The sequence below is a fragment of the Ruminococcus sp. AM26-12LB genome (assembly GCF_003480785.1).
Taxonomy (GTDB): Bacteria; Bacillota; Clostridia; order Lachnospirales; family Lachnospiraceae; genus Blautia_A; species Blautia_A fusiformis.
In genome coordinates, this window is sequence record NZ_QUJX01000005.1 from 57,672 (window position 1) to 173,014 (window position 115,343).

116 protein-coding genes, 3 pseudogenes and 1 riboswitch (2 of these 120 cut by a window edge) are annotated in these 115,343 nt (G+C 42.8%); of the genes and pseudogenes, 96 read left to right on the forward strand and 23 right to left on the reverse strand.

The features are described from left to right. The 4 genes in view from DW694_RS04685 to DW694_RS04700 are tightly spaced (at most 20 nt apart) and all read left to right on the forward strand, a layout consistent with a single transcriptional unit that may run on beyond the window. Positions 1-270 carry the 3' portion of a class I SAM-dependent methyltransferase gene (locus DW694_RS04685; RefSeq protein ID WP_110103577.1) on the forward strand. Its footprint begins 264 nt before the window's first position, so the window shows 270 of its 534 coding nt (coding positions 265-534); the start codon falls outside the window, past its left edge; its stop codon occupies positions 268-270. A gap of 3 nt (positions 271-273) precedes the next feature. Further along, the gene (locus DW694_RS04690; protein WP_021650124.1) at positions 274-708 is read left to right on the forward strand and encodes a DVU_1555 family C-GCAxxG-C-C protein; all 435 of its coding nucleotides are present in this window, start codon (positions 274-276) and stop codon (positions 706-708) included. Continuing rightward, positions 705-2,030 (forward strand): radical SAM (seleno)protein TrsS, encoded by a 1,326-nt coding sequence (gene trsS, locus DW694_RS04695; protein WP_110103578.1) that lies wholly within the window; start codon positions 705-707, stop codon positions 2,028-2,030. Before DW694_RS04690 ends, trsS begins: the two co-directional genes overlap by 4 nt. 20 nt (positions 2,031-2,050) lie before the next feature. Continuing rightward, positions 2,051-3,226, forward strand: a complete 1,176-nt coding sequence (locus DW694_RS04700; RefSeq protein WP_015526491.1) for a DVU_1553 family AMP-dependent CoA ligase — start codon at positions 2,051-2,053, stop codon at positions 3,224-3,226. Positions 3,227-3,259: 33 nt separating this feature from the next. On the opposite strand, the gene DW694_RS04705 is transcribed toward DW694_RS04700, so the two are convergent. Then, positions 3,260-3,991, reverse strand: a complete 732-nt coding sequence (locus DW694_RS04705) for a DUF5714 domain-containing protein (protein ID WP_059086549.1) — start codon at positions 3,989-3,991, stop codon at positions 3,260-3,262. A gap of 330 nt (positions 3,992-4,321) precedes the next feature. Between DW694_RS04705 and DW694_RS04710 the strand changes: the two genes are divergently transcribed. After that, positions 4,322-4,564 (forward strand): cation-transporting P-type ATPase, encoded by a 243-nt coding sequence (locus DW694_RS04710; RefSeq protein ID WP_015526489.1) that lies wholly within the window; start codon positions 4,322-4,324, stop codon positions 4,562-4,564. A gap of 30 nt (positions 4,565-4,594) precedes the next feature. Here DW694_RS04710 and DW694_RS04715 read toward each other — a convergent pair whose 3' ends face one another. After that, positions 4,595-4,798: a hypothetical protein gene (locus tag DW694_RS04715; RefSeq protein ID WP_044960377.1), complete on the reverse strand. Its 204-nt coding sequence runs from the start codon at positions 4,796-4,798 to the stop codon at positions 4,595-4,597. Positions 4,799-5,167: 369 nt separating this feature from the next. Here DW694_RS04715 and DW694_RS04725 point away from each other — a divergent pair, with 369 nt between their 5' ends. The 4 genes from DW694_RS04725 (at position 5,168) to DW694_RS04740 (ending at position 7,460) form a co-directional block, all read left to right on the forward strand. Beyond that, entirely contained in the window at positions 5,168-5,605 is a 438-nt protein-coding gene (locus tag DW694_RS04725) for a radical SAM mobile pair system MarR family transcriptional regulator (protein ID WP_005608550.1), read from the forward strand. Further along, positions 5,602-6,291, forward strand: a complete 690-nt coding sequence (locus tag DW694_RS04730; RefSeq protein ID WP_110104282.1) for a radical SAM mobile pair protein A — start codon at positions 5,602-5,604, stop codon at positions 6,289-6,291. Before DW694_RS04725 ends, DW694_RS04730 begins: the two co-directional genes overlap by 4 nt. After that, positions 6,279-7,187, forward strand: coding sequence for a radical SAM mobile pair protein B (locus tag DW694_RS04735; protein WP_021650118.1), 909 nt, complete (start codon positions 6,279-6,281; stop codon positions 7,185-7,187). The genes DW694_RS04730 and DW694_RS04735 overlap by 13 nt, the downstream gene beginning before the upstream one ends. 63 nt (positions 7,188-7,250) lie before the next feature. Next, positions 7,251-7,460, forward strand: a complete 210-nt coding sequence (locus DW694_RS04740; RefSeq protein ID WP_008392833.1) for a DUF6219 family protein — start codon at positions 7,251-7,253, stop codon at positions 7,458-7,460. 262 nt (positions 7,461-7,722) lie between these two features. On the opposite strand, the pseudogene DW694_RS04745 reads toward DW694_RS04740, so the two are convergent. From DW694_RS04745 to DW694_RS04760, 3 genes and pseudogenes are all read right to left on the reverse strand, one after another. Beyond that, positions 7,723-7,971, reverse strand: a pseudogene (locus DW694_RS04745) (ATPase); the annotation flags it as partial. 36 nt (positions 7,972-8,007) lie between these two features. Beyond that, positions 8,008-9,768 carry a diguanylate cyclase gene (locus DW694_RS04750; RefSeq protein ID WP_084449113.1) on the reverse strand — a complete coding sequence of 587 codons (1,761 nt, stop codon included), beginning with the start codon at positions 9,766-9,768 and terminating at the stop codon, positions 8,008-8,010. A gap of 378 nt (positions 9,769-10,146) precedes the next feature. Then, the gene (locus DW694_RS04760; RefSeq protein WP_021650114.1) at positions 10,147-10,431 is read right to left on the reverse strand and encodes a transposase; all 285 of its coding nucleotides are present in this window, start codon (positions 10,429-10,431) and stop codon (positions 10,147-10,149) included. Between the two features lie 106 nt (positions 10,432-10,537). Here DW694_RS04760 and DW694_RS17145 point away from each other — a divergent pair, with 106 nt between their 5' ends. From DW694_RS17145 to DW694_RS04815, 9 genes are all read left to right on the forward strand, one after another. Continuing rightward, on the forward strand, positions 10,538-10,930 hold the full coding sequence (locus DW694_RS17145; protein WP_021650113.1) for a hypothetical protein: 393 nt from the start codon (positions 10,538-10,540) through the stop codon (positions 10,928-10,930). Positions 10,931-10,955: 25 nt separating this feature from the next. Further along, entirely contained in the window at positions 10,956-11,561 is a 606-nt protein-coding gene (locus DW694_RS04770; RefSeq protein ID WP_118752617.1) for a DUF1349 domain-containing protein, read from the forward strand. Between the two features lie 94 nt (positions 11,562-11,655). Then, on the forward strand, positions 11,656-12,468 hold the full coding sequence (locus DW694_RS04775) for an alpha/beta hydrolase (RefSeq protein ID WP_044960374.1): 813 nt from the start codon (positions 11,656-11,658) through the stop codon (positions 12,466-12,468). A gap of 72 nt (positions 12,469-12,540) precedes the next feature. After that, entirely contained in the window at positions 12,541-13,296 is a 756-nt protein-coding gene (locus tag DW694_RS04780) for a 4Fe-4S binding protein (RefSeq protein WP_021650110.1), read from the forward strand. Positions 13,297-13,594: 298 nt separating this feature from the next. Further along, complete coding sequence (locus DW694_RS04785) at positions 13,595-14,065, forward strand: LURP-one-related family protein (RefSeq protein ID WP_021650109.1); 471 nt, start codon at positions 13,595-13,597, stop codon at positions 14,063-14,065. Positions 14,066-14,110: 45 nt separating this feature from the next. Further along, positions 14,111-14,329 carry a hypothetical protein gene (locus DW694_RS04790; RefSeq protein ID WP_015526477.1) on the forward strand — a complete coding sequence of 73 codons (219 nt, stop codon included), beginning with the start codon at positions 14,111-14,113 and terminating at the stop codon, positions 14,327-14,329. Positions 14,330-14,352: 23 nt separating this feature from the next. Further along, positions 14,353-14,715, forward strand: coding sequence for a YccF domain-containing protein (locus DW694_RS04795; RefSeq protein WP_059086556.1), 363 nt, complete (start codon positions 14,353-14,355; stop codon positions 14,713-14,715). Between the two features lie 434 nt (positions 14,716-15,149). Beyond that, positions 15,150-15,419, forward strand: a complete 270-nt coding sequence (locus tag DW694_RS04805) for an AAA family ATPase (RefSeq protein ID WP_059086557.1) — start codon at positions 15,150-15,152, stop codon at positions 15,417-15,419. A 67-nt stretch (positions 15,420-15,486) separates the two neighbouring features. Beyond that, positions 15,487-16,104: a sugar O-acetyltransferase gene (locus DW694_RS04815; protein ID WP_114002502.1), complete on the forward strand. Its 618-nt coding sequence runs from the start codon at positions 15,487-15,489 to the stop codon at positions 16,102-16,104. A 130-nt stretch (positions 16,105-16,234) separates the two neighbouring features. On the opposite strand, the gene DW694_RS04820 is transcribed toward DW694_RS04815, so the two are convergent. After that, entirely contained in the window at positions 16,235-17,071 is an 837-nt protein-coding gene (locus DW694_RS04820) for an AIM24 family protein (RefSeq protein WP_110103033.1), read from the reverse strand. A 395-nt stretch (positions 17,072-17,466) separates the two neighbouring features. On the opposite strand from DW694_RS04820, the gene DW694_RS04825 reads away from it, so the two are divergent. The 9 genes from DW694_RS04825 to DW694_RS04865 all read left to right on the forward strand — a co-directional run bounded on the left by DW694_RS04825 (position 17,467) and on the right by DW694_RS04865 (position 22,955). Next, entirely contained in the window at positions 17,467-17,682 is a 216-nt protein-coding gene (locus tag DW694_RS04825) for a hypothetical protein (RefSeq protein WP_110103034.1), read from the forward strand. Between the two features lie 21 nt (positions 17,683-17,703). Further along, the gene (locus DW694_RS04830) at positions 17,704-18,120 is read left to right on the forward strand and encodes a hypothetical protein (protein ID WP_118752618.1); all 417 of its coding nucleotides are present in this window, start codon (positions 17,704-17,706) and stop codon (positions 18,118-18,120) included. A gap of 964 nt (positions 18,121-19,084) precedes the next feature. Continuing rightward, entirely contained in the window at positions 19,085-19,495 is a 411-nt protein-coding gene (locus DW694_RS04835; RefSeq protein WP_015526465.1) for a peptide deformylase, read from the forward strand. A 56-nt stretch (positions 19,496-19,551) separates the two neighbouring features. Further along, a complete protein-coding gene (locus DW694_RS04840) occupies positions 19,552-19,920 on the forward strand; it encodes a VOC family protein (protein WP_118752619.1) in 369 nt (122 codons plus the stop codon). Positions 19,921-19,930: 10 nt separating this feature from the next. Beyond that, the gene (locus tag DW694_RS04845) at positions 19,931-20,386 is read left to right on the forward strand and encodes a YaiI/YqxD family protein (protein WP_118752620.1); all 456 of its coding nucleotides are present in this window, start codon (positions 19,931-19,933) and stop codon (positions 20,384-20,386) included. A 1-nt stretch (position 20,387) separates the two neighbouring features. Further along, entirely contained in the window at positions 20,388-20,729 is a 342-nt protein-coding gene (locus tag DW694_RS04850; RefSeq protein WP_019163300.1) for an arsenate reductase family protein, read from the forward strand. Between the two features lie 18 nt (positions 20,730-20,747). Beyond that, positions 20,748-20,957: a DHHA1 domain-containing protein gene (locus tag DW694_RS04855; protein ID WP_118752621.1), complete on the forward strand. Its 210-nt coding sequence runs from the start codon at positions 20,748-20,750 to the stop codon at positions 20,955-20,957. 42 nt (positions 20,958-20,999) lie between these two features. Beyond that, the gene (locus DW694_RS04860) at positions 21,000-22,526 is read left to right on the forward strand and encodes a DNA methylase (protein ID WP_118752665.1); all 1,527 of its coding nucleotides are present in this window, start codon (positions 21,000-21,002) and stop codon (positions 22,524-22,526) included. A 15-nt stretch (positions 22,527-22,541) separates the two neighbouring features. After that, positions 22,542-22,955, forward strand: coding sequence for a hypothetical protein (locus DW694_RS04865; protein WP_110103037.1), 414 nt, complete (start codon positions 22,542-22,544; stop codon positions 22,953-22,955). 28 nt (positions 22,956-22,983) lie between these two features. On the opposite strand, the gene DW694_RS04870 is transcribed toward DW694_RS04865, so the two are convergent. The 3 genes from DW694_RS04870 to DW694_RS04880 form a co-directional block, all read right to left on the reverse strand. Then, on the reverse strand, positions 22,984-23,388 hold the full coding sequence (locus tag DW694_RS04870) for an HI0074 family nucleotidyltransferase substrate-binding subunit (protein ID WP_022426101.1): 405 nt from the start codon (positions 23,386-23,388) through the stop codon (positions 22,984-22,986). Next, positions 23,369-23,650: a nucleotidyltransferase domain-containing protein gene (locus DW694_RS04875; RefSeq protein WP_022426100.1), complete on the reverse strand. Its 282-nt coding sequence runs from the start codon at positions 23,648-23,650 to the stop codon at positions 23,369-23,371. Before DW694_RS04875 ends, DW694_RS04870 begins: the two co-directional genes overlap by 20 nt. A gap of 137 nt (positions 23,651-23,787) precedes the next feature. After that, positions 23,788-24,303 (reverse strand): helix-turn-helix transcriptional regulator, encoded by a 516-nt coding sequence (locus DW694_RS04880; RefSeq protein WP_110103039.1) that lies wholly within the window; start codon positions 24,301-24,303, stop codon positions 23,788-23,790. A gap of 421 nt (positions 24,304-24,724) precedes the next feature. Here DW694_RS04880 and DW694_RS04885 point away from each other — a divergent pair, with 421 nt between their 5' ends. From DW694_RS04885 to DW694_RS04945, 10 genes are all read left to right on the forward strand, one after another. After that, on the forward strand, positions 24,725-24,985 hold the full coding sequence (locus DW694_RS04885; protein ID WP_330409225.1) for a hypothetical protein: 261 nt from the start codon (positions 24,725-24,727) through the stop codon (positions 24,983-24,985). A 314-nt stretch (positions 24,986-25,299) separates the two neighbouring features. After that, the gene (locus tag DW694_RS04895) at positions 25,300-25,887 is read left to right on the forward strand and encodes a hypothetical protein (protein ID WP_110103040.1); all 588 of its coding nucleotides are present in this window, start codon (positions 25,300-25,302) and stop codon (positions 25,885-25,887) included. Between the two features lie 685 nt (positions 25,888-26,572). Then, positions 26,573-27,319: a helix-turn-helix transcriptional regulator gene (locus DW694_RS04905; protein WP_110103042.1), complete on the forward strand. Its 747-nt coding sequence runs from the start codon at positions 26,573-26,575 to the stop codon at positions 27,317-27,319. 3 nt (positions 27,320-27,322) lie between these two features. Beyond that, positions 27,323-27,589: a hypothetical protein gene (locus tag DW694_RS04910; protein WP_110103043.1), complete on the forward strand. Its 267-nt coding sequence runs from the start codon at positions 27,323-27,325 to the stop codon at positions 27,587-27,589. Positions 27,590-27,721: 132 nt separating this feature from the next. Further along, positions 27,722-28,147, forward strand: a complete 426-nt coding sequence (locus DW694_RS04915; protein ID WP_110103044.1) for a GNAT family N-acetyltransferase — start codon at positions 27,722-27,724, stop codon at positions 28,145-28,147. Positions 28,148-28,307: 160 nt separating this feature from the next. Next, on the forward strand, positions 28,308-29,120 hold the full coding sequence (locus DW694_RS04925; protein ID WP_022427082.1) for a purine-nucleoside phosphorylase: 813 nt from the start codon (positions 28,308-28,310) through the stop codon (positions 29,118-29,120). A 37-nt stretch (positions 29,121-29,157) separates the two neighbouring features. Next, positions 29,158-30,348, forward strand: coding sequence for a phosphopentomutase (locus tag DW694_RS04930; protein ID WP_118752622.1), 1,191 nt, complete (start codon positions 29,158-29,160; stop codon positions 30,346-30,348). A 12-nt stretch (positions 30,349-30,360) separates the two neighbouring features. Beyond that, a complete protein-coding gene (deoC, locus tag DW694_RS04935) occupies positions 30,361-31,029 on the forward strand; it encodes a deoxyribose-phosphate aldolase (RefSeq protein WP_118752623.1) in 669 nt (222 codons plus the stop codon). 258 nt (positions 31,030-31,287) lie between these two features. Further along, a complete protein-coding gene (locus DW694_RS04940) occupies positions 31,288-31,977 on the forward strand; it encodes an MBL fold metallo-hydrolase (RefSeq protein ID WP_021652513.1) in 690 nt (229 codons plus the stop codon). Positions 31,978-31,992: 15 nt separating this feature from the next. Further along, entirely contained in the window at positions 31,993-34,623 is a 2,631-nt protein-coding gene (locus tag DW694_RS04945; protein ID WP_118752624.1) for an ATP-dependent RecD-like DNA helicase, read from the forward strand. A gap of 29 nt (positions 34,624-34,652) precedes the next feature. On the opposite strand, the pseudogene DW694_RS17150 reads toward DW694_RS04945, so the two are convergent. Further along, a pseudogene (locus tag DW694_RS17150) lies at positions 34,653-34,751 on the reverse strand (AsnC family transcriptional regulator); the annotation flags it as partial. Positions 34,752-34,771: 20 nt separating this feature from the next. On the opposite strand from DW694_RS17150, the gene DW694_RS04955 reads away from it, so the two are divergent. Further along, positions 34,772-36,127, forward strand: a complete 1,356-nt coding sequence (locus DW694_RS04955; RefSeq protein ID WP_110103095.1) for an MATE family efflux transporter — start codon at positions 34,772-34,774, stop codon at positions 36,125-36,127. Positions 36,128-36,359: 232 nt separating this feature from the next. Here the strand turns inward: DW694_RS04955 and DW694_RS04965 are convergent, their stop codons facing one another. Continuing rightward, positions 36,360-37,556, reverse strand: coding sequence for an MFS transporter (locus DW694_RS04965; RefSeq protein WP_021651233.1), 1,197 nt, complete (start codon positions 37,554-37,556; stop codon positions 36,360-36,362). Positions 37,557-37,559: 3 nt separating this feature from the next. Next, positions 37,560-37,712 carry a hypothetical protein gene (locus DW694_RS16755; RefSeq protein ID WP_021651232.1) on the reverse strand — a complete coding sequence of 51 codons (153 nt, stop codon included), beginning with the start codon at positions 37,710-37,712 and terminating at the stop codon, positions 37,560-37,562. 151 nt (positions 37,713-37,863) lie between these two features. Here DW694_RS16755 and DW694_RS04970 point away from each other — a divergent pair, with 151 nt between their 5' ends. Continuing rightward, positions 37,864-38,739, forward strand: a complete 876-nt coding sequence (locus tag DW694_RS04970) for an AraC family transcriptional regulator (RefSeq protein WP_243164993.1) — start codon at positions 37,864-37,866, stop codon at positions 38,737-38,739. Between the two features lie 82 nt (positions 38,740-38,821). On the opposite strand, the gene hcp is transcribed toward DW694_RS04970, so the two are convergent. Then, entirely contained in the window at positions 38,822-40,396 is a 1,575-nt protein-coding gene (gene hcp, locus DW694_RS04975; RefSeq protein ID WP_110103050.1) for a hydroxylamine reductase, read from the reverse strand. Between the two features lie 149 nt (positions 40,397-40,545). Here hcp and DW694_RS04980 point away from each other — a divergent pair, with 149 nt between their 5' ends. Next, positions 40,546-41,238 carry a Crp/Fnr family transcriptional regulator gene (locus DW694_RS04980; protein ID WP_022427006.1) on the forward strand — a complete coding sequence of 231 codons (693 nt, stop codon included), beginning with the start codon at positions 40,546-40,548 and terminating at the stop codon, positions 41,236-41,238. Between the two features lie 157 nt (positions 41,239-41,395). Beyond that, complete coding sequence (locus DW694_RS04985) at positions 41,396-41,866, forward strand: GNAT family N-acetyltransferase (RefSeq protein ID WP_021651228.1); 471 nt, start codon at positions 41,396-41,398, stop codon at positions 41,864-41,866. 60 nt (positions 41,867-41,926) lie between these two features. On the opposite strand, the gene DW694_RS04990 is transcribed toward DW694_RS04985, so the two are convergent. After that, the gene (locus DW694_RS04990; protein WP_110103051.1) at positions 41,927-43,687 is read right to left on the reverse strand and encodes a diguanylate cyclase; all 1,761 of its coding nucleotides are present in this window, start codon (positions 43,685-43,687) and stop codon (positions 41,927-41,929) included. Positions 43,688-43,940: 253 nt separating this feature from the next. On the opposite strand from DW694_RS04990, the gene DW694_RS04995 reads away from it, so the two are divergent. Both DW694_RS04995 and DW694_RS05000 read left to right on the forward strand, forming a co-directional pair. Then, positions 43,941-45,296 (forward strand): MATE family efflux transporter, encoded by a 1,356-nt coding sequence (locus DW694_RS04995; protein WP_059086577.1) that lies wholly within the window; start codon positions 43,941-43,943, stop codon positions 45,294-45,296. Positions 45,297-45,327: 31 nt separating this feature from the next. Next, positions 45,328-46,665, forward strand: coding sequence for an MATE family efflux transporter (locus DW694_RS05000; RefSeq protein ID WP_182465477.1), 1,338 nt, complete (start codon positions 45,328-45,330; stop codon positions 46,663-46,665). A 90-nt stretch (positions 46,666-46,755) separates the two neighbouring features. Here DW694_RS05000 and DW694_RS05005 read toward each other — a convergent pair whose 3' ends face one another. Then, positions 46,756-49,575: an HD domain-containing phosphohydrolase gene (locus DW694_RS05005; RefSeq protein WP_118752627.1), complete on the reverse strand. Its 2,820-nt coding sequence runs from the start codon at positions 49,573-49,575 to the stop codon at positions 46,756-46,758. 306 nt (positions 49,576-49,881) lie between these two features. Here DW694_RS05005 and DW694_RS05010 point away from each other — a divergent pair, with 306 nt between their 5' ends. The 5 genes from DW694_RS05010 to DW694_RS05035 all read left to right on the forward strand — a co-directional run bounded on the left by DW694_RS05010 (position 49,882) and on the right by DW694_RS05035 (position 53,117). Next, positions 49,882-50,103 (forward strand): hypothetical protein, encoded by a 222-nt coding sequence (locus DW694_RS05010; protein ID WP_015526439.1) that lies wholly within the window; start codon positions 49,882-49,884, stop codon positions 50,101-50,103. A 2-nt stretch (positions 50,104-50,105) separates the two neighbouring features. Further along, a complete protein-coding gene (locus DW694_RS05015; RefSeq protein ID WP_015526438.1) occupies positions 50,106-50,318 on the forward strand; it encodes a hypothetical protein in 213 nt (70 codons plus the stop codon). Between the two features lie 21 nt (positions 50,319-50,339). Further along, positions 50,340-50,582 (forward strand): hypothetical protein, encoded by a 243-nt coding sequence (locus DW694_RS05020; protein WP_118752628.1) that lies wholly within the window; start codon positions 50,340-50,342, stop codon positions 50,580-50,582. Between the two features lie 45 nt (positions 50,583-50,627). Then, complete coding sequence (locus tag DW694_RS05025) at positions 50,628-50,936, forward strand: AzlD domain-containing protein (RefSeq protein WP_286186870.1); 309 nt, start codon at positions 50,628-50,630, stop codon at positions 50,934-50,936. A gap of 663 nt (positions 50,937-51,599) precedes the next feature. Beyond that, a complete protein-coding gene (locus DW694_RS05035; protein ID WP_021651218.1) occupies positions 51,600-53,117 on the forward strand; it encodes a CoA-acylating methylmalonate-semialdehyde dehydrogenase in 1,518 nt (505 codons plus the stop codon). A gap of 152 nt (positions 53,118-53,269) precedes the next feature. Here DW694_RS05035 and DW694_RS05040 read toward each other — a convergent pair whose 3' ends face one another. Beyond that, entirely contained in the window at positions 53,270-54,034 is a 765-nt protein-coding gene (locus DW694_RS05040; RefSeq protein WP_015526435.1) for a DeoR/GlpR family DNA-binding transcription regulator, read from the reverse strand. Between the two features lie 210 nt (positions 54,035-54,244). On the opposite strand from DW694_RS05040, the gene DW694_RS05045 reads away from it, so the two are divergent. The 8 genes from DW694_RS05045 (at position 54,245) to DW694_RS05080 (ending at position 62,249) form a co-directional block, all read left to right on the forward strand. Beyond that, positions 54,245-54,661, forward strand: coding sequence for a transcriptional repressor (locus DW694_RS05045; protein ID WP_015526434.1), 417 nt, complete (start codon positions 54,245-54,247; stop codon positions 54,659-54,661). Further along, complete coding sequence (locus DW694_RS05050; protein ID WP_114002488.1) at positions 54,658-55,608, forward strand: metal ABC transporter substrate-binding protein; 951 nt, start codon at positions 54,658-54,660, stop codon at positions 55,606-55,608. Before DW694_RS05045 ends, DW694_RS05050 begins: the two co-directional genes overlap by 4 nt. 39 nt (positions 55,609-55,647) lie before the next feature. Next, the gene (locus tag DW694_RS05055) at positions 55,648-56,310 is read left to right on the forward strand and encodes a metal ABC transporter ATP-binding protein (protein ID WP_015526432.1); all 663 of its coding nucleotides are present in this window, start codon (positions 55,648-55,650) and stop codon (positions 56,308-56,310) included. Further along, entirely contained in the window at positions 56,307-57,104 is a 798-nt protein-coding gene (locus tag DW694_RS05060; protein ID WP_015526431.1) for a metal ABC transporter permease, read from the forward strand. Before DW694_RS05055 ends, DW694_RS05060 begins: the two co-directional genes overlap by 4 nt. 96 nt (positions 57,105-57,200) lie before the next feature. After that, complete coding sequence (locus tag DW694_RS05065) at positions 57,201-58,673, forward strand: trypsin-like peptidase domain-containing protein (RefSeq protein WP_118752630.1); 1,473 nt, start codon at positions 57,201-57,203, stop codon at positions 58,671-58,673. Between the two features lie 215 nt (positions 58,674-58,888). Beyond that, on the forward strand, positions 58,889-59,095 hold the full coding sequence (locus tag DW694_RS17045; RefSeq protein ID WP_015526429.1) for a hypothetical protein: 207 nt from the start codon (positions 58,889-58,891) through the stop codon (positions 59,093-59,095). Continuing rightward, complete coding sequence (locus DW694_RS05075; RefSeq protein WP_015526428.1) at positions 59,092-59,649, forward strand: TIGR00730 family Rossman fold protein; 558 nt, start codon at positions 59,092-59,094, stop codon at positions 59,647-59,649. The genes DW694_RS17045 and DW694_RS05075 overlap by 4 nt, the downstream gene beginning before the upstream one ends. 80 nt (positions 59,650-59,729) lie before the next feature. Next, positions 59,730-62,249, forward strand: coding sequence for a glycoside hydrolase family 2 protein (locus DW694_RS05080; protein ID WP_118752631.1), 2,520 nt, complete (start codon positions 59,730-59,732; stop codon positions 62,247-62,249). Between the two features lie 126 nt (positions 62,250-62,375). On the opposite strand, the gene DW694_RS05085 is transcribed toward DW694_RS05080, so the two are convergent. After that, positions 62,376-63,788: an alanine/glycine:cation symporter family protein gene (locus DW694_RS05085; protein WP_173722238.1), complete on the reverse strand. Its 1,413-nt coding sequence runs from the start codon at positions 63,786-63,788 to the stop codon at positions 62,376-62,378. A 1-nt stretch (position 63,789) separates the two neighbouring features. After that, positions 63,790-63,897: riboswitch (glycine riboswitch) on the reverse strand. Positions 63,898-64,067: 170 nt separating this feature from the next. Next, the gene (locus tag DW694_RS05090) at positions 64,068-64,967 is read right to left on the reverse strand and encodes a LysR family transcriptional regulator (protein ID WP_022427019.1); all 900 of its coding nucleotides are present in this window, start codon (positions 64,965-64,967) and stop codon (positions 64,068-64,070) included. Between the two features lie 331 nt (positions 64,968-65,298). Between DW694_RS05090 and DW694_RS05095 the strand changes: the two genes are divergently transcribed. From DW694_RS05095 to DW694_RS05205, 21 genes and pseudogenes are all read left to right on the forward strand, one after another. Further along, on the forward strand, positions 65,299-66,564 hold the full coding sequence (locus DW694_RS05095; RefSeq protein WP_118752632.1) for an SLC13 family permease: 1,266 nt from the start codon (positions 65,299-65,301) through the stop codon (positions 66,562-66,564). A gap of 220 nt (positions 66,565-66,784) precedes the next feature. Beyond that, a complete protein-coding gene (gene ttdA, locus DW694_RS05100) occupies positions 66,785-67,690 on the forward strand; it encodes a L(+)-tartrate dehydratase subunit alpha (RefSeq protein ID WP_021651209.1) in 906 nt (301 codons plus the stop codon). Positions 67,691-67,710: 20 nt separating this feature from the next. Continuing rightward, positions 67,711-68,343, forward strand: coding sequence for a L(+)-tartrate dehydratase subunit beta (ttdB, locus tag DW694_RS05105; protein WP_021977663.1), 633 nt, complete (start codon positions 67,711-67,713; stop codon positions 68,341-68,343). A 331-nt stretch (positions 68,344-68,674) separates the two neighbouring features. Further along, entirely contained in the window at positions 68,675-69,316 is a 642-nt protein-coding gene (locus DW694_RS05110; RefSeq protein ID WP_015526420.1) for a Predicted membrane protein, read from the forward strand. Between the two features lie 510 nt (positions 69,317-69,826). Then, entirely contained in the window at positions 69,827-71,827 is a 2,001-nt protein-coding gene (locus tag DW694_RS16855; RefSeq protein WP_161206357.1) for a CHAP domain-containing protein, read from the forward strand. Positions 71,828-72,129: 302 nt separating this feature from the next. Next, entirely contained in the window at positions 72,130-73,098 is a 969-nt protein-coding gene (locus DW694_RS05125; RefSeq protein ID WP_118752633.1) for a PD-(D/E)XK nuclease family transposase, read from the forward strand. 360 nt (positions 73,099-73,458) lie between these two features. Beyond that, positions 73,459-74,601, forward strand: coding sequence for a site-specific integrase (locus DW694_RS05130; protein WP_118752634.1), 1,143 nt, complete (start codon positions 73,459-73,461; stop codon positions 74,599-74,601). A gap of 181 nt (positions 74,602-74,782) precedes the next feature. Further along, on the forward strand, positions 74,783-76,573 hold the full coding sequence (locus DW694_RS05135; RefSeq protein ID WP_118752635.1) for a DUF5979 domain-containing protein: 1,791 nt from the start codon (positions 74,783-74,785) through the stop codon (positions 76,571-76,573). A gap of 11 nt (positions 76,574-76,584) precedes the next feature. Beyond that, positions 76,585-76,914 carry a hypothetical protein gene (locus DW694_RS05140; RefSeq protein WP_129975217.1) on the forward strand — a complete coding sequence of 110 codons (330 nt, stop codon included), beginning with the start codon at positions 76,585-76,587 and terminating at the stop codon, positions 76,912-76,914. A gap of 42 nt (positions 76,915-76,956) precedes the next feature. Continuing rightward, the gene (gene lepB / locus DW694_RS05145; protein ID WP_118752637.1) at positions 76,957-77,502 is read left to right on the forward strand and encodes a signal peptidase I; all 546 of its coding nucleotides are present in this window, start codon (positions 76,957-76,959) and stop codon (positions 77,500-77,502) included. Positions 77,503-77,604: 102 nt separating this feature from the next. Further along, entirely contained in the window at positions 77,605-78,657 is a 1,053-nt protein-coding gene (locus DW694_RS05150) for an FctA domain-containing protein (protein ID WP_118752638.1), read from the forward strand. Between the two features lie 30 nt (positions 78,658-78,687). After that, the gene (gene srtB / locus DW694_RS05155) at positions 78,688-79,461 is read left to right on the forward strand and encodes a class B sortase (protein WP_022426560.1); all 774 of its coding nucleotides are present in this window, start codon (positions 78,688-78,690) and stop codon (positions 79,459-79,461) included. A gap of 7 nt (positions 79,462-79,468) precedes the next feature. Continuing rightward, a complete protein-coding gene (locus tag DW694_RS05160) occupies positions 79,469-80,254 on the forward strand; it encodes an FctA domain-containing protein (protein WP_118368645.1) in 786 nt (261 codons plus the stop codon). 75 nt (positions 80,255-80,329) lie between these two features. Next, complete coding sequence (locus DW694_RS16860; RefSeq protein ID WP_022426562.1) at positions 80,330-81,289, forward strand: aP2 domain; 960 nt, start codon at positions 80,330-80,332, stop codon at positions 81,287-81,289. Between the two features lie 251 nt (positions 81,290-81,540). Then, positions 81,541-82,020, forward strand: a complete 480-nt coding sequence (locus DW694_RS05170) for a PTS glucose transporter subunit IIA (protein WP_015526406.1) — start codon at positions 81,541-81,543, stop codon at positions 82,018-82,020. 113 nt (positions 82,021-82,133) lie between these two features. After that, a pseudogene (locus tag DW694_RS05175) lies at positions 82,134-83,605 on the forward strand (PTS transporter subunit EIIC). Positions 83,606-84,156: 551 nt separating this feature from the next. Then, positions 84,157-84,897 carry a YibE/F family protein gene (locus DW694_RS05180; RefSeq protein WP_244095995.1) on the forward strand — a complete coding sequence of 247 codons (741 nt, stop codon included), beginning with the start codon at positions 84,157-84,159 and terminating at the stop codon, positions 84,895-84,897. Further along, the gene (locus DW694_RS05185) at positions 84,894-85,640 is read left to right on the forward strand and encodes a YibE/F family protein (protein ID WP_092072929.1); all 747 of its coding nucleotides are present in this window, start codon (positions 84,894-84,896) and stop codon (positions 85,638-85,640) included. Before DW694_RS05180 ends, DW694_RS05185 begins: the two co-directional genes overlap by 4 nt. 418 nt (positions 85,641-86,058) lie before the next feature. Next, positions 86,059-86,496, forward strand: a complete 438-nt coding sequence (locus DW694_RS05195; RefSeq protein ID WP_015526401.1) for an Hsp20/alpha crystallin family protein — start codon at positions 86,059-86,061, stop codon at positions 86,494-86,496. 404 nt (positions 86,497-86,900) lie between these two features. After that, the gene (locus DW694_RS05200; RefSeq protein WP_021650274.1) at positions 86,901-87,863 is read left to right on the forward strand and encodes a nucleoside hydrolase; all 963 of its coding nucleotides are present in this window, start codon (positions 86,901-86,903) and stop codon (positions 87,861-87,863) included. A gap of 70 nt (positions 87,864-87,933) precedes the next feature. Next, entirely contained in the window at positions 87,934-88,890 is a 957-nt protein-coding gene (locus tag DW694_RS05205; RefSeq protein ID WP_021650273.1) for a 3'-5' exonuclease, read from the forward strand. On the opposite strand, the gene DW694_RS05210 is transcribed toward DW694_RS05205, so the two are convergent. Then, positions 88,867-90,156, reverse strand: coding sequence for a D-alanyl-D-alanine carboxypeptidase family protein (locus DW694_RS05210; protein ID WP_118752639.1), 1,290 nt, complete (start codon positions 90,154-90,156; stop codon positions 88,867-88,869). The genes DW694_RS05205 and DW694_RS05210 overlap by 24 nt on opposite strands. A 791-nt stretch (positions 90,157-90,947) precedes the next feature. Between DW694_RS05210 and ileS the strand changes: the two genes are divergently transcribed. Both ileS and DW694_RS05220 read left to right on the forward strand, forming a co-directional pair. Continuing rightward, positions 90,948-94,112, forward strand: a complete 3,165-nt coding sequence (ileS, locus tag DW694_RS05215; RefSeq protein WP_118752667.1) for an isoleucine--tRNA ligase — start codon at positions 90,948-90,950, stop codon at positions 94,110-94,112. A gap of 2 nt (positions 94,113-94,114) precedes the next feature. Further along, entirely contained in the window at positions 94,115-96,574 is a 2,460-nt protein-coding gene (locus DW694_RS05220; RefSeq protein ID WP_353615799.1) for a glycogen/starch/alpha-glucan phosphorylase, read from the forward strand. 99 nt (positions 96,575-96,673) lie between these two features. On the opposite strand, the gene DW694_RS05225 is transcribed toward DW694_RS05220, so the two are convergent. Next, a complete protein-coding gene (locus DW694_RS05225) occupies positions 96,674-97,168 on the reverse strand; it encodes an HD domain-containing protein (protein WP_118752641.1) in 495 nt (164 codons plus the stop codon). Positions 97,169-97,389: 221 nt separating this feature from the next. Here DW694_RS05225 and DW694_RS05230 point away from each other — a divergent pair, with 221 nt between their 5' ends. Continuing rightward, positions 97,390-97,956 carry an HD domain-containing protein gene (locus DW694_RS05230; RefSeq protein ID WP_118752642.1) on the forward strand — a complete coding sequence of 189 codons (567 nt, stop codon included), beginning with the start codon at positions 97,390-97,392 and terminating at the stop codon, positions 97,954-97,956. A gap of 88 nt (positions 97,957-98,044) precedes the next feature. Here DW694_RS05230 and DW694_RS05235 read toward each other — a convergent pair whose 3' ends face one another. Together DW694_RS05235 and DW694_RS05240 are read right to left on the reverse strand one after the other, a co-directional pair. After that, a complete protein-coding gene (locus DW694_RS05235; protein WP_015526390.1) occupies positions 98,045-98,590 on the reverse strand; it encodes an NADH peroxidase in 546 nt (181 codons plus the stop codon). A gap of 107 nt (positions 98,591-98,697) precedes the next feature. Then, on the reverse strand, positions 98,698-99,102 hold the full coding sequence (locus DW694_RS05240) for a transcriptional repressor (RefSeq protein ID WP_118752643.1): 405 nt from the start codon (positions 99,100-99,102) through the stop codon (positions 98,698-98,700). Positions 99,103-99,484: 382 nt separating this feature from the next. Here DW694_RS05240 and DW694_RS05245 point away from each other — a divergent pair, with 382 nt between their 5' ends. The 9 genes from DW694_RS05245 to DW694_RS17410 all read left to right on the forward strand — a co-directional run bounded on the left by DW694_RS05245 (position 99,485) and on the right by DW694_RS17410 (position 108,156). Next, entirely contained in the window at positions 99,485-100,078 is a 594-nt protein-coding gene (locus DW694_RS05245; protein ID WP_022426572.1) for a DUF3793 family protein, read from the forward strand. Positions 100,079-100,108: 30 nt separating this feature from the next. Continuing rightward, the gene (locus DW694_RS05250; RefSeq protein WP_015526387.1) at positions 100,109-100,534 is read left to right on the forward strand and encodes a flavodoxin; all 426 of its coding nucleotides are present in this window, start codon (positions 100,109-100,111) and stop codon (positions 100,532-100,534) included. A gap of 252 nt (positions 100,535-100,786) precedes the next feature. Then, positions 100,787-101,542 carry a threonine/serine exporter family protein gene (locus DW694_RS05255; protein WP_021653091.1) on the forward strand — a complete coding sequence of 252 codons (756 nt, stop codon included), beginning with the start codon at positions 100,787-100,789 and terminating at the stop codon, positions 101,540-101,542. Positions 101,543-101,687: 145 nt separating this feature from the next. After that, positions 101,688-102,134 carry a threonine/serine exporter family protein gene (locus tag DW694_RS05260; protein WP_021653090.1) on the forward strand — a complete coding sequence of 149 codons (447 nt, stop codon included), beginning with the start codon at positions 101,688-101,690 and terminating at the stop codon, positions 102,132-102,134. Positions 102,135-102,630: 496 nt separating this feature from the next. Then, positions 102,631-104,598, forward strand: coding sequence for a methionine--tRNA ligase (gene metG, locus DW694_RS05270; protein ID WP_118752644.1), 1,968 nt, complete (start codon positions 102,631-102,633; stop codon positions 104,596-104,598). A gap of 12 nt (positions 104,599-104,610) precedes the next feature. Continuing rightward, complete coding sequence (moaC, locus tag DW694_RS05275; RefSeq protein ID WP_059086610.1) at positions 104,611-105,090, forward strand: cyclic pyranopterin monophosphate synthase MoaC; 480 nt, start codon at positions 104,611-104,613, stop codon at positions 105,088-105,090. Next, the gene (gene moaA, locus DW694_RS05280) at positions 105,090-106,079 is read left to right on the forward strand and encodes a GTP 3',8-cyclase MoaA (protein WP_118752645.1); all 990 of its coding nucleotides are present in this window, start codon (positions 105,090-105,092) and stop codon (positions 106,077-106,079) included. The genes moaC and moaA overlap by 1 nt, the downstream gene beginning before the upstream one ends. A gap of 3 nt (positions 106,080-106,082) precedes the next feature. After that, positions 106,083-106,571 carry a MogA/MoaB family molybdenum cofactor biosynthesis protein gene (locus tag DW694_RS05285; RefSeq protein WP_015526380.1) on the forward strand — a complete coding sequence of 163 codons (489 nt, stop codon included), beginning with the start codon at positions 106,083-106,085 and terminating at the stop codon, positions 106,569-106,571. Between the two features lie 376 nt (positions 106,572-106,947). Continuing rightward, positions 106,948-108,156 (forward strand): TatD family hydrolase, encoded by a 1,209-nt coding sequence (locus DW694_RS17410; RefSeq protein ID WP_118752646.1) that lies wholly within the window; start codon positions 106,948-106,950, stop codon positions 108,154-108,156. A gap of 300 nt (positions 108,157-108,456) precedes the next feature. Here the strand turns inward: DW694_RS17410 and DW694_RS05295 are convergent, their stop codons facing one another. After that, a complete protein-coding gene (locus DW694_RS05295; protein ID WP_118752647.1) occupies positions 108,457-109,545 on the reverse strand; it encodes a histidinol-phosphate transaminase in 1,089 nt (362 codons plus the stop codon). Between the two features lie 284 nt (positions 109,546-109,829). Here DW694_RS05295 and DW694_RS05300 point away from each other — a divergent pair, with 284 nt between their 5' ends. The 7 genes from DW694_RS05300 to DW694_RS05330 all read left to right on the forward strand — a co-directional run. Further along, positions 109,830-110,774: a 2-dehydropantoate 2-reductase gene (locus DW694_RS05300; protein ID WP_114002714.1), complete on the forward strand. Its 945-nt coding sequence runs from the start codon at positions 109,830-109,832 to the stop codon at positions 110,772-110,774. Positions 110,775-110,889: 115 nt separating this feature from the next. Further along, on the forward strand, positions 110,890-111,456 hold the full coding sequence (locus tag DW694_RS05305) for a LemA family protein (protein ID WP_114002715.1): 567 nt from the start codon (positions 110,890-110,892) through the stop codon (positions 111,454-111,456). A gap of 56 nt (positions 111,457-111,512) precedes the next feature. Beyond that, on the forward strand, positions 111,513-112,454 hold the full coding sequence (locus DW694_RS05310; RefSeq protein WP_182465478.1) for a TPM domain-containing protein: 942 nt from the start codon (positions 111,513-111,515) through the stop codon (positions 112,452-112,454). 274 nt (positions 112,455-112,728) lie between these two features. Then, positions 112,729-113,403, forward strand: coding sequence for a TMEM165/GDT1 family protein (locus DW694_RS05315; protein ID WP_118752649.1), 675 nt, complete (start codon positions 112,729-112,731; stop codon positions 113,401-113,403). 89 nt (positions 113,404-113,492) lie between these two features. Further along, positions 113,493-113,750, forward strand: a complete 258-nt coding sequence (spoIIID, locus tag DW694_RS05320) for a sporulation transcriptional regulator SpoIIID (protein ID WP_021653046.1) — start codon at positions 113,493-113,495, stop codon at positions 113,748-113,750. Positions 113,751-113,933: 183 nt separating this feature from the next. Continuing rightward, positions 113,934-114,338 carry an ACT domain-containing protein gene (locus tag DW694_RS05325; protein WP_015526362.1) on the forward strand — a complete coding sequence of 135 codons (405 nt, stop codon included), beginning with the start codon at positions 113,934-113,936 and terminating at the stop codon, positions 114,336-114,338. Positions 114,339-114,823: 485 nt separating this feature from the next. Next, positions 114,824-115,343 carry the 5' end (the start) of a YfhO family protein gene (locus tag DW694_RS05330; RefSeq protein ID WP_118752650.1) on the forward strand. Its footprint extends 2,003 nt past the window's final position, so 520 of the gene's 2,523 nt are visible here — the first part of the coding sequence; the start codon lies at positions 114,824-114,826; its stop codon lies off the right edge, out of view.

Below are 115,343 nucleotides of genomic sequence, written 5' to 3' on the forward strand. Positions count from 1 at the left end.
CAGAAAAATGCACTATCTGAATGCTGGCGCGTTTTGAAAAAGGGAGGTTTTCTTTTATTGTCAGATCTGGATACCGGAAATCTTTTGAAAATGGCAGAACAGACAGGATTTACCATTCTCCGGCAGGAGGATCAGACGTTACTTTGGCGGGAATATTATCTGGAAGCAATCTGGAATGATTCGTTCTGCTGCGAAGAGTATAAGCTTCTGCAGAAAGAATATAAAGGAAAGAAGCTGCGCTATACCATGTTGGTTGGCAGAAAGGAGTAGCACATGGATCTTTATGAAAGAATCATAGAACTTAGCAGTATGGGTTATCATTGCTCACAAATGGTTATGATTATGACACTGGAAGCCATAGGTGAGGAAAATCCACAGCTTGTAAAGGCTCTGGGAGGTCTTGGCGGTGGGATCGGTTACTGTGGAGATACCTGTGGCTGCCTGACAGGAGGAGCCTGTGCGATAGGTTTGTTCCTTGGCAATCTGGCTCCGCAGGAGAAAGAAGATATACAGATGAAACCGGCTGTGCAGGAATTATATCAGTGGTTCCATAAGAAGACCGAAGAAGAATTTGGTGCTTTTTATTGTAAGGATATCACTTCTAATTTGGATTGGGGAGTGATTATGGAGCAATGTCCTGCGCTGATTGCAGATACTTATACGAAAGTGATAGAAATACTGACAGAACGGGGAATATTGGAACTATGATTACGCTGGGTAAAACAAAAAGTGTATGCCCGATATGTATGAAAGTACTTACGGCTAAAAAATGTATCGGTGAAGATGGCATTTATCTGGTGAAAGAATGTGATATCCACGGAAAGTTTCAGACACTGATCTGGGAAGGAACGGCAGCAGAGTATCTTTCCTGGGGAAGAGAAAACCTGTCTGCGGAGACTCCGGTAAATCCCAAAATCAAAGAGAAATCCTGCCCGGATAATTGTGGACTCTGTGAGGAGCACGAACGAAAAGGCTGTTGTATGATACTGGAAGTGACAAAGCGCTGCAATATACACTGCCCGGTCTGCTTTGCTTCGGCAGGAGAATGTCTGGAAAACGGTGATCTTTCAATTGATGAAATAGAAAAGCAATATGATTTTCTGATGGATCATGGAGGACCATTCAATATTCAGCTCTCAGGTGGAGAACCAACCATGCGGGAGGATCTTCCGGAGATCATACATATGGGTAGAGAAAAAGGGTTTACATTTTTTCAATTGAATACCAATGGAATCCGTCTTGCGCAGGAAGCAGGATATGCCAGAAAACTAAAAAAAGCAGGACTGAATACAGTATTTCTTCAGTTTGACGGTGTCACAGATGATGTGTATCAGACATTGCGCGGACGCTCTATGATAGAACTGAAAGAAAAGGCTGTGTTAAACTGTTCGGAAGCGGAACTGGGAATTGCCCTGGTACCTGTCATTGCGCCAGGAGTAAATGACATGCAGGTTGGAGATATTCTGAAGTTTGCGATGGATCATATGCCATTTGTAAGAGGAGTACATTTCCAGCCGATCAGCTATTTTGGCAGATGTTCTCAGCAGCGTCCACAAGCTCCGATTACCATACCAAAGATGTTGAAGCTGATCGAGGAACAGACTGACGGGCTTATGAAAAGCAAGGATTTCGCCGGTGGTGGAGCAGAGAATCCATACTGTTCTTTTCATGCAAGTTATCTGAAAAAAGGTGAGAGGGAACTGAAACTTTTGGAAAAGAAATCAGGCAGAGGATGTTGTTGTACTACCAGCGATAATTCCAGACAGTATGTGGAAAATCAGTGGAGCTATAGCACAAAAAAATTTGATGATGGAGAAATGACACAGACAGATGCGCTGGATGAATTCCTGATCCGGGTTCATAATGAAACTTTTGCAGTATCAGGGATGATTTTTCAGGATGCATGGAATCTGGATCTTGAACGTCTGAAAAGATGTTATATCTGCGAGGTGGATTCTGATTATGGAATGGTGCCGTTTTGTGCATATAATCTGACGAATTCGAAAGGAATATATTTATACAGAAAGTGAAACGATCGAATATAGATGCAATGATCTGTAAGCAGGAAGGTATTACAGAGATTACAAGAGATGAAATACACAGAATACAGCTGGAGAAATTAAATATTGTACTGAAGAGAGAGAAAGAACGAGAGGGTTTTTACCGAGATTTGCCGGAAAGACTGGAAAGCCTGATAGATTTGAGAAGCCTTCCTTTTACGACAGAAACAGATCTGGCACGAGATGGAGGCAGGATGCTGCTTTGCTCCCAGGGGGAAGTCCAGAAAGTGATATCAGAACAGACAAGCGGAACTACCGGTGCCGGTAAACGTGTATTCTATACAGAGGGAGACTGTGAACACACCATAGAACTTTTTATGGCAGGTCTGGGTGAATTTATTTATCCTGGAAGTATAACGATGGTGGCTATGCCATTTTCAGGTCCTTTTGGATTAGGAGAACTGATCGCGGAGGCAATCAGACGTCTGGGAGCAAAACCTCTTTCAACCGGGACAGGAAGAACTTATGGCGAACTGAACAGGATTCTGGAAGAGGAGCAGCCGGATACGTATGTGGGAATGCCGACGGCATTGCTTTCCATGCTTCGAATGTGCGGAAAAGGCAGTATAAAAAGAGCACTGGTATCCGGAGATGCCTGTCCGAAAACTGTCATGAAAGCAATCGAAGAAATTCTGCAAACACGACTTTGGCCGCACTATGGTTCTAGAGAGATGGGGCTTGGAGGTGCCATTTGCTGCACGGCGCATGAGGGCATGCATATGCGGGAAAACCATTGTATTACAGAGATTATAGATGAGAACGGAAATGTGCTGCCGGACGGTAAATGGGGAGAACTGGTGATTACAACCATTGGAATGGAAGCACAGCCGTTGATTCGATATCGAACCGGTGACTGGTCAAGGATCATTCCAGGAAGATGCCTCTGTGGAAGTGAAATAAAACGCCTGGACTTTGTAAAGCGGATGGATCCATTGGGAAGTATCAGAGAGATGGATGAATTACTGTTTGAGATTCCGGAACTGGTAGATTATTGTGTGAAAATTGTAGATGGAAAAAAGGAAATTACAGCGCTTTTTACATCGGACAATGGAGAAGAACGAATCAGGAGTGTTTTGGAAGAGAAGGATATTCGTTCATGGAACTGCAAAAAAGCAAAGTGGGAAGATGGGGCGCTGTATCCTGGCAAACGAGTTACAAGGCAGTGATTTCGTGGTATCATGGAATCACTGCCTTGCCTGTTATTCGGGATAGTATGGACAATCTTCCTGGATACATTCGCGATTATCTTCGCAGTATTTACACGTTATAGAAGACAACGGAATGTTTACAGAACAAAACTGACTGTAAAAATGAACGGCTTCTTCAATGGCAATTCTGCTGGTACGTTTGCAGCAGCGAGGTCCACCAACATCTGCCAGTCTGGATAAAATAATGGAAACAAGTTTTTGAGGAAACGGCCATGCATCTTTGTGAAGTGGACTGGATCCAGTCATAACGGACATGAAAATACCGGCTCCGGCAGCAGCTCCACAGACACCCCAGTAACCACAGGTACCGCCCGGAACCTGCTTCGCTCTTTTACAGATTTCAGATAGTGCAGCATCGTAATCCATATGTTCTCCATTATTGCGAAACGCTGTCAGAAGAACGCACGGAACAATTGCATGATGCTCTGGTCCATGCATATGTACAGATGGAAGATCCATAATTTTTTCCAGAAGAAGCAAAGCATCTTTTTCGGTACTGTCTCTGAGCGCTGCGATTACCGGAGCATATGTGCCATAGCTGTGACAGGCATCACAGATAAAGTGACTATTTTCACAGACCGCATTGGTTAATTGCTCTTTATGGCAGATACTACACGTCTGAATAGAGCTTTCAGCACGATACGTAATAGGAGCACCACAAATCAGACATCCGGAAAAATGTTCCGCTTCACCACAACAACAGGAATTATTCGTATGATCCATTTGATTCACCTCCGGAGAATTTATTTTAATAGTGTTAACGATGTAAAAAGTATAACATAAAATGAAAAAGTAATGATAAAGTATCTTGACAATCATGTTACTTTGGGTATATGATTTTATCCAATAAAGGGGAGTAACCTGCGCTTAACAAATTGCGTTTGTGATGTTGTCAGTACGGTGGAAGCATCCGGTATCATAAGGAAATGGTGAGACTTTTATTGCATTTTTTATTATGCAATGAAGGTCTTTTTTTTATATTTTTTTCAAAGAGGTCTTTCATTGCATAAGAAATTCAGGTAGTAAATACTTAGAAACGATGAGGCGGAAGTGATGAAGGAAATTTATCAGCAGACGGTAGAAGAGGTTCTTGAAAGGGTGAATGGCAAGAAATCTGGGCTTACAAGTGAACAGGTGAAAAGATCCAGAGAAAAGTGTGGGTGGAATGAACTTACAGAAGGAAAGAAGAAAGGTATCCTGCAGATTTTCTTTGAAGGAGCTGTCTATTTCCCGACAGCTCCTTTTCTTGTATTCATTCGGCTGATACAAAGCGACAAAGCCGGCACAATATCATAAGTAATATATAAAACTCTGATGTACATGTGATTAAAAAGAATCAATCATATGCATTAGCCGCTCATGAAAAATATCTCTTTCTTCGTAAATTTTTTCTAACTCTTTTTCAGTAAACAATGCATAGGCGCTATCAGGAACAGCTGTTAATCCATCACAGGTAAATGGTATACGTCGCCCACCTCTGAAAATGGCTGCTTCCCAGTACTTTTTTCTAAAATATTTAATTATTCCCATGTAGTACCATCTCTTTCCCATATTTGTTATTGACGTTCTGGCAAATAAAATACTTCTGTTCTTACTATATTATCATCAAAATCCATTTCTACATAATAATCTCGGACAAAATATGATCTCCAGTAATCATGTAGTGAGTAAATTTCCAATGTTTTGAAATCAACAATGCACAATGGAATGTCAGAGTTAACAGAGCATACCTTGGCAAATGAAATAGAAGCTCCACATGAGATTTTAAGAAAATAGGCAAGTCAAATTCCAGTTTGGAGAATTGAAAAAATGGAATTTACCTATTAAGACATATAAACTCTTGACAATAAAGCTCCTATATAGTATGTTTTTAATAAACTACTATATAGGAGATTTTGCATGGAAATGAATGGAGGATTTCTTGTCACAAAAATAAAACAGCTTGGAGACCGGATTTTTGAGAAGATTCTCAGTGAAAAGAATATTGATGCGTTTAATGGAGCCCAGGGACGTATTCTTTATGTGCTGTGGCAGGAGGATGGTATCTCAATCAGGTCACTCTCGACTAAATGCGGATTAGCGATAACATCTCTTACTACGATGCTGGAAAGAATGGAAAATCAAGGGCTGATAAGCCGTGTTCAGTCTGAAACGGACAAAAGGAAAACACTCCTGTTTCTGACTGAGAAAGCACATGCCTTAAAGGGCGAGTACGATTCTGTATCTGATGAGATGGGCAGTATTTACTACAAAGGTTTTTCAGAGGAAGAAATTACCCGGTTTGAGAAATGTCTCGACCGCATCAGAAAGAATCTTGAGGAGTGGCAGAAGTCATGAGTATTTGTATCAAAGATCAGATTCAGAACATGAATATCGTCATTGGCTGCACAGTGGGGTGTACATATTGCTATGCCCGCAACAACGTGAAACGCTGGCATATGATTGATGACTTCGCTGACCCTGAATTCTTTCCGGGTAAGCTCAAGATGATGGAAAAGAAACGTCCGCAGAACTTTCTTCTTACCGGGATGAGCGATCTCTCCGGATGGAAGCCGGAATGGAGAGACGAGGTATTTGCAAAGATCCGTGAAAATCCACAGCATCAGTTCCTGTTCCTTACCAAGCGACCTGATTTGCTGGATTTTGATACCGATTTGGAAAACGCATGGTTTGGCGTTACGGTGACGAGGAAAGCAGAACTGTGGCGTATCGACGCCCTTCGGAAAAACGTCAGAGCAAAACATTACCATGTTACCTTTGAGCCGTTATTCGACGATCTCGGCACAGTTGACCTTTCCGGAATCAATTGGATCGTTGTGGGCACCATGACCGGAGCTCAGAGCAGGAAGATTCATACGGAGCCGGAATGGGCATGGTCTCTGGCGGACCAGGCACATAAGCTTGGCATTCCGGTGTTTATGAAGGAAGACCTTGTCCCTATCATAGGGGATGAAAATATGATTCAGGAAATGCCGGAAGAATTTAATAAAGTGTTAGAGGTACAGAAATCATGGAAGAAGTAATAAATGGAATCCTCATTCGTGAGGTGGAAACAAAGAACATCATGACTAAGTCTAGTCTGCCGGTAGGCGGTTACTCGGTCAATCCCTATGTGGGCTGTACACATGCCTGCAAGTATTGCTATGCTTCTTTTATGAAGCGCTTTACCGGGCACAAGGAGGAATGGGGCACTTTCCTTGATGTGAAGCATTGGACGGAAATTAAAAATCCGAAGAAATATGCCGGACAGCGGGTGGTCATCGGTTCTGTGACAGATGGCTACAATCCACAGGAGGAGCAATTCGGGAATACCAGAAAACTTTTGGAGCAGCTGATCGGCAGTGACGCAGATATTCTGATCTGCACAAAGTCGGATCTTGTGGTACGAGATATTGATTTACTGAAGAAGCTTGGACGTGTAACCGTTTCATGGTCAATCAACACACTAGATGAAAATTTTAAGAACGATATGGACTCTGCTTCGAGCATTGAGCACCGTATCGCTGCTATGAAGCAGGTATATGAGGCAGGTATCCGTACAGTCTGTTTCGTATCCCCGGTATTTCCCGGTATCACGGATTTTGAAGCAATCTTTGAGCGGGTAAAGGATCAGTGCGATCTGTTCTGGCTCGAAAATCTCAATCTTCGAGGCGGTTTCAAAAAGACAATTATGAATTATATCGCCGGAAAATATCCTGATCTTGTACCACTTTACGACGAGATCTATAACAAGCATAACCGCAACTACTTTGAAGCACTTGAAGTAAAAGCTGAGAAAATGGCTAAGAAGTATGATTGTGCCTTTGTGGATAATGAAATGCCTTATGGCAGAGTCCCGCAGGGACATCCGGTGATCGTAGATTATTTCTATCATGAGGAAATCCGTGGGACAGAGAATACCGGAAAAAGAAATCGCTAACTTCCAGTTTGTATATATCTTTTAAAAGGTATATGATTAAGAAAAACGGCAGGAGGTATCTGAATGAAATCACATAAATATTGGTCTATCGGTGCACTGATTACAATGCTTGGAACTTTTTATACAGGTTATAAGGGATCAAAAGAAGGCCATAAGTACTTTGCAGCAAGTTCTTTGCTTTGCATGATTATGGCTATTTATACAGGACACAAGATGATTTCTGGTAAAAGTAGGAAGAAAAAAGAAGTTTCAGTAGAGAGTGTTGAAGATTAAAAAACAAAATATTTTAATAAATAACGCCGGTGCGGGATTTTTGATATCCAGTACTGGCGTTATTTATTCTACAGGGGCTTGGGGGGTGTAGCCACCAAATAGTCAGTTTGCATTCCTTGTCAAAAGACATCGGATCACAGTTCAGTACATCCATATAAAACTCTTTTCATAGGATGCTTCGTCTGAATTCATCTGCAATCTCCGTCATAATAAAAATATCTCCATCATTTCAAAAGAGAATGCTGGAGATATTTCGCCTTGCTTATTCTTGTAGTAACCAATCGGCTATATCGTAAATTACGATTCCTTCATAGCTATATTGGGGATGTTTGGTTCTAGCAATAATCATTTTCGGATAAGCATCTCGAATCTGAAGCCGAGGAAAGCATTCTCTCTCAAATGTTTACTGCCCGGAAATGTTGTCGCTGATCTGAATATAAAACTTCTCGTTGCTTCTCTGAGCAATAAAGTCGGTTTCCTTTTGATAGAGCTTGCCGACATAAACATTATATGAAAATAGATCATACGCTCTGTTTTTTGCAATATTTTATCTTGCGAATTTATCATTGTAACGAATATGCATATCTTCCCAATCCATGAACAATACATAAAATACTTTCCCGTATTGCGGGCTCTCTACAATTCTTCCATGATCAAGAACAGAAAAATAAGTTCCGTCAGCTTTTCGAAGATGAAAGTGAGTATAGTCATTTTCATTGCCGTTGTCAATCTGTTCCCAGATACTTGATTCTATCTGTTGCTGTTCATCTTCACGAATCAAGTTGCGAAAACTTTTCTCAGTAAGTCTGAACAGTTCATCTATATCTTTATATCCGGACATATGAAGAAATTCATCATTTGCAAAAATTAGTTCATCATCTTCTTTGTCAGCTCTGTATATGATGAATGCACCTGGAAGATGTTCAGAGATATCCTTGAATGCGAATCCAAGTTGTTTGCGGGCACCTGACGGAAGTCCTTCTCTGTAGACCATACATCCATTTTTTCCATGAAGCTTTATTTCATAAAGAGCGGCATCTGCGCAGCGCATGAGTTGTGAACGATTGGATGCAAATGTTGGATATTCTGCATATCCTAGAGAAATATAAAATGCATGTTCCTTACCATGGTATGAGAATGATTTAGGAAGTTTGGTGAATTTCTGCAGCTGTATATCTGCTTCTGCAAAGGTACAATTTGGTAAAAGAATGCAGAATTCGTCACCACCATTTCTTCCAAGTAATGCATCGGATGGGAAAAAAGTCTTCATGCTGTCTGCAAGATTCTTTAGTGCCCTGTCTCCGTAATTATGTCCATAGATATCATTAATAAACTTGAAATCATCGATATCAAGGAGCGCAGCCACAAAATGTGTTTTTGGATTTTTTTGAATCATTTTTTCTGCAAATTCATCAAATCCATAGCGGTTATAAATATTTGTAAGAGAGTCTGTGCGCGCCAGTATCTGAAACTTTTTCTTATGTTCTTTTGCTACTAACCATACTCTGGTAAGAACTGACAGGAGAAGGCTTATTGTAAGAAAAATTCCGATGATGATTACCAGTAATGTGGCATTTCTCCATCCACTTTTAGGAGTTACTTCAAATTTCCAGTTTTCGTCTCCTATTGTAAATGTATAAGAAACAGGACGATTTATTTGCCCATCTGATTGATAAACCACTTTATAAGTATCACTCCATGGAGCGTCTGTTTTTGAAATTTTGTATTCGTATCCAAAATTTGAAAGTGCACTGATTGAATCTGAAAAAATATCCGGAACACGCAGGATAACAATAGTAAATCCCCAGAAATACTCATGTCCGTTTTTATCTTTCAGGTATATGGGATTGCGGACTGCAATTCCATATCCTCCCTGTTTTAATTTGAAGGGGCCCTGCGTAATGATTGTATGGTTGTCTCTTGCGTAACAGGAAATTTTTCCGCGGTCTTTATCATGGATCAAATCAATCTTACCTGCCTCATTTTCATTAGCCGGATAAATATCTGTAACAACACCATTAGGAGCGAGCTGTACACTTTCAATAGAATCAGACATAAGATTTCCTGCAATTGTTTCAAACTGACGGATTTCGCCATCTTCACTTATTAAGATTTGCTTCAAGGTATCTGTGATCTCAATTCCATTTGTAATTTCATTCTTTATTTGTTCGCCATAGGTGGCTACGTTTAATTGTGCTGTTATGTGTCTCTGCTCTTTTTCGTGGGTGTCTGTTTTGTATACAATCAAACTAATAAGGCATATGCCCAGTAAAAAAGTGATAAGAGGCACAAGTGTTTTCTTTTTCACTTGGTTCACCTTATTCTGTTCATGGGAATTATTATAATAAAGCATTATATCACAGAAGTTGAAAAACAGAATAAGTTTTATGAAAAAAACGAACTGTGCAAAATCTTTATACATCTATGACAGAAGAATATATATCGATAGGGATTTGTGAAATCTATATATTTTAAGAAGGAGCCTTGGAATCATCATAAATATCCTGTATTTTTGCTTTTACAGCTTTACGACGTTTTTCTGTATCAGAAGGTACGTGGTGGAGCCATGCAAGATATCCTGAGCGAGAGACACCTAAAAATTTCAACATTCCGAAGACGGAAACCCGACGTCCAGCCTTTTTGGCAGCTTCCGTCTTCTCAGACACTTCAAGATAAATGGCTTCCGTCATTTTCCCAGAATGTTGATTGCTTTTTCTAACACATCAAGTGCATCTTGGGCATCACGTAATTCACGTCTGAGACGGGCAATTTCCTTCTGCTCATCAGATGCATAATTACCAGAACCACGAACAGGAATATCACCTGATTCCCGGAAGTCTTTTAGCCATTTTGTTAATGTGCTGTATCCGATGCCAAGATTTTCTGCACATCCACGTACTCCGAGATCTTTGTGATCCTGATAGTACTGGACTGCATCAAGTTTAAATTGTTTGTCATGTTGCTTTGCCATATGAGATCTTCCTTCAGCATGCCTCTATTGTATCATGCTTATGTGTATTTGGAATTTCTCATTTTGGTTTGTACTATTTATATTCTAGCACCAATACCTGCAATCTATGAAGGCAAATCTGAGAGAAATTATTCACTATATTGACGAGTCAACACTTGAAAAAGCGAAGAACGAAAAAGTTCAAAAGCAAGAGTCTCCCTCAAAGATGTCAAAAGACGTAGAGGAGTCTGTTGATAAGATGTTCTCCAATCGTATGAGCAAAGCATATTCTGAATGTAAATCAAATCAAGATACACAGCCATTTAATGAAAATATAGAGAAGGAATACCAGAAGCTTTTGGAAACACTGTCTCCGGAACAAGAGGAAGTGCTTACGAAGTATTGTGATGAAATATTTGCCAGCGGAGCAGAGACAGAAGAGTTTTTTTATCGCCTGGGTATAAAGGATGGACTGAGATTAAAAAGTACGGTAAAATCTGTATTAGAAATGATGTCGTGAAATCGGAATTTGGAGGGATAATGAGATGAATATAAAAGATTTTAAGTGGACGAGAGAACCTGATGATTACACGCTGACAGATGACAAAATTGAGATTATCACACAGCCTGGAACTGATTTGTGGCAAAGAACTTACTATCATTTCCGCAATGATAATGCTCCGGTTTTGCAGATAGAAACAGAGGAAAAGTTTTTTTCATTTATGGTGAAAACAGATTTTAAGGAAAGCCATCATCGCTTTGATCAGTGCGGTGTGGTTATGTATCTTGACAGTGAGAATTGGTTGAAAGGTCCTATAGAATATGAGAATGACAATTTTCAGCACCTGGGAAGTGTTGTGACAAACAATGGATATTCAGATTGGGCAACTACGGAAATTGATGCAGAGATTAAATCTATGTGGTATCGTCTCAGTAGACGTGAAGATGATTATTGCATTGAATGTTCTGAGGATGGAATACGGTTTAAGCAAATGAGGATTTGTCATATGTGGGCTGGTGCAGGAAAAATCAAATTTGGAATTTATGCATGCAGTCCGGAAGATTCATCGTTTAAAGCGGTATTTACAGATATGAAATTGACGGAGTGTCAATGGAAAGCCCACGATGGTCAAAAGCCGGATGAGATGTAGCAGACTGTATTTGATATAAAAAACCAATATGAAAATAGTTAAAGTTTTTCAGGTTGTGTAACTGAGAAAAATGAAAATTGCGGAGGTGGATTTGTTGAAGGAAAGTACATATCAAACTCCTTGCGGAACAATTCACTATTGGTCAAATAATCTGAGTTTGGATACAACGACGCTTGTATTTTTACCAGGGCTGACTGCTGACCATAGATTATTTGATAAACAGGTTGAGTACTTCGATGGAAAATATAATATTATTGTATGGGATGCACCGGCTCATGCCTCTTCCTGGCCGTTCCGCTTTGACTTTGATCTGTTTGATAAGGCAAAATGGCTGAATGGGATTCTTGAAAAAGAAGAAATCATAAAACCAATTATAATAGGTCAATCAATGGGAGGATATGTGGGACAGGCTTATGCACAATTGTATCCTGACCGGCTGGCAGGTTTTATTTCCATTGATTCAGCACCGCTGCAGAGGAACTATGTGACAGCAGTGGAGATCTGGCTTCTGAAAAAAATGGAACCAGTATATGCACATTACCCATGGAAGTTGCTTTTGAAATCCGGAACTGAGGGAGTTGCAACTTCTGAGTATGGCAGAAATCTGATGAAGGAAATGATGCTGGTCTATGATGGTGATCAGCATCGTTATGCCCAAATTGCCGGGCATGGATTTCGTATTCTGGCAGAGGCAATGGAAAAGGATCTGCCATATGAAATCAAATGTCCTTCCCTGTTGATATGTGGTACAAAGGATCATGCCGGTTCATGCATAAGGTATAACAGAGAATGGCATCGAAAAACGAAAATTCCTTTAAAGTGGATTGAAGGGGCCGGTCATAATTCTAATACAGATAAACCGGAGATGATAAATAGTTTGATAGAAGAATTCCTTTCAAACATATAAAGACTATTGAAAACAATTGGTCAACCGTTATAAAAGGACAATAAACAAATCGGAATCAGTAGGAGGATCATTATGAGATTTTATAACATATTTTTCAGCCCGACAGGAGGTACAGAGAAAGTAGCAGATATTGTTGCGAAAGGGACGAAGCTGGATGCTGAAGAAATCGACCTAATTAAAGAACCAAATAAACTCATGAAGGTGAAATTTGAAAAAAAGGACCTATGTTTGGTTGCTGTACCGTCTTACGGTGGACGCATTCCATCAGTTGTAACGGATATGTTCCGCAAAGTAAAGGCAGATGGTACGAAAGCAATTCTTGTGGCAGTATTTGGAAACCGTATGATTGATGATACTCTATTGGAACTACAGGATGTTCTGGAGGCATCAGGATTTGTATGTATCGCAGGAATGGAGGCAGTCGCAGAGCATTCCCTGATGCACCAATTTGGAACCGGACGCCCGGATCAGCAGGATGAAAAGGAATTGCTGGAATTTGCCGCAAAGATTATGCAAAACAGCGAAGCACAAAGGACACCTGCATTTCCGGGAAACAGACCATATCGAGAATATGGTGGTGTTCCACTCAAACCTGTTGCAAATGGAAAATGCACTTCCTGCGGTCTGTGCGCAAAAGAATGCCCGGCAGGTGCCATTCCGTTGGACAATCCGAAGATGACCGATAAGGATAAGTGTATTTCTTGTATGCACTGTGTAGCAGTCTGTCCGAAGAAAGCAAGAAATTACAGTAAGCTTGTCAGTTTTATCGCTGGACTGAAAATGAAAAAGGTTTGTTCCAGTAGGAAGGAAAACAAATTGTATTTATAATAGGGCGAGCAATACAATGAGAAACATGTAAATTGATACGTGAACAATCGGCTCAGTATGATATTTAATTAAATATTGCAATGAAAAGATCATTTACCGTAAACAAGCAGTAGATGGTCTTTTTTATATCTTTTTGTGAACAAGTAGAGATTTATAGCTGGTAATATGTGTTTTATCATAATCCGTGAAATAAGATGAGTTAATTCTTCGATTTACATATTTTTTAAGGTGTTCCGGCATGGTATTATGATACTTATAAAGAACCAATTATATCTGTTGGAGAGAGCGGTGAAAAGTTATGAAGTTATTGTTTAAACAAAGGCTGTTTTCATGGTTTGACAGCTATGATATCTATGATGAAGCAGGCAACACTGTTTATGTAGTAAAAGGCCAGTTGTCCTGGGGACATAAACTTGTAATTTATGATGCCTATGGAAATGAAGTAGGAATGGTTGTTCAGAAAGTACTTACTTTTCTTCCTAAATTTGAAATTTATAAAAACGGCAGTTATATCGGATGCCTGAGCAAAGAATTCTCATTCCTGACGCCACATTATAATATTGATTACAATGGATGGCATATTGATGGAACCATTATGGAATGGGACTATAGCATTCTTAATCAAAGCGGTTATTCAATTGCACGGGTTAGTAAAGAACTGTTTCATATGACTGATACATATGTTATTGATGTGCAGGATCCAGGAAATGCATTGGATGCGTTGATGTTCGTACTTGCGATTGATGCAGAAAAATGTTCCAGGAATTAGATAGTTGATCTTGTTACCGAAGATATTCGGAGATGGGGAGGTAGCATGGGATTATTTAAAAAGAAAATCGTGAAAAAAACATATGACCGAGAACATATGAAACCAGTTATTCGTGCAAGCATTTGTACTGGAGAAGAAGTAGCAGGGTTCAAAGACATACGGACCGGAAAAATCGAAGAAATCATGCTGATCAGATCTCCAGAGGACTTAGAAAAATTCAAAGAGATATATGAGATAACAGAGGAAATTGCAAAAGAATATTAGACATTGGATGAGGAGATGTTGTCATGAGAACTATAGGTAATATCCTTTGGTTTATATTTGGAGGATTACTGGGCGGACTGGCATGGATTTTTGCAGGTTGCATATGGTGTATTACAATTATTGGAATTCCGGTAGGTCTGCAATGTTTTAAATTTGCAACCTTGGCATTTTGGCCGTTTGGAAAAGAAATCGTGTATGGAAATGGCATGTTTTCATTTCTGGTAAATCTTATATGGATTATATTTTTTGGATGGGAAATGGCACTTGGAAACCTGATAGTGGGTTGTATTTGGTGCATTACGATAGTTGGAATTCCATTTGGAAAGCAGTTCTTCAAGATGGCAAGACTCTCTTTCATGCCATTTGGTGCGAGTGTGATAGGGTAGAATGTGTAAGGTCTTATTGATGAAAAATGAAATAATATTATTCACAGATGGTAATATTAATATTGGAGTTCAAATAAACCCTGAACAGGAAACAGTCTGGTTGACACAGAAGTATTGTTTGATGTTAAGCATATGCAGCAGCCGGTCACTGATAAGGAATTTAAAAATTTCACAGACTGTGCGGTTAAGAAAAGTAACGAAAATGCCCTGATTTTCACAACTGAAGATATGGAGAAGCCTTTCATAAGCTTTGATGAAGGAATGTAGAATTTCTTTGAACCGGAGCTTCAGAAGAGATTGTATGAAATGGAAAAAGTCATTTAATATATATTGATCAATGATATAATATTCTAAAATGTTGATGATAAAAGAAATATAGTAATTAAAAATGTTACAAAGTTGTTCTTGATAAAAATATTATTTGGTAACAGGAGATGTTTTATGTTAAAAAGAAAAGTGACGCATTACATAAAAAATGGGTAGATTCAAAAAACAAAAAATGTCTTGTAATTCAGGGAGCCAGACAAACAGGAAAAACATATATAGTTGAAAGATTTGCAGAAGAGAACTATGAAGAAATTATTGAAATTAATTTTAAACAGATACCTTCTGCGATGGATATTTTTTCCAGTGATCTAAAAGTAGATAATATGGTTATGGCTATGTCCGTATTTGATGACGGAAAGTGCAAAAGCATTAGATAAAATATTGCAGACCATGAGAGAGTGGGGAAACTGATATTTATAACTTTGAATTTGGAGGTTATCGAAAATGACTGAAAGAGAAAAAATGCTAAGTGGAGAGTTGTACGATCCAACGGATAAAGAATTGGAGCAATTACGCGTGAATGCACGTAAATTAGCAAGAAAATACAATTCGACAGAAGAAGATGATCAAGAAGAACAAGCACAGATATTGAGGAAATTATTGCCAGCAACAGAGGAACTCCCCTATTTACAGGCGCCTGTTTATTTTGATTACGGATGTAATACGTTCTTTGGAAGATTCAGCTCTGCTAATTTTAACTTTACATGTTTAGATGTATGTGAAATACATATAGGCGATAATGTGATGATTGGTCCAAATGTTACATTGGCAACTCCTATGCATCCATTATTACCTGAAGAACGCAATATTAGGAAAAGAGAAGATGGAAGTTTTTATAATCTTGAATATGCGAAGCCAATAACTATAAAGGATAGTTGCTGGCTGGCATCCAATGTGGTTGTTTGCGGTGGTGTCACCATAGGAGAAGGGTGTGTAATTGGTGCAGGGAGTGTTGTAACAAAAGATATTCCGCCGTATAGTTTGGCAGTTGGAAATCCATGCCGGGTCATTCGAAAAATAACTGAGAAAGATCATATGCCAGATGGAATTGAAAAGAATTAAAAATTTGCATTGATGATAAGCAGTTCATCTGAATAAAGAAAATAAAATGATCACAATTAATAACGCCGATGCAGGATTTTTATAATCCTATATCGGCGTTTGTTGGGTTACAAGAGAATGTATTTTACACTTATTTTCCAAATGTATTGCTGGATTTAGCAGCAGCTTTAGCTGCCATGGTGTTAGTGGACTCAAATAAGGAAGTTGTCGGTGCGACCGGACACATCAGTACCCGTCCTGTTCCACGATAAACATTTACCAGACCCTCTCCGCTAACTGCAGATCCGACAAGTGTTTTTGTAGATCTTTCTACGGTAAATTCAAGATTTGATGACCAGCATACAGCAAGGTTTCCATCAATTTTCAGTTCATCATTTTCCAATATGACTTCAATCAATTCATCTTCGGGAACATTAGACTCCAGTGCAGCTACACCATTTCCCTGCAAACTCAGATTAAACAGACCTTCGCTACCTAATACTGCTGATGAAAGGTTCTTTCTGGCTACAACTTTACTTTTTACATTTGCATCACAAGCCAGGAACATGCCATCTTCAATTGTCATTCCGGCTGGTCCCCATTTGCCAATGTCTGCAAGGATAATATATTTGTATGTCGGTTCTAATACCAGATAGCCTTCACCAACATATTCCGGTTTAACTGCGGTTTCTTTTGTAACCGCACCCTTGAGTGCCTTTCCAAGGAAATCTCCGATACCTTTTACACCAGATGTGGCTTGTACATTACCACCCATCCATTGCATGGCACCAGCCTGGATAACAGCTGAATGGTCTTTATCAATATCAATAACAACCTGTCTTCTTCTGACATGCATTTTACTCATGAAATACTCATTCATTGCATTCATAGGTGAAACGCTGGCATCCTGCACATATTCAAGCACATGGAAGTTTTCGATACTTTTCGCATATTTTCTGTTTTCATTTTGCAAGTTTTCAATTCGCATAGCATAATCTCCCTTTTAATAATAATTTATGATGTTGCTCGGATATGCTTATTATAAAAGAGGCAGCATAGATAGGAAACAATTCGTGCAGAGAAATATAAAGACAGAATTCTCAAAATTCGAGAAATATAAAGATGCAATTCCTCATGGTGGATGTGTATTATGAAAAATAAATTTGTTATAGTGACAATATCAACAAAAAAACAGAATATAAATGGGGTGATCAGATGGAAGCGGCACAGCGAATTCGATTAATCCGGATAATAGAAAAGATGGAGAAAAATCCGGCATTCAGTAATAAGCTTGGCATAAAGAACACATCTGAATATTTAGCAGAAAAAGAACAGAAAAAATGAAAGATACATATAAGAATGAGTTTCAGAAGGAGTAAAAAAATGTTATCGTTATTATTTGCAATTTGTATGATTTGGTTTGTTGGAAAATTTTTTGCTTTTGGGTTAAGAGCATCCTGGGGAATTATGAAATTACTTTGCACAGTTATTTTCTTCCCGGTGATATTGATTGGTATGGTTGTAGGTGGACTGATGTACATTGCTTTTCCATTGTTGATTGTCGGCGGCATTATAGCATTGGTGACGTCACATTCATAATCGATCAGGAGGAGAAAACGAATGGGATATGATATTGAAAAAGAAAAAAGAGAAGCAATTGAAGCTGGACGTAGAGCTTTGAACAGTCTTCAGGCAGCAAAAGAAAATTTAAACAGTGCAAAGAACTGGGGACTGGTAGATATGTTTGGCGGTGGTTTTTTCACTACGATGCTAAAACATTCTAGAATTGATCAGGCCAAACGGAATATGGAACAGGCAAAGTATGATCTTCGTAATTTCAGTAGAGAATTAAATGATGTAAACATGGTATGTAACTTGAATATCGATACTGGAGATTTTCTTTCTTTTGCGGATTATTTTTTTGATGGATTTGTTGTGGACTGGGTGGTCCAGGATCGAATCAATAATGCAAAAAGACAGGTAGAAGAAGCTATTCGAAGAACAGAAAGTATCGTCAATCAATTACAGCGTATGTAAAGGAAAAGGCAATGAGTCAGAAATGGTTCATTGCCTTTCGTCGCGTTATGGCTTATTTTAATTTTTCTTTTTTGGCATTTAAGAGCTCAAGATTCTTGGTGAAGGCGCTTTCTCCGGAACCTTGATACCAGCTTTGCGGATCATAGCATCAAAATTTTTTTCAATTATATGCAGGGTATTCTGTTGCTTCTGGAGATCCTGCTTTTTTTTTGGCTGAGGACAGTTCTTCTTCCAGTTCCATCTGTTGTCGCTGCAGTTTTTCAGCCGACGGAAGTTTGTGAATACCAAATTCTGAGCACGTATGATGTCACGACAGGCCGATAGACTTCACAGTGTTTCTGAATTACTTGTTGATTTTGAATTGCCAGCCTCGTTTGCTGAATCTTATTATCGGTGGCATGAATGGAAGCCTCCAAATCTGCAACGTGATTTTGGAATTCTTCGTAGTTTAGTTGGCAATTAAAGGCCTTTAATCAGCGTTTAATCTGCCATAGGACCCAATTATCCCCGCCATAGAACCAGTTGGTTGTCGGGATTTTCGCACAGCCATTTATTGTAAGATGATAACATCAAAAAAGAAGAAAAATCCAAGGAGGACTGGCAGATGAAAGGTTATAACACAAGGTCAGTATGGATAATATCAGCAGAAATAAGGTATCTGCTGTCGGAACAGAAAAAGTTTCAAAATAAATCAAAAAATATTGATGAAGTCTACCAATCAGTGTTTTTTCGTTGTATAATGTTTTTGTCGTACAAGGTCACTTTCCTTTGTAATGTTTTGGGTCAAATTCATTATACATCAGAAAGTCCTGTACGATATTTTTTTATGAAAAAGTTGTAAAGTGGTGTTAGATAATAAAATATTGGAACAATGAAAGAGGAACAGGAAATATTTGAGCGAATTGTTATGACGAGAAAGATTTCTGGTCAAGATAGATAAGAATTAGAGTACAGGAGAAAGTAAATGGTAAAACAAATAGTAAGAGATGTTTTCTTCTTAGGCCAGCCATCTGAACCGGCCACGAAAGCTGACATCCAGGTTGGAAAGGATCTGCAGGATACGCTGCAGGCGAACAGAGAACGTTGTGTTGGTATGGCGGCGAACATGATTGGTGTAAAGAAGAATATCATCATTGTGAATATGGGATTCATAAATGTTGTGATGTTCAATCCGGTGATTGTTTCAAAACGTGACATGTATGAGACAGAAGAAGGCTGTCTGTCGCTGGATGGTGTTCGTAAGACGACCAGATACCAGGAAATAGAAGTAGAGTATTATGACTTCAAATGGAAAAAACAGCGCCAGAAATTGTCAGGATGGACAGCACAGATTTGCCAGCATGAAATTGATCATTTGTCTGGAAAGATTATTTAACCGCATGCGGATTGCGAATATTCGCTTGACTCAAAGCGGATTGTGAGGTGACGGATATGCTGAAAAACGTACTGATCGTGGTGGATGATATAGAAAAATCCATAGAGTTTTATAGGGACTTATTTGGACTGCAAGTGATTCTTAAGAATGAAGGTAATGTGATCTTATCGGAGGGACTTGTTTTGCAGGATGCCGGTTTATGGGGGGAGACACTAGATGAGATTTCCACTCCATTCAATAACATGATGGAATTGTATTTCGAGGATTTTGATATAGATGGATTGCTTGCAAAATATGAATCTGGTAAGTATTTCGTCCGATATGCCACTGAACTAACAGAACTTGCAGGTGGGCAGAAGCTTGTAAGGCTGTATGATCCGAGTGGTAATCTCATCGAGGTTCGTACGCCATTTATGTGTAATTAAAGGAGAAGATATGCAGATTTTTGTTGATGCAGATGCCTGTCCGGTAATTGGTATTGTTGAAAAAGTTGCAAAAGAGCACAGTGTTCCGGTAACGTTGTTGTGTGATACCAATCATGTGTTATCTTCTGATTACAGTGAAGTGATCGTAGTTGGAGCCGGAGCAGATGCCGTGGATTATAAACTGATCAGCATTTGCCATAGGGGCGATATTATTGTGTCACAGGATTATGGAGTTGCGGCAATGGCACTTGGAAAAAATGCGTATGCGATTCATCAATCCGGGAAATGGTATACCAATGAGAATATTGACCAGATGCTTATGGAACGGCATCTGAATAAGAAAGCACGAAGGGGATCCGGAAAGAATCATTTAAAAGGACCACGAAAACGAACATCGGAGGATGATGAGCATTTTAGAGAATCCTTTGAGAAAATGATACATATGGCAATGGATAAGGAGAATTGATTTGAACGTACAGATTTTTGGAACAAAGAAGTGCAATGATACAAAGAAAGCAGAACGTTTCTTTAAGGAACGTGGGATCAAGTTTCAGTTTATTGATATGAAAGAAAAGGGCATGAGCAAGGGCGAATTTAATTCGGTTGCCCAGGCAAATGGTGGACTGGAAAATATGATCAACTGGGAGGGCAAGGATAAGGATTTACTTGCGCTTATTAAGTACATTGCAGAGGAAGATAAACTTGAGAAGGTGCTGGAAAACCCGCAGGTGATTAAGACACCGGTGGTTCGTAATGGAAAACAATCCACTCTTGGATATCAGCCGGATATCTGGAAGGCGTGGAAGTAAGAAACAGGATGTTTTACCATGTATGAGGAAGAAGAAAATCGCTGGCGTTGTTCCTTCCGGTCTGATGGAAAATGGATCAATGTAAATGAACTCCTGCAGACGTTTGGCGGAGGTGGACATGCTGCAGCAGCTGGTGTGCGCAAACGGACGAATGATGTTGAAAAATTCAGGCAGGAAATCCTTGAGTGGATTGTTATGATGAGAAAGTTTTCCGGGCATGATAAATAAGAATTAGAAACAGAACACAGGAGAATCGGGAGGTGTAGAATGATGGAAAAGGAAAGAACCTATATTGCAATCGATCTTAAGTCATTCTATGCGTCTGTGGAATGTAAAGAACGAAATCGGGATCCTTTGACGACCAATCTTGTGGTTGCAGATAAAAGCAGAACAGAAAAGACAATCTGTCTTGCGGTATCGCCAGCATTAAAGTGTTATGGGATATCAGGAAGGGCTCGTTTATTTGAGGTTGTTCAAAAAGTAAAAGAAGCCAACAGCGCCCGCAGGTGGAAAGTGCCGAACAGAACTTTTATCGGAGCCTCTGATGACAGCACAGAATTAGATACCAATCCGGAACTGGAGATTGATTATATTGTTGCTCCTCCCCGGATGGCTCTCTATCTGGAATACAGCACCAGAATTTACAGTATTTATCTGAAATATATTGCGCCGGAAGATATTTTCCCGTATTCGATCGACGAAGTATTTATGGATGTAACGGATTATCTGCATACTTATAATATGACAGCAAGAGAACTTGCAATGACCATGATACAGGATGTGCTGAAAACGACAGGTATAACGGCAACTGCTGGAATCGGAACGAATATGTATCTGTGTAAGATTGCGATGGATATCGTGGCGAAGCACATTAAAGCAGATAAAGATGGTGTACGAATTGCAGAACTGGATGAAATGTCATACCGAAGGAAACTCTGGGGTCACAGACCACTTACTGATTTTTGGAGAGTAGGAAAAGGATATGCAAAGAAGATGGAAGAATACGGGCTTTATACAATGGGAGATATTGCCAGATGTTCCATCGGAAAAGAAAATGAGTTATATAATGAAGACCTGTTATATAGGTTGTTTGGTGTTAATGCAGAGCTGCTGATCGACCATGCCTGGGGATATGAGCCCTGTACCATGGAAATGGTCAAGGCTTATAAGCCGGAAACGAACAGTGTTTGTTCCGGGCAGGTACTTCATTGCCCTTATGATTTTGAAAAAGCAAAATTAGTCGTTAAAGAGATGACGGACCAGATGGTTTTGGATTTGGTGGATAAGAAGCTTGTAACGGATCAGATCGTGTTGACGGTTGGTTATGATATTGAGAATCTGAACAATGCCGACAGGAGAAAGCAGTATCATGGAGAGGTTACGATCGACCGTTATGGAAGAAGAATTCCGAAACATGCACATGGAACGACCAATCTGAAACGACAGACTTCCTCAACCAAGATGATAACGGATGCAGTAATAGAGTTATATGATAGAATCGTTGACAGAAACCTGCTTGTTAGAAGAATTAATATCACAGCGAACAGGCTTGTGGATGAAAGTTCTGTCAAGAAAGAAGAAGTATATGAGCAGCTGGATCTTTTTACGGATTATGAGGCGCAAAGGAAAAAGCAGGAAGAGGAAGAGGCTGCGCTGGATCGCGAAAAACGTATGCAGGAAGCAATGCTCAGTATCAAAAAGAAATTTGGAAAAAACGCTGTACTGAAGGGGATGAATCTTCAGGAAGGTGCAACCGCCAGGGACAGAAATGAACAGATTGGCGGTCATAAGGCGTAAAGGAGTTGAAAGAGGATGAAAAATAATTCTTATGACGATATCATTAATTTACCGCATCCGGTCTCTAAGAATCATCCACAAATGCCACTTCGGGATCGGGCAGCGCAATTTGCTCCTTTTGCAGCCCTGACCGGACATGATGCTGCGATAAAGGAAACGGCAAGATTAACCGATGAAAGATTGGAACTGAGCGAGGAAGCGATTGCTCAGCTGAATGAAAAAATCAATATAATCAGAAATAATATCGGTATAGAACAGAAAGTATCGATAACTTATTTTATTCCCGATGCAAAAAAAGCAGGCGGCTCCTATGTTACGTGCTCTGGTATTGTAAAAAAGATAGACGAATACGAGCATACCATCATTATGACGGATCAAACGGTTATTCCAATCGAGCAGATAAGTGATATTAAATGTGAAGAGTGGTAAATGTGAAAAATGTTTCACTGGTGTTGATTTACTGTTTATAGTATTTCGCAACATCGTTTTTGAATTTTTCAAAAAGAGGATAATAAATATTTATAATGTCCTGAAATTTCTCTGCGGCGAAAGTACCATCGTAATCATGAGACAAATGATTTCTGGATTTCAGCATTTGCAGCCAGGTGTCATCATCAATAATACCATTGGTAAATGCCTGCTGCAGAGTTTCGCGTGGAGAGCCAACTGCAAAATCAAGAATTCCCATTTTTTTGATCAGAATATCTTTCATAACTTTCCAGGAGATGTCGAAAGTAAGACTGAAATTGAGAACAGTTCCTTCGAGAACAAAATCGGTCTTGGGGTCGGCTGTTTTGCTTTTTGCAAGATTGGAGAGACTTTTACAGAAAGTGTTATAGCGGTTAATAAATTTGTTTTCCATATTTTTTTATATCCTCCAATAAATACTCATTTTTTATACTGTCAAAGTCAAAAATATCAATTTTCCTTAGCGTTTCAATCTTCTGAAGATCATCTTCTAACTGCATTAGATTATCACAGCCGTATACTACAAAATCAATATCACTGGTGGGGGTTGCAGTGCCTGTGGCGAAGGAACCGAATAAATCAAGGCGTTTTACGTTATTTTTTTTGCAAATCATGGTTACTTTTTCGATGATTTCGGAAATTGGCATTACGTTCATGATCCACTCATGTCCTCCTTTACTTGGAAAATTCTGATAAAAATATGATAGCAGTTTCTATAGATTAATTCAACTTTAAAGACACTGACTGCGGTTGGTGTTATTCTATAGTCGTAATCCTTTTGTGGCGTTATGGATTATTTTAATTTTTCTTTTTCGGCATTTAAGAGTTCAAGATTGAGCCCTTGTTCTCCGGCTGTTTTATCTACCCAAAGATTCAAAGAGTCTATGGCTAAAGAAATTTCATCAAGTTTTTTACTGATATAAGCAAAATCTTTCATTTCATCATCGCTGATCTTACCGTCACGGGCAATCTGGATTAGACGACCGGTAAGAGGGTTGATTTCATTTAAACTGGCAATTGTCTCCAAAATGATATTTGACAGATCGGTCATTTCTACTTCTGGAACATAACGATAGCCGATTTCGCATTTGTGAGAGCAATAGTAATTGCAAAGATCTGGTCTTTTATAGGCATCTGCCATCTGGAGGATATCATAAGGCGTAGGTTCTTGTGTTTCATATTCAAATTTTTCAATTTTTGAATCAGAGACAGCATCCATTCTTTCACTGGCCTCTGCTCTTGTAAGTCCTGCCGCTTCTCGGCAAAGCTGGTAAATTGTTTTGTTTTCCCTGGTGGATTGTTTACCCATGAGAATTTCCTCCTCGTATATCGCTAAACTTGCGGATTATTTATGTTCCAGGCCGCATGTTGAGCATGTATTTCTTATATGAATTTTATTATACATAAATTATGAACTAACAACAAGTAATAGACTTTGTAAAATTACCTATTTTATAAATCATTTCACGGGAATTTTTTACAATTAAATAATCCATTCCAAGGAAAAGCCAGCCCAGCTATTCATTGGAAAGACCATAGAAAAGACAGGTTCAGATACACTGATTAACCTCAGTATGTCCGGAACTGTTTTTTTGTTGCTATCGTTACTTTCGGGTGTCTTTGCCACGCTTGCTTCCTGGAGATTTCAATGACAACCCTTCTCCCATAAGGTATAATAAAGCAGAGTATTTTGTTTTGCTCACCACGAAACGAGAGGGAGATCTACATTAATGGATGCGAATGTGATCAATGAATTGAAAAGCGGCTTAAATGCCGCTTATATAAATGGTTCTGTGGCAGCAAATCTGGCGTATAAGCCAGTATTTGTGTCGAATAATCCGGAAGATGGGAAGAAAGTTATTTCATCTGTGGAGGATGAATTGCTGCGCTGTGATCAGTTTCAGATCAGTGTTGCATTTATCACGATGGGTGGTGTGACACCGCTCCTGCAGACGTTAAAAGGGCTTGAGGAAAAGGGCATTAAAGGATAGATTCTTACGACCAATTATCTGAATTTCAGCGAACCGAGAGCACTTGAGAAACTCAATGGATTGAAAAACATTACGTTGAAAATGTATGACGTGCATCAGAACTTAGAAGTAGGAGATATGGTGCAGGAGAGGGTGATACGGAGAGATACGAATATGAGTGCCCTTGCGGGAAAGGAAAAATCATAGAAGAACATGATAATATTCCTGGATTTCGTGATCATGATGTTTGGATAAGTTGTGATGAATGTTCCAAAATATACATTGGATACTTCAAAAGGAGTTCGCGGTTGGGAATTAGTGGAGAAAGAATAAATATGGGAAGATTAAAAAGCTGGATCCTAACGACATTTTATAAAAATGAGCTGCTTGCGATACAAAAAGAATATGAACGTAAGGTAAAGGAAATTAACTATGAAGCTCAAAAGAAAACGAAGCTGATTGATACAGTTCATAGAGTGTTTCGTGAACCTAATCATGTGATTATTGGAGTAGAAACTAATAAAATGGGGGATGAGGTTCTTGTTGTTCAGTGGATACATAGCAATGATATATGGATTATGCTATACAACGACAAATATAAAGCCTGTAGCAATCATCCTAGAATTATGGCTACTTATGAGAAGCCTTACGGAGAAGCTGAGTATATTCATATAGATGATATTATGGTAGAAGATAAAGAGATAGGTAATGGATCAATCCTTATGGAATATTTCCTTAAATACTGTAAAACGACGCCAGCAAAATATATATCGGGTAGTTTATCGTCTGTAGATTCAGATCATTTTGATAGATCAGAACATTATTATCAAAAGCATGGATTTAAAGTTGAATTTTATGAAGGGCGAAAATCCGGTAGTATTAGGTATGACATGAATGACAAGAAAACAAGGAATAAATTATAATATTGATACAAGAACGTATGTTCGATATAATAACTCTAGGATCGCCAAATTATCACAACTAAAAACATATCTCTACCTTTCGGGAATACCCCTCATTTCAGGTATATCCTGTCAAGAAAGATGAAGATATTGTTTTATGACTTTGGTTTCCTGAGGCCACACAGTTCAGAAAGTGTATCTTTTTTAGAATTCCTTTTTGTAGATACTTTCTGATTTTTTTCACCTTAGAGGGTGGCTAAGGCTGTCATTTCCTGTTCCGTAGTTATATCAAGATATACCATCGTTGTTTCTACGGAGGAATGACCGAGAAGAAATGAAATCTGAATACTACGATGACATTTTGAACGGGAACATGAGCTTCTCATCCTCATGTGCTCAATCAGGGTATCCGTATTGTTTTGTAAATAAGTTACATCTATAATGCTTTTTTCAGAAATTGTAGGAAACATTATAAATGAATATGATGGTAGGCAACATATAAATGCAAACAATATCTCCACCTTTTTTATCTGGAAGTGTGTTAAACACAGGATAATTCAAAAAAAGTGTTGATATGTTTGGGGTTGTGATAATTTGATAAATTTTAGAAAAGGTTACAGATTGACACCTGCTGTCAACCAAAGTTACAATTCATAGTGTTGAGAGCGCTTATCAATGAACTTATGATAAGAAAGGATACAATTTTATGAATGGATTAAAATTTATAAGAACAAGATGCAATATATCTTTAAATGAGTTGGCAGATATTTTGGATGTAAGTCGACAGCAGGTAAGTGCCTGGGAAAACGGTGTAAAGCCTATTTCTCAGAAAAGATTAAACCAGTTATCGAAGTATTTTGGTGTTGACGAAAAATATTTTCTGGATATATCAGAAGATGATAAAGAGTTTATTGTTTCCAAAGCTCTATATCGCCGTCAGGACAATGAAAAAGAGATATATTGTTTTGTAAAACAGGGAGAGATGGAAGATGATTTCAAGTATAGACCGTTTTCGTATCCTAATTTTGAGGAATCATTAGATGAACAAATGATTCGTGCGAAGAAAAAGAACAAAGATACAATAGAAGGAATACAGGAAGCAATGAGGTATTTTGGCAAGCCAGATAAGATTATTGAGGAGATTTCTGCAATTAATCGCGGCTGTAAGGTTTATGATGCACTTACAAAGTATTTGAGACAAATGCCAAAAGAGGCTCCGGGAACAATTATTTTGTATTATAATATGGTCAGAAATGTTCTTTTTTCGCTTCTGATTGCCAATGGACTGATGAGTAAGGAAGAACTTGAAAAAGAATTTGAGCATAATATTGGAAGTAAATTGTATGATGATATGGAATGGATCTATGAACAAGCTGATATTTTCAAAAAGAGATATGATTATAAAGTGAAACTGGTTGAAGAACAAAGGATTAAATTCCAAAAAGAGGAATAGAAAATGAAAAGTGAAAAAACAGGTACCTCAATGAGTAGAATTGAAAATACAAGATTAATATCCGCAGTTTATTGTGACTGTAAAAAGTGTTTTCATTCTGTAAATAAAAATGGAATGCTATATTGTAAATATTATGATCTTTTTTCACCTATAAAGAAAAAATGCGCCAGATATTCGTTCCTTGATAAAGGGAAAAAGAAAAGAATATTGCCGAAAGAGAAACCCAAAAGAGTAAAAAAGGAACCTACGTTTCCATGGGAAACCCCGTAAAATGTATCTGATAATTTGCAGAAAGAGTAAAAAATGGAAGATAAATCAGTGGTAGCTCAAAGATCGATTAGATATTTGGATGATAAAGTTTCTTTGTTAAAGAGAAATCAAAGCTGATGGAGGATAATCGTTATGATCAGAAAGATGCAGAACATAGATATTAATAGAGTTGCTGACATATGGTTGAAAACCAATTTAAAAGCGCATGATTTTATTCCTGAGCAATATTGGACAAGTAATTATGAATTAGTGAAAGAAATGATGTCACAAGCGGAAGTCTATGTGTATGAAGATGATAAAATGATTCAAGGTTTTGTCGGATTAAGTAACGAATACATGGAAGGTATTTTTGTTTCTGATGAAATGCAGTCATGTGGTATAGGTAAACTTTTATTAGAGTATATCAAGAATAAAAAAGCTAGATTGCGATTAAACGTATACCAGAAGAATGCCAGAGCCATCTCTTTTTATCAAAGAGAAGGGTTCGATATTCAATGCGAAGGATTCGATGATGCTACTGGTGAAAAAGAATACACAATGTTGTGGCAACAGAAATAGAAAGCGGATTTTTGGGGAGGATTTTATATGGAGTTTAACAATAAGGTAGTGATTGTGACGGGAGGCGCGCAGGGCATTGGAAAGACCATTGCAGAGGAATTGCCTTTATGAAAAAAGCATAAATATAATGACAACACCCAAAAGAAAGGAAGAAGTAATCATGTATAAAAAATTAATGACATGCCTGGAAAGTGTAAGAAAGAAAATTGATTTCAAACCAGAAGTTGCACTGATCCTTGGATCCGGACTTGGAGATTTTGCAGATGGAATTCAGATTGAACAGACCATCGACTATACGGACATCGAGGGATTTCCGGTTTCTACTGTAAAAGGACATAAGGGACGTTTTGTGTTTGGGTATGTGGAGAAAACACCGGTTGTAATTATGCAGGGACGTGTTCATTATTATGAAGGATACGCAATGTCAGATGTTGTTCTTCCAACGCGTCTTATGGGAATGCTCGGTGCGAAAAAAATCCTTCTCACTAATGCAGCAGGAGGAGCTAATCCTTCCTATAAACCGGGAGATTTCATGATGATCACAGATCACATTACAACGGGAGTTCCAAGCCCTCTGATAGGACCGAACATGGATGAGCTGGGAACCAGATTTCCGGATATGAGTGAGGTATACAGCCGCCGTCTTCAGGATGTGATCCGCAAATGTGCAAAAGAATGTGACATCAAACTTCAGGAAGGTGTTTATGTACAGTTTACAGGACCAAATTATGAGACTCCTGCAGAGGTAAGACTTGCACAGAGATGGGGTGGAGATGCAGTTGGAATGAGCACCGCATGCGAAGCTATGGCTGCCCGACACATGGGAATGGAAATCTGTGGAATTTCCTGCATCACAAATATGGCAGCAGGAATTTCCCAAAAAGAGCTTAACCATAAAGAAGTGCAGGAAACAGCAGACCGCGTAGCGAAATCCTTCAAGGAATTAGTAACAAAAGTTGTTGTAAATATGTAAGATCCATAAGTAAGACAGCAGAAAGGAGACAAAAATTATGAAGAAATATAAGAGAATATTTACTATTGTAATAGACTCCTTTGGGGCAGGAGAAATGCCGGACGCAGCCCAGTACGGGGATGAAGGAACAGATACTATGGGACATATTTCCCAGAATGTAGATGAATTTACGATTCCAAACCTTCAGAAGCTTGGAATTGCAAATCTTCATCCGTTGAAACAGGTTGCAGCAGTGGAGCGACCAATGGGTTATTATACATTTTTAAAAGAAGCCAGTACCGGAAAAGATACTATGACAGGACACTGGGAAATGATGGGGCTTCACATCACAAAACCGTTTAAGACTTTTACAGAGACCGGATTTCCAAAAGAGCTGATCGATGAGCTTGAGAAGAGAACGGGACATAAAGTAATTGGAAACAAGAGCTCCAGCGGAACAGAGATCCTGGATGAACTGGCTGAGGAAGAAATCGCTACCGGTCATATGATCGTTTACACATCTGCTGATTCTGTATTGCAGATCTGCGGAAACGAGGAGACTTTCGGACTGGATGAACTGTATCGCTGCTGTGAGATCGCCCGTGATATCACCATGAGGGATGAGTGGAAAGTCGGACGTGTTATTGCAAGACCTTACCTTGGCAAGAAAAAAGGTGAGTTCAAACGTACCAGCAACCGCCATGATTATGCACTGAAGCCTTACGGAAAAACTGCGCTTAATGCATTGAAGGATGCAGGTTATGATGTGATCTCCGTTGGAAAGATTTTTGATATTTTTGACGGCGAGGGACTGACAGAGTCTAATAAGTCAAAAAGCTCTGTTCATGGAATGGAGCAGACAATTGACATTGCGAAAAGAGAGTTTGAGGGGCTTTGTTTTGTAAATCTTGTAGATTTCGATGCTCTTTGGGGACATCGACGCAATGTAAAGGGATATGCAGAGGAACTTGAAAGATTTGATGTAAAACTTGGTGAACTTCTTGATGAGCTTCGTGAGGATGACCTTCTGATCATTACAGCTGACCACGGAAATGATCCGACGCATACAGGAACTGATCACACAAGAGAAAAAGTACCATTTTTTGCTTATTCTCCATCTATGAAGGGATACGGAAAACTGGAAGATCAGAATACTTTTGCAGTAATCGGTGCAACGATCGCAGATAATTTTGAAGTTAAGATGCCGGAGGGAACAATTGGAAGTTCTCTTCTGGATGAGCTGAAGTAAAAGGAAGGTAAAATGGATAAAAAAGATATATTAAAAAAGGTGGATCACACATTACTTGGACAGAATGCAACATGGGATGATATTCGAGGAATCCTGGATGATGCCATGAAATATGAGGCTGCATCTGCATGTATTCCGGCTGCTTATGTAAAACAGGCAGCGGAATATGTAGCGGGAAAACTTCCGATTTGTACAGTGATCGGTTTTCCGAACGGATATAATACAACTGCTGTAAAGGTATTTGAAACAAAAGACGCCATTGCAAATGGTGCTTCAGAAATCGATATGGTTATTAACATCGGATTTTTAAAGGATGGAAGATATGAGGAAGTAGAGAATGAGATTCGTGCGATCCATGAAGCTTGTGATGGAAGAATCCTCAAAGTCATTATTGAGACATGCCTTCTTACCGAAGAAGAGAAAATTAAAATGTGTGAGATCGTTACAAATGCAGGAGCAGAATTTATCAAAACTTCTACCGGATTTTCTACAGCGGGAGCAACTTTTGCAGATGTAGAGCTGATGAAGAAATATATTGGAAAAGATGTAAAAGTTAAGGCAGCAGGTGGAATTTCATCTTTCGATGATGCAGAAAAATTTATCAGTCTTGGCGCAGAGCGTCTTGGAACAAGCCGTCTTATTAAGATCCTGAAAAATACGGACACTGGTGCAGGATATTAACACTGTGAAAGAGGACTGTCAAAGACAGGATTATACATAAATTATGAACTAACAACAAGTAATAGAATTTGTAAAAGTATCATTTCACATTTTTCTACCAGCTGTGGATAAAGGATGGACGGAATCTAAAAAATACGATAAAATCTGCATTAGAAATGCTGTTGTCGTGAAATTTACAAACGCTCGAAAAAGGAAAAATAAACATGGCAAAGAAAGATTTGCTATCCGGTACCGGCGTTAATTTATATAGGTGATATTATGAAAATTACTTACATTAACCACAGTGGATTTTTGGTTGAGACCAGAGACTGCTACTATATTTTTGATTATTACAAGGGTGAATTACCGAATCTTGACAAGGAGAAAGAAGTGATCGTTTTTTGCAGTCACTTCCATAAGGATCATTTTAACCCACAAATTTTTGGGATCCTTGATGATATGGGAATGACTTATCAGGCAATCCTGGCGAATGATATACGAAAAAGGAATCATTTGTCGGATATGAAGATCACATATGTTTATCATGATCAAGCTTATAGTTTGGATAATGAAACCAAAGTTGATACATTGCTATCTAACGATAGTGGTGTCGCATTTATTGTCAAAACAAAGGAAGGTACCATTTATCATGCCGGTGATTTAAACGACTGGTATTGGGATGGTGGGTCGAAAGCTGATAACCAGAGACTTACTTCAGCATATCGCGCGGCGATCAGGAAAATCAAGGGTATGCATTTTGACGCTGCATTTGTTCCCTTGGATCCGAGACAGGGAGATCACTATGCTGACGGGATCCTGTATTTCCTTAAAAATGTAGATTGCAATGTCATTTTTCCAATGCATTACTGGAATGATGCCAATGTAATTAAGCGGTTTATTACTGAATATCCGCAATATAAGTCACGCATTAGAAACACAGAATGTACAAAAGGAGAAGAAATTTCATGAGAGAAGGAGACGGGCATGGAGCACTTACGTTGTGTAGTTGAAAGAATTACATATCAGAATGCCGACAATGGCTACACGGTTCTGAAATGTGCGGTGAAGAATTACAGTGATCTTGTCACAGTAGTTGGCACGATGCCGGATACCCATGTTGGTTCTGTGCTGTCTCTGGAAGGTATGTGGAAGATGGATGCCAAATATGGGCGGCAGTTTTTGGTGGAGAAATTTGAAGAGACACTTCCTGCCACAGTATATGGAATCGAAAAATATCTTGGTTCCGGTCTGGTGAAGGGCGTTGGTCCAAAGTTTGCAAAAAGAATTGTGGAAAAATTCGGGAAGGATACACTGGATGTTATTGAAGAGACACCAGATGAACTGCTCAAAGTATCAGGTATAGGAAAAGTACGTGTAGACCGGATCAAAACAAGCTGGCAGGAGCAGAAAGAGATCAAGAATATCATGCTTTTTCTGCAGAGTCATGAGGTCAGCACCTCTCATGCGACAAAGATTTTCAAGACGTATGGAAGTGAGAGCATTGCAATCGTAAAGGAGAACCCATACCGGCTTGCAGATGACATCTGGGGAATTGGATTTAAGACAGCGGATTCCATTGCACAGAAGATGGGGATTGACAAAGGCAAATTTGTCCGTCTGCGCAGTGGTATTTTTTATACATTGAATAAGCTGGCAGAAGCAGGTCATTGTTATACAACAAGAGAACAGCTGACTGGAAGGGCAAAGGAACTTCTGGAAGTGGAAGAACCGGAGCTGGAGATCACCTTGGATGAGATGATCCGCACGAATGATGTGATCAGAGATGAAGCAGAAGATCGGGAAGCAATCTATCTGCCCCCATATTATTTTTCAGAAAGTGGCTGTGCAAAGCGGCTGCTTCGGTTGATGTCCTGTGGAAAGAAGAAATCTGAGGATACGGAAGAAATATTGAAGAAAGTAGCAGCTTCATCAGAAATTACTTATGACGAGATTCAGTGGCAGGCGGTAAAGACAGCGGTTTCCTCTAAGGTCATGGTGCTGACCGGTGGACCTGGAACCGGAAAGACTACAACAACTCTGGGAATTATTTCTGCATATAAGCAGGCTGGATGTCAGATCATTCTTGCTGCACCGACTGGAAGAGCAGCAAAGAGAATGTCAGAAGCAACTGGAATGGAAGCAAAAACGATTCACCGGTTATTGGAATATAAACCTCCGGAAGGCTATCAGAAAAATGAAGAACATCCGCTGGAAGGAGATGTGCTGATACTGGATGAATGTTCCATGATCGATATTATGCTGATGTATAATCTTTTAAAAGCATTGCCGCAGCAGATGTCTCTGATTCTGGTAGGCGACATTGATCAGCTGCCAAGTGTCGGAGCGGGCAATGTTCTTAGAGATATTATTGATTCCGGATGTGTTCCTGTAGTTCGTCTGACACGGATTTTCCGTCAGGCACAGGGAAGTCGGATCATCATGAATGCACACCGGATCAATAGAGGGGAAGGCATTGATATGAGAGGTGGGAAAGATGCCGACTTTTTCTTTACCACCAAAGAGAGTAATCAGGAAGTGTTGGATACTATCGTCCAATATTGTAAGACGAACCTGCCGAGATACTATCATGTAGATCCACTGCAGGATATTCAGGTGCTGACTCCGATGCAGAGAGGCGAATGTGGGGCAGTAAATCTGAACCAGGTGCTGCAGGAAGCCATGAATCCGTCAAAGATCTTTCTGCGGAGAGGAGGCACACAGTACCGGTTGAAGGATAAGGTGATGCAGATCCGGAATGATTACGATAAGGAAGTATTTAACGGAGATATTGGAACTATCACAAAAGTTGACGTGGAAGAACGGGAACTGACAGTTCTGTTTGATGAACGGGAAGTAGTCTATGATGTGACAGAGCTGGACGAACTGGCGCTTGCCTATGCAGTGACGATCCACAAATCCCAGGGAAGCGAATATCCAATCGTTGTCATGCCATTTACCATGAGTCATTTTGTCATGTTGCAGAGAAATCTCCTTTATACAGGTGTGACTAGGGCGAAAAAGATCCTGGTACTTGTCGGAGAGAAGAAAGCTGTGTATTATGCGATAAAAAATGAAACGACAACTGGCAGAAATACATGTCTGGCAAGACGTCTGCAGCCGGACAGCAAAGAAGCACAGGAAGTGAAGGCACAGCTTTTGAAAGAAGCAGTAGACGAGACCGCAAATGAGAACGGAAGCGACAGTAAGAAGATGATCGTCTATAAGGGCAGCATCCAGCCTTCTATGGCATGTGAGACACCGGCGGTTTATGAGGGAAATCTCTGGAAACGCCTGTCGCAGTCAAAGTTCAGAAGCAGTTTTTCCCTGAAGGCAAACGATCGGAGTTATGTATCAGAAAAGGGAATGGAGAAAGTACGTGAGCATGCCTGTGATTTTATCAGAAAGCGTCTTGCACCGGCAGAAATACCAAATGATGGAAAACAGACACCGATGAGAGGGCATCCGGTTTTTGTAGCCCAGCATGCCACAGCTACCTGTTGTAGGGGATGTCTGGAAAAATGGCATCGTATTCCGAAAGGACGGGAATTGACAGAAGCGGGGCAGGAATATATTGTAAATGTGATCATGGAATGGATCGGTCGGGAAATTCATTGAGAGAACGTCTCGGTTTTGGGGTCTGATTTCTATAGCCGTAATCCTTTAATATCTTTAATACGTGATAAGATCGTATTGCAGCTGCAGCTGATAACGCCGGGCAGTGTAGCAATAAGTGAAATTATGAAACCTGTGGAGGAATATGATAATGTCAAAAGATGAGTATTTGATCACAGATGCGCCTCTTAAAGCGCTGACGGTTTTTGCAATGCCAATGATTTTGGGCAGCTTTTTTCAGCAAATATACAATATGGCTGACTCTATCATCGTCGGCCAATTTGTTGGTTCCTCCGCACTTGCAGCTGTCGGGGCCTGTGCAGCGCTGACCAATGTTTTTATTTGTGTGGCACTGGGAGCAGGTGTCGGTGCCGGTGTGCTGGTGAGCCGTTATTTCGGTGCCAGGAAGTATGGAAAAATGAAGACCATCGTGTCAACATCCTTGTTTAGCTTTTTAATTCTAAGTATAGTCCTTGGGGTTTTTGGATTTTGCTTTTCCCACTGGATGATGAGTGTGTTACAAACCCCTGGCGATATACTGGATGATGCAGTGTTATATCTGCGGGTCTATTTCGTGGGATTTCCTTTTCTGTTTATGTATAACATTCTTTCCAATATGTTTACTTCCATAGGCGAATCAAAAATCCCGCTGGGGCTCCTGATATTTTCGTCAATCTTAAATATTTTTATGGATCTCTGGATGGTGGCCGGACTTGGTCTCGGTGTGTTTGGCGCAGCCCTTGCGACTCTTATAGCACAGGGAATTTCTGCGGTGTTTTCACTTTTGCTTTTCCTTAGCCGGATGCGTCGATATAAAAGTCGCTTTGACTGGTTTGACAGGCAGGAGTTACATTCCATGCTTCAAATTGCTGTACCTTCGGTTCTTCAGCAGTCTACAGTGTCCATCGGTATGATGATCGTACAGGCAGTTGTAAATCCCTTCGGTACACAGGCACTTGCGGGGTATGCGGCGACGATGCGGGTAGAGAATGTTTTTTCATTGATTTTTGTTTCTATTGGCAATGCGGTTTCCCCATATGTTTCCCAGAATCTTGGTGCAAAGAAAATTGAACGGATCAAAAAAGGATATCACGCTGCACTGGTGTTAGATGTATGTTTTGCAGTTCTTGCTTTTATAGTCATTGAAACACTGCACACGCAGATTTCCACGCTATTCCTTGGTAAAGATGGAACTGCCTTGGCCTATCAGGTATCCGAGGGCTATATGAGATGGCTTGGTTACTTCTTCATCTTTATGGGAATCAAAATGGCAACCGATGGGGTTCTTCGTGGTCTTGGGATCATGCGCCCATTCCTCATTGCAAATATGGTAAACCTGGCGATCCGCCTGTCTGTTGCATTGATCTGTGCACCGCGTTTTGGCATTGTATTTGTCTGGCTTGCTGTACCAGCTGGTTGGTTTGCGAACTTTTTAATATCCTATGTGGCTCTTCGGAGATCATGGCCGACTGATAGCAGCACGGAAGAAGGGGATTACAGTTTGTAATATCCTGGCATACAGCACAGAACGTGTGGCACGTACTGCGATCATGATGATATTAAATCTGAGTTCTGCAATGCGGGTACAGATGAAGATGCTGGCATGCGGAAATCATGACAATTTTACCAGAAATCTTCAGGTTCCGCTCAATGCTGTATCAGGTCTATAGTATCTGGCAACAAGTGATGATACAGCTTCCGGGTTGGCAGAGTGAAAAAATATAATTACAATCAATAAGTCAGTGCTTTGATATCTTCTTCCGATACAGCAGGAATAACATAAACAATAGAATTACTGGAAAAATAAGTCCGAATCCCATGCCGATCTTAATATTATTTCCAGCATTCTGAGTGATACGACCAACAATTCCAGGTCCAATGCTGCCACCTAAATCTCCTGCCATGGCAAGAAGAGAGAACATAGCCGTTCCACCTGTTGGAAAAGTTTTTGAGGAAATACTGATGGTTCCAGGCCACATGATTCCAACTGAAAATCCACATGCAATACAACCGATCAGTCCGATGATCGGGTTGGATGACAAAGCAGTAAGCAGATAACAGACAACGCATAATATGCCTGAACCACTCATAAACTTCATTAAATCTAACTGCTCTCCATATTTACCAAAAATTATACGGCTGATTCCCATTGTTACTGCAAACATACATGGACCTGTTAGATCTCCCAGAGCTTTTGATAATCCCAGAGCTGATTCTGCATAAGCAGATGCCCATTGAGCCATTGCAAGTTCAGAAGCTCCGGAACAGATCATCAGACATATTGCAACCCAGAAAAATGGCTTGGAAAACAGATCCTTAATTTCCATTCCAGAACCATTGTCAACCAGAGATTCAATGGGACAAGTCATGAAGTTATAAGTATTAATTGCAGGAATGATTGCCCATATTACGGCGAGCCACTTCCAACTGTCTATTCCAAATATCAGGAAAAATAAGCTGGAAATCAAAATTGTCCCAACAGCTCCCCAACAGTAAAACGAATGGAGCAGACTCATAGTTGCTTCTTTGTTTTCAAACGGACAGGCCTCGATAATAGGACTGCAAAGTACTTCTATTAAACCGCTTCCGATGGCATAAACAATAACACTACATATAATTCCAATAAAAGGATCAGGTAAAAAATCAGGTAAAAATGCCAGTCCAAGCAGACCCAATGCAGCAAATATTTCTGATGCAACAATGCACACACGATATCCGATATGATCTACGAATTTGGCACAGAACAGATCAACCAGAAGCTGTGTGAAAAAGAAGAAAGTGGATATCAGAGCAATGTTACCGAGAGAAATATGGTAGTCACTGTGAAATTTCAAAAAAAGAAGCGGTGCGAAGTTTGCCGCAATAGCCTGTGTGATAAATCCCATATAACAGGCTATTTTTGTCTTATGGTAGTTAGTTTTTTTTACAGCATTCATTTTTTATTTTCCTCTCCGAATGTTTTTAACAGTTTTATGTTCAATCTTCACATTCATCAATACTTTCACAAAAAAGTCTGTTCTGGGTGGTGCGGTTATTTCAATTTTGTCGCCCTCAATGTTGATCTCACTTTCATTCATCCATTTAAAAATCATAAGAATACCTCTTTTCTTTTTTTACTTGATTATATAGCAAATATCAGATATATACATTGAATTAAATTGTAGAAATACTGTATAATATCGTAAAAAAGAAAGAACGTGATATGGGATGGATTATAATAAAATACTTACAGATGAGGAGTTCATGGAAATTAAACAGCATGGAAGCAGTGATTATCCATTCCAGTATTATTATGATAATCTGGAATTGTTTGATTTTCATTGTATTGAGTGGCACTGGCACAGAGAATTTGAGTTTTTATATGTCGAGTCCGGACAAGTTACATGCGGAATAGGAGAAAAACAGATTATATTGTCAGAAGGAGAAGCAATTTTTATTAATTCTAAAATATTGCACCGCTTTTACGCATCATCAGGTGGTATCATTCCTAACTTTGTATGTATGCCGGAATTTATTGCGCCGGAGAACAGCCTGATCTATAAGAAATATATTTTGCCAATCATTTCATCGAATATATATTTCCAGCGTTTTCAGCCTGATGAACTATGGCAAACAAAGATCATACAAACTATGATAAAAATAATGGAAATACAGAGGAATGAGAAAATAAGAGAACTTGCTACTTTGGCATTGCTGCAGGATTTATGGCTGACTTTTTATGAAAATGTAAAGTTATCTGATAAAGGAGATGTACAGACAGTGGATGAAGTTGCACAGAAAAGAGTGCAGTTGATCATGCAATATATACATGAAAACTATAATCGCAATTTGTCTCTGGATGAAATTGCTTCGCATATAGGAATCAGCAAAAGTACTGCACTTAATTTGTTCCACCGTTTTTTACATACTACACCGGTTAATTATCTGATAGGATATCGACTTCAGGCAGCTTCCTGGTTATTGAAAAATACGAATAAAAAAGTAAAAACGATCGCTTATGAAAGCGGATTTCATAACGTTGATTATTTTTGCAGATTGTTTAAAAAACGTTATCATTTAACTCCATCAGAATATCGCTGCACATGTTTAAAAGTGTTGTCGGCTGATCCGAGTCTTTAGACCTGTAAATAAAGCCGATGCAGGACTTTTGGAATCCTGTATCGGCTTTGTTGATTTTGTAAAGGCTTTGAAAAATTTACTTTTACTGGTTCATCAGTGCTTTGATATCTTCTTCCGGTGTGGTAATAGGTGCAATACCATAATTTTCAACCAGAAAGTTCAGAATATTAGGAGAAAGGAACGCCGGAAGAGAAGGACCAAGACGGATATTTTTGATACCCAGATGCAGGAGGGTTAACAGGATACAGACTGCTTTCTGTTCATACCAGGAGAGTACGAAGGAAAGCGGAAGCTCATTTACAGAACATCCAAATGCATCTGCAAGTGCCACAGCAACCTGGATCGCACCATAAGCATCATTACACTGACCCATATCCATCAGTCGTGGAAGACCACCGATCTCTCCCAGATCGAGATCATTGAAACGGAATTTTCCACATGCCAGGGTGAGAACGATACTGTCAGAAGGTGTCTGCTTTACAAATTCCGTATAATAGTTTCGACCTGGCTTGGCACCATCACAGCCGGCAACCAGGAAGAAATGGCGGATCGCACCTGATTTTACAGCCTCTACTACAGTACCTGCATGGGACAGGATGGCTGCATGACCAAAACCGGTTGTCACTTTTTTTCCGCCGTTGATACCGGAGAACATACGATCTTCTTTGTAACCGCCCAGCTCCAGTGCTTTTTCAATAAGCGGTGTGAAATCTTTCTTCTCGTCAATATGGACAGCTCCCGGGAAGGCAACCACTTCTGTTGTAAATACTCTGTCAGCGTAGCTGCTTTTTGGAGGCATCAGACAGTTGGTAGTGTAGAGAATCGGGGCCGGAAGATGGTCAAATTCTTTCTGCTGATTCTGCCATGCAGTTCCGAAATTGCCTTTCAGGTGAGCGTATTTCTTTAAGAATGGATAGGCATGGGCAGGGAGCATTTCACCATGTGTATAGATATTGATTCCTTTTCCCTCAGTCTGTTCAAGCAAAAGCTGCAGATCTTTCAGATCATGTCCGGTCACGACAATAAAAGGCCCTTTTTCTACCGTAAGTGTAACATCAGTTGGCTCTGGTGTTCCATAGGTTTCTGTATTTGCCTTATCAAGAAGTGCCATGCACTTCAGATTGATCTCTCCTGTTTTGAGTACTGTGGAAAGCAGTGCTTCTGTGCTTTCTTCATAACCGATCTTAGATAATGCCTCGCAGAAGAACTGATTCACTTCGGCATCTTCATAATTCAGAACATTTGCATGATAAGCATAGGCAGCCATTCCGCGGATACCAAAGAGAATAAGAGATTTCAAGGAGCGGATATCTTCATTGGCATTCCACAGCTGCTGAAGATCATATTCCTCTGTTCTGCAGTCAGGAGCCAGTCTTTCTTTTTCAGCTCTGACTTTTTGTATCATATTTTCGATTGCTGCATTGTCAAAACTTACATTTGTAACTGTAGTAAACAGTCCTTCGATTATGATCTGTCCGGTTCTTTTTGAAATAGTTTCCGTGCTGTCGGCAGCTTTAGCCAGACTGATTAATGCACCTGTCAGTTCGTCCTGTAATTTCGCTGTATCTGCTTTTTTTCCACAGACACCGGCATTTCCGGTGCAGCCGGTACACCCGACAGTCTGTTCACACTGAAAACAAAACATTTTTTTATCCATTATTGTATTCTCCTTTTATTCTGTGATTTTTTCGAAGGATCTTTCTTATTATTTTATCCTCGACCAGTAGTATTTATCCTTGGTTTCTGTTAGGAGTATAGTATAATAATTACAACGTGTATGTTTGATTTCCAACAGGAGGATTAATTTTGAAAAAATATTTACCCATTTTAAGAACCAGTCCTTTCTTTAAAGGTCTTACTGACAATGAGATATTATCCATACTGCATTGTGTAAATGCAGCAACGATCTCAAGAAAACGGGATTCTTATATTTTCAGAGCCGGAGACTCTACCGAAGTAATGGGACTTGTGGTGGCAGGCTGTGTTCTTGTTATTCAGGAAGACCTGTGGGGACATCGGAATATTCTGTCAAAATGTCATGCGGGAGATTTTTTTGGTGAACCATATGCAGCAAGTCCGGGAGCTGTTCTGAATGTCAGTGTGGTAGCAGACGAAGATTGTGAGATTATTTTATTAAATGTTCAAAGGCTTCTGGTTTCCTGCCCAATAGTATGTGAGCATCATCAGAAGCTGATCCGTAACCTGGTCGGTGTCCTGGCAAATAAGATCCTGATCCTCAACGATAAGATCACACATGTGGGCAAGCGAACGACAAGGGATAAGCTGTTGTCCTATCTGTCGTCGGTATCTATCAGACAGGCATCGTTATCCTTTGATATTCCTTTTGACCGGCAGCAGCTGGCAGATTATCTTTGCATTGACCGTGCAGCAATGTCTTCGGAGATATCAAAGCTGCAAAAAGAAGGACTTATAAAAACAAACAGAAACCATTTTGAGCTGACTGTCTGTAATGATACGGATTCAGGAATAAAAATGTGATATACATTACGGAAAACGATAAACTTTTTCATTATAATACAAAAGGAAAGTGAGACTGCTTAAAGTGATTCTATTGTTATAAGCGTTCACACGATGGTATTATGGTGTATGTATAAAGAATCTATGAAATCAGTTATTGAAAAACAGGAGGAAAAAAATGCTCATCAGAAAAGCAGAAGAAAAAGATATTCCGAGGATCCTGGAATTGTTAGGACAGGTGCTGCAGATCCATGCAGATATAAGGCCTGATATTTTTATTCCGGGCACAACAAAATATACGACAGACGAATTGACAGAGCTTTTGAAAAATGAAGAAAAGCCAGTATATGTTGCAGCGGATGAGGCTGATGTTTGTGTGGGGTATGCATTTTGTCAATTAAAGGAGCAGCCTTTTTCAAACAATATGGTACCGTTTAAATCTCTTTTTATAGATGACCTGTGTGTCGATCAGGAGACACGAGGTCAGCATATTGGGGAAAGCCTGTTTGAATATGTAAAAAAAGAAGCAAAGCAGCTGGGATGCTATGAAGTGACATTGAATGTGTGGGCAGGAAATACTTCAGCAGAAAAATTTTATGAAAAAATGGGAATGCGGACAAAAGAAAGACAGATGGAATACATATTATAAGATGTTGAATTGTTCAGGAAAAAAACAGCCGGCTAAGATACAGACTGAGATGTCTGTACCTTAGCCGGAAAATTTATCACTGTAATGAACATGCATAGCTTCCCAGTCCATAAACAATACATAAAATACTCTTCCGTATTGCTGGCTGTCTACAATCCTTCCGTGATCAAGAACAGAAAGGTAAGTGCCGTCCGCTTTTCGAAGATGAAAGTGGATGTAATCATTTTTATTGCCGGCATCGATCTGTTTCCAGATGCTTGCTTCTATCTGCTGCTGTTCATCCTCACGGATCAGGTTGTGGAAACTTTTATTTGTAAGGCTGAAGAGTTTATCTATAGTTTTATATCCGGTCATTTGAAGGAACTCATGGTTTGCATACAGGAGTTCATCATCATCTTTGTCCGCTCTGTATATGATAAATGCACCCGGAAGGTGTTCAGAGATATCCTTGAATGCAAATCCGAGCTGTTTACGGACTCCTGACCGGAGCCCCTCCCTGTAAGCCATACATCCGTTTTTTCCGTGAAGCTTTATTTCATAAAGTGCTGCATCTGCACAGCGCATAAGCTGTGAACGGCTGGATGCAAAGGTTGGATATTCTGCATATCCGAGAGAAATAAAAAACGGATATTCTTTTCCCTTGCATGAAAATGTCTTTGGAAGCTTGGTAAATTGCAGCAGCAGTTCTCCCGCTTCTTTATAGGTATGATCCGGCAGAAGAATGCAGAACTCATCGCCACCGTTTCTTCCCAGTAATGTGTTTTTTGGGAAAAAAGCCTTCATGCTATCTGTAAGACTCTTTAGTGCCCTGTCTCCATAGACATGTCCGTAAATATCATTAATAAACTTAAAGTCATCAATATCAAGGAGTGCGGCCACAAAATGCGTTTTTGGATTTTTAGTGATCATCCTTTCGGCTAATTCATCAAATCCATAGCGGTTGTAAATATCGGTGAGAGAATCTGTGTGTGCCAGTATTTGAAATTTGTTTTTATTTTCTTTCGATATTAACAATACCCGGGTAAGACCTGAGAAAAGTAAAACGACAGTAGTAAACATTCCGCCGACGATTACCAGTAATCTAAGGTTTCTCCATCCGCTTTCAGGAGCTACTTCTAATGTCCAGTTTTCTTCCCCTATCGTAAAACCATAAGAAACAGTAGGAGTTAATTGGTCGTCTGACTGATAAACAACTTTATAAGTATCGCTCCAGGGAGCGTCGGTTTTTGAGAGTCTGTATTCATATCCGAAATCCGAAAGTGCACTGATCGCATCTGAAAAAATGTCAGGAACACGCAGGATAACAATGGTAAATCCCCAGAAATATTCCTGGTTGTTTTCATCTTTCAGGTAGACTGGATTGCGGACAGCAATTCCACAGCCGCCCCGTTTTAAATCGAAAGGACCTTGTGTAATGATCACGTGATTGTCTCTTGCGTAACAGGAAATTTTGCTACAATCTTTATCCTGGAGCAGATCGATCTTACTCGCTTCCGTTCCCTCAGAAGGATAAATATCTGTTACATTACCATCCGGAGCAAGCTGTATGCTTTCAATAACGTCAGACATAATATTTTCCGCAATTGTGTCAAACTGACTGATCTTTCCGTTTTCACTGATCAGGACCTGCTTTAGCGTATCTGTGATCGCAATTCCATTTGTAATTTCATTTTTTATACGTTCGCCGTAGGTTGTTGCATTTAATTGTGCTGTTATGTGTCGTTGTTCAGTTTCATGTGAGTCTATTTTGTATACAATTAAACCAACAAGGCATATGCCCAGTAAAAAAACGATAAGAGGTACAATTGTTTTTTTCTTCACCTGGTTCACCTCGTTTTATTAGTTTCACAATAAAATATTATATCATAGAAGTAAAAAAATAGAATGATTTTTTGTGTTAAAGTGATATTGTTTTTTTATGTACAATGGAAATATGACCAGAGAGTGAAATATAGTATACAATTGAGGATTATATTGGAAAGAATACTGAAAAAACCTCGCGGTTTTGTAGGGTATATGATATACTGTTCTTTATAAGTAAATATCTTATCGGAATTCACGGAGGATCTGACCGATGCTGAATAAAAAAGATTTTTTAAAATATGCATCAAAATTAGCATTTCCGATCATGATCCAAAATCTGATCGGAACATTAGTAAATGTTGCGGATACTGTAATGCTGGGATATGTAAGCCAGACTGCCATGTCGGCTTCATCTCTTGCCAACCAGTATACATTTATTCTTTTCTGTTTGTATTATGGCATGGCTACAGGTACTTCGGTTTTATGTGCCCAGTACTGGGGAAAGGGTGATAAAAAGACAGTAGAAAAGATTCTCGGCCTGGCGGAGCGGATCTCACTGATCGTTTCTCTTGTATTTTTCGTTATCTCCTTTTCCATGCCGACTACGATCATGAAGATTTTTACAAACAGTCCGGATACGATTGCTGCCGGCAGCGAGTATTTGAAGGTGATCTCATTTTCCTTTATGTTTATGGGATTCTCTCAGGTTTTCATGAGTGCCCTTCGAAGTGTCGGAAAAATAATGCTGCCTTCTGTTACATACATTGTATCGCTTTGTGTCAATGTATTTTGTAATGCCACCTTTATCTTTGGCCTGTTTGGACTTCCAAAGCTTGGTGTTACCGGTGTTGCCCTTGGTACTGTTATTGCCAGGATCGCAGAGGTATTGATCTGTCTCATCTATTCATTAAACAGCTCCGATGTCAGATTTCGGATAAAATATTTCTGTGCGAAATCCGGTATTCTGTTCAGGGACTTTATGAAAATTGCTTCTCCGGCTGTGATAAATGATGTTGTCTGGAGCTTTGCCAGTTCAGCGTTCGCAGCGATCCTTGGCCACATTGGCGATGATATGGTTGCCGCAAATGCAGTTGCTGTTATGGTGGTAAACATTGGTGCCATCGCCTGTCGCGGTTTTGCCAACGCTACTACCATCATTATCAGCCAGGAGCTTGGTAAAGATCACAAGGATACAGCCAGAGAATATGGGAAACGTATGCTGAGAATAACAATTATCGTAAGTCTCATCGGATGTGCCATTATTCTGGCAGTCCGCCCTATGATACTGGACTTCTACCGGGATAAACTGACAGAGACAGCCATTTATTATCTTGGTATTTTTATAATCATGACAACCTGGCGTCTTGTAGGAGAGGGTATCAATACCTGTCTTATATGCGGATGCTTCAGAGGAGGTGGCGATTCCAGGTTCGGAATGATCGTAGATTCCATATTTATGTGGCTTGTTGCAGTTCCTCTCACCTTCCTTGCAGCATATGTTTTAAAACTGCCGCCTGTCTGGGTATATTTTATAATGACCCTGGATGAGTTCGAAAAAATGCCTGTGGTGTTCATCCACTATTTCAGAAATAAATGGCTTACGAACATTACCAGAGATTTTGACTGATTATGTAACTAAGCAGGAGGTTTTTATAGAAATGAAATACTTTGAGGCAAAAATGTCTTATCCTCAATTTTTAAAATATCTGGTTCCATCAGTGCTGACCATGATCTTTTTATCATTTTATACAACGATAGATGGATTTTTTGTATCACGGTATGCAGGCTCTGACGCGCTTGCAGGAATTAATATTGTTATTCCGATCACCTGTGTTATTTTCGGAACATCTGTCATGCTTGCAACGGGATCAGGTGCCATCATAGGAGAGCGGATGGGACAAAAAAGAGAACAGGAAGCAAATGAGATATTTACTTTTATCACGATCGTGCTGTTCGTACTTTCAGTTGCTTTTACAGCTGTGGGAATCCTTTTTCTGAAACCGATCTGTATTTTTTTAGGAAGCAGTGAGCGCCTGATGGAGCATGTGGTGCCATACGCATTTGTCATATTTTTAGGATCGGTTTCGATGTCATTCAAGCTATTTTTTGAATATCTTGTGAGGACGGATGGGAGATCGTACATCGGAATGATCATGTCTCTGACAGGTCTGGCTTTTAATATTGTTTTCGACTATATTTTTGTGGCTGTATTCAGACTGGGAACGCTTGGAGCTGCATGGGGAACATTTCTCTCCATTACAGTAAGCATGTTGATCGGCTTTATCTATTTTCTGAAATACAGCCATATAAGGTTTTGCAGACCGAAGACCGACATGAGTGTTCTTCTGAAAGCCTGCACCAATGGAAGCAGTGAAATGCTGACGGAGATGTCTACCGGGATCACTACATTTTTATTTAATCTTATTATCATGCAATATTTTGGTGAAGATGGAGTTGCGGCTGTGACGATCATTATGTATATTTACTATTTTTTCATCGCTTTTTATATGGGAATTGCCGTTGCAGCGGCTCCGATCATAAGCTATAATTACGGCTCTGAAAATTATGATAAGATCAGAGAGATAACACGATATAGTTTTATTACGATTGCCATCAGTTCAGTATTGATCCTCACGGTATCACTTGTATTTGGAAAACAGATCATCCATTTATTCGTTGGGGAGGGAAATGTATTTACATTGACATGGGATGGCCTGAAGCTGTTTAGTCCGGTTTTCCTGTTTATTGGTTTAAATGTATTTCTTTCCGGATATTTTACTGCCCTGGGAAATGGTTTTATTTCGGCATTGATCTCATCAATGCGTTCTTTGATCCTGGTGGCTGTGTTCATATTGATCCTGCCAAAGCTTATAGGGGTTGCAGGCATCTGGATGGCGATGCCGCTGGCAGAAGCCGTGACTATTTTCATGGCGGTTTATCTGTATCGAACATACGGAAAAAGTTTCATGCAGGAAAATTCCAGAGCCACGTCTTAATGATATTTTGCAAAATTTTAACAAAAAAGAGGCCGTCAAGTACGGCCTCTTTTTCGTTATGGCTTTATCATGTCCATGTCATGGGAGTATTTATAACTCCTGTGGAGATATTTCCAGGTATTCATAGGATGGCTGGAAATCATGGCTGTCACACTGATGGTAATATTGGGTAAAAATACGTTCTATGATATCAGGAATATGCGTTTCGTCAGGCTCAAACAGTATGATGAGATACTGCAGGGAACTGTAGCGTGTACAGATATCCACACGGCGGATATTCTGCCGGATGGCCTGTTCCATATACTCCAGAGCCTGCTCAATGGATTCGATATCAGGAACTGTATCCACAAGTGTCTCGATGGTGATCATCGCCAGATAACATCTGCACTGGCTGCGTGTGACAAGCTGACACATGTATTCATACTGGCGTGCGAAATCCCGGTAATTCAGATCAAGAGCACCTACATAGATGCCGCTTTTCTGAAGGGACTCTGCCACAAGCTCCAGATCCTTTCCGGAACCGGATGCCGCAAGAGTGCTGCGGTCGATCTGCTGGTAGAAAAAGAACTGGTTCTTGCCGTTTTGTTTTACGTAATACAGAGCTTTATCTGCTTTGGAATAGCAGTCTTCAAAGGAATCATCGGTGCTGCACAGACACAGGCCTGCGGACAGTGTGGCAAACCGGAGTTCCGGATCATCGGTAGTGATGGTGTGAAATTTCTGGAACAGATCGTCCATCTGCAGAGACAGGGAATTAGGATCTGTGTCCGGAAGGAACATCAGGAATTCATCGCCTCCAAGTCTGCAGGAAATTCCCTGATCTGCCCGTTTCTGGAGCAGCTTTCCAAGACATTTCAGTGCACGGTCGCCGGCTTTGTGGCCATAGATGTCGTTGATCTTTTTCAGGTTGTCCATATCAAGGAATACCAGACATCCATCATGTGTCTGCATAAATTCCGCGGTAAGACGTTCGCCCAGGTTACGCATGGGAAGACCGGTAAGGAAATCATAGCTTTTTGCGTCTTCCTGACTTTTTATGGTGGCCATTATGTCAGAGATGAATTTGCTGACGGTAAGCTGCATATCCGGAAGGTTATAAGTGTCCGGTTCTTCCTGGGAAGGATCCCACTGAGGCAGCCGTTTTTCATTGAGCAGTTTCAGAAAAATGTCTGTGATCTCCGGGTCGAACTGTGTACCACGGTTTTTGCGGAATTCTTCGTAAACAACCTCCGGTGGAAGCGCATTACGGTAGATTCGGCGGGAGTTCATGGCATCGTAGCAGTCGGCAACAGCCACGATCCGGGCATGGATGGGGATTTCTGTTCCGGCCAGCCCGTCCGGATAGCCTTTTCCGTCATAACGCTCATGGTGACTTCTTGCGATTTCTGCCGCATGCGGGATCAGGGTTATATCCTTTAGGATCTCGGCGCCGATGACGGTGTGTTTTTTTATAAGGTTGTATTCATCATCGGTCAGCTGTGCCGGTTTGTTCAGGAACGGATCCGGGATACCGATCTTTCCGATGTCGTGAAGGTGAGTAGCCCGTTTCAGATTCAGGATCTCTTCCGGTGTCCAGCCCAGCTCCTCTGCGATCAGGGCCGCATATTGTGCAACCCGGTAGGAATGACCGCGGGTGTACGCATCCTTTGCCTCAATGGTGGTGGAAAGGGTCTGTATCATCTGCAGAGACATTTTTTCATTCTGTTCCTGGTTTTTGCGGATTTCGCTTTGCTGGCGTTTCAGTTCTATATCCTGGACATTTTTGATGGCTCTTACAATATTGACAAAGAGCAGGATCAGCATGCCGGCACCCACAAACAGTCCGGACATCAATGTGACAAAGTATACGGAGGTTGCTTCAACGGCAATACACAGGATCGCTGACAGCAGACCAATGAGCAAAAGCCGGTCGGCCTTGTTTTTTTCGGTGCGTATATATTGGAAAAGGTGTACAAATATTGTGGCAACGGTGATCGCCAGGATTCCGTGGCTTACAGGCATGGTTTCGATATAATCTGCGATACCTGCAGCAGTGAGGATCGTACAGACTGCAAAGTTTATCATTGCGATGCTTCCAAGACAGACATAAAATCTGTGATGCAGCCCTTTCTGGAGACTGTCCGCAAAAAACAGGATCGGGAGCGGACACAAAAGGATCATAACGAAGCACAGAGATCCGAGAGCGGAAGCGTTGGGGACCAGGAACTGACGGAGCTTGGATTCACCCAGCATCCAGACGGCGCCCATAACCATGCACCATCCAAGATATTCCATGTCAAATCGTGTATGATAGACCAATCCCAGAGCGAAACTGAACAGGATCGTGACGATTCCGGCAAACAGGATAAAAAAAGCAATGTAGGTTTCCAGTCCGTATCTGCTGAAAATATATATCCAGATATCTGCCTTGTTTCCACAGTAAACAGGATTGACAACTCCGGTGTAATTGGAGGTGTAGGTGGTCAGTTCAATACGGAGCTCTTTGCCGGCATCGGAAGCATAAACCGGGCAGAAAACATAACGGCTGGCGGAGTTTTTGCCCACAAGCCTTGTTTTATGCGTGGAGTAGCTGGTCCTGAGGTCGTCCCCTACATAAAAATCCACATCCTGCAGGGAAGAACGGATGGCAAAGCAGGTATCTGTAAGATCATCGGGAAGCTGGATGTTGAGGACCATCGTGTCACCGACGGGAACCTTGTAGGTGCCCGGAACGGAGATTTCCTGGGTGGTTCCATCCGGTTTCTGCCAGGTAACGGTACCGGAATAGATCACAGAGGCTGCTGAGGTGTCGGAAGAACGTTCATCCGCACCAAAAATCTGCATAAAAATGAACCAGCCAAGGATGGCGAACATCAGAATATAAAAGAAATATCTTTTTCCCTGGTTAAAGGTTTCTGTTTTTTCTTTCATGGCAATATGCCTCCTTGTAGTGGGAAAGGAGTGGTTTGTAAATTGAAAAACTCCTTTAGATCGATTATACCAGACCGGAGTGGAAAAATCAGTATAAACAGACTAAGACGGGTAATTTGGTAAGATTTTACCAAATTTTTTATGAATTCGGTGGTATTATATAAAGCAGATAGAAAACATATCCGATGCATCTGCGTGCAGGATATGATACAATGGGTAAATGTGGAGTATGACATGTAAAGCATGATATATGCAGGATAAAGGATCAGAATAAAGAATGAGAGTAAAGCGACAGGAGGAAGGATCATGAGTAAGATCGTAAATATCACATCAAAAGAGGACAAAGATCAGAAGCTGCAGGACATTGCAAACTCACTGGAAGAGCTGAAGGATGTAATGGCTGAAGTGATAGAAGCCTATGAGGAAGAAAATGCGGACAGCCGGAAGATGGACACGCTGACAGAGGCACTGGATGCGCTTGAGGACGCTTATGAGGCTGTTAACGATGTGCTGCTTGAGGAAATCTGATCATGCAGTATAAGGTTCTGAAGATAGAAGAAGACATGGATTTCGGCTGTGAAGAGCGGCAGCCGGGTGAAGCACTTATGTCAGTAGTGCTGATGGAAGATGAAAATGGAAATGAAACAAGTCTGCGACATGATGACGGACTTCTGTATGAAAGAGATATCAATGAGGGAGATCTTGTTACCATGGACGGGCAGCATCAGCTGTGGAAATTGTAAAACAGAAAGGGACGTACATCATTGGATTTTGTCATGACTGCGCTGTTTGTGGTTATGTTCATTGATCAGTGGGAAGATGCACAAGATCATAAGCCGGCGCTGGTCGGAATTGTATGTTCTGTGATCTGCCTGGTGATCTTTGGAAGCGGGAAGTTTATCCTTCCGTCAATGACATCGATCGTTTTATGCTTCCTGGGAATGAAGAAGCATGAGGAGAAGAGAAAAAAAGAACGTATACAAAAGTCAGGAGAATATCAGGCATGACAGTTGGGATATAGCCGGACAGGAGGGATAAGGAATGACTAGCAGATCATAACGGTTGTGGTAGTGGTCCTGGGGACTATGACAACGCGATTTTTGCCGTTTATCATATTCCCGGAAGGAAAGGAACCGCCGGCTGTGATCACCTATCTGGGAAAAGTGCTGCCCTGTGCAGTGATCGGATTGCTGGTGGTATTTTGTCTGAAGGATGTGCCGGAAAGTACGCATTACGGACTGCCGGAGCTGATCGCAATACTGTTCATTGTGGTATTACATAAATGGAAGAAGAGTACATTGCTCAGCATAGGAGGGGAAACGGTGTTTTATATGGTGCTGGTGCAGACCATATTTGGTTAGGCAGAAATATGTGAAAAACAGAAAATGAAAAGTTAGGGCAGGATACGATAACCGTATCCTGTTTTTTTGATTGCAGCAGTAATTTATGAAATTGCTGTAGATCAGATAAGCAGGCGCAGGATTGTATGTAAAGGTGCAATAAGCCGTGAAAAGAAGCGAGCGGTCATGAAAATGAGCGTGTCCGTAAAAGACGCACAGATGTATTTTTTTATTCCTGGAAAATACAGAGAAAATATGCCGGGATCAGAGGAATCTGTAATTGTAACAGAACAACTATACCCCTTACTTGTCTGTGAATCCGATTGCACAGGTCTAAAAGCCTCAGCGTAGCTGGAGGCAATAAATAGTGTGTGTGGAATGGTGTGTTATGAAAATAACAAAAATGAGTAACTTTTGCTCTCACAATGGAATAAAAAACGACAAGACACTATGCGGCTTTATGGCTGTAAATGCATACGTTTCAAAAGTTTATACAGGGAACATGGAATACCATGAAATGTGAATAAATTAACACATAATTTTGAAAAATATACTCAAAATATAACCATACTATATTGACAAAATTAAAAATAAATGATAATCTGTGACCAGAACAAAACGAGAATGACTAAAATTTTTATGAAGTTAAGAATAAAAAGGTAAGCACGAAAGGAGTATCTTAAAATGGCTGAGATCAAAAAAATGGGTTACTGTGTAAACGGTGAGTGGAAAGAGTCAAAGGCAGAGAAATACATGGATGTTACAGATTCCAGTACAGGTGAGGTGATCGCGCAGGTTCCCTGCTGTACACCGGATGAGGTAGAAGAGGCGATCGCTTCCGCACAGGCTGCATTCCCGGAATGGTCCTCACTTTCTCTTGCAAAGAGACAGCAGTATATGTTCAGATGGAGAGATGTTCTTTATGCTCATAAGGAAGAGCTTTCCGTACTTTGTGCAAAAGAGCTCGGAAAGAACATCAAAGAGGCAAGAGGAGATGTTCAGAAAGCAATTGAGCCTACAGAAGAGGCATGTGCACTTCCGACAATGATCCAGGGTGATGCTGCAATGCAGGTAACTACAGGATATGATACAGCTACATATCGCAAACCACTTGGAGTAACTGCTGGTATTGTTCCGATGAACTTCCCGGCAATGATCCCATGGGGCTGGATGGTTCCGCTTTCCATTGCATGTGGAAATACAGTAGTACTGAAAGCAAGCTCCCAGACACCACTTACAGCTATGAGGATCATGGAGCTCTTCTATACAGAGGGCGGATTCCCGAAGGGTGTTGTAAACCTTGTGACCTGCAGCCGTGTAGAGGCTGATATCCTTCTTACAGATGAGAGAGTAAAGGCTGTTACATTCGTAGGAACAACAGGTGTTGGTAAACAGGTATATTCCAAGGCAGCAGCTCATGGCAAACGAGTTCAGGCACAGTGTGAGGCAAAGAACCATGCACTTGTACTTGAGGACTGCAACCTTGAGGCTACTGTTAATGCGATCATCAACTCTACATATGGATGCGCAGGTATGAGATGTATGGCTCTTCCGGTTGTATGCGTACAGGATAGTATCGCAGACGAATTTGTTTCACTTCTTAAGAAAAAAGCAGAGGCTATGAAACTTGGCTGTGCATATGATGAAGATACCGATCTCGGCCCGGTTGTAAATGCAGGCCATAAGGAGAAGATCTGCAACTGGATCCAGAAGGGTATCGATGAGGGTGCGGAGCTTGTACTTGACGGACGTAATGTAGTAGTTCCGGGATATGAGAACGGATTCTTCGTAGGACCGACAATTCTTGATCATGTAACACCGGAGATGACAGTTGGAAACCGTGAGATCTTCGGACCGGTAACCTGTATCAAACGAGTAAAGGATTACGAGGAAGGCATCGCAGTCATGAATGCCAATCCATTTGCAAATGGTTCCTGTATCTTTACACAGAGCGGATATTACAGCCGTAAATTCGCTATGGAGACAGATGGTGGTATGGTAGGAATCAATGTAGGTATCCCGGTTCCGACAGCATACTTCCCATTCTCCGGAAACAAGGATTCCTTCTTTGGTGATCTGCACGTTCTCGGAAAAGACGGCTATCGTTTCTTCACAAGAGCAAAAACAGTTACAACACACTGGTTTGATGAAGCTGCCGGAAAGAGAAAGGTCGGCACATGGGAAGGAAGTACTGAGGCTTAAGAAAGCTTCATAAATAAATTTATAACACTGTAAGGCAGATTGGGTAAGATCTGCCTTTCAGATAAAATCCTCTAATGAAATGAGCATATTCAAAAACGGTGCATCTGCTGGATTTCTGGCAGATGCACCGTTTTTTAGGGTCAATATCCAATTTAATCGATCGTCATAACACGGATGCCGTGCTCCTGGCAGAAGCTGTCGTATTCTTCAGGAAGTGGCTGGTCGGTTACGATGGCGTCCAGCTTTTCCATGGAAGAATAGGTCATAAGCGAGATCCGGCCGAATTTGGAATGGTCTGCAAGAAGGATCATGCTGTTGGCATTCTCTGCGATGGCTTTTTTGGTGATGTATTCCTCGGCGCTGGCATTGGTAAGTCCGCTCTTCATGGTTACACCTGTGCAGGCCATAAAAGCCATGGAAATGTTGTAGGTCTGCAGATAATCATTGATATCCGGTCCTGTGAAGGACAGGGTCTTGCGGTTCAGCTTTCCGGGAACGGAAATGATATCCAGGTTCGGATAGGATGCTGCCTTGTTGAAGATAAGCAGGCTGTTGGTCAGGATCGTACAGTGCTTATCTGCAATAAAATCAACCAGGTTCAGGCAGGTTGTACCTGTATCGATATAGATGGTATCGTCTTCTGCCACAAGCTCTGCGGCACGGCGGCAGATTTCTTTCTTTTCGTCAGGAAAACGTCCGCCACGCTCTTCGTAAGACAGAAGGGGAAGAGTCTGTGGAGTTTCGAGTGCTGCGACACCGCCATATACTTTCATGATACTGCCACGTTTCAGAAGGATATCGACATCTCTTCTGATGGTGTTTTTGGATACGTTGAATTTCTCACATAATGTATCGAGAGAAGCGTTCTTATGCTCCAGCACATATTCTTCGATCATGTCCAGTCGCTGTGATTTCATAGAGGTCTACCTTCTTTCTGTTGGTTAAGTCTTGGTTATATTTTATCATAAAAGAAGGTAGAGATAAAGTGCTTTTATAAGAACATACCAAAAATTATTTCCCTTCAAAAATATCTTGACGAAATTCTTATTTGAATGTAATATGAAAACGGTTTTCAAATTCAAATCTGCCATGTAAGGTGCAGTTGATAGAAGAGAGTAGGAAATATAATGGAAGAAAAAATGAAATACAGCACCAGGCAGCAGAAAATAATTCTGGAATGCCTGCAGGAATATGGAGATACATTTTATACCATAGATCAGTTTATGGAGCTCCTTCGTGGAAAAGAGATCCAGATCGGAAGGACAACGGTATACAGAGGACTGGAGCGGCTGCAGAAGGAGGGAGCGGTGCTGAAGGTTCCGTCTGTGGAGGGAGCGCCTGCCCAGTATCGTTTTATACGTGATGAGGAGCGGAAGAATTACGGTAAGCTTGTGTGTCTGGAATGTGGGCATACGATTCCTCTGCAGTGTGGATGTATCGATCATTTTGTGGGACATGTGCTGGATGAACACGGATTTGAGATCGATCAGAGCCGGACGATCTTTTATGGATATTGTGACAGCTGCAGGAGGCTTAAAAAATGAATGTTAACAGAGGGAAGATGACAGCGGCAGCAGTTCTGGCGGTGACGCTTCTTGTTGTGGGCGGTGTGACCGGATATGGTTTGCACAGGGCCGGAACGGTGGGACAGCCATTTGTGGAGGATGGCCGACTGAAGGTGATGGCCAGCTTTTATCCAATGTATGATTTTGCCCGGAAGGTAGGGGGCGACAGGATTCAGGTGAAGGATATGGTTCCGGCGGGAACGGAGCCTCATGACTGGGAGCCGGCGGCAACGGATATCCGGAATCTTGAGGATGCAGATGTGTTTGTCTATAATGGTGCGGATCTGGAGCACTGGGCGGAGGATGTACTGGATACTCTGGAGAATCAGGATCTGGTTGTGTCTGAGGCATCGGATGGTGTGGAGCTTTTGGATGGAGGACATGATCATGCTCATGGTGATGAAGGAAAAGATCCTCATGTCTGGCTTGATCCTATGCGTGCAAAGCAGGAAATGAAGAATATCAGGGATGCTTTGGTAAAGGCTGATCCTGGGAACGGTGATTATTATGAAGCAAATTATGAGAAATATGCCGGTGAATTTGATGAGCTGGATCAGGAGTTCAGAGATGGTCTGAAAGGTACGAAGAGCCGGGATATCATAGTGGCGCATGAGGCTTTTGGATATCTGTGCAATGCCTATGATCTGAAGCAGCTGGCTATCGAAGGGCTGACACCGGATTCAGAGCCTGATCCTGCCAAGATGCAGGAAGTGATCGAGTATGCGAAAAAATACGACATCCATACCATATTTTTTGAGGAGCTGGCAAGTCCCAAGGTGGCGAAGACAGTGGCGAAGGAAGTGGATGCGGTGACTGCTGTGCTGAATCCGATCGAGGGATTAAGTGAGGAGGATATCGAGGCCGGAGAGGATTATTTTTCTGTGATGAGGAAGAATCTGGAGGCGCTCAGGAAGGCATTGAACTGAAGGTGCAGGACAGCAGCTGTAACAAAAAAAGGAGAAATTATGGGAATTTTGATAGAAAATCTTTCGTTTCACTATACAGGGACACCTGTGCTGGATCAGGTGAACCTGGAGGTGAAGGATGGCGATTATGCCATCCTTACCGGTGAAAACGGAAGTGGAAAAAGTACATTTCTGAAGCTTCTTCTGGGCGAACTGAAGGCGCAGGAGGGAAGTATTACCGTAAATGGAAAAGATATTTCTGCCACATTTGGAAAGGGAGATCTGGGATATGTTCCACAGAACAGTATCAGCAGAAACCAGAATTTTCCGGCGACTGTGGAAGAGATCATGATGACAGGCGTGTATTCCTCTTCCTGGAAGGCACGTTTCCGGGCAAAAAAAGAGATCCCGCGTTTGAAAGCCGCACTTGCGGAAATGGAAATGGAAGAGTTCTGGAAAAGAAGGATCGGAGATCTTTCCGGAGGACAGCAGCAGAGGGTTATGCTGGCACGTGCACTGGCAGGAAAACCGAAGATCCTGATCCTGGATGAGCCTACCACAGGAATGGATATGGTTTCTGTGAAAACACTTGCAGAAGTTCTGAGGAAGCGGAATGAGGAACAGGGGCTGACGATCCTTATGGTTACTCATGGAAATTCCGGTGAGTTTAAAGGAGCAAACCGGTTCTTTAAAGCGGAAGAGGGGAGGATCGACGAAGTATGAGTATTTTACAGTATGGATTTATGCAGAGGGCTTTTCTGGTGGGAATCCTTCTGGCTGTGATCACGCCCTGCATCGGGATCACCATTGTTTTGAAACGGATGTCCATGATCGGAGATGCGCTTTCCCATTCTTCACTGGCCGGTGTTGTGCTGGGACTGATACTTGGAGTGAATCCGGTAGCCGGTGCAGTAGTGATGTGCATCGTAGCTGCTCTTGGGATTGAGGCTATCCGCAAAAAAATCCCGCGTTATTCGGAGGTGGCGATCTCCATCGTCATGTCTGCCGGGATCGGACTGGCCGGTGTGCTGTCCGGCTTTGTGGAAAACGGTGCCAGTCTGAACAGCTTCTTGTTCGGAAGTATTGTGTCCATCAGTGAAGGAGAGCTGGCGCTGGTAGTTGTGATCAGTGTGCTGGTGCTGGCAGCAGTGCTGTTTTTTTACAGGGAACTGTTTTATATCGGATTTGATGAAAATGCGGCAAGAATCTCCGGTGTTTCCGTGCGGAATATTAATTTTCTTTTTACTATTCTGACGGCTCTGACAGTTTCCATTGCGTCCCGTACAGTAGGAACCTTGATCGTTTCCTCCATGCTGGTAGTTCCGGTGGCGTGTGGGATGCAGATGGCAAAAAGCTATAAGGGTACACTGATCTGTGCCATTATCGTGGCGGTATGTACCACCATTGCCGGACTGTTTCTTTCCTATTATGCCGGACTGAAACCAGGTGGAATGATCGTTCTTCTTGAGGTTGCGTGGTTTGTAGTTGTGATGACAGTGAAAAGTTTTAACAAATAAAACACATTTTTCCCACAAAGTAAACACAATTAACCCATATACTTTGAAGCATCAAAAGGAAACAGAGAAGAATTTTTTCCCAGGGAGGATTTAACCATGAACAATAACAGAAAATTAAAAATAAAGAAAATGATGAAAAAAGGTGCAACCATCAGCCTGTGTGCAGTACTTGCCGGCGGCATTGGAGTTGGTGCATATGAAGGTATAAATTATTTCTCCGGTGCACAGTCCGTACAGGCGGCAACCGACAGCTCCGAGAATCTGACTCTTATGAAGTCTGATAAAAAATCAAATAAAGACAGCAAAGATACAGAGGCTACAAAATCCTCCGATACAAAGGGCAGTCTGGATGTATCAGATGTTGCTGAGGAGGCAATGCCTTCTGTAGTTGCCATCACAACCAAGTCCGTTCAGGAGGTTCAGGATTATTACAGCATGTTTGGTTCCCAGTATGCGCCGAGCCAGGAGCAGGAAGTTGAAGGAAGCGGTTCCGGTATTATCATCGGAAAAACAGATTCTGAGCTGCTGATCGCCACAAACTATCATGTTGTGGATGGTGCCGATACCTTGTCAGTTGCCTTTGCAGATGGTAAAGCTTATGAGGCTACGGTAAAGGGCTTTGATGAAAACGAGGATCTTGCAGTTGTTTCTGTTGCAACGAAGGATGTTTCGGATGATACAATGGATGCAATTTCTGTTGCAAAGATCGGAAGCTCTGATGATCTGAAGATCGGTGAGCAGGTTGTTGCCATTGGTAATGCACTTGGCTATGGACAGTCTGTTACTACCGGTATTGTCAGTGCAAAGAACCGTACGACAGATGCATCAGGTCAGATCGAGTCTGGTGATTCTACAGATAACAGCAGCAGTATCAACAAGGGCGTGAACCTGATCCAGACAGATGCGGCTATCAATCCCGGTAACAGTGGCGGTGCGCTTCTGAATATGGATGGTGAGGTTGTTGGTATCAACTCTTCCAAGCTTGCTTCTACTGAGGTTGAAGGTATGGGGTATGCCATTGCGATCTCTGATGTTGCGGATTCTCTTGAGAACATGATGAATGCCAAGGCAAGGGATAAAGTGGATAATCATGGTATCCTTGGTATCACAGGCAGTACAGTAAGTACGGAGGCAGTACAGATTTATGGTATCCCGCAGGGTGTATTTGTTTCGGAGGTAACCGAGGGCGGCCCTGCCGATGATGCAGGTATTACCAAGAATATGGTCATTACAGAGTTTGATGGTAAAACGATCACCAGTATCGATCAGCTGGTTGAGCTGCTTCAGTATTATGAGCCGAAGGAAAAGATCGATGTGACGGTTGCAGTTCTGGATGGTAATGAATATAAGGAGAAGACACTCACTGTAAAACTTGGTAAAGATGACAGTTCCAGCAAGGATAGCAAGGACAGCGCTGAGGATAGCACGTCCCAGGATTCCCAGGATGCAGATATTCCAGATATCCAGGGAGGACAGGATGATTCCAATCAGGGGGATGCAGATGCATTTGCTGATGATGGAGAAGCCAGCCTGTTTAGAGATTTTGAGCAGAATGGCTTGTATGACTGATCATGCCCTAAATTATAGATGGAGAGCATTTTCGAGGTGAAGAACCGCAATCAGTTCATCCCCTCCATGAATCCGCAGGAAAGAAACCAGAAATACAGCGGATGGAAAAACGCAGTAGAAAAAGTTCTCGTATAATAAAACGGGAGTTTCAGGCAACGGCAATTGCTTGACCCCATGTGTATGTCAGATTATAATAAAATAACAGGCATTTCCGGATGCATTCCAGATGTATCGGAAATGACGGAAAGCCGGTCTTTGCCAGTATCATGTGCAGAGGCCGGCAAAAGTTATATTCAGAGATAAATGATCATCCATTTGCAGTAGCTGTGCAGTGGCATCCGGAGATGATGTATGATTCTTCAGAACAGCTGAAGCTTCTCCGGGCATTTGTGGAGGCAGCAGGGAAGGAGACGGAAGCATGAATATTTGTATCTATGGAGCGTCCAGCGCAGAGCTGAAAAAGATCTATTATGAGAAAACGGAAGAGCTGGGACAGCTGATGGGGAAACGTGGCCACGGCCTTGTTTTCGGAGGTGGAAAAGAGGGACTGATGGGGGCGGCAGCCCGGGGCGTTGACAGAGAAAAAGGCTATATCCTGGGTATCGCACCGAGATTTTTTGACCAGCCGGGAGTGTTGTATGAGCATTGTACAGAGTTTATTTTTACTGAAAATATGCGTGAGAGGAAGCACCTGCTGGAAAGCCGCTCGGATGCGACTATCGTGGTACCTGGGGGAATTGGTACTTATGAGGAGTTTTTTGAGATCCTGACATTGAAGAGTCTGGGACGGATCGACAGGCCGATCGTTCTTTATAATATTCAGGGATATTACGACAGCATGCAGGCACTCCTGGAATACACAGCCGGGGAAAAATTTATGTCCAGAGATGTTGTGGGTATGTGCCGGTTCATGAAAGATCCGGAGGAGATCCTGGATTATATTGAGAATTACCGGAATTATGGGGGAAGGCTATAAATAAAATACAGTACGGCTAATACAACAGCCCTGTATATAAGATCGTGCGAAGGGGATTTTTACAGGAGAAGATATATTTTATGAGGAAAATAATGTTAAATGGCCAGTGGGAGCTGGCAGAAGCAGGAAATGACAGATTATGTGAGGTACAGGTTCCGGGATCTGTGCTTTCCGGGCTCTATGGTGCCGGGAAGATCGAAGATCCTTTTTACCGGACAAATGAGGATGTGACAAGGGAACTGTTCCGGAAGGATTATGAATTCAGCAGAATATTTGTGGCTGCAGAGGATATCCTGAAAGAAGAAAAAATAATACTGGTCTGTGAGGGGCTGGATACTCTTGCAGATATTTATATCAATGGGCAAAAAGCCGGATCTGCAGATAACATGCATCGTACCTGGAAGCTGGATGTGAAAGAATTTCTTCATTCCGGGGAGAATCAGATCCGGATCGTATTCCGGTCGGTATTCAAGTATATCGAAGCTTATGAGTATGAAGATAATAAAGAGATCCACTATGTTCCCTGCGGTGGAATGAAAGGAAACCAGCTGATCCGGAAGGCTCATTGTATGTTTGGATGGGACTGGGGCCCCCAGACCATTGATGCCGGGATTTTTCGGGATATTTATCTGGAAGCATACAGTCATCCGAGAATTGAGGATGTGAAGATCACACAGGTGCATGGGGATAATGCTGTGGATGTGTGTACAACTGTGGCTGTAAGCGGAGATGCTGTGGATAAGTGTCAGGTGAGGGTGACGATCCAGGAGGATGCAGAGAGCGTCTGTGGACATAGAACAGGTGCTAACGACCGAAAAACGGAAGCCCATGTATGCAAAGTGGGGGAGACTGTATCAGCGAATAATAATCCAGCAGTGCTGACATCTTCGATCCACAACCCGAAGCTCTGGTGGCCAAACGGCTACGGCGATCAGCCGTTATATAAAGTTCAGGTGGAACTTCTGGACGAGTATGGCACAGTTCTGGAAACCATAACGAAGCGCATCGGTCTCCGTACCCTTACCATCAGCCAGGAAAAAGATCTCTGGGGAAAAGAGTTCGCGTTCTGTGTCAATGGCGTGAAAATTTTTGCCATGGGGGGAAATTATATTCCGGAGGACTGCATCTATTCCAGGATCACACCGGAGGTCCAGAAGTATCTTCTGGAATCCTGCAAACGTGCCAATTTTAACTGTGTCCGTGTGTGGGGCGGCGGTTATTATCCTTCGGATCATTTCTATGATCTTTGTGATGAGATGGGACTGATCGTATGGCAGGATCTGATGTTCGCATGTAATGTTTATGATCTTACAGAAGAATTTGAAGATAATATCACGAAGGAGATCACGGAAAATGTAAAACGTCTCCGTCATCATGCATCCCTTGGCCTGTGGTGCGGAAACAATGAGATGGAGTCTGCCTGGGATCACTGGCCGGAGGTACAGAGTGAGTCGAAATATCTCCGTGCGGACTACATAAAAATGTTTGAGTATGTGATTCCGAAAGCAGTGAGGGCGGCAGACAGCGAGACCTTTTTCTGGCAGTCTTCCCCAAGCTCCGGAGGCTGCTTTGATGATCCGGACGATGAGAACAGAGGAGACTGTCACTACTGGGATGTATGGCATGGTCAGAAGCCTTTTACAGATTATCAGAAGCATTATTTTCGTTTTTGCTCGGAGTTTGGCTTCCAGTCTTTTCCGTGCCTGAAAACTGTGGAGAGCTTTACGGAAGAGAAAGACAGGAATATTTTTTCCAGGGTGATGGAGAACCACCAGAAAAATCCTGCAGCTAACGGAAAGATCCTGTATTATCTTTCCGAGAATTTCCGTTATCCGGAGAATTTCCGCAAGCTTCTCTATGTGAGCCAGATCCTTCAGGGAATGGCCATGAAGTATGGAGTAGACCACTGGAGACGTCACAGAGGCCGCTGTATGGGTACCCTTTACTGGCAGATCAATGACAACTGGCCGGTGGCATCCTGGGCAAGTATCGACTACTTTGGCCGTTGGAAGGCACTTCATTATATGGCAAAAAAATTCTATGGGCTACAGGCGGTGAGTATGTGCATGGATGGGGATATCATGCAGGTGTATCTGGAAAATGAAAGTATGGACGCACAGTCATATCAGGTTGCCTTTTATGTGAAAAATATGGAATGCGAGATTCTTGAGAAGCTTACCGGAACGGGCACTGTGGGTGTGCAGGAGTCCGCTCCGATCCTGGCGGTGGATGTTTCCGGATGGGAAGACAAGAAGTATGAGATCTTTCTTGAGGCGGAAGTGACACTTGCTGGCGGAGATGTGCTCTGTGATGTGGAGACCCTTGTTCCGTATAAATATCTGGAGTTGGATAAACCGGAGATCACTGCCGAGGTGGAGGAGCAAGGTGATGCATTTGTGATCCATTTAAAAAGCAGCTGCTTCAGTCCGTTTACAGCTATTGGATTTACTGATGCGGATGTTACTCTGGAGGATAATTTTTTCCATATGACAGATGGAGAGGAAATGTGTGTCCGGCTTGATAAGAAAGATATCCGAAATGGAGAGATTCTGGATGCAGCGGATCTGACACAGCAGATGGAGATCCTGACGCTGGCATAGAAAGCTTTTAAATAAAAAAGACGCGGCCTTTTATCGGAGGATAAAAAGGTTCGCGTCTTTTTTTATATGATATTAGGGGATCATCATGGGTTTGCGCGTGTTTACATTTGATTACGATATTTGGGATCAGAATTCGTAATTTTTATGTCTTTTGAAGAAATCCTTAGTTTCCTTTACAACCACACCGCTCAGGGCAAGAAGAGCGATCAGGTTCGGGAATGCCATCAGGGCATTGAAGATATCTGCGATGTTCCATACAGCTGCTACAGTCATATATGGTCCGATGAATACGCAGATGATGTACAGCCAGCGGTATGTTGTAACTGCGGCTTTGTTTCTGTTGAACAGGTATTCCAGACATCTTTCACCGTAGTAATCCCATCCAAGGATTGTTGTGAATGCAAAGAATACCAGGCACAGCATCAGTGAGAAGGATGCTACAAACGGCGGGAAAGGAAGACCTTTCTGGAAAGCAGCTGTTGTGATGGCAACACCCTCAAGACCTGTGTTCCATGTCTCTGTGATGACGATGGAAAGACCTGTCATGGTACAGATAACGATAGTATCAATGAATGTACCTGTCATGGATACAAGACCCTGACGTACCGGCTCCTTTGTCTGAGCTGCAGCGGCTGCGATCGGGGCACTACCAAGACCGGACTCATTGGAGAAGATACCGCGGGCGATACCCTTCTGCATAGCTACGACCATGGTTCCCATTGCGCCACCTGCAAGTGCACTTCCTGTGAAAGCAGATTTTACGATAGTTACGATCGCTGTAGGTACTGCAGTGATGTTTGTGATCACGATGATCAGTGCCAGTGCAACATAGAGAACTGCCATAAACGGTACAACGACCTGGGATACCTTTGCGATTCTCTGGATTCCGCCGAGAACGACAAGTCCTACACATACGGTAAGTATCAGACATGCAACTACAGTTGCCCAGGAATATGTATTTCCGAAAAGTGCTACTGTGTGTGCTTTATCCGGGTCAAAGAAATTGGTAACTGCAGATGAGATACCGTTTACCTGTGTAAAGGTTCCGATACCGAAAAGTCCCACACCTGCTCCGAAAAATGCGAAGATCTTGGCAAGCCATCTCCACTGTTTTCCCATACCGTTTTCGATGTAGTAGAAAGGTCCGCCGAGAACGTGGCCTTCTTTGTCAATGGTACGGTACTTGATCGCCAGAAGTCCTTCTGCGTATTTGGTTGCCATTCCGAAGAATGCGGCTACGATCATCCAGAAAAGTGCTCCTGGTCCGCCGGCTGCGATAGCAGTTGCGACACCTACGATATTTCCGGTTCCGATGGTTGCTGAAAGTGCAGTACACAGAGCTCCGAAGCTTGTGACCTCACCATCGCCGCCTTCTTCATTTTTTACCATGAATTTCAGTGCCTTTCCGAGGTGCCTTACCTGTAAAAGACCTAACCGAGTGGTTAACAGAATTCCTGTGAACAGGATCAGAATGATCAGCGGAAGTCCCCAAACGACTCCGTCAAACCATGTGATAAAGTTGTTGATTTGTGTAAACATTACTCTTTCCTCCATCCTTTTGCCTGAGAGATTTACAGCATTTTGTGTGCTGCGTACACCTTCGGCGCTCTTCCCTTTTGATTTGAAGAGACTCTCCTGAGTTTTTTTATTTTTGAATGATGCCAGGACCTTTTGTGTGCGGTGGTGGCGGTCATTCGTTTTGTGTAGAAAAACACTGTAACACAGAGTATCACATGAATTGATGGATTTCAATGGTTTTTTAAAAAAAATTGCATTTATTAGAAAAATTAATCGACATATAATTGGAAGTTTTGGGATTTACTTTTCTATCAGCGGATGTTCTTTGTAATACATGCGGGTGAAATGCAGAAATGTCAGCATATCGCCGCTGATATATTTGCTTTTTTTCCATACCATGCCGATTTTTATGCGGACAGGTGGATTGAGCGGGATACCGGTAACATTGGAGGTGGAAAAGTTATCGGTCATGCTGGAGTAGAGAAAGCAGCCATATTTTCCGGTTTTTACAAATTGTAGGGTGGTGTAGATCTGGCTGCTCCGCATAACGATATTGGGTGTGTGGCCATCCATCTCAAAACGCATTTTCAGGATCTGATTCTGGACGGAGTCAGCATTGAAAAAGATCAGCTGCTCTTTCGCCATATCTTTTGTTGTGACTGATTTTTTTTCTGCCAGCCTGTGGTCGTTGCTCACACAGAAAACCACTTGGTCGTTGGCCAGGACGGTGTTGTGAAATTTATCTATATTATACTGTTCCATATTGACCAAAGCTACATCCAGGGTGTCATCCTGTACCAGATTGCAGGCACGGACAGATCCGTATTCTTCCAGTACTACGGCAATTTCCGGGTGCTTTTCGTGAAACGCCGTAAGCAGCTCCGGAAAAAATACGGTACTCAACATGGGAGGGATCCCGATGCGAAGAGGGGGCTTTATCCTGGACATGCTGGAGTAATCGGCCTGAAGCTCATTACAATATTGAAGGATATAGGTAGCTTTTTTGTAGAAGGACTCTCCCTCCTGGGTCAGACTCAGCTGATTTCCTTTTCTGGAAAAAAGACTGATCCCGAATTCAATCTCCAGATCGCGGATAGCCATGGAAATGGTGGGCTGGGTCACATATAATTCTTCGGCTGCCTTTGTGATGCTGTGGCAGCGGCTGGCTGTGCAGAAATAGCGTAGTTGATTCAGTGTCATGATAAACCTTCTCTCGATGTATTGTCAGATTAAATTTTTTAGTAAAGTTTTTCATTTCCGTCCGGAAAAGATGTGACAGAGTATTTGGGTGTCTACATAAAAATAGCATAGAAATATAATATTTGCCAGATTCATTTGTTAAGATGCTGCTTTTATGTTAGTAATGCACAAAAATTATCATTAAAAACTGATACTATAAATATTTTTTATGCGGATATATGTTTCATTAATTTGTTTTTTTATATGTACATCGGTTATAATGGAACCATCAAAAGAAACGTGTACGGCCTATACTTTTCAGGAAAAAACCAAATGGAAGGAGAGTACAGAAATGTCTCAGACAACTATCACATTGCTGTTTCTTGTGTTCACCATTATCAGTTTCATCCTTGAAAAAATTCCTCTTGGTCTGACGGCTTCGATCTGTGCGATCGGCCTGACCCTTACAGGAGTTGTGGATGCAACAACAACATTTTCACAGTATGTAAACAGTAACGTAATCCTTTGCGTTGGCATGTTTGTAGTAGGCCAGGCATTGTTTGAAACAGGAATGGCAAACAAGATCGGAGGCCTGGTCACAAAATTTGCCAGAACAGAAAAAACACTGATCATTGCGATCATGGTAATCGTAGGTGTAATGTCCGGGTTCTTATCCAACACAGGTACCGCAGCAGTGCTGATCCCGGTCGTCTGTGGAATCGCCGATGAGTCCGGGTATTCCAGAAGCCGTCTTCTGATGCCATTGGTATTTGCGGCAGCTCTTGGCGGAAACCTTTCCATTATCGGTGCGCCGGGAAACCTGATGGGTGTGAATGCACTTCAGGAGATGGGGCTTTCCACAAGCTTCTTTATGTATGCGCCGGTTGGAGTTCCGATGCTTGTTCTTGGAATCCTCTATTTTGTTTTTATCGGATATCGTTTCCTTCCCAATGGAAACCATGCGGCCGGGGAAGCGCTTGAAGATCAGCAGGATTTCAGCCATGTACCGAAGTGGAAACAGACGGTTTCTCTGGTAGTTCTGATCCTTGTGATCCTTGCAATGATCTTTGAAAAAGAGATCGGTATCAGCATTGAGGTTTCTGCATGTATCGGAGCGATCCTCCTGGTTCTGACAGGAGTTATTTCCGAGAAAGACGCACTGAATTCCATTGACCTGAAGGTTGTATTTCTTTTCGGCGGTTCTCTGACACTTGCAAAAGCATTGGATACAACCGGAGCCGGAGAACTGATCGCAGATAAGATCGTAGGACTTCTTGGAGCAGATCCGAGTCCGATCCTTCTTCTTCTGGTGATTTTTATTGTAACCTGTGTGCTGACAAATTTCATGTCAAATACAGCAACCACAGCACTGATGATTCCAATTGCGGTATCTCTTGCAAACAACCTCGGAGCAGATCCGAGAGCCGTTGTTATCGCAACTGTTATCGCAGGTTCCTGTGCATATGCAACACCGATCGGTATGCCGGCAAACACCATGGTAGTCGGTCTTGGAGGATACAAATTCAAGGACTATGTGAAATCCAGTCTGCCGCTGATCCTGGTATCCTTTGTGATCTGTATGATCCTGTTACCGATCCTGTTTCCGTTCTATCCGTAAGGAGAGAAACTTTTGAGTTACTGTTCACTTTGTGACCAGCAACACTTTTGATCAATTAAGTTCATTCCCTCCTGTACTGATCATACAGTACAGGGGAAGTGATAAATAAGCCAAAAAGCCATCTTAACCATTAATCAGCCAAAATTAATGATGAAACAACCAACAAAAACCTATGTAACTAAAAAACATTAAACCATCGAACCATATCAGGAGGTAAATCATGACTAAGGAAAATGGAGTTAAAGTATTAACAGACATGGTAGCAGATTTTGTTGCCCATATTGGAAAAAAATTACCGGATGACGTAGTTAATAAACTTGAAGAGCTTGGTTCACAGGAAACAGCTGCACTTCCAAAGGTTCTTTATGAGACAATGACAAAGAACCAGGGTCTTGCTGTAGAGCTGAACCGTCCAAGCTGTCAGGATACAGGTGTTCTTCAGTTCTGGCTGAAATGCGGAACAAATTTCCCGTATATCAATGAGCTGGAAGCACTTCTGAAAGATGCTGTTGTTCAGGCTACTTTTGCAGCACCGTTAAGACATAATTCCGTTGAGACTTTTGATGAGTACAACACAAAGAAAAACGTTGGTAAAGGAACCCCGACTGTATGGTGGGATATTGTTCCTAACAGCGATAAATGTGAGATCTACGCATATATGGCAGGCGGCGGATGTACCCTTCCGGGAAAAGCAATGGTTCTGATGCCGGGGGCAGGATATGAAGGTATTACAGATTTCGTTCTTGATCAGATGACAACCTACGGACTGAATGCGTGTCCTCCACTTCTTGTTGGTGTTGGTGTAGGAACATCTGTAGAGACAGCTGCTCTGAACTCCAAGAAAGCGCTGATGCGTCCGATCGGTTCTCACAACGATAACGCAAACGCAGCAAAAATGGAGAAGCTTCTCGAGGATGGTATCAATGCCATCGGCCTTGGACCGCAGGGTATGGGCGGAAAGTATTCTGTAATGGGTGTTAACATTGAGAATACTGCACGACATCCATCTACCATCGGTGTTGCAGTAAATGTTGGATGCTGGTCTCACCGTCGTGGACATTTGGTTGTAAATCCGGATCTTACAGTAACCTGTGATACTCATTCCACATGGAAATTTAATGCTTAATATAAACGGAGGGAAAAATCATGATCGAAATCAGAGGAGATAAAAAAGTTCTTATTACACCTATAAGCGCAGAAGACCTGGCTGATATCAAAATCGGCGATATTGTATGGCTGGACGGAGATCTGATGACCTGCCGTGACGTTGCTCACCGTCGTCTGGTTGAGTATGGAAGAGAGCTTCCGTATGATATCCGCAACAAAGCGATTTTCCATGCCGGCCCGATCGTTCGTAAGATCGAGGGTACAGAGGATGATTATGAAATGGTTTCTGTAGGACCGACAACTTCCATGCGTATGGAGAAGTTCGAGTATGAGTTTACAAAACTGACTGGTGTCAGAGTGATCGTTGGTAAAGGTGGTATGGGCCCGAATACGGAGCGTGCTTGTAAAGAGTTCGGTGCTATCCACTGTGTTTTCCCGGCTGGATGTGCAGTTGTGGCTGCTACAGAGGTTGAGAAGATTGTTGAGCATCACTGGGATGAGCTTGGTATGCCTGAGACTTTATGGTGCAACAAGGTTAAAGAATTTGGGCCGCTGATCGTATCTATCGATGCACAAGGACGTAACCTGTTTGAGGAGAACAAGGTTGTATTTAATGAGCGTAAAGAGGCTGCCAAGCAGGCAATTTATCCTGAGGTTAAGTTCATTAAATAATATTGGATATTGAAAAAATTTTTCGGGATATCTGAAATAACGAGGCTCTGCCATGAGAGCTTCGGGATTGACTGGTGATTGTGAAATTGAATTAACAGCGTGATATGAAAAAGAGAGATGTCCGGCAGATCATATAATGTGGTCTGCAGGATGTCTTTTTTTGTTGTTTCTTGGAGCTTTTGTGTTTTACAGGGGTGAGGTGGTGTGATAGAATATAAGCGTTGCAGCAGGCTGGTTATTAAGGTATTATCTGGTATGGATCTTGCGCAGTGAAGGTGGATCGTGGATATCTGCCTGACAATATTTTCAGAGAGGATGAGGTATAAGGTTTATGGGGGATTTTTTGAAGAACATTAACTGGAAGCATGTTCTGATCATGTGTATCGGAAATGTTTTTGCAGGTATGGGGATTGGAATTTTCAAGCTTGCCGGGCTCGGAACGGATCCGTTCAGTGGAATGAATATGGCGGTTGCGGATATGATTGGTATGGCGTATGGTAATTTCCAGCTGATTGTAAATATTGTGCTGCTGATCATTGAGATTGCTTTTGGCAGAAGGTTCCTTGGGATCGGTACGGTTGTGAATGCGGTTTGTCTGGCTTATATTACTACTTTCTTTTATAATATTTATACTGGTGTTTTTGGATTGGAGCTTGTGGCGCTGCCGGTACGTTTGGTGGCACTGTGTGTGGGTGTTGTGATCTGTTGTCTGGGACTGTCGATGTATCAGATGCCGGATGAGGGGGTTGCGCCTTATGATAGTCTTTCGCTGATCATGACAGAGAGATGGCCGAAGATTCCTTATTTCTGGCACAGGATGTCTAATGATGTGCTTTGTGCGCTGATCTGTTATCTGACTGGTGGTGTTGTGGGTATTGGTACACTGGTGACGGCTTTTGGGCTGGGACCGGTGATCCATTTCTTTAATAGGGTTTTTACCGGGAAGCTGCTTGCCTGGGTTGATGGTGAGTGAGTTTGTAGTTGTATGGGTTGAGCTGAACTGGCTGCGGGATGTGGCTGGTTCGGCTTTTTTTGGTGAAAAGGGACGCCCGTGAGGCGTGTGCTGCCTGCCGCCGGGGCTTCGTCGGGGGCTGGCTTCTAGGCTGCCGGGAATCAGCTCCCCTCCTGCAGAGTCCGGCGACAGGCAGCACACGCCTCACGGGCTGGCTTTTCAGGGCGGTAGGGTAGTGTGGCTGCTAGGGAGTTGGATGAGCTATCAGTGCTACGCTGGATAGCTGGGAGGAAAGGCTGATTTTGCAGTAAGTGGCCGAAAAAAATTACCGATGCGAATATCCACTTGACTGGATCTCTTTACCTTGACATCTTCCGTGAGAGTATGCACAATAAAGGTATCATAAATTTGCCAGACAGAGATAAAATATGAAACAAGAGTAATAAACATGCAGAATATTTTCATCGTAGAAGACATGCCAGATCAGGATCATCCGGTAAGAAGGATGAAACCGCAGGAAAGGAGAACACTATGAAAAAGAAGCTTCTGAAAAAATTAATGGTCCTTGCGCTGTCTGCAGTAACTGCTTTCAGTGCGGTACCGGTGGCAACGGTAACAGCAGCAGGTAATCCTTATCCTACAACACAGGATGTGGATCGAGATGGCTTATACGAGATCCCCTGCACACGCTTTGCATGGCAGTGCGTGTATGACAGACAGGGAATCGCATTGCCTGCATGGGGAAATGCGGTAGGCTGGTGGCAAAATGCTATCAATCAGGGCTATGCAGTAGGAAATGAGCCTGTTCCCGGTTCTATTGCTGTATGGAGCGGAGATTATTACGGACATGTTGCTTATGTAACAGCTAATCTTGGAAACAACAGATTTACGGTAGATGAGGGAGGAAGAACGGACAAAGATCAGACATCCTCTCATGGAGTTGCATATGGATATACACTGACCAATGCAGTCGGAGGAAGGCGCCCTTATGATTCCAACAAGGTGTTGCTTGGCTTTATCTATCCGGGCGTTCGTGTACCGGGCAAGCCATATGTGAGCGTGAATCCGGGAAAAGCGAATCAGACCACAACGTTTTCCTGGAATGCAACAAGCTATGCCAGATATTATGATGTATATGTGTATAAAGCAGGAGAATCCAATCCGATGCGAGTTCAGTATGGAGTGAATGGAACAAGCTGGTCCTGCACATTGCCGGCGGGGAATTACAGGGTAGCGGTGGCATCTGTGAATCATGCACAGTATGCATATACATTTTCGGATTCTGTGAATTTCACTGTCCAGGCAGCTCCGGTCACACATACACATAGCTATCAGAGAGTAACAGTAAAGGCAACCACCACTGCCAACGGATATACACAGGAGCAGTGCAGATGCGGAAGTATACAGAATAAACAGATCATCTATTATCCGAAAAAAATACAGCTTTCCAGAACAAGCTATACTTATAATGGAAAAGTAAAAAAGCCAACGGTAAAGGTTACAGACAGCAACAACAGGGTGATCAGTGCAGACAACTATACAGTTACCTATTCTGCCGGAAGAAAATATGTTGGAACTTATCGGGTAACAGTTCGGTTTAAAGGCAATTACTCGGGAACCGTTACAAAAACCTTTAAGATCACCGGAAAAGCTCATAAACACAGCTACAAAAAACAGGTGAAGAAAGCAACTACATCCAGGAACGGATATGTGCAGTATCTTTGCTCCTGCGGTGCAGTGACCGGAAAGAAAACCATCTATTATCCGAAGACAATAAAGCTTTCTGCCACAAGCTATACATATGACGGAAAAGTAAAAACACCGAAGGTAAAAGTAACCGGTGCGAATAAAAAAACCATCAGTTCCGGCAATTACAAGGTGACATATTCCCGTGGAAGAAAAAATGTTGGTACTTATAAGGTAACGGTGAAGTTTAAGGGGAATTACAGCGGAACCGTAACAAAGACCTTTAAGATCAAGGCGAAACCTAAAAACTGGGTTTATGTGGATACGCTTCCAAAGAATATCACTTCCGATAAATATATGATCCAGTATAAACACACCTATCAGAAAACAACCTCCAGCTATGTCAACGATGGTGGTGTTTATGAGTCTGTAAGACCACTGGAGACATCTGCTTCCAGACAACTGGTGGGCTATTATTACTATCATTTCTGCGGACCGAATACCGGACAGAATGTAAACTTCGCACAGACGGGCCCTTATGTACATTTTGACAGTGTAGCAGCCAGTCAGGTAACCGTAGCTGCTTCCGGCGCAGATGGAGATGACCCGAGCATTACCTATTATTTGCTGAACTGGAATGGAAACGGCAGCCGGGTATGGTGCTCCAGCGGAACTACCTGTAACGGCGCCTACGGAAGCCACGGAGCCAGAGGCCAGGCCTGGTACCGCATGAACCAGTACCAGAACAAAAAACTCCAGACTCAGACCACAACCTCCGAAAGTGATTGGACAACCGGTAAAGACAGCACAGCAGTAAAAACCGTTTACCGTTATAAAGCAAAATAGATCATAGATCAGTCATAAATCACAGTCATAAATCAGAAACTCCCTCATGTATCAGAAAAAACTGATATGTGAGGGAGTTTTTTTGCAGAAGGATATTTGTAGTCTGCGCCGTATCTGGTTGATTGCCATAAAATATTGTGTCGAAATACAGAGAAACAACAGGAAGGAAAAATCTTGGATGAAAGATAAAAATATGATATTCTATAAGTATCTTATAAGACTTATTCTAGCCGTATGGCATTCACAGATGTTTCAGATCTGAAACGGAATTTCCATTTTTTATCAGACAAGGAGAAGATTAATTGAATACGAAATTAAAGGCTTATTTTCCAATGATAAGAACCCGCGAGGAGATTTTGCGGGACATTCAGCAGAACATAAATCTGACAGAGAGATTTTATAGCTGGAAAGAAGAACAGAGAGAGGAATTTATGGATTTCTGTACGGGAGTGAAGGGGGTGAAAATGCTGTATGATGCATTTTTTAAGGAAATTATGAATCCGGAAACAGTACCGGAAAGATTAGAGGATTTTCTTGAAGTATTGCTTCAGAGAAAGGTGAAAATTATCGAAGTTTTACCAGGAGATTCTACAAGACTGGCAGATGAGCAGTCTCTTTTGATCATGGATATTCTGGTACGATTTGATGATGGTTCATATTGTAACGTGGAAGTGCAAAAAATAGGTTACGCTTTTCCTGGGGAAAGATGCGCATGTTATTCTTCTGATCTATTATTAAGGCAATATAAAAATGCCCGAAGTACCAGAAAAGAGAAGTTTTCCTATAAGGATATAAAAAGTGTATATACAATTGTACTGATTGATAAAAGTACAGGAGATTTTCATAAATATAAAGATAGATACTGCCATATTTTTCAACAGAGATCAGATACAGGATTGGAACTTAATCTGCTTCAGAAATATGTATTTCTTCCGCTTGACATCTTTCGTGAGAATATGCACAATAAAGGTATCACAGATAAACTGGATGCATGGCTGGCATTTTTGAGTATGGATTCTCCGGAAGTAATCGTGAAATTAATAAAAAAATATCCGGAGTTTACGGTCATGTACGAGCACATATATAATATATGCCGGAATGTGGAAGGGATGATGGAAATGTATTCAGAGGAATTAAAGATTCTTGACAGAAACACAGTGAAGTATATGGTTGATCAGATGCAGGAGCAGATTGATAATCAAAAGGAGAAAATTGCAGCTCAGGAAAAAGAAATTCAGATGTTAAAAAGAAAGCTTGAAGAACAGAAATAAAATATAAGATCAGAAACTCCCTCATGTATCAGAAAAACTGATATGTGAGGGAGTTTTTTTGCTTAAAAAACGGCTTATTTATTTAGGTTATAGTTGGTAAATTTTCACAGAGCACAATACTCTGTTTCTATAAAAATACCATAAATTTTTTGGAAATTCAAGGCGTAAGTTCCTGAAAACCGGCTTTTTTATCGTGGTTTTTCACCATATTTTACGGATAATATAGGGCGCAAATATTGCGGTGTCCGAAAAAGGACACTATTCGCCGTCAGTGTCATCGTCAGAGGATAAAAGACCGGCGGATAAAAACTCTTATTTGTGAACAGACTATAAGATTCGGCATAACAGGAGGAAAGATCAATGAGCAGAAAAGGAGAAAACATTTACAAAAGAAAAGACGGACGATGGGAAGCCAGATATATCAAGGAGCATCGGATAAACGGAAGGATACACTATGGCTACTGTTACGGAAAAACATATCATGAAGCCAGAGATAAGGTCAATCAGGCACGTTATGCGCTGATGAATGATCAGCTCCTGCCCGTGAGAGGAAAACGGAATCGCTTTGCAGATTACTGTAATGAATGGCTGTATCTGAAACGAAGCAGCGTGAAACCATCCACTTTTGTAAAATATACAACGATCCTGGAAAAATATATCAAGCCTGATCTCGGGCAGTATTTTTCCGAGGCTATTTCAGAAATACTTGTAGAACAATTCAGCTACAGGCTTATCCATGAAAGAGGATTGTCACCAAAAACAGTGCGGGATATTCTTTCCGTGCTGCATTCCATTCTGAATTATACAACAAAGCAGAATCCACTGGCAAAATCGGTGGATATCGTATACCCCAGGCAGGATCGAAAAGAAATGCGTGTGCTGACCTGTGAAGAACAGAAAAGGTTTACGGAATATCTTTTACGGGACATGGATCCGTGTAAATTTGGGGTTTTGCTGGCATTGCTGACAGGATTGCGGATCGGAGAAGTATGTGCTCTGAAATGGGAAGATATTTCTCTGGAAAATAAAGTCATCTTTGTACGTCATACCATGCAGCGCCTGAAAAATCTCAATCCTGCAAGTGAAGAAAGGACCCGGATCATAACCGGGGTTCCTAAAAGTGGAAGGTCGGTAAGGATGATCCCCATGAACCAGGATATTGAAAAGCTCTGTAACAAATGGAGAGCAGATGATCTGGAAGCATATGTTCTGACCGGAAAAGCAGGGTATTTCCTGGAGCCCAGAACCCTGCAGTATCGCATGAGGCAATATACGAAAGATTGTGATCTGAAAAATGTTCATTTCCATACTTTGCGGCATAGTTTTGCGACACGATGTGTGGAGGCCGGATTTGAGATCCGCAGTCTTTCGGAGATCCTGGGGCACTCCAGCACACGGATCACACTGGAATGTTATGTACATTCATCCATGAACCTGAAACGTAAAAATATGGAAAAACTGAAGATCGCAGATACCGTGGAAAAAGAATTTCCGGGAGCCTGAGTTTTTTTATAAACCGTCAAAAACCGCCGTCAGAGAAGAAAGAACCGTTAAATTTACACGGATCGCAGGGAATCTTTCACAGAGTATTGTGCTCTGCGAAAGAGCAGAAATACCGGCATGGACATGTAATGAGCAGTGCCTGTTTTTGACTGCCATAGCATACAAGAAGGAGGTTTGAAGTATGATACATAATCATTCATCTGGAAAATACCGTCTGTGGAGGAAGGTCCTCTCAGTCTGTATTGCGTTCGCAATGATCTGCAGTGTTTCCATCTCAGCGTTTGCGGTAGAGGCCAGCAGTGAAACAGCCAATGAAAATATTGAAACAGTACAGTCCGGATCCGCAGAGGATGCAGAAGAGCTGACAGCCACAGAAGCGGAAAATGATCAGTCGGTGGATGAAGCACAACCGGAAGAACCTGCGGTGACAACCGGAGATGAAAATACAGAGGAACCGACAGATGTTATCGAAGCTCCATCTGAGGATCCGGAGCAGCCGGAAGAGCCATCCGTAGAGCCTGGCGAAGAGCCAATCCAGCCAGCAGATCCGACCGTGACCGAACAGCCGGAGGAGCCGACAGTCACCGAACAGCCCGAAGAACCAGGTGCAACACCGGCGGGAGATGCAGATGCATCGGTAGATGAGGTTCAGGATGTGGAGTTGGAAGCGCAGGCGGATGCGCAGTCCGTGCAGGATATAGAGCAGGAGCAAGATCCGGTAGCGGTGCAGGAACGATGGTCCATTTACGAGAAAAGTGCAGCAATTTATTATCTTGCCAATCCTGCAGGAGATCCATGGACAAATGATACGGGAGCATGGGCACCGGCAGGGGAAACCAGTAATATGTTAGGAAAAATTAATATAGCTGATGCAGAATGGGAAAATGGTTATGTAGGAGATACAGTTTACAAAGATAAAAATATTAGAAAAAATGTGTCGAATTATATTCTCTCATGGCCGGATGGAAGGACAGGCACAACCTGGACAGTAAAGAATGGAGATACGACTACTGGTTCATATTTTACATTTATATTGGATTCAATCTGGGAGAATTACAAAAAAGCAATCAGTAAAGATACGGGAATTAATATTAATAGTCTTGACAAATCAGATATTCTTGAAATTACATTAACTCCCCGTAAAATTTCACGGGGAAACGGAGGAAAATATCCATATCATATAGACTGTGCATTGAATATTAAAAGTAGAAGAGCATTTACTGCTAAATTCTGGGTGAAAAATCCCAATGATACAGAGTATACACAAGTTGATGCGAAAAACTATAAAACTGGAGATTCTGTTATTAAAACAGAGCAAGGTGAGAATGAGAAAGTTATCGATGGAATAACATATGTTCTGGATGGCTGGTATCCGGAAAATGTTGATGGAGGAGCATGTGGAGATCAGAAAATTACAACTTGGCCATATCCTCCAAAAAATACAGAGTTGGCAGATGGTACCGTAAACTTCTATGCCCACTACACACCGCTTTATACATCAGTAAACATCAAAAAACTTGTAACCGGAAGTATGGGAGATAAAAGTAAACAGTTTAACTTTACAGTTTCTGTAGTAAATGGAAGTATTAAGCTTCCATTCAACATCGGTGAGACACAGTATACAGGTTCAACGACAATTACACTGTCAGATAAGCAGACAACAAGACTGACACAGGTTCCAGTTGGAGCAACCGTAACAATCGAAGAAAAGGATTATTATAACAGCGATAGATATACGCCTTCCTATACAATAGACGGTAATTCTTCTGGTACGAATAATAGAAAGGCGAAAATAACATCTATTTCAAGAAGGGATAATGATGTTCCTCACGAAGTTATCTTCACCAACAACAAAGACGCAATCCCGGACACTGGGTTGGATTTCAATACAACACCATACATTCTGGTATTAGGTATCGTAGTCGCCGGAGCAGGTGTGCTGTTATTCGGGCGCAGGAAGCGTTGGAGTTGAAGGCGGTTGTGATGAAGAAGAAACGGTCAGGAAAAAAAGGAAGCTGTAATGCTGGAGCAGAGCGGTTTCCGCAGACAGAGGCGTTAAATCATGAGCACGAAAAGCTGAAGGAGTGGTTCCGGACGGTCAGGTTTCGGAAGGTGCTGTTTGGCGGAGTGGATGAAGTTCATCTCTGGAAAAAGCTGGAAGAGTTAAACCAGATTTATGAAATATCCTTAAGCGCAGAACGTGCACGGTACGATGCACTGATCGCTGACCATCAGAAAAGCTGTGATGCCATGATTCGCAAATATAAGGAACTTGCTGAAAGAGGGACTACCGGACAGGATACAAATGTCTGATCTGTTCACAGGATATAGTTCCAGAGAAGAGGTGCGGAGGTGATGCGTGCTGAAAAAGATCAAACCTGTTCTCAGACAATCCGAAAAAGAAGATATTCTACAGAAATAAAGGAAGGCTACATCCGTCTTTTCTGGCGGATCGTGTTGATCGTGGCCGTTGGCTGGCTGCTGTTTACACAGGTTTTTCTTATAGTCCAGGCACCGGATAATGAAATGTTCCCGGCAGTGGAGGCCGGAGATCTTCTCATCGGTTATCGGCTGGAACAGAATCTTGAAAAAGAAGATGTTGTCGTGTATGAAGCCGGCGGCAAAACTCATGTAGGGCGTATCCTGGGATGCGAAACCGACGTGATCACAATGGATGACACAGGAACGCTTCTTGTAAACGGAACAGCCCAGACAGGAGAAATTGCATTTCCTACATATGCAAAGGAAGGGATCACATATCCCTACACAGTTCCGGAAGGCAGTGTATTTATTCTGGGAGACTACCGAACCCATGCAAAAGACAGCCGTGAATTCGGCCCCATCTCCATAGAGAATGTGAAAGCAAAAGTAATCACTATACTTCGAAGAAGAGAACTGTAAAAAAGTAATTGTTCTCCCATTTCTGAGAGAACATAACAACAAATGTATAAGCTGCTTTTTATGAGCTTATAAATAAATTTATATTTCTAGGAGGATTTTCTTATGAAAAAGACAAAGAAACTGTTAGCATGTTTGATCGCAGCAGCCACCATGTTTACCATGGGAAGTACGGCATTTGCGGCAGAAACTGCAGAAGCTGAAACGAAAACACCTGTAGATTCTGTTACATTAACAAAAAGTTATAAGCTGGAAGTAGCTGATATGAAATCCCCGGCAGAAACTTTTAACTACACTGTAACAGCAGCTAATGTTACAGATGCAGCCAGCAATACTACAAAAGATAATATGCCGATGCCTAAAGTTGTTGCCTATACGACAGAATATACGGAGGGTGAAGCAACAGTAGAGGGTAAGGAGAAAACTTTTACCATTGAACTTCCAAATTATAATAGTGTAGGAATTTATTATTATACAGTTGCAGAAACTAAGGGTAATACTCTGGGTGTAACATACGATGAAAAAACGGTTACACTGAAAGTCACTGTTGTTAATAATAAGTCAGGAGATGGTTTTGACAGATATGTTACTGTTTATAAAAATATATCCGGTAACGAAAGTAGAAAACTTACAGAAGGTCAGAATGCATTTGAAAATACGTATTCAGCAAATTCTTTACCTGTAAAAAAAGTTGTAACTGGTAATCTTGGTGATAAAAATAAATTTTTCACTGTAACAGTAACTTTAAAAAATAATACAGGAAAGACAATGTCCAGTGATATTTCTTATAAAGTTGGAGAGGCAACAAATACTATCAAAGCAAGTGATTGGGAAAATAATATAGCAACAGCAGAAATCAACCTGAAACATGACCAGACAATTACTTTCACAAATTTACCATTTGGTGTGACATATGATGTAACTGAGGCAGATTATACTAAAGCTAAAGGTGGTTATGACGCCCCAGTGTATACGTATACAAATACTAATAAAACAGTTAATAAAACTTCTCAGAATGTGACAATTACTAACAACAAAGGTGGCGACATCGACACCGGCGTCAACCTCACAACTCTCCCATACATCCTCGTATTCGCAGGCGTGATCGTAATCGCAGGTGCAGCATTCATCACCAGAAGACGCAGATACGAAGACTAATGATCATCCGGGCAGCAGAGAGGAGGCAGTATGAACGCATCTAAGTTTTTCCTGAAAGCAGCCAACTCTCTGGTTACTGCCATTGTAGCATTGTTTCTGATCCTGGCGGCGGCGTATTCCGGGTATGCACTCTGGGATAACGCACAGGTCTATGGCGCTGTGGACGACATTCAGTCACAGCTCTTAAAACTGAAACCCGACCCGGAACAGAAAGACGGAGGCGCTTCTTTTGAAGAGCTCCGCAAGATCAATCCGGATGTCTGTGGATGGATCACACTGGACCACACAAAGATCGACTATCCGATTCTTCAGGGAGAAGATAACCTGACTTACATCAATACTGATGTATATGGTGATTTTGCTTTGTCAGGAAGTATCTTTCTGGATTCCGGCTGTGACAGAAATTTTCAGGGGAAATATTCTCTCCTGTATGGTCATCACATGGCAGAGCATAAGATGTTCGGAGATCTGGATCTTTACAGAAAAAAGAAATTTTTTAACAAAAACACCACAGGTACGCTGATCCTTCCTGACCGTTCCTACAAGCTGGAAATTTTTGCATGCATGCAGGTTTCCGCATCTGAGGATTCTATTTTTGCAACGGGAAAATGGCAGGCGGATACCAGTGGACTTGTGGATTTTGTCAGAAAAAACGCGGAACATGTCCATCAGCAGACAATGGATAACATTGGAAAGTCCGAAGATTTTTCCCAGATACTGGCAATGTCAACCTGCTCTTCGGAATTTACAGATGCAAGAACAGTTCTTCTGGCGGTAATGAAACCTTATTCGCCGGAGACGTAAGGAGGGGATGAAGACGAATATACGAAAATTTCCGGCAGTGCTCCTGCTTGCGGTTCTGTGCCTGACAGTTTTTCCGATTTCAGCTATGGCAGCTGGAGTTGCGGAAGTAAAGATTCCTGTCAGCGTGGAATTGTCAGGTGAGAAGCCATCTCCGGACGAAACTTATACGATCATTCTTCAGGGTGAGGACGAAGCACCCATGCCGGAAGAAAATACGATCACGATCACAGGTGCGGGGAAAGCAGAATTTCCTGCAGTGGAATATGCTGTTCCTGGCGTATACACTTACAGCGTTTCCCAGCAGCCTGGAAAGCTGGAAAACGGACATTATGACAATACCGTTTATTATGTGAAAGTAACAGTAACGAACGGAGAGTCCGGTGATCTGGAAGCAGTTGTGGCTGCACATACCGATGCACAGATGAACAGCGAGAAACAGGATATCGGCTTTGTGAATTCCTACGATCCTGTGGATACGCCGACACCTGTACCGGAAAATACACCGACACCACTTCCGGAAAAAACTCCGACTGCAGTGCCGACCAGAACTCCGGCAGCGACCATAACGAACACGCCGGTAAAACCTGACAGCAATCTGCCTGCTTCCGGAACTTCTTCCTATACGGGAACTTCTTCCTATACAGGAAATACAGGTTCCAGTCATGTAAAAGCTATGCCAAAAACAGGAGATAACACAAACATTGCAAAATGGATCGCAGTGATCTGCGTTTCCGGATGCGTGGTATTACTGGCAGCAGTATTTGTCAGAAGAAAAAAGAAAACGGATAAATAACAGGATCCGGACAGCGGTGCGGCAGGAAAAATTTCTACCGCATCGCTTTTTTTGACGAAATGTGAGGGACAGAGGATGGCAAACGGACTTAAACTGGAAGGTCAGAGATTTGGTCATCTGACGGTACTGAAAAAACTGGATGAGCGGGAAAACAGGTATGTTGTATGGCTGTGCAGATGTGATTGTGGAAATGAGATAAAAGTAAATACCAGACATCTGATGCGTGGGACTGTAAAGGACTGTGGATGTATTCCGGAAAACAGTGCCAAGAGAGGACCGGTGGCAGAAGACCTTACAGGCCGGCGTTTCGGGAAACTTGTGGCAGTAAAAAAACTGGAAAGTAAAAACGGCAGGACCAGGTGGGAATGCCGCTGTGACTGCGGGAATATGCATATTTCCACTGCACACAGCCTGAAAGCCGGAAAATGTACCAGCTGCGGTTGCGGCCATTATGTCAGAGGTCGCGGGATCACCGACATCAGCGGACAGCGTTTCGGGCGGCTGACTGCTCTCTATCATACAGATAAAAGGAGCAAAAAGGGCTCTGTGTTCTGGCATTGTCGGTGTGACTGCGGAAATGAAGTGGATGTGACAGAGGATGGCCTTCTTCATGGTAATTACAGAAGCTGTGGCTGTCTGAGACAGGAGATATGGAAGGAGCTTCCCGGGCAGCTGCATATGGTAGATGGAACCTGTGTGGAGATGCTGGAAAAAAGAAAGCACCGCAGTGATAATACCAGCGGATTCCGTGGCGTCTATCAGCTGCGGAATGGAAAATACCGTGCTACCATCGGATTCAAGGGGAAACGATTTTATATCGGAACTTTTGTGGATTATCAGGATGCGGTCCAGGCCCGCCAGGAAGCGGAATCTACCATCCACGAAGGCTTTGTCCGCGCCTGGTACAGCTGGAACCGGCAGGCAGAAAAAGATCCCGGCTGGGCCAGAAATAATCCCCTGGTATACGAGATCCAACGGATCAACGGAGAGTTTCAGGTGACAACGAATATGAAAGAAAAAGAACTGCTGAAGTAAACTGAATATTCTCACATAAGCTGTCGCGTTAATGTGCTACAGCTTATTTTTTTGAAAAATACCGATAAAAATGTGGACAAAACCGAAAATAATGGTTAATATATACACATGCCTAAAAACCAAAAAATGAAAATTATACGAAATATATAATATAAACTCGGAACGGATAAAAAATATATAGACATATTTACAAATCGACATCGCGGATATCAATACCGGAAGAAGTGGTGAAATAACGGGAGGAAGAGAATATGCTGAAATTTTTTAAAGGAAAAGATAAAGGAAATTTAATCTATGCACCCTGCAAGGGTAGAGTGGTTCCCCTTGCGGAGGTTCCGGACCCTGTCTTTGCGGATAAGGTACTGGGTGACGGTTTTGCCGTGATCCCGGCAGACGGCAGGATATATGCTCCGGCAGACGGTGAGGTGGCAATGGTATTTGATACGCTTCATGCAGTTACGCTGACAAGCACTCAGGGCGCGGAAATACTGATACATATCGGACTGGATACAGTCACACTTAAGGGCGAACCCTTTAAAGCGCACGTTGCAGCAGGTGACAAGGTTAAAAAGGGTGATCTTCTGATAGAGGCTGATCTGGACAAAATTGAGAAAGCCGGTTTAAACACGATTATCCCGGTTCTGATCTGCAACACAGATGATTACGGAAAGATAAGCCTCCAGAAGGAGGGGGATGTTTCGGCGGATGAAGCCGTCCTCAAGCTTTCATGATCATCTTCATGCAGCTGACAGGCTTATAGCAGCCCGGAGATAGTAGCAATTTTCGGGGTGTTATAACCGGAGTGATCCGGTCAAATATATTTATTTTAAGGGAGGGGAAATATATGAAATTTCTTCAAAAACTGGGAAAAGCGTTAATGCTTCCGGTGGCAGTACTGCCAATCTGTGGTATCCTCATGGGTATCGGATACTGGTTATGTCCGGCAACCATGCAGGGTGGAGACATTCATGGCGCAGCCAATCTGATCGGTCTGTTTCTGGTTAAGGCAGGCGGAGCTCTGATCGACAACATGGCAATCCTTTTTGCTATCGGTGTCGGTGTCGGTATGTCAGAAAAGAATGACGGAACCGGCGGAATTGCTGCACTTGCATCCTGGCTGATGCTCACAACACTTCTTTCTACAGGATTTGTTACAACCATCATGCCATCAATCGCTGACAATGCAACAAAGACTCTTGCATTTGACAAAATTGCGAATCCTTTTATCGGAATCCTTGCCGGTATCATCGGATCTACATGCTATAACAAATTCAAGAGCACCAAGCTTCCTGACTGGCTGTCATTCTTCAGCGGCAAGCGCTGCGTAGCGATCATCGCAGGAGTGGTTTCCATTATCGTATCTGCTGTATTACTGTTTGTGTGGCCATTACTTTTCAGTGCACTTGTAGCATTAGGAAAAGCAGTTGCAGGTATGGATGTTGTTGGTGCAGGTATCTATGCATTCCTGAACCGTCTGCTGATCCCTACCGGATTACATCACGCACTGAACAATGTATTCTGGTTTGACACCATCGGACTTGGTGATCTTCAGCACTTCTGGGCAGGTGAAACCTCTGCAGATGTATCCTGGAGCCTTGGAATGTACATGTCCGGATTCTTCCCATGTATGATGTTTGGTATTCCTGGTGCAGCACTTGCAATGGTAAGATGTGCGAAACCTGCAAAGAAAAAATCGCGATCGGTCTTGTTGCATCTGCAGCGATCTGTGCATTTATCTGTGGTGTAACTGAGCCGTTCGAGTTTGGATTTATGTTCCTTGCTCCTGGCCTCTATGTGATCTATGCATTACTTTACGGTATCTTTACCATGATCACAGTTGCTCTTGGATTCCGTGCAGGCTTCAGCTTCTCCGCCGGTGCGATGGATTTACTTTTCTCATCCTCACTTCCGGCAGCACAGAAGACATGGCTCATCCTTCCTCTTGGAATTGCAGCATTTATCGTATTCTATGTTGTATTCCTTTTTGCCATCAAGAAATTTGATCTGAAGACTCCGGGAAGAGAAGACGATGACGATCTTGAGGCAGAGAAGAATATCGAGCTTGCAAATGATGACTATACTGCTATTGCCGCGAAGATCCTGGAAGGCTGTGGCGGAAAAGAGAACATCACAAGCATCGATAACTGCATCACAAGACTGAGACTTGAGGTTAAGGATATTACAGCTGTAAATGATAAGGTGATCAAATCTGCAGGTGTTGCAGGCGTGATCAAACCTGGAAAAACTTCTGTACAGGTTATTATCGGAACCAAGGTTCAGTTTGTTGCAGATGCATTTTCTGCGCTTTGTAAATAATGGCTTTTTTGGAGTTAGGTATTTGTTAAAATAATTATGGGGGCAGCAGAACTGTGAAAACGGTTCTGCTGCTTTTTTTTGTATACCTTATATTGACCGATACTTTCAAAAAGCGTACAATGTTACTTCGATAAAAAGCAACCGGTCAGTGCGTTTACAATTGCAATATTTCTACAGGGGGAATGAAGTTAATGAAATCCTGCATATTTCACAAAAAATATCTTTTAGCCGGCATATATATTATTTTTGTTCTGTTTACCTGCTGTAATTCCCGATTTTATCATACACCGCTGGCAAAAATATGTTCCGTAACAGAAAAACAGACTCTGAGCAGAGAAGGAACCAGGGGCTCAAAAGAATATTACTATACTCAGAATATTACGGCACGGATATTAAACGGTTCGCATAAAGGGGAAAAAATAACGGTCTCTAATGAATATACATCTTCTCAGGTTCAGACCAAGAAATATCATAAAGGAGACACCGTTCTTTTAAGCGGTTCAAAGGAAAGCCCCGGAAAAACGATACGTTCTGTAAAAAGGGATGGGTATTTGGCATTACTGGCAGGAGGATTATTTTTTCTTCTGATCTGCATTACAGGAAAGCAGGGATTTTACACGATCATATCACTGATACTGAATACAGTCATATTTGCGTATGGATTTCAGGCTTTTACAGAAGGGAAAAATATTTTAAATATCTGTAATGTCATCGCAGTTCTTTTTTCACTGACTACATTGATCTGCTTAAATGGAATTCATAGAAAAACATTTTCCTCAGTTCTTTCAACACTGTGTGTTCTGTTTCTGATCATGGCATTGTTTGAATTTTCTATTTATATGTACGGAGATCTGGATTATTCCAATCTGGAATACCTTGGAAGTACAGGCAATTCAGCAGATATATTCTGGGCAGATATTATGCTGACAGGACTTGGTGCAATTATGGATGTGACGGTGACGATCAGCGCAGCAATAGGAGAGATCGTGCGGAAAAATCCATCGGTTTCTCTGAGAAGACTGATACATTCCGGTCGTGAAATCGGATATGATATTATGGGAACCATGATAAATGTACTGCTGTTTGTTCTGGCAAGCGGTATGATTCCCATGTTCATACTTAAGATGAATAATGATATAAGTTTTATAACGATCGTGAGATACCACATTCCATATGATATCTGTCGTTTTCTGATAGAAAGTATTGGAATTGTACTGGCAATACCGGTATCTGTTTTTATTGCTTCAGTGATTATGAAAATACCATCACGGAAAAGGGGTGTCAGAGAATGATCATTTTTCTTGCATTGATTTTAATTTTTCTGGTGATCTTGATTGGCGGAGAGCGTGGAGCCATGTCAATTATGACACTGGCGGGGAATATTGTAATTTTGTTTTTTTCAATTATGCTGATGTCTGCCGGTTTTCCTGTACTGCTCCTGATATTGGTGGCAGGTGCAGGTGTCTGTTATATTTCTCTGTTTTATCAGAACGGAAATAATCCAAAGACGCGGGCGGCTTTTCTGGCTACACTGCTGGTAATGTTACTTTTGTTTATTCCGATTTATATTATTACATGGAGATCAGGAAGTTACGGGTTAAATGAGATCCAGATTTCAGAAGATGATTTTATGTATTATTACAGTACGGATCTTCATATTAACATGCTTCATGTAGGAATATTTGTAACTGTTTTCAGTACTCTTGGGGCTGTTATCGATACAGCATTATCTGTAACATCTTCTGTATATGAAGTCTGGACTCATAAAAACAGTCTGACAGCGAAAGAGCTTACAGCTTCCGGCTATCAGGTTGGGAAAGAAATTATCGGTACAACGGTAAATACGTTGCTGTTTGCTTATCTTGGAGGAACTATTTTATTATTTTCATACATTCAGACACAGCAATATAGCCTGGAGATCATTCTTAATTCCCAGTTCCTATTCCAGGATGTTGCAGTCATGCTATCTGGTGCGGTAGCCTGCCTTATTACCGTCCCGGTATCGATCAGATGTATTATTCGACAGATCTCATGAAGCATATCTCCACTGCACTGAATACGGAATCCATGGTCCCGATACAGATGTTCTTTCCTGTATTCAGCAGACGTGGGCTCTCTTTTATGAAAGCAGTTATTATATTTATGTATTTATGGGAGTGCTTTTACAGGCAGTTCCATTTCTGATCTTGGGAGTCCTTCTATCTTCGGCGCTTCAGACATATGTATCGGAAAAATGGATCGTAAAATTACGGAAAATGTGAAGAAAGTGTGAAATTAGCACTCGCCTCTTGACAGTGCTAATAATGCGTGTTATAGTACATACAGAACAAAGGAAGAGAGAAAAAAGAAATCTTCCGGAGAAAGTTCTTACAGAATTTGCAGATGTTTTCAGAAACAGTAAATTAAAAACGCCTGCGCAGCACGCAGCGAATATAGATCAGGAGGAATGAGTTATGTTAATGCCAAGTATTTTCGGAGAAGATTTATTTGATGATTTTATGGGATATCCGACAGGCCGTCAGGCAGCTGCCAATGCTTATCCTCAGGTGAAGGATATGATGAAGACAGATATCCGTGATGTAGATGGCAATTATGAACTGGAGATCGATCTTCCGGGATTTAAGAAAGAGGATGTGAAGATCCAGCTGAAGAATGGTTATCTGAACATTCAGGCAACCAGAGAAGAGAAGAAAGACGAGAAGGATGATAAAGGTAAATATGTTCGCAGAGAACGTTATACAGGAACCTGCAACAGAAGCTTTTATGTAGGCTCGAGCATTAAGCATGAAGATATCCATGCGAAATATGAGAACGGAATCCTTCATGTAACCTTCCCGAAGGAAGAGACCAAGAAAGAAGCAGAAGAGAAGAAATTTGTTTCTATTGATTGATCAGCATTTATTGTGAAGCCCCGGTACTGGATTGCAAGCTCCGGGTGATGGGATATAGCATAATAACAATATCCGGAACAACCCAAACGGATATTGCAAATATTAAAGCTCCAAATTGCACATCGCATTTGTTTATATAAATGAATATAACCCCCTTTTTTCCACCCCTCTGCCAATGCCTGGCAGAGGGGTTCTTTACGTTTCAGCCTGAAGTACAGAGGTGAATTTTGATTATTGTTTACTGGTAATATTCCGCGAAGCGTGTTGCTGAGAACGGAGTGAACAGTAACGAATTCTGATTAACTTTACACTCTTTCCTCACTCTGTTATACTTGGAACAGGTAAACAGCGGAAATTCGGCAATACTATAAAATTGGGGAAAGAGTTTTTACAGAGGTGAATATATGGGAGATAAGATCAAGGTTATCATGGACTGTGATCCCGGAATCGATGACGGGATCGCACTGGCATATGCGGCAGCACATCAGGATGAACTGGAGCTGCTTGCAGTGACGACATCTGCAGGAAGTACCAGGATAGAAAGAGTGACCAAAAATGCACTGGAGCTGGTGGATTTTTACGGACTGAAGGTTCCGGTGGCAGGAGGCCAGGACCGTCCTCTTGTGAAAGCGGCAATTTATGCGGAAGAATTCCACGGAGAGACAGGGCTTGGCCATTGCGTACTGCCGGAAGCAAAATCAGAGGCTGCTTCTGATAATGCAGTGCTTTTTATCCGTGACATTCTGAATGCCATTCCTGAGGGCGAGCAGGTAGTAATGATCGAAACTGCACCAATGACTAATCTTGCACTTCTGTTAAAGGTTTTTCCTGAAATAAAGAATAAGATCAGAAAAATCGTATTTACAGGCGGTGCAGCAAAAGGCGGAAACATCACACCGGCAGCGGAATTCAACATCTACGCAGATCCGGAGGCGGCAAAGATCGTATTCGATTCCGGAATTCCACTGATCATGTGTGGACTGGATGCTACCCTGAAATGTAATCTCACCAGAAACCAGATCATGAAGCTGTGCCAGTCCGGTGATCCGGCAGCCAGAGCCTGTGGAGATATGGCTGGCTACGTACTTGAAAATTTTTCCAAATATCGCTGCGTGGCAAGTATCCATGCTGCTGTACCGTTTATGTATCTCATCCATCCGGAGTTCTTTAAAACAGAAAAAGTATTCCTGGATGTGGATTGTTCAGACGGTGCCGGACGGGGTGCCACATTATGCGATTTCCGCTGGTGGCTACACGAAGAAGACGAAATGAAAGATATGATTCTGACAGATGCAGATACAGAAAGCTTCCAGCAGGAGCTGTTTGAAGCGATTTATTCTGTGTCCGAATGTAAAAATATGAAATAGCCGGACAACGATCCGGAAACAGCTGCATTTATGAAGCAGCTGAGCAGTCAGATAAGAGGACAGAAAACCCATGAACTATATTGTATTTGACCTGGAATGGAACCAGAATCCGGATGGAAGAAGACATCCGGATAGTCGGCTCCCGTTTGAGATCATAGAGATCGGGGCAGTAAAATTAAATGAAAAAAGAGAGATCGTTGATACCTTTCAGTGCCTGATCAAGCCCAAAGTGTACCACTGGATCCACGACAGTATCCACGAAGTGATCCACGTGGATTATCATGAACTGGAAAAAGGCATCCCTTTTCCAAGGGCGATCCGCAGATTTCTGGAATGGTGCGGGGAGGAGTATCGCTTTTTTACCTGGGGAGACCAGGATGTGATGGAACTTCAGCGCAATATGAAATACTATAATCTTCTGAAGCTGATGCCAGGGCCGGTGCATTACTACGATGTGCAGAAACTTTTCAGCATAAAATTCGAGGATGGAATATCCAGGCGTTCCCTGGAATATGCTACAGACTACCTGCAGCTTCCCAAAAACCGGGATTTTCACCGGGCACTGGCAGACGCCAGCTATACTGCCAGGATACTCCTGGAGATCGATGAAGCCTGCATGATCCGCCATCCGTCCCTGGATGTATATCAGAATCCAAAATCCAGAGACAGCGAGATCTATATTTCCTATACAGACCATGACAAGTTTGTGTCCAGGGAATTTGTATCAAAGGAGCGTCTGATGAAGGACCGTACTATGGTAAGTACCATGTGTCCTATCTGCAGATGCCCTGCCAAGAGGAAGATCCGCTGGTTCAGTACCAACAATTCCAAGGTATATTACAGCCTTGCCCTTTGCCATGAGCATGGACCTGTTGCCGGAAAGATCCGGATCCGAAAAACCGATGAGGGAAAATATTTCGGGGTGAAGACCCTGAGAGCAGAAGATACAGAAGCGGCGGATGAGATCCGTGAAAAGCACGAATCTCTCCGCCGCAGGAAAATGTTACGAAGCCAGGAGAAGATCTGATACGATGTTTCGTTCGTATTGCATTCCCCATCCGACCATTTGTTTCTTATAATAATATTTGCTTTTCAGACGCAGTGGGCCGACAGCATTCTGAAGAACGGCCTGGCGTTTGTTAAGCTGTGATTTTTTGATACCTTTTGGAAGAGTCACATAAACCTTTGTCTGATAATAAAACGGATAGGTGTTTCCGTTATTCTTAAGGATATATTTGTCACAAGGGAGTACCTTAAACGGGACTGGCTCCATGGACACCTTCATATCCACCTTTTCAAAATTTTCAAAACCATAATTAAAAAGAGAAGCGGTATCGCTGTAAGCATTTGCCGCGGAAGTAGAATTCAGGATCACGGCTACCAGCGTTATATTTCCTCGTTTGCAGTAGGTGACAAGTGTGTTGCCGGATGCATCCGTGTAGCCTGTTTTTCCGCCACGGACGCCTTCATAATAATATTCGCCGTTTTTCATCATCTTGTGATGATTGAGCAGCTGGCGGGCTTCCGCAAATTTATTGGTAGGCGGGATCTCGTAATAACGTTTGGTGCAGTATCGCCGGAAAAGAGGATTCAGCCAGGCGGATTTGGCGATCTTTGCCATGTCGGAGGCTGTGGTGTAATGATTCTCATCCGGAAGACCGTTGGGATTATTAAAGTGTGTGTTCTTGCAGCCAAAAAGCTTGGCGCGCCAGTTCATGAGTTCTGCGAATTTCTTTACAGAGCCGGAAACTTCTTCCGCAACGGCGACAGACATTTCATTAGCGGACTGGAGCATGACAGCCATCAGGGCCTGATCCCTGGTGAATTTTTCACCGGGAGCAGCATAAATACTGGAATCTCCGGCAGTTACACTGGTGGAAGCTTTTTCAGATACGGTAATGTTTGTCTTAGCGTTCAGATTTTCACAGGCAAGCAGTGTAGTCAGGATCTTCGTGATGCTGGCAGGGTAGAGCTGTGTGTCCGCATTTTTGGAATAAAGAACGGCTTCTGTATTTACGTCCATAAGGACTGCAGCCTGTGCTTCGATGCCGGGACCTTTGGGCCACCCGTCAATGGAATCGGTGTCGGCAGCCTGTGAATAATAGCTGGAGTGAGCAGGCGTGACTGCTGCTGCCTGACCATCAGGAACCGGTGTGGCAGTGACGATAGGATCACCATATTCATCGTATCCATAGGCAGCCGCCGCGCAGGGAGCTGCGCCTGTGAGCAGGATCCCTATGCCGAGAATGCCTGCAAAGATCCGGCGCAAGGATCGTTTTTTCATATTTTTCATAACAAGATACCTTTCAGTGATAAATCCGGGCGAGAAGGTTATTATTCATTTGAGAATCAGTAACCGAAAAAATCTTGCCCGTTTTGTGATGAGGTGCAGTATTTCATTAATTATAGCATTGTATTAATGAAACGCTGTATTTTGGCCCTCAAGATTCTGTAGTAGTATACCACTTTCCTCCCGGAAAAACTACTTGCAGTCTGTGAAAATTCCATTAAGAAGAAGTGAACATACATATAATAAGAAAAATCCATGAAAACACTTGACATATGGATTTTCCCCAACCTATAATAGACAGCGTATATAGAAAAAGCTGTGATGGAGACAGTAGGCCATATGGAAAGCTTGCAGCGAACTGGGGATGGTGGGAGCCTGGGACGAGTAAATATGGCGGAATATCACTCCTGAGCTTCAGTTCCGAAGTTGTCCGGCAGCAGCCGGAAGAATATCTGATATACAGATGATCATTAAGTAAGAACTGACGGATTTCCTCCGTTACAGGGAACATATATCGGCAGATACAAAGAATTGTCCGCCATGAACAGACATGGAACAACAGCCCGCGCCATAACACAGAGCATAAGAACACAGCAGAAGACGCAGGGATCCGGACACAGGCCCGTATAATGTAACAGGTGGTACAGCGAATCAGACTTCGTCCTTTTACAGGATGGGGTCTTTTTTTATAAGTGCCCGAAGCATTGGCACGAACAGGTATCTGTGAAGAAACAATCCGCTGTGGCCTTACAGATGAGGCAGCAGCCAGTAATCAGACACAGGAGGTAAATATTGTGTATCGTAAAGTTGACACGAATCTGAATTTTGTTGACCGTGAAAAAGAAGTCGAGAAATTCTGGAAAGACAACAAGATTTTCGAAAAGAGTATGGACAGCCGTAAAGAGGGCGAGACATACACATTCTATGACGGACCGCCTACCGCAAATGGTAAGCCGCATATCGGACACGTTCTGACACGAGTTATCAAGGATATGATCCCGAGATACCGTACAATGAAGGGGTACATGGTTCCGAGAAAAGCAGGATGGGATACTCACGGACTTCCGGTTGAGCTTGAGGTTGAGAAGAAGCTTGGCCTTGACGGCAAGGAGCAGATCGAGGAGTACGGAATGGAGCCGTTCATTCAGCAGTGTAAGGAGAGCGTATGGAAATACAAGGGAATGTGGGAGGATTTCTCATCTACCGTTGGTTTCTGGGCTGACATGGAGCATCCGTATGTAACATACGACAACAATTTCATCGAGTCCGAGTGGTGGGCGCTGAAAGAGATCTGGGAAAAAGGTCTCCTTTATAAAGGCTTTAAGATCGTTCCTTACTGCCCACGCTGTGGAACTCCGCTTTCCGCACAGGAGGTTTCTCAGGGCTACAAGACTGTTAAAGAGCGCTCTGCGATCGTACGTTTCAAGGTTGTTGGTGAGGACGCATACTTCCTGGCATGGACAACAACACCGTGGACACTTCCGTCCAACGTTGCACTTTGTGTAAACCCGGATGAGATCTACTGTAAGGTAAAAGCAGCAGACGGCTATACCTACTACATGGCAGAAGCACTTCTGGACAAGGTTCTCGGCAAGCTTGCAAAGGATGATGAGCCTGCATATGAGATCCTTGAGAAATATAAAGGAACAGACCTTGAGCGCAGAGAATATGAGCCGCTTTTTGCATGTACAGGAGAGGCAGCAGCAAAACAGCACAAAAAAGCTCATTTCGTAACCTGTGACAACTACGTTACCATGAGTGATGGTACCGGTATCGTTCATATCGCACCTGCATTTGGTGAGGATGACAGCCGTGTCGGACGTGAGTATGACCTTCCGTTCGTACAGTTCGTAGACGGACAGGGTAACATGACCAAAGAGACACCATACGCAGGTGTATTCGTAAAGAAAGCGGACCCGATGGTCCTCACAGACCTTGACAAAGAGGGCAAGCTTTTTGACGCACCGAAATTCGAGCATGATTATCCGCACTGCTGGAGATGTGACACACCGCTTATCTACTATGCACGTGAGTCCTGGTTCATCAAGATGACTGCAGTAAAGGATGATCTGATCCGTAACAACAATACTATCAACTGGATTCCGGAGAGCATCGGTAAAGGACGTTTCGGTGACTGGCTTGAGAATGTTCAGGACTGGGGTATTTCCAGAAACCGTTACTGGGGAACACCACTGAATATCTGGCAGTGTGAGTGCGGACATATGGAATCCGTAGGAAGCCGCCAGGATCTCTATGAGAAGAGTGGTGACGAGCGTGCGAAGACCATCGAGCTTCACCGTCCATACATTGATGATATCACCATGAAGTGTCCGGATTGCGGCAAGACCATGCACCGTGTACCGGAGGTAATCGACTGCTGGTTCGATTCCGGAGCAATGCCTTTTGCACAGCATCATTATCCATTTGAGAATAAAGACCTGTTCGAGCAGCAGTTCCCGGCAGACTTCATCTCCGAGGCTGTTGACCAGACAAGAGGATGGTTCTACTCCCTTCTTGCTGAGTCCACACTGCTTTTCAATAAGGCTCCGTATAAGAATGTAATCGTTCTGGGACATGTACAGGATGAGAACGGACAGAAGATGAGTAAGTCCAAGGGAAATGCAGTAGATCCGTTTGATGCACTGAACAAATACGGCGCAGATGCGATCCGCTGGTATTTCTACATCAACAGTGCTCCATGGCTTCCGAACCGTTTCCATGGCAAGGCAGTTGTAGAGGGACAGAGAAAGTTCATGAGCACTCTGTGGAACACCTACGCATTCTTCGTACTGTATGCGAACATTGATAATTTTGATGCAACTAAATATACTTTAAATTACGATAAGCTTCCGGTTATGGATAAATGGCTGCTCAGCAAGCTGAATACCATGGTGAAGACTGTCGATGCGGATCTTGATTCCTACAAGATTCCGGAGGCTGCAAGAGCACTCCAGGAATTTGTTGACGATATGAGTAACTGGTATGTAAGAAGAAGCCGTGAGCGTTTCTGGGCAAAGGGCATGGAGCAGGATAAGATCAATGCTTACATGACACTTTACACAGCACTGGTAACAGTTGCCAAGGCTGCAGCTCCGATGATCCCGTTCATGACTGAGGATATCTACCAGAACCTTGTAAGAAGCATTGATGCAGACGCTCCGGAGAGTATCCATCTCTGCGATTACCCGGAGGTAAACGAGGCATGGATCGACAAGGATCTTGAGGCAAACATGGAAGAGCTTCTTGAGATCGTTGTTCTCGGACGTGCATGCAGAAATACCGCAAACATCAAGAACCGTCAGCCGATCGGAACCATGTATGTAAAGGCTGAGAAAGCTATGGATAAATTCTACACAGATATCATCGCAGATGAGCTTAACGTAAAAGAAGTGAAATTCGCAGATGATGTAGAGTCCTTCATTTCCTACAGCTTCAAGCCGCAGCTTCGTACAGTAGGACCGAAATACGGCAAGCTTCTGAACGGCATCCGTACCGCACTCTCCGAGATCGACGGAACCGCAGCAATGAAAGAGCTGAGAGATAATGGTGTTCTCGTTCTTGACATTGACGGAAACAGAGTCGAGCTTGCAGAGGAAGACTTATTGATCGAAACAGCCCAGAGCGAGGGCTATGTGACAGAGACAGACGGTGAGACATCCGTTGTCCTTGATACAAACCTTACACCTGAACTGATCCAGGAGGGCTTTGTCCGCGAGATCATCAGCAAGGTTCAGACCATGCGTAAAGAGGCTGGTTTCGAAGTCATGGACAAGATCATTGTCTATGCAAAAGATAACGATAAGATCATGGATATCATGAAAGCAAACCAGGATGAGATCAAACGTGAAGTACTGGCAGAAAACATTATTCTGGGAGAAGCAGAGGGTTACACCAAGGAGTGGAACATCAACAAAGAGGCTGTAACACTGGGAGTATCCAAAGTACAGGAGGAAAACTAATGATTGACAAGCAGTTTGAGAAAGAGGAATTCAAAAAAAGTGTAAAAGAAAACGTAAAATTCCTTTATCGAAAAACACTGGAAGAGGCTACACAGGAGCAGATCTTTCAGGCTGTAAGCTACACTGTGAAGGACGTGATCATTGACAACTGGCTCAAGAGCCAGAAGGCGTATGAAAAACAGGACCCGAAGATCGTATATTATATGTCCATGGAGTTCCTTATGGGCCGTGCCCTTGGAAACAACCTGATCAACCTTGGTGCATACGGCGAGGTTAAGGAGGCTCTTGAGGAGCTTGGACTTGACATTAACTGCATCGAAGACCAGGAGCCGGATCCGGCTCTTGGAAACGGTGGACTCGGAAGACTGGCAGCATGCTTCCTGGATTCCCTTGCAACTCTGAACTACTGTGCATACGGATGCGGAATCCGTTACCGTTATGGTATGTTCAAGCAGGAGATCCGTGACGGTTATCAGGTAGAAGCACCGGATAACTGGCTGAAGAACGGCTATCCTTTCGAGCTCCGTCGTCCGGAGTATGCAAAAGAGGTTCATTTCGGCGGATATGTACGTGTTGAGTGGGATCCGGTGAAGAACGAGAATAAATTCATCCATGAAGGATATCAGGCAGTTAAGGCTGTTCCTTACGATATGCCGATTACAGGTTATAATAATGATGTTGTAAACACACTTCGTATCTGGGATGCAGAGCCGATCGTAGACTTCAACCTTGACTCTTTTGACAAGGGTGATTATCACAACGCAGTAGAGCAGGAGAATCTTGCACGTACTATCGTTGAGGTACTTTATCCGAATGATAACCATATGGCAGGTAAAGAGCTTCGTCTGAAACAGCAGTACTTCTTCGTATCTGCCAGCCTTCAGGCAGCGATTGCCAAATATAAGAAAACACACGATGACATCACAAAGCTTCATGAGAAGGTTGTATTCCAGATGAACGATACTCATCCGACTGTAGCAGTTGCAGAGCTGATGCGTCTTCTTATGGATCAGGAAGGTCTTGGCTGGGATCAGGCATGGGATATCACAACAAAATGCTGTGCTTACACCAACCACACCATCATGTCCGAGGCACTTGAGAAATGGCCGATCGAGCTGTTCTCCAGACTGCTTCCGCGTGTATATCAGATCATCGAGGAGATCAACCGTCGTTTCATTCTTGAGATCCAGCAGAAATATCCTGGAAACTTCGAGAAGATCAAGAAGATGGCGATCATCTATGACGGACAGGTTAAGATGGCTCACCTTGCGATCGTTGCAGGCTACTCTGTAAACGGTGTTGCACGCCTTCATACCGAGATCCTCAAGAATCAGGAGCTGAAGGATTTCTATGAGATGATGCCTGAGAAGTTCAACAACAAAACAAACGGTATCACACAGAGACGTTTCCTTGCTCATGGAAACCCGCTTCTGGCTGACTGGGTAACAGACAAGATCGGACCGGACTGGATCACAGATCTTTCCCAGCTTTCCAAGCTTAAGGTTTACGCAGACGATGAGAAGGCTCTTCAGGAGTTCATGACCATCAAGTTCAAGAACAAAGAGCGTCTTGCAAAATATATCCTGGAGCACAATGGTGTTGAGGTTGACCCGCACTCCATCTTCGATATCCAGGTTAAGAGACTTCATGAGTACAAACGTCAGCTTCTCAACATCCTGCATGTGATCTATCTGTACAACCAGATCAAGGCACATCCGGAGATGGATTTCTATCCAAGAACATTTATCTTTGGTGCAAAAGCTTCCGCAGCTTACGCACGTGCAAAGAAGATCATCAAGCTGATCAACTGTGTGGCAGATGTTGTAAACAATGATGCTTCCATCAACGGCAAGCTGAAGGTTGTATTCATCGAGAACTACCGTGTATCCAACGCTGAGATCATTTTTGCGGCAGCAGATGTTTCCGAGCAGATCTCCACAGCAAGTAAAGAGGCTTCCGGTACAGGTAACATGAAATTCATGCTGAACGGTGCTCCGACACTTGGAACCATGGATGGTGCTAACGTTGAGATCGTACAGGAGGTTGGCGAGGAGAATGCATTTATCTTCGGTATGAGCTCCGACCAGATCATCAACTATGAGAACAACGGCGGTTACGATCCGGACTTCATCTACAACACAGATCCGGAGATCCGTCAGGTACTGATGCAGCTGATCAACGGAACCTTCTCCAGCGATACAGAGATGTTCCGTGACATCTACAATTCACTTCTCGACAAACGCAACATGCCGAGACCTGACCAGTACTTCATCCTTGGCGACTTCCGTTCCTATGCAGAGGCACAGAAGCGTGTTGAGGAAGCATATAAGGATGAGAAACGCTGGGCTAAGATGGCACTTCTCAATACAGCATGCAGCGGTAAGTTCACATCCGACAGAACTATCCAGGAGTATGTAGATGATATCTGGCATCTGGATAAGGTTATTGTGAAAGAGAACTAAGATATAGAAAGTAATCTGCAAAATATTACCATAAAATAAATTTCCACACAAAAACAGGGCGCGTCAGAAGTGGCGACGGCCCTGTTTTTTGTGTGGAAATTATGCCGGATTGATGACGATCCGGTTCCGCCTGGCCAGTGCAATGGCGATATGGCAGCCTTCCGCGATGGCGCAGGCTTTATCGGCAAAGCTGATGATCCAGGCTTCCCTGTTGCGTGGAAGAGGTCCCAGAGGGAACATATGTGAGAGTATCGCATCCAGCTCTCTGTCTGTGACATCAAAGTGTGCGGCACTGTTGTCTGCGGCGGCCTTCGGGTGATAAAACGCCTGATGCTCACCGGTCGGTGTCTCCGCCTTGAAGTCATAGGGACAGAAATCGTGGAGAAGTCCTGCCCTTGCGGCGGCTTTCTCGTCACATCCCAGCTTCCTGGCAATGAACCAGGAGAGGTAAGAAACATTGATACTGTGCATGAGCCGTGTGGTCCACTGGTGGTGGGTGTACAGGCTCAGCTTCAGGAACTCTCTGTTACAGAGGATGTTCTTCACAAGCGCATGATATTCCTGTGAGACCTCATCCGACACCGTGATATCCATCGGCAATCACCTTCTTTCTTTTGTTTATAATTTCATTATGACTATTATGGAGAAAAATGCAATAAAGTTTATATTTTTTTTATAAATTAGTTGAGACAAATTTTTTCAGAATGGAATCTTCTGTTTTTCATCTGTTTTCCATGACCGGAGATATGGTATAGTAATGAACAGAATTGGTGTCAGTGAAAATATTATGAAAAGACGGAGGAGAGAGAACGAATATGAAACCAGAAAAACTGATTGAAGTACTTTCTGTTGCAGAACGATTAAAAGATGCAGTGCGTCATTGCTATACATCCGGAGGCAGGCGGGAGAGTGTTGCGGAGCATTCCTGGAGAATTTCTCTGATGGCATATTTTGTCAGCGACGAGTTTCCGGAGGCAGATCTTCTGAAGATCATGAAAATGTGTCTGATCCATGATATGGGAGAAGCTTTTACCGGGGATATCCCAGCTTTTGAAAAAACAGTAAAAGATTCAGAAAAAGAAGCCGATGTGCTGGGTGAATGGGTGAAAACTCTGCCGGAACCATTTGATAAAGAGATGGCAGAACTGTATCAGGAAATGGAAGCACAGCAGACTCTGGAATCCAGAATCTACAAAGCTTTGGACAAACTGGAAGCGCTGATCCAGCACAATGAATCCGACATCAAAACCTGGATCCCACTGGAATATAACCTGCAGATGACCTACGGAAATGAACAGGTGAAATTCTCAGATTATCTGACGGAGCTTCGGGAGCAGGTAAGAGCAGATAGTGTGCGGAAGATTGAAAAATCTGTACACTAATTTGCACATCTCCATCAGAAACATTAAAAAAGAGGGAACCATTTTACGTGGTTCCCTCTTGTAAAAATTCCGATTTTATGCGGATTTCTTATTTACCAAAGTATCTCTTAAGCAGACCTGCGAATGCTTTTCCGTGTCTTGCCTCGTCCTTAGCCATCTCATGTACTGTGTCATGGATTGCGTCAAGGTCAGCTGCTTTCGCACGTTTTGCAAGGTCGAATTTACCTGCTGTAGCGCCGTTTTCAGCCTCTACACGCATCTGAAGGTTCTTCTCTGTGCTGTCTGTTACAACCTCACCAAGGAGCTCTGCGAATTTAGCTGCATGCTCTGCTTCCTCGTAAGCTGCTTTTTCATAGTACATACCAACTTCCGGATATCCTTCTCTGTGAGCAACTCTAGCCATTGCAAGATACATACCAACCTCAGAGCACTCGCCCTCGAAGTTCGCTCTCAGGTCTGCAAGGATGTCCTCGCTGACACCTTTAGCTACACCTACAACGTGCTCAGCTGCCCATGAGAGCTCGCCTTCCTGTTTCTGGAATTTAGAAGCTGGTGCTTTACATACTGGACAGGCTTCCGGTGCCTGCTCGCCTTCATAAACATATCCACATACTGTACATACCCATTTAGCCATAGTAATGATCTCCTTTTCTTTTTTGAAATATATTGTTTGTTTTTGTTTCTTCTAAATTAATAATAGTAATTATTACTATTTTATGATACCATGTGATCTTTGTTTTGTCAAGATTGTTTTTCTTCTTTTTTCAGGCATTCCTTGCAGATCCCATAGAAGCTTGCATCTACGTCAAAGACTTTTCCGTGGATAAATTCTGCAGCTGCCTGTTCAAGAATTCCGTTAAGGCTGTCTGACTGCATATCGATCACCCGGTTGCATCTGGTACACATGAAATGTGAGTGTGGTGCGACCCTTCCATCGTAGCGATCCGCGCTTCCGAAATTGGTCAGCTTCCGGATCTCACCGATGTCACTGAGAAGAGAAAGATTACGGTAGACAGTTCCGAGACTGATATTCGGGTAGATCTGTCGAAGATTCTCGTATACTGTATCTGCCGTTGGATGATCTGTTCTGGATCTCAGAAATTCCTTGATGGATTCTCGCTGACGGCTGTATTTAAGTGCTGCCATAATGTTTCCCCCTTTCAGTAATAGTAATTGTTACTGATATTATAATACATGGCAGAGGGAAGTTTGTCAAGAGGTTTGGATATGATTATCCTGAAATATTTTCATTTTATGAGCTGGATGTAAATGAGTATTTTTACGCTGCAGGTGTAGGGGATATTTGCAACCCTGCAGAGGACTTACTTGATTCGGTTAAATGGTGAGAACTGGCAGTCGGATGTCTGACAGAGTGTTTGTTATAAGGAATATTGTGCCCTTAATGATAGGATTTTATTAGTAAAAGTCCGCAAGGAAAATTTTTTAAAAATAAGTTGACAAAGACTAACTTTGGCGGTATATTTACAATAGTTAGAAGAATCTAACTAAAACGTAAAGGAGAATGTAAATGACTTGTGAAAAATTTGAATCTGTCATGGGTTATCATTGTTCCCCTGTATTAATGGGAATGAAACCGGCGAATCTTGTTTCCTTTTCCAAGGAAAAAATGCCGGAGCTGCCGGAGATCATTTCGGATTATGAGGAGAGTCTTGAACGGGAAGGTATCCGTATGGAGATCATCTGTGGATGCAGGAAGCATTATCTTCTTCTGGTGTACCGGCCGGATATGCTGCAGGAATATCTTAAGCAGGATGAAGCCAGGAAACTTTTGCTTCAGGATGGGTATAATATAGATAGTTCTTTGGATGAGATGATCGCCCGTTTGAAGGAGAGATTTTTTCATAAGACGGAGTTTCCTCATGAGATCGGACTTTTCCTGGGTTATCCCATTGAAGACGTGAAGGGCTTCCGGAAGTTCGGAGGCAGTGGCTGCAAGATGTGTGGTTACTGGAAGGTTTATGATGATGTGGAGCAGGCTCGCAGGATTTTTGACAGCTATGATAAGTGCCGAGAGTTTACTGCGGCGCAGATCCGTGCGGGGTATTCGATTTTGCAGGTTGTTGGTATGAAGCATCTCTGTACATCTCAGATGTGCGTATAATATAAAGTTTAAAAACAGGAGGTTTTTAAGATGAGCAAGGTAGGAATTATTTACTGGTCTTCCACAGGCAACACAGAGGCAATGGCACAGGCTGTTGAGGAAGGTGCAAAAGCAGCTGGTGCGGATGTTGAGATCATGGAAGTTGCAGATGCAGATGTAGATAAAGCTCTCTCTTATGATGTTTTGGCACTTGGTTGTCCGGCAATGGGAGATGAGGAGCTTGAGGAGGGTGAGTTCGAGCCATTCTTCTCTGATCTGGAAGGCAAACTTTCCGGTAAGAAAGTTGCGCTTTTCGGTTCCTATGACTGGGGCGACGGAGAGTGGATGAGAACATGGTGCGGCAGAGCAAAAGACGCAGGCGCAGAGCTTGTTGATGATGAAGGACTCATTGTAAACAACACACCTGATGATGAAGGACTTGCAGCTTGCCGTGAACTTGGCGGAAAACTTGCATAAGATCTATTAGATTTCAAATAAATAAAAACTGAGCAGAGCATTGGATTTTCAAACACAAACACCATCCGGACAGAAGGGATAGATATCTTTTTTGTCCGGGTGGTGTTTTATTTTGAGCGAAAATATCTGCTTATTACTTTGAGGAAATATAGAAGAAATGAATATTAAGACAAAAAATCCTTGTTGATTTTAATATTTACGTGTCCTAAAATAGATAAAAATGAAATAAAGAAGGAAAGTGAGGGATGCCGGATGACGCGGGAGGAAGCGGAACAGTATTTATATTATGCGATGACAATTGGTGAACAGCTTCTTTGCTGCGGAGCAGAGGTTGGACGTGTGGAAGATACCATACGGCGGATCTGCCTGGCATATGGAGCCACCCGGGCAGATGTTTTTTCTATCACATCCAGTATTGTGACGACTATTTATGGAGAGGATTTCGGTATTTGCACCCAGACGCGGCGTGTGCCGGGAATGTCCAATGATCTGGGACGGCTGGATGACCTGAACCAGCTTTCCAGATACATCTGTGAGTATCGGCCGAAGCCGGAGGAGATCCAGAAGGGGCTGGAAAAGATCCGGGATAAACAAGGATATTCTTTTAAAACGCAGATTTTAATCTATGCTGTAATTTCAGGTTCTTTTTCCGTGTTTTTTGGAGGAGATGTCAACGATATGATTGCTTCTGCGCTGATTGGTATCGCCCTGAAGCTGTTTGAGGCTTTTGTAAAAAAAGGTGCATTAAACTCGCTACTGACAGTGCTTCTTTGCTGCGGAGCCGGCGGAGTACTTTCCAATCTTACAGTTCTGATCGGGCTTGGACATCATGCGGATCTGATCAGTATCGGAAATATCATGCTTCTGATACCGGGAATTGCATTTACCAATTCATTGCGTGATATGTTTTCAGGAGATACCATTACAGGTTTGATCCGATGTATGGAGGCACTTTTGCTGGCACTGGTCGTGGGCCTTGGTTTTACGGTGGCGAATCTGTTGTTTTAACCGAATCAGGGAAGTTCTCTTGAAGGTTGCGAAAAGCAATAAGTAATGAATGAGGAGTTTAGATACTGTATCAATTGCGGAGTAGCGAAATGCAGCAGATAATGGGAGCATTTGAGAGTAGTTATGATTTATTCAGGAGGAAAATATGCGGGAAATCATACAGCTGGTCGTATCCTTCACAGGATCCCTCGGCTTTGCGGCATTATTTAATATCCATGGAAAAAAACTCTGGTTTGCGGCATTGGGTGGATGCCTGTCCTGGGCTGTATATCTGGCAGTAGAGTTCATAACGCCAAGTCCGTATGTGTGCGGTTTCTGGTCAACAGTAGCTATTACCTTGTATGCAGAATGTATGGCAAGAATTCATAAAACGCCGGTAACTGTATTTCTGGTTTCCGCGACAATTCCGCTGATTCCGGGAGCAGCACTTTACCGGACAATGAACTGGATGTTGATGAAGGACTGGGCGAAATTCCAGAAAGACGGAATCTATACGATCCTTTTTGCGGTGAGCATGGCAGCAGGAATGACGCTGACAACCATTGCGTTCCGGATGGCGTGGCGGTGGATGTACAGGCAGAGGAGAATGTAATACAGTATCGAAATTCCCCGTTTACAAACCATCGGAAATGTGTTACGATTTTCCCATATGGAAAACTCATGGAAGAAGAGAGTACATGTGTACACCGTACTACAGGGAAATCCCCGGAGGACTTTTTAGATGCAGGCTGTGACGCAGTTGATGTCATAGATCTGCGGCAGAGTGAATGGTAAAGGTTCACTTTATGCAGGAGTTCTGAGACTGAGAGGGATGTGCAGGCGCAGATGGAAGATGGCTTCGGAGAGGCATTGCTGAACCGGTTTAAACGCGATAAGCGAAGTGCGAATGTCCGATTTAACGGACACCGGCAGGCAGTGACAGGACCGCCTGTTATAGCGGAAGGGTATAGAGCTTGCTGTACCTGATGAGGTTTTTGCCGCGAGGCAGAAACGAAAAGAAGTGGTAACACGGGTAATAACTCGTCTTCTCATATCGTTATGGTATGAGAAGACGTTTTTTATTTTTATATTTATGGAGGAAAGAAAAGATGGAAAAGCAGAGATATTATATCAGCACTGCCATTGCGTACACATCCGGTAAACCGCATATCGGAAATACCTATGAGGTCGTTCTTGCGGATGCGATCGCACGTTTTAAAAGACAGCAGGGTTATGACGTATATTTTCAGACAGGTACTGATGAGCATGGCCAGAAGATCGAGCTGAAGGCTGAGGAGGCTGGTGTTACACCAAAGGAATTCGTAGATAACGTTTCCGGCGAGATCAAACGTATCTGGGATCTGATGAACACATCCTATGATAAATTCATCCGTACAACAGATAAAAACCATGAAGAGCAGGTCAAAAAAATCTTCAAAAAAATGTATGCAAAGGGAGATATCTACAAGGGTCATTATGAAGGAATGTACTGTACACCATGTGAGTCCTTCTTCACAGAGTCCCAGCTTGTAGACGGCAAATGTCCGGATTGCGGACGTCCATGCGTACCTGCCAAGGAAGAGGCATATTTCTTCAAAATGAGTAAATATGCAGATAAGCTTATTGACTACATCAACACACATCCGGATTTCATCCAGCCGGAGTCCCGTAAAAACGAGATGATGAACAACTTCCTTCTTCCGGGACTTCAGGATCTCTGTGTATCCAGAACATCCTTTAAATGGGGAATCCCGGTAGATTTCGATCCGAAGCACGTTGTATATGTATGGCTGGATGCCCTGACAAACTATATCACAGGTATCGGCTATGACTGCGACGGAAACAGCAGCGATAAATTCAACAAATACTGGCCGGCAGATCTTCACCTGATCGGAAAAGATATCATCCGTTTCCATACCATTTACTGGCCGATCTTCCTGATGTCTCTGGATCTTCCGCTTCCGAAACAGGTATTCGGACATCCATGGCTGCTTCAGGGCGATGGAAAAATGAGTAAATCCAAAGGAAATGTAATCTATGCAGATGAGCTGGTTGAATTTTTCGGTGTAGATGCTGTCCGTTATTTTGTACTCCACGAAATGCCATTTGAGAATGACGGTGTGATCACATGGGAGCTGATGGTTGAGAGACTGAATTCCGACCTTGCAAACACACTTGGAAATCTTGTAAACCGTACAATTTCCATGTCCAACAAATATTTTAACGGAGTCGTTGAGAATAAGAATGTTACTGAGCCGGTTGATGAGGATCTTAAGAGCTTCATCCTTCAGGTTCCGAAGAACGTTTCCGCAAAAATGGACAAGCTTCGTGTGGCAGATGCTATCACAGAGGTATTCTCTCTGTTCAAACGCTGCAACAAATATATCGACGAGACAATGCCATGGGCACTTGCAAAGGATGAGACAAAGCAGGATCGTCTTGCAACCGTTCTCTACAACCTGGTTGAGGGAATCTGCATCGGCGCATCTCTTCTGAAATCCTTTATGCCGCGTACAACAGAGCGTATTCTTGTACAGCTCAACGCAAACGAGAGAACTCTTGAGGAGATGGAGCAGTTTGGTCTTTATCCTTCAGGAAACCGCGTAACCGACAAACCGGAGATCCTTTTTGCGAGACTTGACCTGAAAGAGGTTCTTGAGAAGGTTGAGAAGCTTCATCCGAAGAAAGAAGAGCCGAAGGAAGAGGTAGAAGAGGAGAAAACAGAGAATGTGATCGATATCGAGGCAAAGCCGGAGATCACTTTCGATGATTTTGAGAAGCTGCAGTTCCAGGTTGGTGAGATCATCGCCTGTGAGGAGGTTAAGAAATCCAGAAAACTTCTCTGCTCTCAGGTTAAGATCGGAAGCCAGGTTCGTCAGATCGTATCCGGAATCAAGGCTCATTATTCCGCAGAGGAAATGGTGGGCAAAAAGGTTATGGTCGTTACAAACCTGAAGCCTGCCAAGCTTGCCGGAATCCTCAGCGAGGGTATGATCCTCTGTGCAGAGGATGCAGACGGAAATCTTTCCCTGATGGTACCGGAGAAAGAGATGCCTGCAGGCGCTGAGATCTGCTAAGTATAGACAGATATGGAATTGAATCATTTTGATAAAAACGGCAATGCTGTTATGGTGGATGTGTCCGACAAACCGGTCACTCACCGTACGGCAACAGCCACGGGTTCCATTCAGGTAAGCCCGGAGATCATGGCCGCGGTAAAAAGCGGAAATGTGAAAAAGGGTGATGTACTTGGTGTGGCCCGTGTGGCAGGTATCATGGGTGTGAAGCGTACTTCTGAGCTGATCCCCATGTGTCATCCACTTCCCATCCAGAAGTGTTCTGTGGATTTTGAGACGGATGAGGATGCGGGAGTGATCCGTGTATTCTGCACGGTAAAAACAGAGGGAAAAACAGGCGTGGAGATGGAGGCGCTGACAGGTGTTCAGGTGACGCTTCTTACCATTTATGACATGTGCAAGGCAATTGACAAGCACATGGTCATGTCTGATATCCATCTGGAAGAAAAAACAGGAGGCAAAAGCGGAGATTTTCGTTTTGAGGAAAAATAATGATAGACAGGTGCGGAAGAAATATTGATTATCTCAGGATTTCCGTAACTGACAGATGTAATTTGCGGTGTATTTATTGTATGCCGGAGGAGGGAGTGCAGCATGTGGAGCGCTCCCTCATTTTGCAGGAAGAGGAAATTTTGAGGATCTGCCGGGTGATGGCAGAGCTGGGTATCCGGAAGATCAAGCTGACCGGTGGGGAACCGCTTGTACGGCCGCGGATGCCTCAGCTGGTGGAAAAACTGAAAAATATGCCGGGGATCGAGAAGGTGACTCTGACTACAAATGGTGTGCTTCTGAAAGATCAGATGAGTGATTTTGCCCGGGCGGGGCTGGACGGATTGAATATCAGCCTGGATACGCTGGATGAGGCCTGCAGCAGGAGGATCACGCGGCGGGATGAACTGGGGCGGACGCTGGAAGGGATTTTGGAGGAAATGAAGTATCCGGAGATTTCACTGAAGATCAATTGTGTGCCTCTTGGGATCCCGGAGCAGGATCTTTGCCGGGTGGCGCTTTTGGCTAGGAATCACAGGGTGCATGTGCGGTTTATTGAGATGATGCCCATTGGGATGGGAAAAGAATTTCATGGGGTGTCGGAGGAGGAACTGCTTCGGATCCTTGGGGAAAAGCTTCCGCGGTTTTCGCCGTATGTTGGGGAGCCCCTTGGGAATGGACCGTGTCATTATTATGATGTGGATGGTTTTTCCGGAAAGATCGGGTTTATCAGCGCGGTGAGCCATAAGTTCTGTGGGGAGTGTAACCGGATCCGGCTGACTTCTCAGGGTTTTTTGAAGACCTGTCTGCAGTATGCGGCGGGAAGGGATCTTCGGGAGGTGATCCGCAGTGGTGGTTCGGATGAGGTGCTGAAGGCTGTGATCCTGGAGGCTCTGGCGGAGAAACCGGACGGGCATGCTTTTGGCGGAGGTCTGAAGAAACAGAAGGATGATAAGACGGAGAAGCTTTGTATGGCTCAGATCGGAGGTTGAGTGATGAAGAGAGTTGCTGTGATCACTTCTAGTGATAAGGGGTACAGAGGAGAGCGGGAGGATCTTAGTGGTCCTGCTGTGAAGGAGATTATGGAGGCGGCCGGGTATGAGGTTGTTTCTGTGGATGTTTTGCCGGATGACCGTGGGATGCTTGGGAGCCGGATGGCTGAGATCGCAGATCTGGGGCTTGCGGAGCTGATCCTGACTACGGGTGGTACCGGGTTTTCTCAGAGGGATGTGACACCGGAGGCTACGGAGGATGTGATCGAGCGGCGTGTGCCGGGGATTCCGGAGGCGATGCGGGCGTTTAGTCTGACGATCACGAAGCGGGCGATGCTGAGCCGGGCTACGGCCGGGATCCGGAAGGGGACGTTGATCGTTAATCTGCCGGGGAGCCCTAAGGCTGTCAGGGAGTGCCTGGAGGTTATTATTGAGGCGTTGGGGCATGGGATTGAGATTTTGACCGGCGATGCTGGAGAATGCGGACGGTAGTGTGTGGTGTATACTTAGACTAACGAACGGACGCCCAACGGAGGCAGGGCCAGTACGGTGACACGCTGCGCGGCCTGTTCGGCTGCGTCGCTGGTTTGCTGCCATTCGCGCCAACTCGCCTGCGGCTCAAACAGGGCGCTCGGTGGCAGCAGCTATACTCGCCTCTCGACGGCCGCTCCGCTAACGTCACCGTACTGGTCCTGCCTCCGTTGGGCTGGCTGTTGGATGTGGTAGGTTTTATGATTAAAATTCATCTCCAGCGATTCATAATTCCTGAGGCTTGAGAGTTACATGTGGTAGGTTTTGGAAATCAATATTGCTGGTGTGATATATAGGAATAAATTTGGTAACGATGTGTAATTAATAGGAGTCTGTTATGGGAAAAGTACTTGCGGTTTGTATCAGTGAGAAGAAAGGAACACAGAAGAAGAATGTTGGGTCTGCGGTTTTTGTGGAGGACTGGGGGCTTGAGGGGGATGCTCATGCCGGAAAGTGGCACCGGCAGGTGAGTCTTCTTTCCGGTGAAAAGATCGATGCGTTTCGTGCGAAGGGCGCAGAGGTCGAGGATGGTGCTTTTGGTGAGAATCTGGTTGTGGAAGGGATTGATTTTGCAAAGCTTCCGGTTGGCACCAGATTTCGCTGTGGTGAGGTTGTGCTGGAGCTGACTCAGATCGGAAAAGAGTGCCACAATGGCTGTGCCATTTTTCAGAAGATGGGTGAGTGCATCATGCCCCGGGAAGGTGTGTTTACAAGAGTGCTGAAAGGTGGAAAAGTTTCCGTCGGTGACGAGATGACTGTGGATAAAGCTATGATTTTTGATACTCATGCACATTACGATGATGAGGCTTTTGATGAGGATCGTTTTGCCATGCTGGATAGTATGCAGGAGAACGGGATCGGGCATATTGTGGATGTGTGTGCTTCTGTGGGACATTTTGACCGGGTTTATGATCTGGTTGAGAAATATCCTTTTGTTTATGGCGCAGTGGGTGTTCATCCGGATGATGCGGATAAGGTGGATGCAGCTGTGCTGGATGAGATCCGCAGATATTGCGACATGAAAAAAACGGTAGCCGTAGGTGAGATCGGCCTGGATTATTACTGGCATAAGGAGAAGGAGGAGCATCTTCTCCAGCAGAAGGTATTCCGCCAGCAGATGGACATCGCCCGTGAGAAAAAGCTTCCGTTTATGATCCACAGCCGTGATGCAGCAGAGGATACGCTGAATATTGTGAAAGAATATATGCAGGATGGGATGTATGGCGGAGTTATCCATTGCTTTTCCTATAGTAAGGAGATTGCAAGGGAGTATCTGAATATGGGACTTTATCTTGGAATCGGCGGAGTGGTTACTTTTAAGAATTCCCGGAAGCTGAAGGAGGTGGCAGAGTATGCACCGCTGAATCAGATCCTGCTGGAAACCGACTGCCCCTATATGGCACCTGTGCCGAATCGTGGAAAAAGAAACAGCTCCCTGTATCTGCCGGAGGTTGTGAAGACCATTGCGGAGATTAAGGGAATCAGCTGCGAGGAGGTTGTGGCTGTGACGGAGAGTAATGCGTTGAAGATGTTGAATTTAATTTGATAAACTTGGGAAAAAGTGCTTTGTTATGAGCAAATAGTTGAATGACGGATTGATTTTGAAGATATGAAATGAAAAAAGAGCTGTTGTATGGCAGGTGTGAGTGATCATCTGTTCGGCAACAACTCTTTTTTATATTTAGAAAAAATAAATTAATGACAAGTGCGCATATATGAGCGCACCATATTGGAGTGATCCTTACAGAAAAATATGCAGGTAAAAAAATGCCTGACAGAAATGTCTGTCAGGCACAGGAGGCATAAAACAGGAGATCCGGAAATCTCGGATTGTATTGTACAGCTTTTACAGCGATTTCAGCACTTTAACAAGCCGTGAATTATCCTCCGGCATCATAATGCAGAATCGTACAAATTCCCCGTCCAGGCACTGGAAGGAAGAACAGTCACGGATCATCATGCCTTGTCTGATGCAGGCTTCAAATACGTCATAGGAGGTCAGTCCGTTTTTCAGGATCCGGAGCAGGATGAAGTTTGCATAGGCGGGATAGATTTTGTAGGTGTCTGTATCCCTCAGTTCTCGGATCATCCGGTTGCGTTCGGAAAGGATCAGATTTCTGGTTTCTTTAATATAATCTTCATCCTGCAGCATGATCTCTCCTGCAAAGGCACCAAGGCTGTTAAGTGACCATGGTGTCTGTTTTTCGCGCATTTTTGCAAGAAAGTCCATATTTCCGGTGATGCCGTAGCCCAGGCGCATTCCGGGAGCAGCGAAGAATTTGGATACGCCGCGGAGTACCATGAGATTGGTGAATTCCCGTGTCAGCGGAACTGCGGTGATGGCGTTGATATCCGGGGCAAATTCCACATAGGTTTCGTCGATCATCACGAAGATATTTTTTTCTGCACAGAAACCGATAAGTCTGCGAAGCTCTTCCTGGGTGATGGCAGAGGAGGTCGGATTGTTGGGATTGCAGAGGATGAGAAAATCATAGCCCTGCTCCAGCTTCCGGCAGAGATCCGGAATGTCCGGCTCGAAATCATTGCTTTCCTGAAGGTGGTAGTATTCCTGGGTACTTCCGGAGAAGGAGAGCTCTCTGGAGTATTCAGAATAGGTAGGTCCAAGGATCAGAGTATGCTTTGGGGCACGCTCTTGGATCAGAAGGGAGATCAGCTCGCTGGAGCCGTTTCCCGGAAGGATGAAATCAGCGGGAATATTGCAGTAGCTGGAAATCGTATTCCGAAGGGATGTGTATTCTCTGTCCGGGTAGGAGGAAAGAATATCCACGTGTTCTGCAATGGCTCTGCCGGCTTTTGGGGAAAGTCCCAGAGGATTGACATTTGCACCGAATTTGACGATATTTTCTTTTTTCAGATTGTAGTAGCTGCAGATCTTTTCTATATCACTTCCGTGAAAAACGGGTTTGGTATCCATTTTTGTCACCTCACATTTTTGTTTTTTTCGTAAAAAATTTATATCCAGTATACACCAGAATCTGCGACAAAAAAAGACGAGATAAAAAGTTTCTATATTTTTTTGAACAGGATATTACTGAAAATTGCTTTCTGGAAATGTATGGGAATATTTGATACAATGAGCAGGTAGCGAATGCGGATTGTGAATATCCATGCTGTTTGTCAATGTGAACCGTGAATATCCACATTTTTCCGGGGAGGGTAAGTCCTCAGTGAGAAACAGCAGGAAAGGAAACAGAAAATATGAATACAGAAGAGAAAAAGATCGCAGTGATCGGAATTGGTGGTGTTGGCGGCTACATAGCCGGGCTGCTGGCGAAGGCGTATCCTCATGTGACGATGGTTGCACGTGGCGCCAGGGCAGAGAGCATCCGGAAAAAAGGCCTGGTGCTCCACAGTGATTATAAGGGTGAGATCGTGGCAAAGCCAGAGCGGGTAGTTCCAATTCAGGATATGGGACAGCAGGATTATATTTTTATCTGTGTAAAAAATTATTCACTGGCTGAGGTGTGTGAAAGTATCCGGGACATGGTCACGGATGACACAGTGATCATTCCTGTGATGAATGGTGTGGACCCGGGAGAAAACATCCGCCGTCTGGTTGGTAAGGGAACGGTTGTGGATTCGCTGATCTATACGGTGGCTTTTGCCAATGAGGATTTTTCCATTTCCCAGCAGGATACGTTTACGTGGCTTTGTATTGGAATCAAAGATGCGGATGAACGGCAGCAGAAGAAAGTTGCAGAAGTGGCAGGGATCCTGAAAGGTGCGGATATTGACTATAAGGATCAGGGGGATATCGAGGTGGAGATCTGGAGAAAGTATATCCTCAACTGTGCCTTTAATGTGATGACTGCTTTTTATGATAATACCATCGGGGAGCTCCGCAGAGATCCGGTGAAAGCGCAGCAGTATGAGAAGCTTGTATGGGAAGCTGCCAGTGTAGGTCAGGCCAAGGGGGTTGCGCTGACGGATGAGCACATCAATGAGGTGATCCATAAATTCCGCCATGTACATGCAGATAATGCAACCAGCTCCCTGCAGAGAGATTTTCGCATCCGGAGAAAACAGACGGAGCTGGAAACCTTCAGCGGCTATATTGTGAAAGAAGCGAAGAGACTTGGTGTTTCCATTCCGCTTTCCGAAAAAATATATCAGGGACTTATAGAAATAGCAGAAAAATTCTGACCGAAAAGGTGAGTTTTCCTGGTGGAATCCTGTATGCTCTGGTACAATGGGGATATAAAAAATCCTGTATCGCAGGCTGAAAGGTTATCTGTGATATCGGAAGGGAGGAAAAGAGATGAAGAAAGTATTTTTGGCTGCTATTGCAGTGATCGTAGTCCTTGCCGGAGGACTTATGCTCAGTTACAACGGGCTTGCCGGAAGTAAAGAAGCTGTGGAAACTGCAGAGGCTGATGTGGATACCATGCTGCAGAGACGTGCAGATCTGATCCCGAATCTCGTCAGCACGGTAAAAAGTTACACGAAGCATGAGACGGAGGTTGTTGACAGGGTTCTGGAGGCGCGGGACCAGCTGATGAATGCAGATACCGTGGAAGAGAAATCTGAGGCAGATCAGCAGATGGACAGTGCACTTTCCGGTCTGAAGTTTGTGGTGGAAAATTATCCGGAACTGAAAAGCAATACTACTTATGTGGGCCTGATGGATGAACTGTCCGGAAGCGAAAACCGGATCTCTGTAGCGAGAAAAGATTATAATGAGGCTGTGAAAGCTTATAACACAAGGCTTGTGAAATTCCCCGGGAATGTATTTGGTTCCATGCTTGGCTTTGAGAAGGCGTCATATTTTGAGGCCGATGATTCAGCAGCAGATACGCCGGATGTAGGGGAGATGCTGGCAGAGTGATAAGATCAGACCATTGTTCTGATGAAATGAAAGAACGGATAGAGGGAGAATATCCTATGAAAAAATGGATCGGACGGATGGCTGTGCTGCTGGCTTTTGTATTGACGCTGTCCGGAAGTACGCTGGCAGCTTTCGGGGAGATCCCGTCTGCCACAAAAGAATTCTATGTTAATGATTATGCAGGGGTTTTCAGCGATACCTGGAAGGAAGAGCTTTGCAAGGCTGGTGAGCAGCTGTATGAGGATACCACAGCGCAGCTGGTTGTCCTTACCGTGGATACCACCGATGGGGAAGACATCAGTGATTATGCAGTGGAAACCGGTCGCAAATGGGGAATTGGTTCAAAGAAGAAAAATAATGGTGTCCTGATCGTCCTTTCGGTTTCGGACCGTAAAGTCTGGGTATCTGTTGGCTACGGTCTTGAGGGAAAGCTGCCTGATTCAAAGACCGGACGACTTCTGGATGAATATGCAGTTCCTTCCTATAAAGACAATCAGTTTGAAAAAGGTACCGTGGAGCTTTATTATGCACTGCTAAATGAGATCCGTGAGGAATACGGCCTGGAGAAGATAACAGCTCCCAGGTATGAGAATGTGCAGCAGGATGTGGACGACGATGAGGATGAGGGAACTGTCTGGGAGATCGCGCTGGGGCTTGTGATGATCGTTTTGCTCATGGTGGGCGCATATCTGCTGTGCGTGATGCTGCCTGTATTTCTTATCGTAACTATGGTTCTGATTCTGAAGGGCCTGATAATGAAATTGTCGGGAAAGGATACCGCAGACTACTGGAAAAAGAATTTCAGCCGTATGAGTGTACTGCACCGGCTCTTTAATTCCCTGTTTCCGCTGAGCTGGATCCTGGGAAGAGGGGGAAAAAGCAGCGGCGGAAGTTCCGGTAATGACGATGACAGAGATGATGATTATGACAGCTACGACAGCGGAAGCTCCGGAGACGGAGGAAGCTTCGGCGGTGGCGGTGCAGGCAGGGATTTCTAGTGGTGTCGGCAGGAATCGCCGGTTCTCTTGTACAGCACAGGCGGAGCTTTCTAATGCTCTTGACAAAATTTCTCAACTTTGCTACAATGACGAAAATCAATTCCGTGAGGGAGTAATTCGCGTGTAGACGTGGTTTGTCAACATACTGGTGCATGCACCTGGCAAATCTTAAAGAATGAGACTCATGTATATTTTATTTCTGTTACAGAGATAGAGTATACGTGGGTCTTTTTTTATGGCTTCGGAGCGGATGAATATGCAAAGGAGAAGAAAAATGCTGTTATTTATGAAAGTGCTTTTTACCCAGTTTATTGCGGAAATGGGTGACAAAACACAGCTGATGCTGGTGGCAATGACTTCCAGGTTCAAGCTGAAGGATATTTTGCTTGGAACCGGTGTTGCTGTCCTGGTGCTCAACGGACTGGCAGTGCTTGCAGGAGGTATTATCAGTACCGTGGTCCCTACCTGGCTGATCCGTCTGATCGCAGGTGCAGCGTTCCTGTTTTTTGCGGTGACAACGCTGAAGGGTGACGATGATGAGGAGGAGAATGTTAAGGATCGCAAGATCAAATTTGCACCGCTGTCTGTATTCTGTACATTTTTTGTTGCGGAGCTGGGGGATAAGACACAGCTTACCGCAATTACATTTGGTGCCAATGAGGGACTGAGTTCAGCGGTTGTGGTATGGCTTGCCTGTTCACTGGGACTTTTTGCAGCGGATGTGATCGGACTTCTGATCGGATATCTTCTGAAAAGCAAGGCACCGGAGGGAATCCTCAATACAGTTGCATTTGTTATTTTTTCCATCTTTGGAATCCTAACGCTGAGACAGGGCTTTGGCCTTCTGCTCGGGGCGGGCTCTTCTATGATCCTTCCGCTTACCGTAGCGGTTACGGTTGTGTTTGTGATCGTCTGTCTTGTGCTTTATAAGCAGGCGAAAAAGAATTAAATTATTATAAGGAGCTTTGCACAGAATAGGGCTCATACCTGAAAAAGCCTCCGCATACACTGTAAAAAAGCGTCTTCGGGGGCTTGGCAGTGAAGGATTATATTGAAGAACGTGCAGTTGAGATCGCAGGATATATTGTTGAAACAAAGGCTACGGTGCGGCAGGCAGCTAAGAAATTCGGGATCAGTAAGAGTACGGTACATAAGGATTGCGTAGAACGCCTGAAAGTGATCAATCCGGCTCTGGCCATAGAAGTTCGCAAGGTACTGGATGTAAACAAGCAGGAGCGACATATCCGGGGAGGTATCGCTACCCGGGAAAAATATCTCCATGCTCACATGCGGTGAACAGGCGGGCCGGGTTAAATGCTGATCATAAAATATCAGTGTTTATGGAGCCGGGTAAACTAAAATATGAATGTCTGTGTTATTATCCGGCTTGCTCTGGTTGACATACCTGATAAGATGTGCGAAGATTTATCATACGATAGAACAGCAAAATAAAGCACATAGGAAAGAGAGGATTTTATCATGCTGAAACAGTTATCCATCTATGCAGAAAATAAAAAGGGTGTTATGCAGAACATTACCGGTATCCTGAAGAACGAGGATATCAACATTCTGGGCTCTGTGACTAATGACAGCGCAGAGTACGGAATCGTACGAATGGTAGTTTCGGAGCCGGATAAGGCAATGGAGGCTCTGATCGCTGCAGGATATCTCTGCCACGTGATCGAGGTGATCGGAGTGGAGGTTGAGGATAAGACTGGAAATCTGAATGATCTGCTTCTTACACTGAAGGACAGTAATGTGAGCGTGGATTATCTGTACCTCTCCTTTAACCGTGATTCCGGCAAGCCGATCATGGTATTCCATACCGAGGATATCATGGAAGTGAGATCCTGCCTGAAATCCAGAGGCTATACCGTTTTATAAAAACAGGATTTTACCGTGTGGTAGAGGCTTTTATCCGTTTGATAAATATTAAAATATTCTATATTATAAACACGAAATATCAATTTTACAAATGTATATGGCCATGCTATCATATATCCATAATAGTTCTTAACCTGTAAACAGCCACCTCAGGATATGTGAATATCCGTATCATACAGGCTGGGAATTAAAAAACTCATCACATAAAGTTAATAATTACACCCATGAAGAGATCTGTGGATCAGCGTACACAGATTCCTTCAGAAAGAAGCTGTTACGTCGGCGGAGTTTTCTGTGTCTCCAAGGATGTGACAGCTTTTTTCTTTTGCTCTGAAAAAATTCGCAGTAATTTCACAAAAACATGATACAGTAGGAAAAAACGACGGAAAAGAAATAACAGTATTTCAGAAAATAACAGCCGATAGATAATTCAGCTGTCCAGAACAGAACGGTCTGGAATTGCTGCAGACAGACGAGGAAATGAAATGAGACCAATAAGAATACAGAAAGCGGAAAAAAACAAAAAACAGGGAAACAGAGGGTGGATCTATCTCCTGGCGTTTCTGTTTCCGGTGCTGATCTTTACGCTGGGCTTTGCATTGAAGGGTGTTTATCCTTTTGGAGAGAATTCGGCGCTGGTGGTAGATGGAGTCCATCAGTATACAGCCTTTTACAGGGAACTTTCAGAGCAGCTTGGAAAGGGAACGGGCTGGACCTGGTCCGCACATGCCATGGGATATAATTTTTACGGATTGTTTTGCTATTATCTCTGCAGTCCGTTCAGCTTCCTAATACTGCTGTTTATGAAATTCATGTATGTAAACGAGGCTATTACTGCGGTGATCCTGATCAAGGCAGGGCTTTGCAGCGTATCCATGGCATGGTATTCCGGGAAAAAATATCCGGGCAGAGGAAGTATGGCAGTTTCTCTTGGCTGTATGTACGCACTGTCTGATTTTCTTATAGGCTATTACAGCAATGTGATGTGGCTGGACTGTATCATGC

Coding starts and splice junctions, on each gene's coding strand:
- DW694_RS05035 (WP_021651218.1), top strand. CDS start 51,600: ATGGCTGAGATCAAAAAAATGGGTTACTGTGTAAACGGTGAGTGGAAA.
- DW694_RS04875 (WP_022426100.1), bottom strand. CDS start 23,650: ATGAACGTAATGCCAATTTCCGAAATCATCGAAAAAGTAACCATGATT.
- DW694_RS05050 (WP_114002488.1), top strand. CDS start 54,658: ATGAATGTTAACAGAGGGAAGATGACAGCGGCAGCAGTTCTGGCGGTG.
- DW694_RS04795 (WP_059086556.1), top strand. CDS start 14,353: ATGAGAACTATAGGTAATATCCTTTGGTTTATATTTGGAGGATTACTG.
- DW694_RS04700 (WP_015526491.1), top strand. CDS start 2,051: ATGATCTGTAAGCAGGAAGGTATTACAGAGATTACAAGAGATGAAATA.
- DW694_RS05140 (WP_129975217.1), top strand. CDS start 76,585: ATGAAGAAGAAACGGTCAGGAAAAAAAGGAAGCTGTAATGCTGGAGCA.
- DW694_RS05170 (WP_015526406.1), top strand. CDS start 81,541: ATGCTGAAATTTTTTAAAGGAAAAGATAAAGGAAATTTAATCTATGCA.
- DW694_RS04835 (WP_015526465.1), top strand. CDS start 19,085: ATGGTAAAACAAATAGTAAGAGATGTTTTCTTCTTAGGCCAGCCATCT.
- DW694_RS05090 (WP_022427019.1), bottom strand. CDS start 64,967: ATGACACTGAATCAACTACGCTATTTCTGCACAGCCAGCCGCTGCCAC.
- DW694_RS04785 (WP_021650109.1), top strand. CDS start 13,595: ATGAAGTTATTGTTTAAACAAAGGCTGTTTTCATGGTTTGACAGCTAT.
- DW694_RS04760 (WP_021650114.1), bottom strand. CDS start 10,431: ATGGCAAAGCAACATGACAAACAATTTAAACTTGATGCAGTCCAGTAC.
- DW694_RS05205 (WP_021650273.1), top strand. CDS start 87,934: ATGAACTATATTGTATTTGACCTGGAATGGAACCAGAATCCGGATGGA.
- DW694_RS04925 (WP_022427082.1), top strand. CDS start 28,308: ATGTATAAAAAATTAATGACATGCCTGGAAAGTGTAAGAAAGAAAATT.
- lepB (WP_118752637.1), top strand. CDS start 76,957: ATGCGTGCTGAAAAAGATCAAACCTGTTCTCAGACAATCCGAAAAAGA.
- DW694_RS05230 (WP_118752642.1), top strand. CDS start 97,390: ATGAAACCAGAAAAACTGATTGAAGTACTTTCTGTTGCAGAACGATTA.
- DW694_RS04965 (WP_021651233.1), bottom strand. CDS start 37,556: ATGAATGCTGTAAAAAAAACTAACTACCATAAGACAAAAATAGCCTGT.
- DW694_RS05310 (WP_182465478.1), top strand. CDS start 111,513: ATGAAAAAATGGATCGGACGGATGGCTGTGCTGCTGGCTTTTGTATTG.
- ttdB (WP_021977663.1), top strand. CDS start 67,711: ATGATCGAAATCAGAGGAGATAAAAAAGTTCTTATTACACCTATAAGC.
- DW694_RS04885 (WP_330409225.1), top strand. CDS start 24,725: ATGGATGCGAATGTGATCAATGAATTGAAAAGCGGCTTAAATGCCGCT.
- DW694_RS05160 (WP_118368645.1), top strand. CDS start 79,469: ATGAAGACGAATATACGAAAATTTCCGGCAGTGCTCCTGCTTGCGGTT.
- DW694_RS05065 (WP_118752630.1), top strand. CDS start 57,201: ATGAACAATAACAGAAAATTAAAAATAAAGAAAATGATGAAAAAAGGT.
- DW694_RS04705 (WP_059086549.1), bottom strand. CDS start 3,991: ATGGATCATACGAATAATTCCTGTTGTTGTGGTGAAGCGGAACATTTT.
- DW694_RS16860 (WP_022426562.1), top strand. CDS start 80,330: ATGGCAAACGGACTTAAACTGGAAGGTCAGAGATTTGGTCATCTGACG.
- DW694_RS05095 (WP_118752632.1), top strand. CDS start 65,299: ATGTCTCAGACAACTATCACATTGCTGTTTCTTGTGTTCACCATTATC.
- DW694_RS04930 (WP_118752622.1), top strand. CDS start 29,158: ATGAAGAAATATAAGAGAATATTTACTATTGTAATAGACTCCTTTGGG.
- DW694_RS05135 (WP_118752635.1), top strand. CDS start 74,783: ATGATACATAATCATTCATCTGGAAAATACCGTCTGTGGAGGAAGGTC.
- srtB (WP_022426560.1), top strand. CDS start 78,688: ATGAACGCATCTAAGTTTTTCCTGAAAGCAGCCAACTCTCTGGTTACT.
- DW694_RS04830 (WP_118752618.1), top strand. CDS start 17,704: ATGGGATATGATATTGAAAAAGAAAAAAGAGAAGCAATTGAAGCTGGA.
- DW694_RS17045 (WP_015526429.1), top strand. CDS start 58,889: ATGCATTCCAGATGTATCGGAAATGACGGAAAGCCGGTCTTTGCCAGT.
- DW694_RS05325 (WP_015526362.1), top strand. CDS start 113,934: ATGCTGAAACAGTTATCCATCTATGCAGAAAATAAAAAGGGTGTTATG.
- DW694_RS05015 (WP_015526438.1), top strand. CDS start 50,106: ATGCAGTATAAGGTTCTGAAGATAGAAGAAGACATGGATTTCGGCTGT.
- DW694_RS05240 (WP_118752643.1), bottom strand. CDS start 99,102: ATGGCAGCACTTAAATACAGCCGTCAGCGAGAATCCATCAAGGAATTT.
- DW694_RS05260 (WP_021653090.1), top strand. CDS start 101,688: ATGCGGGAAATCATACAGCTGGTCGTATCCTTCACAGGATCCCTCGGC.
- DW694_RS05185 (WP_092072929.1), top strand. CDS start 84,894: ATGATCATTTTTCTTGCATTGATTTTAATTTTTCTGGTGATCTTGATT.
- DW694_RS05195 (WP_015526401.1), top strand. CDS start 86,059: ATGTTAATGCCAAGTATTTTCGGAGAAGATTTATTTGATGATTTTATG.
- DW694_RS04780 (WP_021650110.1), top strand. CDS start 12,541: ATGAGATTTTATAACATATTTTTCAGCCCGACAGGAGGTACAGAGAAA.
- DW694_RS04735 (WP_021650118.1), top strand. CDS start 6,279: ATGGAAGAAGTAATAAATGGAATCCTCATTCGTGAGGTGGAAACAAAG.
- DW694_RS04820 (WP_110103033.1), bottom strand. CDS start 17,071: ATGCGAATTGAAAACTTGCAAAATGAAAACAGAAAATATGCGAAAAGT.
- DW694_RS04710 (WP_015526489.1), top strand. CDS start 4,322: ATGAAGGAAATTTATCAGCAGACGGTAGAAGAGGTTCTTGAAAGGGTG.
- metG (WP_118752644.1), top strand. CDS start 102,631: ATGGAAAAGCAGAGATATTATATCAGCACTGCCATTGCGTACACATCC.
- DW694_RS04910 (WP_110103043.1), top strand. CDS start 27,323: ATGAAAAGTGAAAAAACAGGTACCTCAATGAGTAGAATTGAAAATACA.
- DW694_RS05225 (WP_118752641.1), bottom strand. CDS start 97,168: ATGGATATCACGGTGTCGGATGAGGTCTCACAGGAATATCATGCGCTT.
- DW694_RS17410 (WP_118752646.1), top strand. CDS start 106,948: ATGGGAAAAGTACTTGCGGTTTGTATCAGTGAGAAGAAAGGAACACAG.
- DW694_RS16755 (WP_021651232.1), bottom strand. CDS start 37,712: ATGATTTTTAAATGGATGAATGAAAGTGAGATCAACATTGAGGGCGAC.
- DW694_RS05315 (WP_118752649.1), top strand. CDS start 112,729: ATGCTGTTATTTATGAAAGTGCTTTTTACCCAGTTTATTGCGGAAATG.
- DW694_RS05250 (WP_015526387.1), top strand. CDS start 100,109: ATGAGCAAGGTAGGAATTATTTACTGGTCTTCCACAGGCAACACAGAG.
- DW694_RS05255 (WP_021653091.1), top strand. CDS start 100,787: ATGACGCGGGAGGAAGCGGAACAGTATTTATATTATGCGATGACAATT.
- DW694_RS04805 (WP_059086557.1), top strand. CDS start 15,150: ATGTTTTATGTTAAAAAGAAAAGTGACGCATTACATAAAAAATGGGTA.
- DW694_RS16855 (WP_161206357.1), top strand. CDS start 69,827: ATGAAAAAGAAGCTTCTGAAAAAATTAATGGTCCTTGCGCTGTCTGCA.
- DW694_RS04945 (WP_118752624.1), top strand. CDS start 31,993: ATGGAGCACTTACGTTGTGTAGTTGAAAGAATTACATATCAGAATGCC.
- DW694_RS04770 (WP_118752617.1), top strand. CDS start 10,956: ATGAATATAAAAGATTTTAAGTGGACGAGAGAACCTGATGATTACACG.
- DW694_RS04740 (WP_008392833.1), top strand. CDS start 7,251: ATGAAATCACATAAATATTGGTCTATCGGTGCACTGATTACAATGCTT.
- DW694_RS04725 (WP_005608550.1), top strand. CDS start 5,168: ATGGAAATGAATGGAGGATTTCTTGTCACAAAAATAAAACAGCTTGGA.
- DW694_RS04955 (WP_110103095.1), top strand. CDS start 34,772: ATGTCAAAAGATGAGTATTTGATCACAGATGCGCCTCTTAAAGCGCTG.
- DW694_RS05085 (WP_173722238.1), bottom strand. CDS start 63,788: ATGTTTACACAAATCAACAACTTTATCACATGGTTTGACGGAGTCGTT.
- DW694_RS05210 (WP_118752639.1), bottom strand. CDS start 90,156: ATGAAAAATATGAAAAAACGATCCTTGCGCCGGATCTTTGCAGGCATT.
- DW694_RS04715 (WP_044960377.1), bottom strand. CDS start 4,798: ATGGGAATAATTAAATATTTTAGAAAAAAGTACTGGGAAGCAGCCATT.
- DW694_RS05055 (WP_015526432.1), top strand. CDS start 55,648: ATGGGAATTTTGATAGAAAATCTTTCGTTTCACTATACAGGGACACCT.
- DW694_RS05200 (WP_021650274.1), top strand. CDS start 86,901: ATGGGAGATAAGATCAAGGTTATCATGGACTGTGATCCCGGAATCGAT.
- DW694_RS04995 (WP_059086577.1), top strand. CDS start 43,941: ATGCTGAATAAAAAAGATTTTTTAAAATATGCATCAAAATTAGCATTT.
- DW694_RS05000 (WP_182465477.1), top strand. CDS start 45,328: ATGAAATACTTTGAGGCAAAAATGTCTTATCCTCAATTTTTAAAATAT.
- DW694_RS04790 (WP_015526477.1), top strand. CDS start 14,111: ATGGGATTATTTAAAAAGAAAATCGTGAAAAAAACATATGACCGAGAA.
- DW694_RS17145 (WP_021650113.1), top strand. CDS start 10,538: ATGAAGGCAAATCTGAGAGAAATTATTCACTATATTGACGAGTCAACA.
- DW694_RS04815 (WP_114002502.1), top strand. CDS start 15,487: ATGACTGAAAGAGAAAAAATGCTAAGTGGAGAGTTGTACGATCCAACG.
- DW694_RS05245 (WP_022426572.1), top strand. CDS start 99,485: ATGACTTGTGAAAAATTTGAATCTGTCATGGGTTATCATTGTTCCCCT.
- DW694_RS04690 (WP_021650124.1), top strand. CDS start 274: ATGGATCTTTATGAAAGAATCATAGAACTTAGCAGTATGGGTTATCAT.
- DW694_RS05235 (WP_015526390.1), bottom strand. CDS start 98,590: ATGGCTAAATGGGTATGTACAGTATGTGGATATGTTTATGAAGGCGAG.
- deoC (WP_118752623.1), top strand. CDS start 30,361: ATGGATAAAAAAGATATATTAAAAAAGGTGGATCACACATTACTTGGA.
- DW694_RS05300 (WP_114002714.1), top strand. CDS start 109,830: ATGAATACAGAAGAGAAAAAGATCGCAGTGATCGGAATTGGTGGTGTT.
- DW694_RS04970 (WP_243164993.1), top strand. CDS start 37,864: ATGGAAATTAAACAGCATGGAAGCAGTGATTATCCATTCCAGTATTAT.
- DW694_RS04985 (WP_021651228.1), top strand. CDS start 41,396: ATGCTCATCAGAAAAGCAGAAGAAAAAGATATTCCGAGGATCCTGGAA.
- DW694_RS05080 (WP_118752631.1), top strand. CDS start 59,730: ATGAGGAAAATAATGTTAAATGGCCAGTGGGAGCTGGCAGAAGCAGGA.
- moaC (WP_059086610.1), top strand. CDS start 104,611: ATGGAATTGAATCATTTTGATAAAAACGGCAATGCTGTTATGGTGGAT.
- DW694_RS04840 (WP_118752619.1), top strand. CDS start 19,552: ATGCTGAAAAACGTACTGATCGTGGTGGATGATATAGAAAAATCCATA.
- DW694_RS05285 (WP_015526380.1), top strand. CDS start 106,083: ATGAAGAGAGTTGCTGTGATCACTTCTAGTGATAAGGGGTACAGAGGA.
- DW694_RS04825 (WP_110103034.1), top strand. CDS start 17,467: ATGTTATCGTTATTATTTGCAATTTGTATGATTTGGTTTGTTGGAAAA.
- DW694_RS04860 (WP_118752665.1), top strand. CDS start 21,000: ATGGAAAAGGAAAGAACCTATATTGCAATCGATCTTAAGTCATTCTAT.
- DW694_RS05130 (WP_118752634.1), top strand. CDS start 73,459: ATGAGCAGAAAAGGAGAAAACATTTACAAAAGAAAAGACGGACGATGG.
- ttdA (WP_021651209.1), top strand. CDS start 66,785: ATGACTAAGGAAAATGGAGTTAAAGTATTAACAGACATGGTAGCAGAT.
- DW694_RS05060 (WP_015526431.1), top strand. CDS start 56,307: ATGAGTATTTTACAGTATGGATTTATGCAGAGGGCTTTTCTGGTGGGA.
- DW694_RS05005 (WP_118752627.1), bottom strand. CDS start 49,575: ATGAAAGAAAAAACAGAAACCTTTAACCAGGGAAAAAGATATTTCTTT.
- DW694_RS05040 (WP_015526435.1), bottom strand. CDS start 54,034: ATGAAATCACAGCGACTGGACATGATCGAAGAATATGTGCTGGAGCAT.
- DW694_RS05295 (WP_118752647.1), bottom strand. CDS start 109,545: ATGGATACCAAACCCGTTTTTCACGGAAGTGATATAGAAAAGATCTGC.
- DW694_RS04865 (WP_110103037.1), top strand. CDS start 22,542: ATGAAAAATAATTCTTATGACGATATCATTAATTTACCGCATCCGGTC.
- DW694_RS05150 (WP_118752638.1), top strand. CDS start 77,605: ATGAAAAAGACAAAGAAACTGTTAGCATGTTTGATCGCAGCAGCCACC.
- hcp (WP_110103050.1), bottom strand. CDS start 40,396: ATGGATAAAAAAATGTTTTGTTTTCAGTGTGAACAGACTGTCGGGTGT.
- DW694_RS04870 (WP_022426101.1), bottom strand. CDS start 23,388: ATGGAAAACAAATTTATTAACCGCTATAACACTTTCTGTAAAAGTCTC.
- DW694_RS05075 (WP_015526428.1), top strand. CDS start 59,092: ATGAATATTTGTATCTATGGAGCGTCCAGCGCAGAGCTGAAAAAGATC.
- DW694_RS05110 (WP_015526420.1), top strand. CDS start 68,675: ATGGGGGATTTTTTGAAGAACATTAACTGGAAGCATGTTCTGATCATG.
- DW694_RS04880 (WP_110103039.1), bottom strand. CDS start 24,303: ATGGGTAAACAATCCACCAGGGAAAACAAAACAATTTACCAGCTTTGC.
- DW694_RS04915 (WP_110103044.1), top strand. CDS start 27,722: ATGATCAGAAAGATGCAGAACATAGATATTAATAGAGTTGCTGACATA.
- DW694_RS05305 (WP_114002715.1), top strand. CDS start 110,890: ATGAAGAAAGTATTTTTGGCTGCTATTGCAGTGATCGTAGTCCTTGCC.
- DW694_RS05010 (WP_015526439.1), top strand. CDS start 49,882: ATGAGTAAGATCGTAAATATCACATCAAAAGAGGACAAAGATCAGAAG.
- DW694_RS04895 (WP_110103040.1), top strand. CDS start 25,300: ATGGGAAGATTAAAAAGCTGGATCCTAACGACATTTTATAAAAATGAG.
- DW694_RS04845 (WP_118752620.1), top strand. CDS start 19,931: ATGCAGATTTTTGTTGATGCAGATGCCTGTCCGGTAATTGGTATTGTT.
- trsS (WP_110103578.1), top strand. CDS start 705: ATGATTACGCTGGGTAAAACAAAAAGTGTATGCCCGATATGTATGAAA.
- DW694_RS04730 (WP_110104282.1), top strand. CDS start 5,602: ATGAGTATTTGTATCAAAGATCAGATTCAGAACATGAATATCGTCATT.
- DW694_RS05045 (WP_015526434.1), top strand. CDS start 54,245: ATGGAAGAAAAAATGAAATACAGCACCAGGCAGCAGAAAATAATTCTG.
- DW694_RS04855 (WP_118752621.1), top strand. CDS start 20,748: ATGTATGAGGAAGAAGAAAATCGCTGGCGTTGTTCCTTCCGGTCTGAT.
- DW694_RS04905 (WP_110103042.1), top strand. CDS start 26,573: ATGAATGGATTAAAATTTATAAGAACAAGATGCAATATATCTTTAAAT.
- DW694_RS04940 (WP_021652513.1), top strand. CDS start 31,288: ATGAAAATTACTTACATTAACCACAGTGGATTTTTGGTTGAGACCAGA.
- moaA (WP_118752645.1), top strand. CDS start 105,090: ATGATAGACAGGTGCGGAAGAAATATTGATTATCTCAGGATTTCCGTA.